Origin of the sequence: Vibrio tubiashii, from assembly GCF_028551255.1 — a bacterium.
Lineage (GTDB): Bacteria > Pseudomonadota > Gammaproteobacteria > Enterobacterales > Vibrionaceae > Vibrio > Vibrio tubiashii_B.
Genome location: NZ_CP117029.1, coordinates 1,095,760 through 1,211,102 on the forward strand (window position 1 = coordinate 1,095,760; position 115,343 = coordinate 1,211,102).

At 44.4% G+C, this 115,343-nt stretch carries 101 protein-coding genes and 2 tRNA genes (2 of these 103 only partly in view); 64 read left to right on the forward strand and 39 right to left on the reverse strand.

Annotated elements, in window-relative coordinates; translation table 11 throughout:
- The 6 genes from LYZ37_RS04970 to LYZ37_RS04995 all read right to left on the reverse strand — a co-directional run.
- On the reverse strand, positions 1 to 188 hold the beginning of the coding sequence (locus LYZ37_RS04970) for an alpha-L-glutamate ligase-like protein (RefSeq protein ID WP_004744325.1). The gene continues 802 nt to the left of window position 1, outside the view; 188 of the gene's 990 nt are visible here — the first part of the coding sequence; its start codon is at positions 186 to 188; the stop codon falls past the left edge of the window.
- A 2-nt stretch (positions 189 to 190) separates the two neighbouring features.
- Positions 191 to 1,696 carry an inactive transglutaminase family protein gene (locus LYZ37_RS04975; protein ID WP_272786738.1) on the reverse strand — a complete coding sequence of 502 codons (1,506 nt, stop codon included), beginning with the start codon at positions 1,694 to 1,696 and terminating at the stop codon, positions 191 to 193.
- Positions 1,697 to 1,710: 14 nt separating this feature from the next.
- On the reverse strand, positions 1,711 to 2,457 hold the full coding sequence (locus LYZ37_RS04980) for an ATP-dependent zinc protease family protein (RefSeq protein WP_272786739.1): 747 nt from the start codon (positions 2,455 to 2,457) through the stop codon (positions 1,711 to 1,713).
- 230 nt (positions 2,458 to 2,687) lie between these two features.
- Positions 2,688 to 3,659, reverse strand: coding sequence for a tRNA 5-methoxyuridine(34)/uridine 5-oxyacetic acid(34) synthase CmoB (cmoB, locus tag LYZ37_RS04985; protein WP_272786740.1), 972 nt, complete (start codon positions 3,657 to 3,659; stop codon positions 2,688 to 2,690).
- A 172-nt stretch (positions 3,660 to 3,831) separates the two neighbouring features.
- The gene (gene cmoA / locus LYZ37_RS04990; RefSeq protein ID WP_004744321.1) at positions 3,832 to 4,569 is read right to left on the reverse strand and encodes a carboxy-S-adenosyl-L-methionine synthase CmoA; all 738 of its coding nucleotides are present in this window, start codon (positions 4,567 to 4,569) and stop codon (positions 3,832 to 3,834) included.
- A 109-nt stretch (positions 4,570 to 4,678) separates the two neighbouring features.
- Positions 4,679 to 5,545, reverse strand: a complete 867-nt coding sequence (locus LYZ37_RS04995) for a DUF72 domain-containing protein (protein WP_272786741.1) — start codon at positions 5,543 to 5,545, stop codon at positions 4,679 to 4,681.
- A 275-nt stretch (positions 5,546 to 5,820) separates the two neighbouring features.
- On the opposite strand from LYZ37_RS04995, the gene aspS reads away from it, so the two are divergent.
- Positions 5,821 to 7,596, forward strand: coding sequence for an aspartate--tRNA ligase (gene aspS, locus LYZ37_RS05000; protein WP_272786742.1), 1,776 nt, complete (start codon positions 5,821 to 5,823; stop codon positions 7,594 to 7,596).
- 255 nt (positions 7,597 to 7,851) lie between these two features.
- Here aspS and LYZ37_RS05005 read toward each other — a convergent pair whose 3' ends face one another.
- Positions 7,852 to 8,544, reverse strand: a complete 693-nt coding sequence (locus LYZ37_RS05005) for a pseudouridine synthase (protein ID WP_272786743.1) — start codon at positions 8,542 to 8,544, stop codon at positions 7,852 to 7,854.
- Between the two features lie 558 nt (positions 8,545 to 9,102).
- On the opposite strand from LYZ37_RS05005, the gene LYZ37_RS05010 reads away from it, so the two are divergent.
- Entirely contained in the window at positions 9,103 to 11,328 is a 2,226-nt protein-coding gene (locus LYZ37_RS05010) for an NADP-dependent isocitrate dehydrogenase (protein ID WP_272786744.1), read from the forward strand.
- 85 nt (positions 11,329 to 11,413) lie between these two features.
- Here the strand turns inward: LYZ37_RS05010 and cspD are convergent, their stop codons facing one another.
- The gene (cspD, locus tag LYZ37_RS05015; protein WP_004744316.1) at positions 11,414 to 11,635 is read right to left on the reverse strand and encodes a cold shock domain-containing protein CspD; all 222 of its coding nucleotides are present in this window, start codon (positions 11,633 to 11,635) and stop codon (positions 11,414 to 11,416) included.
- 464 nt (positions 11,636 to 12,099) lie between these two features.
- On the opposite strand from cspD, the gene clpS reads away from it, so the two are divergent.
- The 3 genes from clpS (at position 12,100) to LYZ37_RS05030 (ending at position 15,959) form a co-directional block, all read left to right on the forward strand.
- The gene (gene clpS / locus LYZ37_RS05020) at positions 12,100 to 12,420 is read left to right on the forward strand and encodes an ATP-dependent Clp protease adapter ClpS (protein WP_004744315.1); all 321 of its coding nucleotides are present in this window, start codon (positions 12,100 to 12,102) and stop codon (positions 12,418 to 12,420) included.
- A gap of 42 nt (positions 12,421 to 12,462) precedes the next feature.
- The gene (clpA, locus tag LYZ37_RS05025; protein WP_004744314.1) at positions 12,463 to 14,733 is read left to right on the forward strand and encodes an ATP-dependent Clp protease ATP-binding subunit ClpA; all 2,271 of its coding nucleotides are present in this window, start codon (positions 12,463 to 12,465) and stop codon (positions 14,731 to 14,733) included.
- A gap of 407 nt (positions 14,734 to 15,140) precedes the next feature.
- On the forward strand, positions 15,141 to 15,959 hold the full coding sequence (locus LYZ37_RS05030; RefSeq protein WP_272786745.1) for a hypothetical protein: 819 nt from the start codon (positions 15,141 to 15,143) through the stop codon (positions 15,957 to 15,959).
- A gap of 38 nt (positions 15,960 to 15,997) precedes the next feature.
- Here LYZ37_RS05030 and LYZ37_RS05035 read toward each other — a convergent pair whose 3' ends face one another.
- The 3 genes from LYZ37_RS05035 to LYZ37_RS05045 are packed head-to-tail and all read right to left on the reverse strand — an operon-like array spanning position 15,998 to position 18,359.
- A complete protein-coding gene (locus tag LYZ37_RS05035) occupies positions 15,998 to 16,633 on the reverse strand; it encodes a YdcF family protein (RefSeq protein ID WP_272786746.1) in 636 nt (211 codons plus the stop codon).
- A 17-nt stretch (positions 16,634 to 16,650) separates the two neighbouring features.
- A complete protein-coding gene (locus tag LYZ37_RS05040) occupies positions 16,651 to 17,472 on the reverse strand; it encodes an NAD(P)H-binding protein (protein ID WP_272786747.1) in 822 nt (273 codons plus the stop codon).
- Positions 17,469 to 18,359: a LysR family transcriptional regulator gene (locus tag LYZ37_RS05045; RefSeq protein WP_272786748.1), complete on the reverse strand. Its 891-nt coding sequence runs from the start codon at positions 18,357 to 18,359 to the stop codon at positions 17,469 to 17,471. Before LYZ37_RS05045 ends, LYZ37_RS05040 begins: the two co-directional genes overlap by 4 nt.
- Before the next feature lie 89 nt (positions 18,360 to 18,448).
- On the opposite strand from LYZ37_RS05045, the gene LYZ37_RS05050 reads away from it, so the two are divergent.
- Both LYZ37_RS05050 and LYZ37_RS05055 read left to right on the forward strand, forming a co-directional pair.
- On the forward strand, positions 18,449 to 18,868 hold the full coding sequence (locus LYZ37_RS05050) for a PACE efflux transporter (protein WP_171322666.1): 420 nt from the start codon (positions 18,449 to 18,451) through the stop codon (positions 18,866 to 18,868).
- A 66-nt stretch (positions 18,869 to 18,934) separates the two neighbouring features.
- Positions 18,935 to 19,714: a substrate-binding periplasmic protein gene (locus LYZ37_RS05055; RefSeq protein WP_272786749.1), complete on the forward strand. Its 780-nt coding sequence runs from the start codon at positions 18,935 to 18,937 to the stop codon at positions 19,712 to 19,714.
- Here the strand turns inward: LYZ37_RS05055 and LYZ37_RS05060 are convergent.
- Positions 19,707 to 19,940, reverse strand: a complete 234-nt coding sequence (locus LYZ37_RS05060) for a TIGR02647 family protein (protein ID WP_004744307.1) — start codon at positions 19,938 to 19,940, stop codon at positions 19,707 to 19,709. The genes LYZ37_RS05055 and LYZ37_RS05060 overlap by 8 nt on opposite strands.
- A 501-nt stretch (positions 19,941 to 20,441) precedes the next feature.
- Between LYZ37_RS05060 and focA the strand changes: the two genes are divergently transcribed.
- Positions 20,442 to 21,287 (forward strand): formate transporter FocA, encoded by an 846-nt coding sequence (gene focA, locus LYZ37_RS05065; RefSeq protein ID WP_239855281.1) that lies wholly within the window; start codon positions 20,442 to 20,444, stop codon positions 21,285 to 21,287.
- Positions 21,288 to 21,331: 44 nt separating this feature from the next.
- Here the strand turns inward: focA and LYZ37_RS05070 are convergent, their stop codons facing one another.
- Both LYZ37_RS05070 and LYZ37_RS05075 read right to left on the reverse strand, forming a co-directional pair.
- Entirely contained in the window at positions 21,332 to 21,472 is a 141-nt protein-coding gene (locus LYZ37_RS05070; protein WP_154670884.1) for a hypothetical protein, read from the reverse strand.
- Between the two features lie 216 nt (positions 21,473 to 21,688).
- Positions 21,689 to 22,483: an ABC transporter permease gene (locus LYZ37_RS05075; RefSeq protein ID WP_272786750.1), complete on the reverse strand. Its 795-nt coding sequence runs from the start codon at positions 22,481 to 22,483 to the stop codon at positions 21,689 to 21,691.
- A gap of 439 nt (positions 22,484 to 22,922) precedes the next feature.
- Between LYZ37_RS05075 and torE the strand changes: the two genes are divergently transcribed.
- The 3 genes from torE to torA are packed head-to-tail and all read left to right on the forward strand — an operon-like array spanning position 22,923 to position 26,824.
- The gene (gene torE / locus LYZ37_RS05080; protein WP_171322674.1) at positions 22,923 to 23,102 is read left to right on the forward strand and encodes a trimethylamine N-oxide reductase system protein TorE; all 180 of its coding nucleotides are present in this window, start codon (positions 22,923 to 22,925) and stop codon (positions 23,100 to 23,102) included.
- Between the two features lie 50 nt (positions 23,103 to 23,152).
- Positions 23,153 to 24,337 carry a pentaheme c-type cytochrome TorC gene (gene torC, locus LYZ37_RS05085; RefSeq protein ID WP_272786751.1) on the forward strand — a complete coding sequence of 395 codons (1,185 nt, stop codon included), beginning with the start codon at positions 23,153 to 23,155 and terminating at the stop codon, positions 24,335 to 24,337.
- Positions 24,338 to 24,361: 24 nt separating this feature from the next.
- Positions 24,362 to 26,824 carry a trimethylamine-N-oxide reductase TorA gene (gene torA, locus LYZ37_RS05090; RefSeq protein ID WP_272786752.1) on the forward strand — a complete coding sequence of 821 codons (2,463 nt, stop codon included), beginning with the start codon at positions 24,362 to 24,364 and terminating at the stop codon, positions 26,822 to 26,824.
- Positions 26,825 to 26,887: 63 nt separating this feature from the next.
- Here the strand turns inward: torA and LYZ37_RS05095 are convergent, their stop codons facing one another.
- The gene (locus LYZ37_RS05095) at positions 26,888 to 27,631 is read right to left on the reverse strand and encodes a substrate-binding periplasmic protein (protein WP_272786753.1); all 744 of its coding nucleotides are present in this window, start codon (positions 27,629 to 27,631) and stop codon (positions 26,888 to 26,890) included.
- A gap of 360 nt (positions 27,632 to 27,991) precedes the next feature.
- Between LYZ37_RS05095 and LYZ37_RS05100 the strand changes: the two genes are divergently transcribed.
- From LYZ37_RS05100 to LYZ37_RS05190, 19 genes are all read left to right on the forward strand, one after another.
- A complete protein-coding gene (locus LYZ37_RS05100; protein WP_272786754.1) occupies positions 27,992 to 28,963 on the forward strand; it encodes a porin in 972 nt (323 codons plus the stop codon).
- Positions 28,964 to 29,221: 258 nt separating this feature from the next.
- Complete coding sequence (locus LYZ37_RS05105; protein ID WP_272786755.1) at positions 29,222 to 30,961, forward strand: glycoside hydrolase family 36 protein; 1,740 nt, start codon at positions 29,222 to 29,224, stop codon at positions 30,959 to 30,961.
- Between the two features lie 54 nt (positions 30,962 to 31,015).
- On the forward strand, positions 31,016 to 31,537 hold the full coding sequence (gene ruvC / locus LYZ37_RS05110; RefSeq protein ID WP_004744295.1) for a crossover junction endodeoxyribonuclease RuvC: 522 nt from the start codon (positions 31,016 to 31,018) through the stop codon (positions 31,535 to 31,537).
- A 138-nt stretch (positions 31,538 to 31,675) separates the two neighbouring features.
- On the forward strand, positions 31,676 to 33,127 hold the full coding sequence (locus LYZ37_RS05115) for a methyl-accepting chemotaxis protein (RefSeq protein WP_272786756.1): 1,452 nt from the start codon (positions 31,676 to 31,678) through the stop codon (positions 33,125 to 33,127).
- A 78-nt stretch (positions 33,128 to 33,205) separates the two neighbouring features.
- On the forward strand, positions 33,206 to 33,823 hold the full coding sequence (gene ruvA / locus LYZ37_RS05120; RefSeq protein WP_004744293.1) for a Holliday junction branch migration protein RuvA: 618 nt from the start codon (positions 33,206 to 33,208) through the stop codon (positions 33,821 to 33,823).
- 14 nt (positions 33,824 to 33,837) lie between these two features.
- On the forward strand, positions 33,838 to 34,842 hold the full coding sequence (gene ruvB / locus LYZ37_RS05125; protein WP_171322695.1) for a Holliday junction branch migration DNA helicase RuvB: 1,005 nt from the start codon (positions 33,838 to 33,840) through the stop codon (positions 34,840 to 34,842).
- A 458-nt stretch (positions 34,843 to 35,300) separates the two neighbouring features.
- Positions 35,301 to 36,887 (forward strand): cytochrome ubiquinol oxidase subunit I, encoded by a 1,587-nt coding sequence (gene cydA, locus LYZ37_RS05130; protein WP_272786757.1) that lies wholly within the window; start codon positions 35,301 to 35,303, stop codon positions 36,885 to 36,887.
- 13 nt (positions 36,888 to 36,900) lie between these two features.
- Positions 36,901 to 38,037 carry a cytochrome d ubiquinol oxidase subunit II gene (gene cydB / locus LYZ37_RS05135; protein ID WP_004743332.1) on the forward strand — a complete coding sequence of 379 codons (1,137 nt, stop codon included), beginning with the start codon at positions 36,901 to 36,903 and terminating at the stop codon, positions 38,035 to 38,037.
- 12 nt (positions 38,038 to 38,049) lie between these two features.
- A complete protein-coding gene (gene cydX, locus LYZ37_RS05140; protein WP_000270284.1) occupies positions 38,050 to 38,157 on the forward strand; it encodes a cytochrome bd-I oxidase subunit CydX in 108 nt (35 codons plus the stop codon).
- Positions 38,150 to 38,452 (forward strand): cyd operon protein YbgE, encoded by a 303-nt coding sequence (gene ybgE, locus LYZ37_RS05145; protein WP_004743333.1) that lies wholly within the window; start codon positions 38,150 to 38,152, stop codon positions 38,450 to 38,452. The genes cydX and ybgE overlap by 8 nt, the downstream gene beginning before the upstream one ends.
- 159 nt (positions 38,453 to 38,611) lie before the next feature.
- Positions 38,612 to 39,031, forward strand: coding sequence for a tol-pal system-associated acyl-CoA thioesterase (ybgC, locus tag LYZ37_RS05150; RefSeq protein ID WP_038197846.1), 420 nt, complete (start codon positions 38,612 to 38,614; stop codon positions 39,029 to 39,031).
- Positions 39,021 to 39,719, forward strand: a complete 699-nt coding sequence (gene tolQ / locus LYZ37_RS05155; RefSeq protein ID WP_272786758.1) for a protein TolQ — start codon at positions 39,021 to 39,023, stop codon at positions 39,717 to 39,719. Before ybgC ends, tolQ begins: the two co-directional genes overlap by 11 nt.
- Positions 39,720 to 39,724: 5 nt before the next feature.
- Positions 39,725 to 40,168, forward strand: coding sequence for a protein TolR (tolR, locus tag LYZ37_RS05160; RefSeq protein ID WP_004743336.1), 444 nt, complete (start codon positions 39,725 to 39,727; stop codon positions 40,166 to 40,168).
- An 11-nt stretch (positions 40,169 to 40,179) separates the two neighbouring features.
- Positions 40,180 to 41,250, forward strand: coding sequence for a cell envelope integrity protein TolA (gene tolA, locus LYZ37_RS05165; protein WP_171322703.1), 1,071 nt, complete (start codon positions 40,180 to 40,182; stop codon positions 41,248 to 41,250).
- A 49-nt stretch (positions 41,251 to 41,299) separates the two neighbouring features.
- Complete coding sequence (gene tolB / locus LYZ37_RS05170) at positions 41,300 to 42,616, forward strand: Tol-Pal system beta propeller repeat protein TolB (RefSeq protein ID WP_420794628.1); 1,317 nt, start codon at positions 41,300 to 41,302, stop codon at positions 42,614 to 42,616.
- Positions 42,617 to 42,650: 34 nt separating this feature from the next.
- The gene (gene pal, locus LYZ37_RS05175) at positions 42,651 to 43,178 is read left to right on the forward strand and encodes a peptidoglycan-associated lipoprotein Pal (RefSeq protein WP_004743339.1); all 528 of its coding nucleotides are present in this window, start codon (positions 42,651 to 42,653) and stop codon (positions 43,176 to 43,178) included.
- Between the two features lie 15 nt (positions 43,179 to 43,193).
- Positions 43,194 to 43,964, forward strand: a complete 771-nt coding sequence (gene ybgF / locus LYZ37_RS05180; protein WP_272786760.1) for a tol-pal system protein YbgF — start codon at positions 43,194 to 43,196, stop codon at positions 43,962 to 43,964.
- 131 nt (positions 43,965 to 44,095) lie between these two features.
- The gene (gene nadA, locus LYZ37_RS05185) at positions 44,096 to 45,157 is read left to right on the forward strand and encodes a quinolinate synthase NadA (RefSeq protein ID WP_004749750.1); all 1,062 of its coding nucleotides are present in this window, start codon (positions 44,096 to 44,098) and stop codon (positions 45,155 to 45,157) included.
- Positions 45,158 to 45,258: 101 nt separating this feature from the next.
- On the forward strand, positions 45,259 to 46,293 hold the full coding sequence (locus LYZ37_RS05190; protein WP_272786761.1) for a potassium channel protein: 1,035 nt from the start codon (positions 45,259 to 45,261) through the stop codon (positions 46,291 to 46,293).
- Positions 46,294 to 46,339: 46 nt separating this feature from the next.
- Here LYZ37_RS05190 and LYZ37_RS05195 read toward each other — a convergent pair whose 3' ends face one another.
- A complete protein-coding gene (locus LYZ37_RS05195) occupies positions 46,340 to 46,909 on the reverse strand; it encodes a UPF0149 family protein (protein WP_272786762.1) in 570 nt (189 codons plus the stop codon).
- A gap of 127 nt (positions 46,910 to 47,036) precedes the next feature.
- On the opposite strand from LYZ37_RS05195, the gene LYZ37_RS05200 reads away from it, so the two are divergent.
- The 5 genes from LYZ37_RS05200 (at position 47,037) to LYZ37_RS05220 (ending at position 53,561) form a co-directional block, all read left to right on the forward strand.
- A complete protein-coding gene (locus LYZ37_RS05200) occupies positions 47,037 to 49,475 on the forward strand; it encodes an ATP-binding protein (protein WP_272786763.1) in 2,439 nt (812 codons plus the stop codon).
- Between the two features lie 223 nt (positions 49,476 to 49,698).
- Positions 49,699 to 50,148 carry an L-alanine exporter AlaE gene (locus tag LYZ37_RS05205; RefSeq protein WP_069665959.1) on the forward strand — a complete coding sequence of 150 codons (450 nt, stop codon included), beginning with the start codon at positions 49,699 to 49,701 and terminating at the stop codon, positions 50,146 to 50,148.
- Between the two features lie 145 nt (positions 50,149 to 50,293).
- Positions 50,294 to 50,381 (forward strand) — tRNA-Ser (locus tag LYZ37_RS05210).
- Between the two features lie 56 nt (positions 50,382 to 50,437).
- Positions 50,438 to 51,559, forward strand: coding sequence for a tyrosine-type recombinase/integrase (locus LYZ37_RS05215; protein WP_272786764.1), 1,122 nt, complete (start codon positions 50,438 to 50,440; stop codon positions 51,557 to 51,559).
- A gap of 367 nt (positions 51,560 to 51,926) precedes the next feature.
- Positions 51,927 to 53,561 (forward strand): P-loop NTPase fold protein, encoded by a 1,635-nt coding sequence (locus LYZ37_RS05220; protein WP_272786765.1) that lies wholly within the window; start codon positions 51,927 to 51,929, stop codon positions 53,559 to 53,561.
- A 103-nt stretch (positions 53,562 to 53,664) separates the two neighbouring features.
- Here LYZ37_RS05220 and LYZ37_RS05225 read toward each other — a convergent pair whose 3' ends face one another.
- From LYZ37_RS05225 to LYZ37_RS05235, 3 genes are all read right to left on the reverse strand, one after another.
- Entirely contained in the window at positions 53,665 to 54,129 is a 465-nt protein-coding gene (locus tag LYZ37_RS05225; protein ID WP_272786766.1) for an HNH endonuclease, read from the reverse strand.
- Entirely contained in the window at positions 54,126 to 54,938 is an 813-nt protein-coding gene (locus LYZ37_RS05230; RefSeq protein WP_272786767.1) for a Rha family transcriptional regulator, read from the reverse strand. The genes LYZ37_RS05225 and LYZ37_RS05230 overlap by 4 nt, the downstream gene beginning before the upstream one ends.
- A 666-nt stretch (positions 54,939 to 55,604) precedes the next feature.
- Positions 55,605 to 56,186 (reverse strand): recombinase family protein, encoded by a 582-nt coding sequence (locus tag LYZ37_RS05235; protein ID WP_272786768.1) that lies wholly within the window; start codon positions 56,184 to 56,186, stop codon positions 55,605 to 55,607.
- 564 nt (positions 56,187 to 56,750) lie between these two features.
- On the opposite strand from LYZ37_RS05235, the gene LYZ37_RS05240 reads away from it, so the two are divergent.
- Both LYZ37_RS05240 and LYZ37_RS05245 read left to right on the forward strand, forming a co-directional pair.
- A complete protein-coding gene (locus LYZ37_RS05240; protein WP_272786769.1) occupies positions 56,751 to 58,790 on the forward strand; it encodes a P-loop ATPase, Sll1717 family in 2,040 nt (679 codons plus the stop codon).
- 163 nt (positions 58,791 to 58,953) lie between these two features.
- Positions 58,954 to 59,019 (forward strand) — tRNA-OTHER (locus LYZ37_RS05245).
- Positions 59,020 to 59,077: 58 nt separating this feature from the next.
- Here LYZ37_RS05245 and LYZ37_RS05250 read toward each other — a convergent pair.
- From LYZ37_RS05250 to LYZ37_RS05265, 4 genes are all read right to left on the reverse strand, one after another.
- Positions 59,078 to 60,475 carry a fructose-specific PTS transporter subunit EIIC gene (locus LYZ37_RS05250; RefSeq protein WP_272786770.1) on the reverse strand — a complete coding sequence of 466 codons (1,398 nt, stop codon included), beginning with the start codon at positions 60,473 to 60,475 and terminating at the stop codon, positions 59,078 to 59,080.
- A gap of 12 nt (positions 60,476 to 60,487) precedes the next feature.
- Positions 60,488 to 60,928 carry a PTS sugar transporter subunit IIA gene (locus LYZ37_RS05255; protein ID WP_272786771.1) on the reverse strand — a complete coding sequence of 147 codons (441 nt, stop codon included), beginning with the start codon at positions 60,926 to 60,928 and terminating at the stop codon, positions 60,488 to 60,490.
- Between the two features lie 204 nt (positions 60,929 to 61,132).
- Complete coding sequence (gene manA, locus LYZ37_RS05260; protein ID WP_272787144.1) at positions 61,133 to 62,296, reverse strand: mannose-6-phosphate isomerase, class I; 1,164 nt, start codon at positions 62,294 to 62,296, stop codon at positions 61,133 to 61,135.
- Between the two features lie 179 nt (positions 62,297 to 62,475).
- Complete coding sequence (locus LYZ37_RS05265; RefSeq protein WP_272786772.1) at positions 62,476 to 64,377, reverse strand: PTS fructose transporter subunit IIABC; 1,902 nt, start codon at positions 64,375 to 64,377, stop codon at positions 62,476 to 62,478.
- Positions 64,378 to 64,744: 367 nt separating this feature from the next.
- Between LYZ37_RS05265 and LYZ37_RS05270 the strand changes: the two genes are divergently transcribed.
- Complete coding sequence (locus tag LYZ37_RS05270) at positions 64,745 to 65,584, forward strand: helix-turn-helix domain-containing protein (protein WP_004745822.1); 840 nt, start codon at positions 64,745 to 64,747, stop codon at positions 65,582 to 65,584.
- Positions 65,585 to 65,587: 3 nt separating this feature from the next.
- On the opposite strand, the gene LYZ37_RS05275 is transcribed toward LYZ37_RS05270, so the two are convergent.
- Positions 65,588 to 66,364 carry a PTS sugar transporter subunit IIA gene (locus LYZ37_RS05275; RefSeq protein ID WP_272787145.1) on the reverse strand — a complete coding sequence of 259 codons (777 nt, stop codon included), beginning with the start codon at positions 66,362 to 66,364 and terminating at the stop codon, positions 65,588 to 65,590.
- A gap of 8 nt (positions 66,365 to 66,372) precedes the next feature.
- Positions 66,373 to 66,675, reverse strand: a complete 303-nt coding sequence (locus LYZ37_RS05280) for a PTS fructose transporter subunit IIB (protein WP_272786773.1) — start codon at positions 66,673 to 66,675, stop codon at positions 66,373 to 66,375.
- A 202-nt stretch (positions 66,676 to 66,877) separates the two neighbouring features.
- Here LYZ37_RS05280 and LYZ37_RS05285 point away from each other — a divergent pair, with 202 nt between their 5' ends.
- The gene (locus LYZ37_RS05285; RefSeq protein ID WP_272786774.1) at positions 66,878 to 68,758 is read left to right on the forward strand and encodes a fructose-specific PTS transporter subunit EIIC; all 1,881 of its coding nucleotides are present in this window, start codon (positions 66,878 to 66,880) and stop codon (positions 68,756 to 68,758) included.
- Positions 68,759 to 68,809: 51 nt separating this feature from the next.
- Here the strand turns inward: LYZ37_RS05285 and LYZ37_RS05290 are convergent, their stop codons facing one another.
- The 5 genes from LYZ37_RS05290 to LYZ37_RS05310 form a co-directional block, all read right to left on the reverse strand.
- Positions 68,810 to 69,217 carry a PPC domain-containing DNA-binding protein gene (locus tag LYZ37_RS05290; RefSeq protein ID WP_272786775.1) on the reverse strand — a complete coding sequence of 136 codons (408 nt, stop codon included), beginning with the start codon at positions 69,215 to 69,217 and terminating at the stop codon, positions 68,810 to 68,812.
- A 32-nt stretch (positions 69,218 to 69,249) separates the two neighbouring features.
- Positions 69,250 to 69,564, reverse strand: coding sequence for a DUF1496 domain-containing protein (locus LYZ37_RS05295; RefSeq protein WP_272786776.1), 315 nt, complete (start codon positions 69,562 to 69,564; stop codon positions 69,250 to 69,252).
- Positions 69,561 to 70,472: a 1-aminocyclopropane-1-carboxylate deaminase/D-cysteine desulfhydrase gene (locus LYZ37_RS05300; RefSeq protein ID WP_272786777.1), complete on the reverse strand. Its 912-nt coding sequence runs from the start codon at positions 70,470 to 70,472 to the stop codon at positions 69,561 to 69,563. The genes LYZ37_RS05295 and LYZ37_RS05300 overlap by 4 nt, the downstream gene beginning before the upstream one ends.
- Before the next feature lie 66 nt (positions 70,473 to 70,538).
- Positions 70,539 to 71,801, reverse strand: a complete 1,263-nt coding sequence (locus tag LYZ37_RS05305) for a sensor histidine kinase (protein ID WP_272786778.1) — start codon at positions 71,799 to 71,801, stop codon at positions 70,539 to 70,541.
- A complete protein-coding gene (locus LYZ37_RS05310; protein WP_171322736.1) occupies positions 71,801 to 72,475 on the reverse strand; it encodes a response regulator transcription factor in 675 nt (224 codons plus the stop codon). Before LYZ37_RS05310 ends, LYZ37_RS05305 begins: the two co-directional genes overlap by 1 nt.
- 153 nt (positions 72,476 to 72,628) lie before the next feature.
- On the opposite strand from LYZ37_RS05310, the gene LYZ37_RS05315 reads away from it, so the two are divergent.
- From LYZ37_RS05315 to LYZ37_RS05355, 9 genes are all read left to right on the forward strand, one after another.
- Positions 72,629 to 73,633 (forward strand): glycosyltransferase family 2 protein, encoded by a 1,005-nt coding sequence (locus LYZ37_RS05315; protein ID WP_171322738.1) that lies wholly within the window; start codon positions 72,629 to 72,631, stop codon positions 73,631 to 73,633.
- Positions 73,630 to 75,051: an ArnT family glycosyltransferase gene (locus LYZ37_RS05320; RefSeq protein ID WP_272786779.1), complete on the forward strand. Its 1,422-nt coding sequence runs from the start codon at positions 73,630 to 73,632 to the stop codon at positions 75,049 to 75,051. Before LYZ37_RS05315 ends, LYZ37_RS05320 begins: the two co-directional genes overlap by 4 nt.
- Positions 75,048 to 75,452: a GtrA family protein gene (locus LYZ37_RS05325; RefSeq protein ID WP_272786780.1), complete on the forward strand. Its 405-nt coding sequence runs from the start codon at positions 75,048 to 75,050 to the stop codon at positions 75,450 to 75,452. Before LYZ37_RS05320 ends, LYZ37_RS05325 begins: the two co-directional genes overlap by 4 nt.
- 349 nt (positions 75,453 to 75,801) lie before the next feature.
- Positions 75,802 to 76,428 (forward strand): TetR/AcrR family transcriptional regulator, encoded by a 627-nt coding sequence (locus tag LYZ37_RS05330; RefSeq protein WP_004745809.1) that lies wholly within the window; start codon positions 75,802 to 75,804, stop codon positions 76,426 to 76,428.
- Positions 76,429 to 76,497: 69 nt separating this feature from the next.
- Positions 76,498 to 78,789, forward strand: a complete 2,292-nt coding sequence (locus LYZ37_RS05335) for an acyl-CoA dehydrogenase (RefSeq protein WP_272786781.1) — start codon at positions 76,498 to 76,500, stop codon at positions 78,787 to 78,789.
- A 177-nt stretch (positions 78,790 to 78,966) separates the two neighbouring features.
- Positions 78,967 to 80,169 (forward strand): enoyl-ACP reductase FabV, encoded by a 1,203-nt coding sequence (gene fabV / locus LYZ37_RS05340; protein WP_272786782.1) that lies wholly within the window; start codon positions 78,967 to 78,969, stop codon positions 80,167 to 80,169.
- A gap of 484 nt (positions 80,170 to 80,653) precedes the next feature.
- Positions 80,654 to 82,333 (forward strand): ShlB/FhaC/HecB family hemolysin secretion/activation protein, encoded by a 1,680-nt coding sequence (locus LYZ37_RS05345; protein ID WP_272786783.1) that lies wholly within the window; start codon positions 80,654 to 80,656, stop codon positions 82,331 to 82,333.
- 16 nt (positions 82,334 to 82,349) lie between these two features.
- Positions 82,350 to 91,292, forward strand: a complete 8,943-nt coding sequence (locus tag LYZ37_RS05350; RefSeq protein ID WP_272786784.1) for a two-partner secretion domain-containing protein — start codon at positions 82,350 to 82,352, stop codon at positions 91,290 to 91,292.
- Entirely contained in the window at positions 91,289 to 91,591 is a 303-nt protein-coding gene (locus LYZ37_RS05355) for a hypothetical protein (RefSeq protein WP_272786785.1), read from the forward strand. Before LYZ37_RS05350 ends, LYZ37_RS05355 begins: the two co-directional genes overlap by 4 nt.
- A gap of 277 nt (positions 91,592 to 91,868) precedes the next feature.
- On the opposite strand, the gene xthA is transcribed toward LYZ37_RS05355, so the two are convergent.
- The gene (gene xthA, locus LYZ37_RS05360) at positions 91,869 to 92,675 is read right to left on the reverse strand and encodes an exodeoxyribonuclease III (protein WP_272786786.1); all 807 of its coding nucleotides are present in this window, start codon (positions 92,673 to 92,675) and stop codon (positions 91,869 to 91,871) included.
- Positions 92,676 to 92,884: 209 nt separating this feature from the next.
- On the opposite strand from xthA, the gene LYZ37_RS05365 reads away from it, so the two are divergent.
- Complete coding sequence (locus tag LYZ37_RS05365; RefSeq protein WP_272786787.1) at positions 92,885 to 95,002, forward strand: methyl-accepting chemotaxis protein; 2,118 nt, start codon at positions 92,885 to 92,887, stop codon at positions 95,000 to 95,002.
- A gap of 84 nt (positions 95,003 to 95,086) precedes the next feature.
- Here LYZ37_RS05365 and LYZ37_RS05370 read toward each other — a convergent pair whose 3' ends face one another.
- From LYZ37_RS05370 to dinG, 5 genes are read right to left on the reverse strand one after another with little or no spacing between them, the layout of a single operon-like run.
- On the reverse strand, positions 95,087 to 96,220 hold the full coding sequence (locus tag LYZ37_RS05370; protein ID WP_272786788.1) for a ribosomal protein uL16 3-hydroxylase: 1,134 nt from the start codon (positions 96,218 to 96,220) through the stop codon (positions 95,087 to 95,089).
- The gene (gene rsmS, locus LYZ37_RS05375) at positions 96,208 to 96,378 is read right to left on the reverse strand and encodes a pleiotropic regulatory protein RsmS (RefSeq protein WP_272786789.1); all 171 of its coding nucleotides are present in this window, start codon (positions 96,376 to 96,378) and stop codon (positions 96,208 to 96,210) included. Before rsmS ends, LYZ37_RS05370 begins: the two co-directional genes overlap by 13 nt.
- Positions 96,378 to 96,926: a primosomal replication protein gene (locus tag LYZ37_RS05380; protein ID WP_272786790.1), complete on the reverse strand. Its 549-nt coding sequence runs from the start codon at positions 96,924 to 96,926 to the stop codon at positions 96,378 to 96,380. The genes rsmS and LYZ37_RS05380 overlap by 1 nt, the downstream gene beginning before the upstream one ends.
- 8 nt (positions 96,927 to 96,934) lie before the next feature.
- The gene (locus LYZ37_RS05385; RefSeq protein ID WP_272786791.1) at positions 96,935 to 97,714 is read right to left on the reverse strand and encodes a sulfite exporter TauE/SafE family protein; all 780 of its coding nucleotides are present in this window, start codon (positions 97,712 to 97,714) and stop codon (positions 96,935 to 96,937) included.
- A gap of 58 nt (positions 97,715 to 97,772) precedes the next feature.
- Positions 97,773 to 99,845, reverse strand: a complete 2,073-nt coding sequence (gene dinG / locus LYZ37_RS05390) for an ATP-dependent DNA helicase DinG (protein ID WP_272786792.1) — start codon at positions 99,843 to 99,845, stop codon at positions 97,773 to 97,775.
- A 516-nt stretch (positions 99,846 to 100,361) separates the two neighbouring features.
- On the opposite strand from dinG, the gene LYZ37_RS05395 reads away from it, so the two are divergent.
- Both LYZ37_RS05395 and LYZ37_RS05400 read left to right on the forward strand, forming a co-directional pair.
- Positions 100,362 to 101,375 (forward strand): porin, encoded by a 1,014-nt coding sequence (locus tag LYZ37_RS05395; protein ID WP_272786793.1) that lies wholly within the window; start codon positions 100,362 to 100,364, stop codon positions 101,373 to 101,375.
- Between the two features lie 106 nt (positions 101,376 to 101,481).
- Positions 101,482 to 102,165 carry a YccT family protein gene (locus LYZ37_RS05400; protein WP_272786794.1) on the forward strand — a complete coding sequence of 228 codons (684 nt, stop codon included), beginning with the start codon at positions 101,482 to 101,484 and terminating at the stop codon, positions 102,163 to 102,165.
- Positions 102,166 to 102,240: 75 nt separating this feature from the next.
- Here the strand turns inward: LYZ37_RS05400 and bioA are convergent, their stop codons facing one another.
- Positions 102,241 to 103,518 (reverse strand): adenosylmethionine--8-amino-7-oxononanoate transaminase, encoded by a 1,278-nt coding sequence (gene bioA, locus LYZ37_RS05405; RefSeq protein ID WP_272786795.1) that lies wholly within the window; start codon positions 103,516 to 103,518, stop codon positions 102,241 to 102,243.
- Positions 103,519 to 103,650: 132 nt separating this feature from the next.
- Here bioA and bioB point away from each other — a divergent pair, with 132 nt between their 5' ends.
- The 4 genes from bioB to bioD are packed head-to-tail and all read left to right on the forward strand — an operon-like array spanning position 103,651 to position 107,320.
- Positions 103,651 to 104,703 (forward strand): biotin synthase BioB, encoded by a 1,053-nt coding sequence (gene bioB / locus LYZ37_RS05410; RefSeq protein WP_004746890.1) that lies wholly within the window; start codon positions 103,651 to 103,653, stop codon positions 104,701 to 104,703.
- Positions 104,690 to 105,832 (forward strand): 8-amino-7-oxononanoate synthase, encoded by a 1,143-nt coding sequence (gene bioF, locus LYZ37_RS05415; protein ID WP_272787146.1) that lies wholly within the window; start codon positions 104,690 to 104,692, stop codon positions 105,830 to 105,832. The genes bioB and bioF overlap by 14 nt, the downstream gene beginning before the upstream one ends.
- A gap of 4 nt (positions 105,833 to 105,836) precedes the next feature.
- Positions 105,837 to 106,640, forward strand: coding sequence for a malonyl-ACP O-methyltransferase BioC (gene bioC / locus LYZ37_RS05420; RefSeq protein ID WP_272786796.1), 804 nt, complete (start codon positions 105,837 to 105,839; stop codon positions 106,638 to 106,640).
- Entirely contained in the window at positions 106,637 to 107,320 is a 684-nt protein-coding gene (gene bioD, locus LYZ37_RS05425) for a dethiobiotin synthase (RefSeq protein WP_272786797.1), read from the forward strand. Before bioC ends, bioD begins: the two co-directional genes overlap by 4 nt.
- Positions 107,321 to 107,372: 52 nt before the next feature.
- On the opposite strand, the gene LYZ37_RS05430 is transcribed toward bioD, so the two are convergent.
- A complete protein-coding gene (locus LYZ37_RS05430) occupies positions 107,373 to 107,540 on the reverse strand; it encodes a hypothetical protein (RefSeq protein ID WP_004746882.1) in 168 nt (55 codons plus the stop codon).
- Between the two features lie 302 nt (positions 107,541 to 107,842).
- On the opposite strand from LYZ37_RS05430, the gene htpX reads away from it, so the two are divergent.
- From htpX to LYZ37_RS05475, 9 genes are all read left to right on the forward strand, one after another.
- Complete coding sequence (gene htpX / locus LYZ37_RS05435; RefSeq protein ID WP_004746881.1) at positions 107,843 to 108,706, forward strand: protease HtpX; 864 nt, start codon at positions 107,843 to 107,845, stop codon at positions 108,704 to 108,706.
- 190 nt (positions 108,707 to 108,896) lie between these two features.
- Positions 108,897 to 109,316 (forward strand): nuclear transport factor 2 family protein, encoded by a 420-nt coding sequence (locus tag LYZ37_RS05440; protein WP_171322769.1) that lies wholly within the window; start codon positions 108,897 to 108,899, stop codon positions 109,314 to 109,316.
- A complete protein-coding gene (locus tag LYZ37_RS05445; RefSeq protein WP_272786798.1) occupies positions 109,313 to 110,041 on the forward strand; it encodes an SDR family NAD(P)-dependent oxidoreductase in 729 nt (242 codons plus the stop codon). The genes LYZ37_RS05440 and LYZ37_RS05445 overlap by 4 nt, the downstream gene beginning before the upstream one ends.
- A 10-nt stretch (positions 110,042 to 110,051) precedes the next feature.
- Positions 110,052 to 111,332: an NAD(P)/FAD-dependent oxidoreductase gene (locus tag LYZ37_RS05450; protein WP_272786799.1), complete on the forward strand. Its 1,281-nt coding sequence runs from the start codon at positions 110,052 to 110,054 to the stop codon at positions 111,330 to 111,332.
- A 1-nt stretch (position 111,333) separates the two neighbouring features.
- On the forward strand, positions 111,334 to 112,113 hold the full coding sequence (locus LYZ37_RS05455) for a DUF1365 domain-containing protein (protein WP_272786800.1): 780 nt from the start codon (positions 111,334 to 111,336) through the stop codon (positions 112,111 to 112,113).
- 15 nt (positions 112,114 to 112,128) lie between these two features.
- Entirely contained in the window at positions 112,129 to 113,376 is a 1,248-nt protein-coding gene (locus tag LYZ37_RS05460) for an SAM-dependent methyltransferase (RefSeq protein WP_272786801.1), read from the forward strand.
- A 23-nt stretch (positions 113,377 to 113,399) separates the two neighbouring features.
- Positions 113,400 to 113,921, forward strand: coding sequence for a DUF2878 domain-containing protein (locus LYZ37_RS05465; RefSeq protein WP_272786802.1), 522 nt, complete (start codon positions 113,400 to 113,402; stop codon positions 113,919 to 113,921).
- A complete protein-coding gene (locus tag LYZ37_RS05470) occupies positions 113,875 to 114,420 on the forward strand; it encodes a chalcone isomerase family protein (RefSeq protein WP_272786803.1) in 546 nt (181 codons plus the stop codon). The genes LYZ37_RS05465 and LYZ37_RS05470 overlap by 47 nt, the downstream gene beginning before the upstream one ends.
- Positions 114,420 to 114,953 (forward strand): DUF3833 domain-containing protein, encoded by a 534-nt coding sequence (locus tag LYZ37_RS05475; protein WP_272786804.1) that lies wholly within the window; start codon positions 114,420 to 114,422, stop codon positions 114,951 to 114,953. The genes LYZ37_RS05470 and LYZ37_RS05475 overlap by 1 nt, the downstream gene beginning before the upstream one ends.
- A 184-nt stretch (positions 114,954 to 115,137) precedes the next feature.
- Here the strand turns inward: LYZ37_RS05475 and purB are convergent, their stop codons facing one another.
- Positions 115,138 to 115,343 carry the end of an adenylosuccinate lyase gene (purB, locus tag LYZ37_RS05480; RefSeq protein ID WP_004746870.1) on the reverse strand. 1,165 nt of this gene lie beyond the right edge of the window, so 206 of the gene's 1,371 nt are visible here — the last part of the coding sequence; its start codon lies off the right edge, out of view — the gene reads right to left on this strand; it ends in the stop codon at positions 115,138 to 115,140.

Below are 115,343 nucleotides of genomic sequence, written 5' to 3' on the forward strand. Positions count from 1 at the left end.
AATTCTGGTGTGGTCGCGCCATGTTGTTGGGCAATGATCTTAGTTTTGAGCTTATCATCAACCAGTGGGTACTTTGAGCGGTCATTATACCGCCCAATGTAACTGTGGTTGCGCTGGTTCATCCCCATAATCCCTTTATGGTGAAGCTTACCAGGGGTTGTAAATTGCGAGGTAAAACGTGAAAACATGTTTAGTCCTCCGCAAGTGGTTTAAAGCGACGAAGCTCAGTTAGGCGATAACCTGTGTAAGTACCTAATAGTAGAATGCCACCTAAGACAATCAACTGTAGGCCAATAAAGTTAAACGTAAGGTGCTGAATGAATGGGTTTGTCATTGCGAGATAAACCAATACAGCGGTAAGCAGTGATCCGCCACCTTGAAGCACCACTTCTTTCGCCCCTTCTTCTTCCCAAAGAATCGACATACGCTCAATCGTCCAAGAAAGAATGATCATAGGGAAGAAGGTAATCGATAGACCTTCAGTCAGGCCAATCTTGAACGCAACAACGGTAAAGACCGAGATGATCATAATTACCGTGATAATTACTGCTGAGATCCTCGCCACGAGCAACAAGTTAAGCTTGGAGAGATAACTACGAATAACTAAGCCTGTGCCGACAATCAGTAGGAAGCCGACAATACCTGTGACTAGTTGTGTCTGTACAAACGCGACAGCAATAAGGACTGGCATGAAGGTACCAGAGGTTTTCAAGCCAATAATTACTCGTAAGAAAACAACGATAAGCGCACCAATCGGAATAAGCATGATGGTTTTAAACATGGCTTGTTCTTCAAGTGGCAGGCTATGGATTGAGAAGTTAAGTAGCCCGTCAGCTTCTACTTTATCTTGAGTTGCTTGTGATGGTGTCACATCTTGCGCAATCATTGAGAAATGCACTTGGCTGTTTTGACCGCCGATCAAATCAAGCAGTGACACGTTAGATTCATCCCAAACAAGGATATTCTCTTTGATCACTTGGTTAGCGTTATTCGGATTAAATAAGATCCAGTTTTCACCATTCCAAACTTGGTTCATTTGCTGAATTGTTTGGCGACGACGACCATCTTCCAGCTCGATAACACCCACCACCTTGCTCGGGATTTTCGCGTAAGCAAGGATCTTATCGACGGCATCAACTTTCGACATACGGTTGAGAATCAGAGAAGCGTTTTGACTGTCTGAGTCATTGAGCGATTTAATCAGCTCACGTGTGAAAGTGATATCGTCAGCAGAACGTTCGTTCGCACGCTCAATGAGAGCGATTGCAGCAGCTTCAACAGGGCCATCGAACGTAGGAGGGTTAATCTCGTCGTTCGGTGCGATAGGCTCAACATTTGCTTGAGGGTCAACAAGGAATTGAGTTTTGTAGTAGATGGTTTGTGGTCCCGTCGCATTGCGGATAGACCATTCCGCTCGGCGTCCAGTGTCTGTTTGAATATAAGAGACACCGTAACCTGGCGAAGAAGAAGATTCATTAATCAGGGTAAAACCAGTTTGGGTGTGAGGTGCTGCCAAAGAGGCTTTTACTGGTTTGCCTTGGCCAGTAAACTCGATACGCGCTTCGATATCCCAAACTTGTCGAGTTTCACCTGGTGTCCATGGAACACCGTAGTTTTGGTGACGAAAGATGCTTAAAGCAATACCAGCTGCAATGATTAACGCAACTGATATATAAAAAGGAATTTTGGACGTCATAAGCCTACGCTACCTTATTGTTTCTGAGGAACTTCCGTGTGTATGTATTTTTTACTTACATCAACCACTGCGATATCACGGATAAACTCGCGACCTAAGAGTACAGGATGACTCATTTGCGAGCGATCTGCCAAGGTAAATTGCGCTTTTTCATGGATTTTTCCGAGTTTGACCCACAATTCAACAACCGCGCGACGTTCGACTTCTTCGTTCGTTGACTGACGGATTTTTACAAAGCGTAGGATTGGTGCTTCGATCCAGTTTGTGTCGTTGAGTTCTTTCTCTCCATCAGAGAGGTGGAAACGAACCCAATTTTTGCCATTGCGCTCAAATTGCTCGATATCAACAGCGTTGAGTGAAGACGTTGCCGCGCCTGTATCGACTCGGGCATCAAAAGACTGTTTGATTGAGTCAATCGTGACTTTCTCAACTTCACCTAACACGATTTCATGACTTGGTGTCGCTTCAACAGGTGCAGCAGCAGGGATGACAACTGGGTCTGGCTTTTTACGCACTTCTTCTAATGCTTCTGATTTGAATGCCGCGAGTTTTTTCTCAAGTTCATGAACTTGGTCTTCGAGACTTTCTATATAGTCAGACTGATTACTTAACTGTAAGTTTAGGTTTGTATATTGGTTGGTTAGATTTGTTTCTGAAGCTTGAATGGCGGCTAACGTTTCTTGGTGGTATTGCTCACTATTTGTAAGCGTACAACCAGACAGCAACATAAGTGCCACGATAGGGGTAAATCTTGTCAACATTGATAAACCTGAAAGTAATTAAAACAATAGATAAATAAGAAGTTTAGCGTAATAAATTTGTCACAAACAAGCAGCGAATTGTGTCAGATTCTCAATAAAACGATTTAAAGAGGATTAACGCTTAAAAAAACAAGGATGCGATGCATCCTTGGTATTGTATTGGGGATTGCGTGTCCGCGAAATGATTTCCCGCGTGAGTTGAGTTAACTCTCTGTCAATTCGCGACTATTTTATGGCTTAGTTGCTACTAATATCGCTCGGCGAGGAGCAGGGTGACCTTCGACTGTTTTTGTCGGGTCGTTCGGGTCTAAGTAGTCAGGCAGTGAATTGTGTGTCATCCACTCAGTTGTTCGTTGTTCACCTGTGGTTGTCACGTTCTCATCCACAATGTGCACATTTTCAAAGCCAACATTTTCTAGCCAGACTTTGAGTGCTTTCGCTGATGGGAAGAAGTAGACGTTGCGCATTTGAGCATAGCGGTCCACTGGAACAAGTACTGAAGTTTCATCACCTTCAATGACCAGTGTTTCAAGTACCAGTTCACCACCAGAAACCAACTGGTTCTTCAGTTGGATAAGATGATCAAGCGGTGAACAGCGGTGATAAAGCACACCCATGCTAAATACAGTATCAAACGCTTCGAGCTTAGGTAGTTGCTCGATGCCAAGTGGTAACAAGTGTGCACGCTGGTCGCCACCCATTAATTTACGAATGGCTTCGAATTGGATCAGAAACAGGTGTGAAGGATCAATGCCAACAGTCAGTCGAGCACCTTCACCTAGCATGCGCCACATGTGGTAGCCATTACCACAGCCAACATCCAACACGCTGCGATTTTTGAGTGGAGAGATATGAGGTAACACTCGATCCCACTTCCAGTCACTGCGCCACTCAGTATCAATATGAATACCATGAACCGTGTATGGGCCTTTACGCCAAGGGTGGAAAGTGCGCAGTAGACTTTCGAGCTTTTTTAGTTCGCCGCTATGAAAAGGGGTATCGTTAGCCAGTACAACCGCATTTTTAATATCGATTTGGTCTGGATGGCCTTCTGGGATTTTATTAAGCGCTTTTAGCCAGCGACCAAAATCACCATGTTCTGCGTTTTGCCAATCTGTTAGCTGTTGAGGTAAGACATTCAGCCAAGGTTGAAGACGTGTGTCTGAGGCAATTAACTGATAAAAATTGGCAAAGTTAAACATAGTTTTTCACTGATTTTGTGGTGTAAAAGTCAAGTTTGTCATTCCCTACAGTGAGGGACGAACGTGATAGGGAATCTCGGTTTTTATCTTTTTTGATAAGAGATCCCCAACTCGCTCGTTCCTCTCTCTTGAGGATGACGTCCTAATGAGAGCAAGCCGCGTGTGCTTCTCGCTATTTTATCGCGAACATCGAACCAAAGTTAAAGCACTGGAACCAGACATCGTAGCTGCTAAAGCCGATTTTAGCGAAGCGCTCTTTGTGCTCTTTTTTCGAGTCTGGGCGCATCACATTCTCAATCGCGCTACGCTTTTGGCTGATTTCTAGCTCGCTATAGCCGTTGGCACGTTTAAAGTCGTGATGTAAATCGATCAGCAGCTCATTCGATACCTGATCTTCAAAAACAAACTTCTCTGAAAGAATCAAGATCCCACCAGGGCGAAGACCTGCGTAGATCTTTTCGAGCAAGGTGTAGCGATCTTCTGGTGATAGGAACTGAAGCGTAAAGTTAAGTACGACCACAGAAGCATTGTCGATTTCGATATCGCGAATGTCTGCTTCAACCACATCAACAGGCGTATCGCTACGATAAGCGTTAACGTGTAGCTTGCATCGCTCAACCATCGCTGAAGAGTTATCAACGGCGATAATCTGACAGCCTTCTTGATTGATGTGACGACGCATAGAAAGAGTCGCCGCCCCAAGAGAACAGCCTAAGTCATAGATATTGGAATGCGGCTTTACAAAGCGTTCAGCCAGCATGCCGATAGCAGAAATAATATTGCTGTAGCCGGGTACTGAGCGTTGAATCATGTCTGGAAAAACTTCCGCAACACGTTCGTCGAAGGTGAAATCCCCAATTTTATCGATTGGAGCCGAAAAAATAGTATCTGGATTGCTCTTAGGGTTCATAACTCAGTTCTCTCAACGTGAGAGGCCGTGCTCTCAAGTCTACAGCCATTAAAAAGGCGCGTATTTTATGTGAATTTCGCGCCTCTGTCATGTATTGAGCATAGATGGACTAAAACATCTGTATCTGTGTGTTGCCATCTACCGCAGGAAAGTCATTTAAGTCGGGCAGTTTTACCTTTTCTTGCAACTGTTTATAGAGATGAGCGGCGAGTTCGGGCGCGACGATATTATCCGCTGTATGAATCATCACATAAGGCTGTTTACCTTGTTCGATCCACTGAGGAATTTTACTCAGCCAAGGGGTAAAGAAGTCATAGTTTTTCTCTTCCTGAGGATGGCCGATAAAGCGAATCATAGGGTTGTCTGACGTTGCAATGGCATGAACGGGCACTTTTGGTTTCTTTTGCTGGGCGTCGATAATGGCTTCATTGTCTGGCTTAGCAGCAAAGACAGGGCGACTGTCCATGATGATGCGATCGTACCCTTGCTCAATGAGCCAAGCATTGAGCGCTTTTTCAGCATCGCCTTTAGCAAAAAAAGCGGGATGACGAACTTCAATACCAATAGGGTAGTGAGGTGGAAACAGAGTACAAAATTGTTTGAGGCTTTCTAGGTGTTCAGGACCAAAGGCAGCAGGCAGTTGTATTGTCCACTGACCGATACGCTCATGCAGTGGCTCCATAATCGCCATAAAGCTTTTTAGCTCAGCCTGACAACCACGCAGCATTTGTTGGTGGGTGATGCTTTGCGGCAGTTTGAAGGTAAAACGAAAATCATCATGCGTTGCCGCTCGCCAGTTGTTGACCGTGACACTGTTTGGTGTGGCGTAAAAGGTCGTGTTTCCTTCTACCGTATGAAAAACACTGGCGTATTTTTCCAATCTTTCATTTGGCTTGGTGCCACTGCCATAAAAGCTCTGTTGCCAATTGTTGTGTGACCACATAGTGAGTCCGAGTCTGATGGGTAAACTGTCCATATTCGCTGCTACATTCTCTAGTTTGAATCGGTTGAATGAGAGTTTTGCCGAACCACCCAGATTAGGGCTATAATCAGCGCCAATTTTTTCATATTGCTGCTGTTTTACGCCTTTGTTGGTTTAAAAAGCATCAATAGATGATAAATCGCAATAAATTGTACGCTAGGTAGTCGATCTCGACCCACTTTCAGCGTATAAATGGAACTTTGCTCTATCGGTAAACTTAACACCGATAGATAGTAATCAACAAATTTTAAGAGATTGGGAAATTCATTATGCGTACCCATTACTGTGGTCACCTGAACAAGTCCCTTGCAGGACAAACTGTAGAACTTTGCGGCTGGGTTAACCGTCGTCGTGATTTAGGCGGTCTTATTTTTATCGATATGCGAGATCGTGAAGGCGTTGTTCAGGTTGTTGTCGATCCAGATATGGCTGATGCGTACGAAGTGGCTAACACGCTGCGTAATGAATTCTGTATCAAGCTAACTGGTGAAGTACGTGTTCGCCCAGATAGCCAAGTAAACAAAGATATGGCAACGGGTGAAGTTGAGATCATCGCTAAAGGTCTTGAGATCATCAACCGCGCAGATGTTCTACCACTAGACTTCAACCAGAAAAACTCTGAAGAGCAGCGTCTAAAGTATCGTTACCTAGACTTGCGTCGCCCTGAAATGAGCGATCGCATCAAGCTGCGTGCTAAAGCTTCTAGCTTTGTTCGTCGTTTCCTAGATGACAATGGTTTCCTAGACATTGAAACGCCAGTACTGACTAAAGCGACGCCAGAAGGCGCACGTGACTACTTGGTGCCAAGCCGTGTTCACAAAGGTAGCTTCTACGCACTTCCACAGTCTCCGCAGCTATTCAAACAGCTGCTAATGATGTCTGGTTTTGACCGTTACTACCAAATCGTTAAGTGTTTCCGTGATGAAGACTTACGTGCTGACCGTCAGCCAGAATTCACTCAGATCGATATCGAAACGTCATTCATGACGGCTGACGAAGTTCGTGCAACCACTGAGAAAATGGTTCGCGATATGTGGCAAGAGCTACTAAACGTAGACCTAGGTGATTTCCCAGTAATGCCATTCTCTGAAGCGATCCGTCGTTTCGGTAGCGATAAGCCAGACCTACGTAACCCACTAGAGCTCGTTGATGTTGCCGATCTAGTAAAAGACGTAGAATTCAAAGTATTCTCAGGCCCTGCAAACGATGAAAAAGGTCGTGTTGCAGTCATTCGCGTACCAGGTGGTGCTAAGCTAACTCGTAAGCAAATTGACAGCTACGGTGAGTTCGTAGGTATCTATGGAGCGAAAGGTCTAGCTTGGATGAAGGTTAACGACCGCGCAGCTGGCATGGAAGGTATCCAATCTCCAGTGGCTAAATTCCTAAGTGAAGATGTTATCAACGGCATCCTAGATCGCACTCAAGCTGAGTCAGGCGACATCATTCTATTCGGCGCAGACAAAGCAAACACAGTTGCGGAAGCAATGGGTGCGCTACGTCTGAAACTAGGTAAAGATCTAGAGCTAACAGATGAAAACGCATGGGCACCGCTATGGGTTGTTGACTTCCCAATGTTCGAAGAAGATGACGAAGGCAACCTGCACGCGATGCACCACCCATTCACATCACCTCTAGGCGTGAATGCAGAAGAGCTAAAAGCAAACCCAGCAGCAGCGAACTCAAACGCATACGACATGGTTCTAAACGGCTATGAAGTTGGTGGTGGTTCAGTTCGTATCCACAATGCAGAGATGCAAGCAGCCGTGTTCGATATTCTAGGTATCGATGCAGAAGAGCAGCAGCTTAAGTTTGGTTTCCTGCTGGATGCACTGAAGTTTGGTACGCCTCCTCACGCAGGTCTAGCATTCGGTCTTGACCGTCTAGTGATGCTGCTATGTGGTACAGAGAACATCCGTGATGTTATCGCGTTCCCTAAAACAACCGCGGCGGCGTGTCTACTAACAGACGCACCAAGTGTTGCTAACCCAGCGGCGCTTGAAGAGCTAGCGATTGCAGTGAAAGCAGCAGAGAAGAAAGAAGATTAATTCTTACTTCTAGCTAAATGCTAAATAAAAACGGCGCTTCAATTGAAGCGCCGTTTTTTGTTTTGTGAGGTAAGCAAGCGTGTCATTCCATAGAGAGACGCAGGAGCGAGTAGGGAATCTCCAAAGGTTTTCGATTTGCTTCAAGAGATCCCCAACTCATTCGTCCCTCATTCTTGAGGATGACAGGTGGCTGAGACTTGTCATTCCTTAGAGAGAAGAATGAACGAGTAAGGAATCTCTGTAACTTTTGACTTTCTAAATTTCGATCTCTTTCCACTCACCTGGCTGTAAGTCACCTAGCGTCACGTTTCCCATCGAATAACGAATCAATCGTAGAGTAGGGAAGCCAATATTAGCGGTCATGCGGCGCACTTGGCGGTTGCGGCCTTCAATAATGGTGATCGATAGCCATGTGGTTGGAATGTTGGCTCTGAAGCGAACCGGTGGGTTGCGTTCCCACACTTGAGGCTCTGCCATTACTTCAACTTTGGCCGGAAGTGTCATGCCATCCTTTAGCTCCACGCCTTTTCGGAGCTTGTCTAAGTCTGACTCTGACGGTGCGCCGTCTACTTGCACCCAATAAGTCTTTGGTGATTTAGATGTAGGTTGAGTCAGCTTGGCTTGCAAGATGCCATCATTGGTCAGAACTAATAGGCCTTCGCTATCTCTATCAAGTCTACCTGCGGCGTAAACATCTTTGACGGTAATAAAGTCGGCTAAGGTTTTTCTGCCATCACCATCAGTGAATTGGCTTAGAGTGTCATAAGGCTTATTGAACACGATGACCTTACGATCTTCCGGTGCGATTTTGGGTTTAGTGCTCGTCGGTTTTCTACGATTTTTAGAGGAATGTTTATTCACTCCTTTCGCTGAAGAGGGACGTTTAAAACCGGAATTCCCGCGACGTGATGAAGAGGGTTTAGAGTCACGTTGTGAACGTGGCGACATGTTAACTACCTTGCAAAAATGTAAACGAAGTGTGGGTAAAACTTTTAACGAGATGCGGAATAAGCTACCATTTGCGCGCCCGAAAACAGGATTGGCGAGCAAGATAATAGACTATTCTTTCAATTTTGTTTAATTATATTGAGGGTCTGTTGACCTTTTGAGATGACTTTTGCAGCAGTTTGTGGGTTCTTTATACAAGGCAGAGGTTTTGAAATGTAGTTGTTCTACCTGATAAGCCGATAACGCAGTAGAAAGGAGCCACAAACGCTGCCCGAAGGGTTCGGCTAAAAGCGTTTTATTCTTTGTTAAGAGGTGTTTTGCTTAGAGTGACTAGGCGGCAAACCTCTCGCCGCGACTAAAACGCTTTTATCTCGAACAAAATTTAACCTCAAAAGGTTAACAGACCCTGATCGCTCTCAAGGATGTCGCTGACTTAGTGACGAAAACAAAAAGAGACGGACAAATCGCAACAAGTGAGGGGATTATTCATAACTTGTTAGCGGACACACACATAGGACCTACACTCAACAGGTCCGGTTAGAACAATAGGGAAATTTCATGCCTACAGAAAAACCTACAATTATTTACACTATTACTGATGAAGCACCTGCGCTAGCAACTTACTCACTACTACCGATTATTCAATCATTTACTGCTTCTTCAGGTATCAATGTCGACACTCGTGATATCTCTCTAGCTGGGCGTATTATTGCAAACTTCCCAGAGCACCTAACAGACGAGCAACGCATTGGTGATGCACTAGCTGAGCTAGGCGAATTGGCAAAAACACCAGAAGCAAACATCATTAAGCTGCCAAACATTTCAGCTTCGATTCCTCAATTGCAAGCCGCAATCAAAGAGCTTCAAGACAAAGGTTACAACCTACCTAATTACCCTGAAGAGCCAAGCACGTACGAAGAAGAAGCAATCAAAGCAACGTACGACAAGATCAAAGGTAGTGCAGTAAACCCAGTACTACGTGAAGGTAACTCTGACCGTCGTGCTCCACTTTCTGTAAAGAACTACGCGAAGAAGAACCCACACTCAATGGGTGCATGGTCAGCGGATTCTAAGTCGCATGTTTCTAGCATGTCTGGCAACGATTTCTTCGGTAGCGAAAAATCGCACACAGTAGAAGGCGCGACAGAGGTTAAGATCGAGTTTGTTGCAGCAGACGGTGCAGTAAAAGAGCTTAAAGGCGCTTTCCCACTGCAAGATAAAGAGATCATCGATTGTTCAGTAATGAACAAGAAAGCACTGGTTGAGTTCTTCGAAGCACAAATCGCTGAAGCAAAAGAGCAAGACGTTCTGCTGTCTCTGCATATGAAAGCGACCATGATGAAAGTGTCTGACCCAGTAATCTTTGGTCATGCGGTTAAGGTTTACTACAAAGACGTTTTCGCGAAATACGGTGATGTATTCGAGAAGCTAGGTGTTGATGTCAACAACGGTATTGGTGACGTTTACGCGAAGATTCAAGCGCTTCCTGCTGCTCAAAAAGAAGAGATCGAAGCTGCACTACAGGCGGTATACGAAACTCAGCCACCGCTAGCAATGGTTGATTCAGACCGCGGTATCACCAACCTACACGTACCAAGTGACATCATTGTTGACGCATCTATGCCTGCAATGCTGCGTTCATCTGGTCAAATGTGGGGCCCAGATGGTAAGCAGAAAGATACTAAAGCGATGATCCCTGATCGTAGCTACGCTGGTATCTATCAAGCAGTTATCGACTTCTGTAAAGAAAATGGTGCGTTCGATCCTACTACTATGGGTAGTGTACCGAATGTGGGTCTAATGGCTCAGAAAGCAGAAGAGTACGGCTCACACGACAAGACATTCATTCTAGATACGGCAGGCACTGTTCGTGTGGTTGACGCTTCTGGCGTAGTACTACTTGAGCAATCTGTTGAGGAAGGCGATATCTTCCGTATGTGTCAGGTTAAAGACGCACCGATTCAAGATTGGGTGAAACTGGCGGTAACTCGTGCACGTGCGACAGGTGTACCAGCAGTATTCTGGTTAGATGAAAACCGTGCACACGATGCTCAGCTAATCAAGAAAGTGAATGCCTACTTACCGAACCACGATACTTCAGGTCTAGAGATTAAGATCCTAGCGCCGCTAGAAGCGTGTCAGTTCTCTCTTGTTCGAATCAAGCAAGGTCAGGATACAATTTCAGTGACAGGTAACGTACTACGTGATTACCTAACCGACTTGTTCCCAATTCTTGAGCTTGGTACATCGGCTAAGATGCTATCGATTGTTCCACTAATGAATGGTGGCGGTCTATTTGAAACAGGCGCTGGTGGTTCTGCACCTAAGCACGTTCAGCAGGTTGAAAAAGAGAACCACCTACGTTGGGACTCTTTAGGCGAGTTCCTAGCGCTAGCAGCTTCTCTAGAGCACCTAAGCACAGTAACTGGTAACGCGAAAGCGCAAGTTTTGGCTGACGCCCTAGATAAAGCGACGGGTGACTTCTTAGACAACAACAAGTCGCCATCACGCCGTGTGGGTGAGCTAGATAACCGTGGTAGCCACTACTACCTAGCAACATACTGGGCACAAGCGCTTGCTGCACAAACCGCTGATGCTGAGCTTGCTGCTGAGTTTGCTCCAATTGCTGAAGCACTTTCTTCAAACGAAGAGAAGATTGTTGCTGAGCTAAACGGCGCGCAAGGTGTAGCTGGTGAACTAGGTGGTTACTACGCACCTGAGTTTGATAAGGCTTCGCCTCTAATGCGCCCAAGCGCGACACTCAATGGTGTTATCAACGGCTAACCCAAGCTGCATAAATAACAAAACCCGCCATCTGGCGGGTTTTTTAGTTTTTAAACGATTTAAACATTGTTTAAGTAGGCAGCGGTTATTTTGCTGGTTGAGCCTCAACCGGAACCACAGAGCTAGCGTGATAGCCTTTAGGTCCTTCTTCCACTTCAAAACTCACTTGTTGGCCAGCTTTCAGAGTACGATAACCGTCCATTTTAATGGTGGAGTAGTGTGCGAACACATCACCATCTTCTCCCTCTGGACAAATAAAACCAAATCCTTTGGCGTTGTTAAACCATTTTACTGTACCTGTAGCCATGCTATACATCCCTCATGCATATTGTTACTGATGTTGTTTAAGTGCTTACATTGAATCCTTGTAAACAGAAAGTGAATTATCATTCAGCCGCTGCCAAATTTTTAGTCACTATTTGACCAATGTAGCCAATGATTGGTCACAGTCAATAGGAAAAAGGTATTACAGTCTACATATTTGCAAACAAATCACTTTTGAGATTTACATTTTTGCAACTGTTAAACTGCTTATTTAGTAGTAAGCATAGATGTCGTGAATGGTTTTTGGTTTCTTTTTAATCAATTAGATACAACTGGTCGATTAAGAGAAATCTTTTATTTGCAGCGACTCAAATGCTGCATTAGTCTCTAAGTAAGGACAAAATTTTTTAGAAGTATTTTGTTCTAAATAGTAAGAACTAAATTCAAAACTTTCGCTCGATGAAGTGGTAAAATTAATAGAGACAAAAACATTAACAACGATGAGTCATGAGCAAACATTTTGAATGGGTCACTCCCGGATCCGATCTGCTGGAGTTAGAAAAAACAAAAGTTAAGCCACCATCAATGTATAACGTTGTGTTAAATAACGATGATTACACCCCGATGGACTTTGTGATTGAAATCCTAGAACGCTTTTTTTCTATGGATATCGACAAGGCGACACAAGTGATGCTCAAGGTGCATTATGAAGGCAAGGCAATTTGTGGCACGTATACTGCAGAAGTTGCTGAGACGAAGGTAGCGCAAGTTACTATGTATTCTAAAGAGAATGAGCATCCTTTGCTTTGTACAATGGAGCAAGCATAACGCTTGTTCGAGCAACCTAAGTTGTTCTTAAAGGAGGTACTTATGCTGAATAAAGAATTGGAGTCGAGTCTGAACGGCGCATTTGCTCGCGCTAGAGACAAAAGACATGAGTTTATGACCGTCGAGCACCTCCTGTTAGCATTGCTAGAAAACGATGCTGCGCGAGAGGCCCTGCAAGCGTGTCAGGCAGATATCGAGGCCCTTCGCGGCGAACTCGATGTATTCATTGATCAAACTACACCTCTTATCCCAGAAAACGACGAAACTCGCGAAACGCAACCCACTTTGAGTTTCCAACGCGTTTTGCAAAGAGCTGTGTTCCATGTTCAGTCATCAGGACGCAGTGAAGTCACAGGTGCAAATGTGCTGGTGGCCATTTTTAGTGAACAAGAATCTCATGCCGCTTATCTACTCAAGAAAAATGATATTAGCCGCTTAGATATTGTTAACTTTATTTCTCACGGTATTACCAAAGCTTCTAGCTCAGGCGACGAGCCATCTTCTTCAGATTCCTTTGGTAGCGAGAGTGTCGAAGAAACCGGTTCAGAAGAACGTCTAGAAAGCTTCGCCACAAACTTAAATCAGCTCGCCAAACAAGGCCAGATCGACCCACTGATTGGGCGTGATAAAGAGTTAGAGCGCACTATCCAGGTATTGTGTCGTCGCCGTAAAAACAATCCGCTACTTGTTGGTGAAGCCGGTGTGGGTAAAACGGCGATCGCTGAAGGCCTTGCTTGGAGAATTGTTGAAGGCCAAGTGCCTGACATTATCGCCGATAGCGTTATCTACTCATTAGATATCGGCTCTCTTCTTGCGGGTACTAAATACCGCGGTGATTTCGAGAAACGCTTTAAAGCCATTTTGAAGCAGCTTGAAAAAGAAGAAGATGCAATTCTATTTATCGACGAGATCCACACAATTATCGGTGCGGGTGCGGCTTCTGGTGGTCAAGTGGATGCTGCCAACTTAATTAAACCCCTACTAAGTAGCGGTAAGTTACGCTGTATCGGTTCGACAACTTATCAAGAGTACAGCAATATCTTTGAGAAAGAGCGCGCACTGTCTCGACGCTTCCAGAAGATTGATATTGTTGAGCCATCTTTAGATGACACTACTAAGATCTTAATTGGTCTCAAGCCTAAGTATGAAGCTCACCATGAAGTTCGCTACACCAATAAAGCACTTCGCGCTGCGGTTGAGCTTTCTGCCAAATACATCAATGAACGTCATTTGCCTGATAAAGCGATCGATGTAATTGATGAAGCGGGCGCACGTAGTCGTCTAGCCCCAGCGAGTCGTCGTAAGAAAACAGTTGGTGTAGCTGATATTGAGGCGATGGTCGCTAAAATGGCTCGTATCCCAGAGAAATCGGTTTCATCTTCAGATAAAGAGATTCTGCAAAATCTTGATGAGAAGATGAAGATGCTAGTGTTTGGTCAAGACGATGCGATTGATGTGCTAAGTGAAGCGATCAAGCTGACTCGTGCAGGTCTTGGTGCTGATAATAAGCCAGTAGGTTCATTCTTATTTGCAGGCCCGACTGGGGTGGGTAAAACAGAAGTCACCGTGCAGCTTTCTAAGTTACTAGGTATCGAGCTACTTCGCTTCGATATGTCTGAGTATGGTGAGCGTCACTCAGTTAGCCGCTTGATTGGTGCGCCTCCTGGTTATGTTGGTTATGACCAAGGCGGTCTGCTCACTGACGCGGTTATCAAACATCCTCACTCTGTTGTGTTACTTGATGAGATTGAGAAAGCTCACCCAGATATCTTTAATCTGCTATTGCAGGTGATGGACAACGGTACGCTTACAGACAACAACGGTCGTAAAGCAGACTTCCGCAACGTTATTGTCGTGATGACAACCAATGCGGGCGTTCAGATGACAGAGAAGAAATCGATCGGCTTGATCCAACAAGATCATAGTCACGATGCTATGTCTGAAATCAAGAAGGTATTTACCCCAGAGTTCCGTAACCGTCTGGATAACATCATTTGGTTCAACAGCTTAGATGAGCATGTAATCCACCAAGTTGTCGATAAGTTCATCGTAGAGCTGCAAGCTCAGCTTGATGTACGTGGCGTGTCGCTTGAAGTATCAGATGATGCTCGCCACTGGTTAGCGCTGAAGGGTTACGACAAAGCTATGGGTGCTCGCCCAATGGGTCGAGTGATCCAAGATCAGGTTAAGAAGCCTTTGGCTAACGAACTGCTGTTTGGCTCTTTGGTTGATGGTGGTACGGTGAAAGTTGACCTCAAAGGCGATGAGCTTAAGTTTAAATACTTAAGCGAGAAAGAAGCCGCTATTCATTAACCAGCTTATATAGGTAGACCTAAGCCGGAGCAACTGCTCCGGCTTTTTTATGGGCGTCGGTTTGGAGGTCGGTGGGTGTATCACTTATTCATCGTCACCATGGCTCAGGTGAAACTTGTAGTGTCAATATTGATTTTAATCAATAAGCATTCATTTAACACTCAAGCAGAAACATCACTGAAAGCACCATAAAATAAGGTTTGTTTCATTTTTGATTTTAGTTTTCCCCTTTTGTTTCAAATAAGGCTTTTACTGATTGCTTTGTTAGTTTAATATGTTCCTCAAGATAACTTTTCGACGAAACTCCTAGCTAACAGCTCCGAGATTCAAGGACATGTGCGACAAAGTCACTATCAAATTTATTCATCTATGACATATGTTGCTCATAGTCGCTTGGGGTAATCCTTATGAAAAACAAATTTGCAAAAACTCTAGCTACCTTATCGCTAACCGCTATTGCTGCTTCTGTTGCCATATCAGCTCATGCATCAGAAGACAATACCCCAGATCCGAGTGACCTGACTAAAGTTAACTCGTTTGCATTTGGTACGGTCGATAATGATGGCACGCTAAAAGGTATGGTTGGTATTGCTGGTGCGTACAGTGAAGGTAACAACTTCATCGGTCTGGTAGAGCACGGCTCGGCGACGAAAAACAATGCAATAGGTAAGAAAGATCAGAATTCACGTTTACGTTACTTTCAGGTACTAGACACTGGATTAGATGCGATGCCTCAAGCAGGTTTCTCGGTTGATTATATGAAAGGCTGGGAAAAGTCGAATGGTATCGGTAGCGATATTGTTGCACTGGGCGCAATTGCGAAAGTCACCACTCCGTGGGAAGGCTTATCCATCTTCCCAAATGTGGCTTATGTCGCAGGTTCTGCGCAGGGTGAAGATGTTAAAGACAAAACTAAAGCAGATTTATCAGGCTATCAAGTAAACCTGTTTGGCTCTTTGTCGATTGGTGAAAAGGGTCAATACGTGGTATTCCAGCCGCAATTTATGCATCTTGATGGCAAACTTAAAGATGCCAATAACCAGAAGCTAGATGCAAACGTGTTCAAAGTTAAAACCGGTTACGGTCAGCCAATTTCTGCCGATGGTAAATGGTGGGTTGAGGCGTCACATACTTATACACGCTCAGATATGGAAGTTAAGCACACTAAATTTGCTGACAAAGATCATGACCACAAATTTGAAGTGGGCGTTTCTTACTACTTCTAATCGAATACGAGGCCTACCAGTTAGGCCTCATCTCTTCTTTAGCTAAAAATCTGCTTCACTGCTCGGTAAGACGAATCAACCTCTTCAGGCACCTCTTGCTCGATTTGAAAGCCTTTCGCCGGATATGTTTTGATCCTTTCAAAGTCACCAAGCATAGCTGTGACGACCATATCCAAATCGATCTCATCATTGAAATAGTCACAAAATGAAGTCTTTGGCGACGTCACGCAAAGATGTTGGTAAGAGGCTGGCCATTGTTTGGCAAACGTTGCGTATGTACGCCTTTCCATATACGGCTTCTGGACTAAAATGAACGACTTAAAATCTTCACCTGATTTCTTCATTAATTGATAGGTAAGTTGTACATTCTCGCCAGTATTGGTCGCTTTGTCTTCGATAAGGATACTGTCTGCAGGCACACCCATATCACGTGCCACGTTGGCAAAGGTTTGTGCTTCGGATGATTCAAACACACCTTCGGTGAGGCGTCCGACACCGCCAGAGAAAACAAGCTTTTTGGCCCATCCTTGTAGAAACAATTGAGCTGCATACTCTGCGACTCTTATATCATTGCTACCCAACACAAAAATACAGTCCGATTTTTTTAGCGTGTGGCTGAGCTGCATATAAGACCAAAGCCGTTCAATGTGTTGATATAGTTTTAGCTGACTCATGAATTGCCCCTTGGTCGTTAAACCAACTCTAATGTGTGCTGGTAGTGGAAGCGATAGCCTAGGTTCACCAACTTATTGGCGACAATTTTTTTGTCCGGATGCTGGGTAATGGGTGGCAGAGGTTCAGTCGATCCGACACTATTTAATGCCGCTTGATAAAACTCTGCTTTGCTCACCGTGTTAGGAGTCGTCGCGTTAACGACTTCAGAAGAATTGTTCAAAGCCATAAAACTGACTGCGCCAATCGCGTCTTGTAAGTGAATCATGTTGGCAGGGGCCAGCTCGCTGACTTGTTTTAGTTTGCTAGCAAACCGAGAAGGGTGACGGTCTGGGCCAACCAATCCACTGCATCGCACAATGGCAAACTTCAGTCCTGAGCTTATCAGCGCATTCTCGGCTTGAAGCATAATGGTGGCGTTATCGCTAAAATCAGGGTTTCCTTCAGCGATGGCAAGGGAGGCGTCTTCTTCGGCCATGTCAGTGGCAAGACTAGGGTATACAGTCGTTGAACTAACCATGATTACCCGAGACACACCGTTCTGTTTTGCTGCTTCAATCAGCGCTTTCCATTGAGTGACGTATTGCTGCCCACCGCCTTTACGAAATCCTGGAGGAAAACAGCCTATGACAATTTCGCTAGGGGCATTAATCAGGTGCGCGCTAAGTTCTGCTTCCCCACTATTGAGGTCGCATTTAAAACCCTCTAGGCCCTCTTTTTTTAGCTCGTCAACGCCCTTTGAGGTGGTTTTACTCACATATACTTTATGGCCGATAGACGTTAAATACTGAGCTAAAGGCTTTCCAAGCCAGCCGCCTCCGACAATTGAGAGTGTTTTCATTCCTGCGTCCTTGATAGTAGCTTACGTAGTTCACTGCGTAAGAGTTGGTGTATCGGTTTAAAGCCGTAGCCTTGATGCTGTATTACGTCGACATTCGCTTGCCAGCAAAGCTGTTCATAGCGCACTGGGATTCGGGTGATTTTTCCACTCTCCTCATACGCAGAAGCGATATGAGTAGGTAAGAATCCCCATCCAAATCCTTTACTGATTAATTCCAATAGTACGTAGTAGCTATCTGCATACCATAGCTCTGGACTATGAGCTTGCTGGAATCCACTTACTTTGGCATTTCTTGAGCGTAACAACAACTGCCTATGAAGCAAGAGTTGGTCGATGTTCTCGGAGAGCTGATTTGCAAGTGGATGTGTCTGACCAACATAGAGGTCAAATTCAATGTGACCGACAGATTCAAAGTCGATGTTGGGTGGTAGCTCAATCTCTGAAAATACCAGACCAGTCGTGACGCGTTTCTCGGCGACCAATTCGATAATATCGATACTGGAAGCGACGAGAATTTCTACTTTTAGATTCGGAAACGTCGAGGATACGGTCTCTAGTGCGTGCGAGAAATTCTCTACGGGTATGCCTTCGTCGATGGCGATGCTGATGTTCGACTCTTCGTCCTTAAACAATGAGGATGAGCACTCTACTAAGCGCTTATGCTGCTTTAGTGTGGCGTTGGCATGAGGAAGCAGCTTTTTACCTTCTTCGGTTAGCGTAGGGTAGCGCCCGTCTCGGTTAAACAGTTCAACGCCACAATCGAGTTCAAGGTTCATAATATGCTGACTGATGGCGGATTGAACTTTACCCGATTTTCGTGCGGCTGCTGAAAAGGAGCCAGTTTCAACGGTGGCAACAAAAGCCTCTAACTGCTCAATACTAAACATATCGTTTTTACTAATGGTATCTAACTTTTAAGTATCTCGATTATAGATGAACATACGCCCACTGTTTGTGATTAAAGAGAGAAAACATTATGCAAACTAAAGAACGTATCTTCCACGCACTGTTTTTTGAGCTGATTGCTTTGGCACTCATTATTCCTGTAGCGTCTATGTTTTCAGGCAAAGGGGCGAGTGAATTGGTTGTGGTTGGCGTCGGGCTGAGTTTGTTTACCGTAGTGTGGAACTATTTTTACAACATTGGCTTTGACCGTCTATGTAAAACGCCTAGATCAGAACGATCACTATCAACCCGTATTTGGCATACGGTCGGCTTTGAGGGAGGGTTGATTTTCATTACCTTACCGACGATAGCTTGGTTCCTAAATATTACTTACTTCCAAGCACTTATGCTTGAAGCAGGGTTTCTCGTGTTCTTTTTCTTTTACGCGACGGGCTTCAACTGGCTCTACGATCGTCTTCAACCATACAAATGGTGTTTTGAGCGCGCCTAGATAAATAAACCACTGTGCCTATTATTAACTATGTAGGTGGTGTATGCCTGCGAGTTAGAGGTGAGCATGAAGTGGTTGTTAGCGGTAGTACTCATTGTCAGCGTATTTCCTAGTGGGGCGACTCAGCGAGTCTATATGACGTCTCTGGAGTGGCCTCCTTATTCAGGAGAAGAGCTCGAAGGATATGGTCTGTCTGTTGCAGTTGCGCGCGAAGCGTTTTCGGCAATGGGGTATGAGCTTGTTATCGAATTCAAACCTTGGGTACGTGCTGTCGCGCTCGCCAGCAAAAGCGATAAGTATGTTGGCTACTTTCCAGAATATTACTTTAAAACCGACGAGTTTGTTTTCTCAGACTCTATTGGCAGCGGGCCGTTAGGATTGGTTGAGAACATCAAGTTTCCGATTGAGTGGAGTTCATTGGAAGATCTAACCTTATACCGAATTGGTGTTGTTCAAGGGTATGTGAATACGGCCGATTTTGATTTAATGGTAGAGGAAGGCTTGATTCAGGTTGAAGCGTCAGCAGACGATATTCGCAACATTTATAAAGTGGCTAAGGGGCGACTCGATGCCGCGGTTATTGATTCAAATGTACTCGACTATTTGATCGGCATTGATCCTAGATCAGACATGCTAGGCAACCGCGTTAAAATGAACAGCCGCTTGCTTGAGAGCAAAGAGTTGTATTTAGCATTCAAAAACACGCCAGAGGGACACAACTGGCGTGATGTATTTAATGAAGGTTTAAAGAAAATTGACGTTTCCTCTATTGTTGAGAGATACAACCGCTACCTCTCGACAACCAAAGGCATCAAGTCTCCGATTGTACCTTTTCGTGCTAACTAGAAAGCACTCTTAGCGCTTTATCTGCATGTTCAGCCATTTCGATACCTTCATCGGTGAGGTAGCCGCCGTCAGGTAAGGTACATAACCCTTTTTCGTAAAGGCGCTGAACTGCCGCCTGCATCTCTTCAGTCGCTTCATGATGAACCTTAATACCCGTCGCAGCACTGCTGATGTCAAACTGGAGTAATAGGTTTAGTTCAGACATATGTTCAGGCGTAAATTTCATATTTGAATCCTTTTCGAAAGTACTGATTTCAACTTAATCATGAAGTTATAAATCGGCAATGTTATGAGTTGAGAAGTGTTAGCTAAGCCTTACTTTCGCTAAAGGAATTGCTAGGATTGATTAGGAGTTGTTCAATCGCATTGTGAATAGATCAGAATCAAAGATTGTTAATGGCTTTTGTTGGTTAGTAGCACGTGGAGGGTGTCTTAATGCCGATAACGAATAATAATGGCTATTAATATAAAAAATTAGACTAAAGTTGTATGAGAACAAAAAATCGAGACTGACTTTGTTTTTAATTTATTGATATGAAAGAACCTTTCTCTCATTTTTGAAAACTAATTTAGTGATTTTTAGTCGTTGATTTTTAGAGTTTGGCGCGAGTTTTCTTTCAATTAATAACATTTTGTTCTGTGAGGTTAATTAACGCTTGTATTTGAATAAAAATCGAGTAATTATCCGCCTCCACTAATCCACTTGTTGCAAAATGTTTCACCCATGATGAACTTAAACCACCAGTTTGATTCTCTACTTCCACCACAAATGGCTGAGCGCGCTGCTGAAATTGGCGTAGGCAAAGCAACCAAAGATCCGGTTAAATCTTTTCTATTGGCTATTTCTGCAGGTATTCACATTGGTATCGCTTTCGTCTTTTATACCATAGTGACGACAGGTGCTGGTGACTTACCTTGGGGAATTACACGCCTGCTCGGTGGGTTAGCCTTTAGCTTAGGGTTGATTCTAGTGGTCGTGACAGGCGGTGAACTGTTTACTAGTTCGGTGCTGACTTTAGTCGCGCGCGCAAGTGGCAAAATCTCTTGGAAAATGCTGTTTAAGCACTGGGCAGTCGTGTATGCCGGTAACCTAGTGGGCGCTTTACTACTTGTTATCTGTATGCTTCTGACCAAGCAATACATGTTCGATCATGGCCAAGTGGGTTTGAATGCAATGGCGATCTCCCAGCACAAACTGCACCACACCTTCCTATCTGCGGTTGCGCTTGGCGTCATGTGTAATGTTTTAGTGTGTATCGCAGTGTGGATGACCTTCAGTGGCCGTACGCTAACTGACAAAATCGCGGTAATGATCTTGCCAGTTGCCATGTTTGTTTCCGCAGGCTTTGAACACTGTATTGCTAATATGTTCCAAGTGCCTATGGCTATCGGCATCAAGAATTTTGCCCCAGCGGAATTCTGGCAGATGACAGGTGCAAACATTGCTGATTACGCCGACCTAAATATGATCGACTTTATTACCAATAACCTGATCCCAGTGACACTTGGCAATATCATTGGCGGTGGCGTTTTCGTTGGCATGTGGTACTGGCTCATCTACCTACGCGACTAGGCCATTATTTTACTTATTTGAAGGCTCACTCAATGTGGGCCTTTTTAATGCCAGCTATCCACTTCAGCACTAAATATCTCTTCTATCGCAACGATCTGCTCTGGTTCGTCGATCAGCCAATCTTGGGCATTGCTTAGTTCAATCTCAGCAACATCTACACAATGGGTCTTGGTTAGGTTCAGCATAACGCCCTCCTTAGGTTAGCTAGTATCAACCTAGGTACCTTGAGTGACAGTTTTATTACGCTATTCGAATTAAATTATATGCGTATGAATGCAAAGAAAATTTTTATTGAGATTTTACTTGCACTCTGGCTAGACCAGTTGTTTCCTAGGTATCACCACGGTTATCCACAGAATCTGTGGATAAGATCTTGTGGGTAGCGGATCGACGATTAAAGATCAGTCGGCTGATTTGATCTTAACCAGCACTCTTCCTTCGTTATTAATGCATTTCTTGATAGTCAGTTGTAGGGAGAGCATGACGGAGAGAGACATCATAACCAGAATCGCCACCATAATCAGAATCTGATATTTGATCGCAACTAATGGGCTTGCGCCGCCTAAAATTTGTCCGGTCATCATGCCTGGTAAGGTCACCAATCCCGTGGTGCTCATTGTGGCTAGAGTTGGGGCGAGTGAGCGTCGCATCGCCTCTTGCACAAAAGGTAGCGTGGCATATTTAGGCGAGGCTCCGAGTGAGATGGCGGCCTCGTATTCACTTTTTCTCTCATCTAAAGCGGTAAATACGTTCTGAAGTGCGACAATATTACCACTCATAGAGTTGCCCAGCAGCATCCCTGCCAATGGGATCATATATTGAGCGCTGTATAGAGGCTGTGGCTGAATCACAAGCACTGAGATAATCGTAAGCATAGGGAATAGCCCAGCGGTTAGGGCGATTGTGACTGGCAGCAACAGGGCTTCTCTGGGCAATCTGGCTTTACCAACAATAGCGCTGGCGCCAATCAATGTCATTAACAACAACCAAAGTGCATTGATGGCTAAGCTATTCAATTGAAAGAGGTATTGCAGATAGAAACCGACCATCAGCAATTGCAGTGTCATTCGAGCGACACTGACAATGATTTCATTGCCGATCTTTAGTTTGTAGTGTTGGCTGATCAGCAGCGGAATAACGAGTAGGCCAAAAAACAGTGCCAATACTGACCACGAAATATCTACCACACTATCCATATATCCCCCTCACGAACACCGCATATTGTACGCGAATTTGGGTGTGCGTCATCTTGTATTAAATTCAAAAACGCTCTGATTTATTGACAAGTTCTGAAACATTTTATTTACAAATGAGCTAAAGTTAGCACGTAAACATCGTGCCTCTAAAGTGGTAGATGTTTCGTTTTGTTGTTGAAATGTTGCACAATTTGATTGGTTTTGATGGTTTTGTTTCTGTTAATAATTGTTCATATTTAGTGGCAAATTTATATATAAAAACACGAACAAACACATCTCTGGATGAGCTCAAAAAAGTGTTGAATAACACGGCTGGAAAGGGCGGATTTGATTGAACCCTACGATTAGTATGGTCTAACATTTCTACTTAGAGATAGTAAAAAAATTGGCTCGACGACAAGAGCTAACCAAAAACACTAGATACAAAATAGGCAAATGTATGAGTGATGTTAACAAAATCGAGAGTGGTGAAAAACGCTCTCTGGAGTGGAAGTCATTCCTCTTCATCGCGGTTGTTCTCTTCCCAATTTTAAGTGTGGCGTTCGTAGGCGGCTACGGATTCCTAGTATGGATGCTTCAAGTATTCGTAATGGGACCACCTGGCGCGCATGGCATGTAAGCCATTGAGCTCAATTCCACATTTTTATAAAGATTTTAAGAGAGCAAACCATGAAATCATTGATTGTTAAACTGTGGCGCACCATGACGCGCCCAGCGGTTCATATCAGCCTAGGTGTGCTGACGATGGGCGGCTTTATCGCGGGTGTTATCTTCTGGGGTGGTTTCAACACTGCTTTAGAAGCGACTAACACTGAAGAATTCTGTATTAGTTGTCACACCATGCGTGACAACGTGTACGTTGAACTACAAGAAACTGTGCACTGGAAGAACCACTCTGGTGTGCGCGCAACTTGTCCTGACTGTCACGTTCCTCATAACTGGACAGACAAAATTGCACGTAAGATGCAGGCTTCTAAAGAAGTATTCGCACAAGTATTTGGTAACTATGATGAACCAGGTGTGTTTGAAGAGCGTCGTATCGAGCTTGCTAAACATGAATGGGATCGTTTCTCTGCAAACAAATCCCTAGAGTGTAAAAACTGTCACAACTACGAATCGATGGACTTCGAGCAAATGTCACCAACGGCTCGTATCCAGATGAAGCAAGCGGCAGAAAAAGATCAGAGCTGTGTTGACTGTCACAAAGGTATTGCCCACAAACTGCCTGCTGGTATGGATAGCATTGGTGGTATCGTTGGCGATCTAGAATCTCTTGCTTCTAATACTAGCTATGCGGCAGGCCAAACACTAGTGAGCGTGCGTCACCTACCAATTTACTTTGACGCTGAAGGTCAAAAAGAAGCCGGTCTTCTAAATCCAGCTTCTTCAGTTAAAGTTCTGGAAGAGAAAGGCGAATTTGTTTCAATTGAAATCGACGGCTGGCGTAAAGCGAAAGGCTTTGGTCGTGTAATCCAAGAAGACTTTGGTAAAAACATTGCGGTTGCGTCTCTTCTTAAAGAAGCATCAACAGACGATAGCATTGTGACGACTGGCGAGAAGAAAGTGGATGAGCTTACAGGTCTTCCATGGGAGAAAGTGGCAGCAACAGTATGGCTGAAGAAAGAGTCAATGTTGAACGACATCACTCCAGTTTGGGAAAAATCGAAAGAAGCGTATAAGACAAACTGTTCTGTATGTCACACCCAACCAGATGAAGCGCACTTCGATGCGAACACTTGGCCAGGTATGTTCGACGGTATGCTTGCGTTCGTTAACCTAGATACAGATAGTGAAGCACTGATCTTGAAGTACCTACAGAAGCACTCTTCAGATTATGCTGAAGGCCACCACTAATAAGCGTCAGACGGAGTATTTGAAATGGCTATTACACGAAGAAGTTTTCTAAAAGGTGTAGCGACAACGAGCGCAGCATCAGTCATCGGTCCAAGCTTATTGGCATCTGCTTCTGCAAGCGCTGCGGAAACAACAGGAACTTGGAAGGTAACTGGTTCACACTGGGGCGCATTCCGCGCCCACATCTACGCGGGTAAAGTTCAAGAAATCAAACCGCTAGAAACAGATAAAAACCCAACAGAGATGCTGAACGGCATCAAAGGTATTATCTACAGCCCATCACGTGTACGTTACCCTATGGTGCGTCTAGATTGGCTTAAGAAACATAAATACAGCGCAGAGACACGCGGTGACAACCGTTTCATCCGTGTTACTTGGGATGAAGCTTTAGACTTGTTCTACCGTGAACTTGAGCGTGTGCAGAAAGACTACGGTCCTTGGGCACTGCATGCAGGTCAAACGGGTTGGAACCAAACTGGTGCTTTCAACAACTGTACTGCGCACATGCAGCGCGCGGTTGGTATGCACGGTAACTTCATCACTAAAGTGGGTGACTACTCGACAGGTGCTGGTCAAACGATTCTGCCATACGTTCTAGGTTCAACAGAAGTATATGCACAAGGTACTTCTTGGTCTGAAATTCTAGAAAATGCAGACAACATCATTCTTTGGGCAAATGACCCTGTGAAGAACCTGCAAGTAGGTTGGAACTGTGAAACTCACGAGTCATTTGACTACTTAGCTCAGCTAAAAGAGAAAGTAGCAAAAGGCGAGATCAACGTACTTTCAGTTGACCCTGTGAAGAACAAGACTCAGCGTTACCTAGAGAACGACCATCTGTACATTAACCCAATGACAGACGTTGCCTTCATGCTGGCTGTTGCACACGTGCTTTACAACGAAGACCTTTACGACAAGAAGTTTATCGACACTTACTGTCTAGGTTTTGATGAGTTCATTCAGTACGTTCAGGGTGAAACCAAAGATAAAGTGGTGAAAACTCCTGAATGGGCTGCGGAAATCTGTGGCGTGAAAGCGGACAAGATTCGTGAGTTTGCACGTATGCTTGTAAGCGGCCGTACTCAGATCCTAATGGGCTGGTGTATCCAACGCCAAGAGCATGGTGAACAGCCATACTGGGCAGGTGCTGTTGTGGCTGCAATGGTTGGTCAAATTGGTCTACCGGGTGGCGGTATTTCTTACGGTCACCACTACTCAAGTATCGGTGTTCCTTCAACGGGCTTTGCGGGCCCTGGTGGTTTCCCTCGTAACCTAGATACGGGTATGAAGCCTAAATGGGACAACAATGACTTTAACGGTTATAGCCGCACTATTCCTGTAGCGCGCTGGATCGACTGTCTATTGGAACCTGGTAAAGAGATTCGTTACAACGGTGGTAAAGTTAAACTGCCTGACTTCAAGATGATGGTGATCTCAGGTAACAACCCTTGGCACCACCACCAAGATCGTAACCGCATGAAGAAAGCATTCAAGAAGCTTCAAACGGTTGTGACTGTTGAGTTTGCTTGGACTGCAACGTGTCGTTTCTCAGACATCGTACTGCCAGCTTGTACTCAGTGGGAGCGTAACGACATCGACGTATACGGTTCGTACTCAAGTAAAGGTTTGATCGCAATGCATCGCCTTGTCGATCCATTGTTCCAATCTAAGCCAGACTTCCAGATCATGAGTGAACTAACTCAACGCTTTGGTCGTCGTGACGAGTACACTCGTGGTATGAGCGAGATGGAATGGATCGAAAGCCTATATAACGATTGTAAGAAAGCCAACGAAGGCAAGTTTGAGATGCCAGAATTTGCTGAGTTCTGGGAGAAAAGCGTACTAGACTTCGGTCAAGGTAAGCCTTGGGTTCGTCATGCTGACTTCCGTAAAGACCCAGAAATCAACGCTCTAGGTACGCCGTCTGGCTTCATCGAGATCACTTCTCGTAAGATCGGCCGTTACGGTTACGAGCACTGTCAAGAGCACCCAATGTGGTTCGAGAAATCAGAACGTTCACACGGTGGTCCTGGCTCAGACAAACACCCGTACTGGCTACAATCTTGTCACCCAGACAAGCGTCTGCACTCTCAGATGTGTGAATCTGAAGAGTTCCGCGCAACGTATGCGGTACAAGGTCGTGAACCTGTTTACATCAACCCTGAGGATGCGAAAGCGAAGGGTATCAAAGATGGTGACCTAGTGCGCGTCTTCAATGACCGTGGTCAGCTTCTAGCAGGTGCAGTGGTTACTGATAGCTACCCTCGCGGTGTTATCCGTATCGAGGAAGGTGCATGGTATGGTCCTCTAAACGAGAAAGAAGGCGCTATCTGTACTTACGGCGATCCAAACACGCTAACTCAAGACATCGGTTCTTCAGAGCTAGCACAGGCGACATCGGCAAACACTTGTATCGTGGACTTCGAGAAGTTCAGCGGTAAAGTACCGCCAGTGACGTCATTCGGTGGTCCAATCGAAGTGGCATAATCGACACTAGAACGAAAAATACCAGCCAAGCGGCTGGTATTTTTTTGCTTGCAGAAACGAGCGTTAGTTATCCGAGAGACCATACTTAATTTTTAGTAATTCAAGTTGTCGCGCACCATGATCTTTGAAATAGGCATTGAGGGCAGAGACGATTTGTTGAGCTTGAGGGTGATCTTTTCTCACGGCGGCATAGAGTGGGGTTGTATCGAGATAGACTGGACTGAAACTAAGCTTAGAGGCATCGAGTCTCATTTCTTTAATCGTCCATCGACCCACAGCTTCATCTGTGACTAGAACATCAGCGCGATCAGACAAAACAAGGCGGATACTGTTAGGCAGGTGGATTGAGCTGACTGGAATGAGGCCTTGGTAATCTAGAAGCTTTGCGCCGTATGCGTAGTTATCGATTAGGGCGACACGGGTGTCCTTCAAACTGCTTAGTGACTTATATTCAAAACTGGACTCTTGACGAGAGACTACCGCCATTTTGTTGTGCATATATAGATCGGTGAAAATGTAATCGCGAGCTCGTTGTTCAGTTTTCCAAATCGCGATGATGACGTCATTTTTACCATTAATCGTTTCTTTGAGTACCCGCGTCCAAGGCTTAACCGAGTAATCAACTTCAAACCCCGCAGAAATCAACCCTTCAATGACGAGATCATGGGCAATACCGCTGCCTAGGGCGGAGTTCATCACATAAGGAGGCCACAAGTCTTGAGCGACTTTCAATGGCGCAGCGACTGAGAGGCTGCACCAAAGCCAGCAGATAAAAAGGATGAGTTTGTTCGATCTGTCTCTTTTCACCTGATATGTCCAACTATCAACTCACCCTTAAGTTTAGTCATAGAAAACTAAAAATGTGTGTTTAGGTGCACTAAACGATGGCGAATTTTTGCTTTAGCTTTTGAACTTTGTACCTCTTCTTTTACGGCGACGTTGTTGATGTTCTTAGAGTATATCGGTGTGCAAGTATCCCTTATTTCAACTGAGTTCGTAGGCGAACAATCAGGTAAATTTAGCTTTTTAATTTACCCTTAATCACAATTGCGGAGCGGCTTTTTTATTGATTCATTTGTGAATCATTACTAGCACCAATAGTTTTTGTTTTCAGAGCGTGCAGATGGCATTTGACGCTCATAAATAAAAATCTATAGGAACAAAGAAATGAAAAAGACAGCACTAGCAGTAGCACTATCTCTTGTAGCCGGGTCAGCAGTAGCGGCAGAAGCACTTTCAGGTGATCAGTTCACTGTATCAGGTGAGTTTGCTATCGGTGGTTATTACCAAGAAAACCGTAAAGAAGGTGGTGAGGTTAATGATGACTCATCAGCTAAAGACGAAGAGTTCTATAACGGTGGCGTAACGGGTTTTGATATTTTCGCTGACTACGAAAATGGCAACATTGTTGGTAAGTTTGGTGGTGAGTTTGATATTGAAGACGACTACGGAACTTCTGATTCTACGTTCACGATCACTGACACGTGGGTTGGTTACAAAACGGGTGCTGGTGTAGCGTCTATCGGTTACGCAAACGACACAGCGCTAGATGCAGTTGACGGTGCAGCGGATAAAACTATCGAGTTCCTATGGTCACCAAACGATGCGTCAGATGCTCGCCAAGTGGTGAAGTTTGAAGGCGACAAAGAAGGTGTTAAATACGGTATCTCTTACTTTGGTGACCGTAACTATGAAGGCACTGATCGTCAAAGTGGTTACAACGGCTACCTAGGTTACGAAAACGAAACATTTATGGTTAACCTTGGTTACGAAGACAACGATGAAACTGAAGGTGAGACAGATAAGCTATACCTAGTTAACGGTGCTGTTAATCTTGGCGCAGTAGGTATCGGTGCAACAGTTGCTGAGGAAGAATTTGCTGACGGAAAAAAAGTTAAAATGTACAACACGTCAGTTGGCTACACACTTGACGCTCTATACCTAGGCGCTGGTTACGTAACGATTGAAGATACACGTGAAGCGGTTAACTTCGGTGGTTCTTACGCGTTCACAGATAACTTTACAGCACTGGTTGATATCGCATACCACGTATCTGACGAAGGCTACGATTCTGCAAAAGGTACGGGTCTGCAGAAAGGTGATATCGAGTCATTCCTAAAACTGGCTTACGCATTCTAAGATTCTCTTCACCTCTACGTTTGTAGCCCACTTCGGTGGGCTTTTATAAGCAGGATGCTTAACGCATAATCCACTGCCTTTTCACCCTCCGGAGTTGGAGGGTTTTTTCATTTTTCACTTAATGAGAAAAATTGGGTTGTCTCGCCTCCAAGGATGATAGAAACGTGATCGCCGTTACGTAATGCGTTGATGACCAAATAGACAACGAATTGTACCAATGCTCTAATTGAGAAAAATAACGACAAAGCAGAGCGTGATATGTCGCAACTCCTGCATTTAGCCCACGAGCGTATCCTTACTATTCCCAACAGCGATCTTAGTGCTGATGCTATCGGTAATCAGGTTACCTTTACTTATCGGGGTTTATCCAATGATCCCGTCGATGAGCAGTTTCTGCTTTTTCAGACAGATTTTGATTTTGAACGTCGCGCCACCTTGCTGGGTGACGGTTTTCAAATGCTGGCTCAAACCACTGGTACTTACGAAGATCCGGTTGATATTGGTCGCTGCCCAGACAACAGCTCTAGTTATCGACTCTACGCTTCTAAAGCCCCTAAACGTTACTACAATTACCTAGTGGTCGAAGACTCGCTTGGCTATGCGTTGTTTGGCTTTACCTCTTGTCATCGCTTTGCCGGGTATTTCACTGTGGGCGATGAGGATGGCCGAGTTAAGATCAATGCTTACATAGATGGGGAACAAACTGCCCCACAAGATTGGTCAACGAATCGTCTAGAATCCGTTGTGGTTTTAAGAGGAGAGTCTTTATCTGAGCTCTATCTGCAATACAGTGGTTTGATACAGGAGCAGCATCCGGTACGCAAAGGCGTGACACAAGATTCGCCTCTAGGATGGTGCTCATGGTATGCCTACTACGCTGAAGTGACCGAGCAAAATATACACGCTAATGTTGAACAAATGCGCGAGCATCTAAAGCCGTTTGACTACGTCCTGCTTGATGATGGATACCAAGCATTCATGGGAGATTGGTTAACACCCTCTGACAAATTCCCTTCTGGCATTAAATCTGTCCTCAGAGAAATTTGCTCAAATGGTAAAAAGCCTGCTATTTGGCTTGCGCCTTTTATTGCGCAGCCCGAGTCTGAGATATTTCGTAATCATCCTGATTGGTTTGTGCGCCATGAAGATGGAAGATTGCTCAAAGCCGAAGATGTCACTTATGCAGGTTGGCGCTGTACTCCATGGTACATCCTTGATACCACTAATCTACAAGTCCAAGAACACCTAACGCGTGTCGTCCGTACCATGCGTGAAGAGTGGGGCGTCGAAATGTTTAAGCTTGACGCTAACTACTGGGGAACATTGAAAGGGGTTCGCAGTCAGTCAGGTGTCACAGGTGTCGAAGCTTATCGTTTAGGCATGCAAGCCATCATTGAAGGGGCGGGGGATGCATTAGTACTTGGATGCAATGCGCCAATGTGGCCATCGTTGGGGCTGGTGGATGCCATGCGAGTGTCTGATGACGTAGAACGCTGCGCGACAAGGTTTGAACAGATTGCCAAAGAGACGTTTTACCGCAGTTGGCAGCATCGAAAACTATGGCAAATCGATCCGGATTGCGCGACGTTTGTCTCTTTAGCCAATCAGGCAACCGAGAGGAAGTATTACGAGTTCCATCGAGATGCGCTGTTGGCGAGTGGAGGCTTGTTACTTTCTGGTGATCCGCTACCGGAACTCACGCCATTCGCTAAAAAAACGCTGGCTAAACTGGCCATTCGACATAGGCATAATCAGGAGGCCGCAAGATTCACGGCGTTGAATCTTCATCATGCTTTTCTTCAACTGACTGAGAGAAATGACCTCCACTGTTTGTTCAATTATCAAAGTACCGCCAGAGAAGTCACGTTAACTGCCAATTTCCCTGTCTATTGGTACGATTACTGGACAGGAGAAAAATTGGTTCATGAACCGACCCAAGTATTAGAGGTGGGTTTAGAATCTGGATTGTCTAGCCGAGCGATAATTACCTCGCTATAGCCTCTTAGCTAGATTAAAATGTCGAGCTAGATTAACGCGATAATAAAGAAAACAATGTCAATCATACTTGGTATTGACCCGGGCTCTCGTATCACAGGCTATGGTGTGATTCGTCAAACGGGTCGCCATCTGCAATATCTTGGTAGCGGCTGTATTCGTACCTCCGAAAAAGAACTGCCCGGTCGCCTTAAGCAAATCTACGCGGGCGTTTCAGAGATCATCACTCAGTTTCAACCAGATGTATTTGCTATAGAGCAGGTCTTTATGGCACGAAATGCAGACTCTGCGCTCAAACTTGGTCAAGCTCGTGGTAGCGCAATTGTTGCCGCGGTCAACGCCGACTTGCCGGTTTACGAGTATGCAGCTCGTTTGATTAAGCAAGCCGTGGTTGGTACAGGTGCGGCGGATAAAGAGCAAGTGCAGCATATGGTTCAACATATGCTTAAACTCCCGTCTAAACCTCAAGCTGATGCGGCCGATGCCCTTGGTGTCGCGATCTGTCACGCCAACACCAACAAAACCTTGGTAGCTTTAGCAGGCAAAGCTACCAGCGCGAGACGCGGACGTTACCGTTAACCATTCCACACTATTTACTTCCTATTGGTGCAAAATTGAGACATATAAAACAGATCTGATTACTGGGTTTGTTATAAAAATGTTGCATTAATATAGTGGTCAGAGGTCTAACAAGATATCAATCAAGGAAGATTGAACATGAACCCTGTCAACGTGTGGCGACAATTCTGTATGCCCAAGCAACCTCAATGGACGAAAAATCAACAGCGTCAGGCGGACACCCTCTCTCTATTTTCTTTCATCGCTTTTCTCGTCGGCGTTTATAGCCTGATAAAGTGGTCTAAGCACGGTCATGATGGCTTAATTATGACTTCGATACTGCTGATTGGATTGGAGCTCTTTGCTGCCGTTTGCCTAAAACTGTTAAAGAACCCGAAAATCGCACTCAACCTCGGTTTTATTGGTATGTCGGTGCATGCCCTTAATATCATTTACCAAAGCGGCGGTGTTGTAGAGTCAACCCAAACTTACTGGGTTCCCTTACTTGTGGTGGCATTCTTCTTATCTGGTACGCGAATGGTAGCTATCAGTTGGAGTGTGACGGTTATCTTGTGTTCCGCCATCATGACCTTTATGCATGTCTCTGGTAACTCGTTTCCGGTATTAGAGTTATCTGAATCTGCGCAACGCGTTGAAATTTGGTCTGGAACGGTATTGCCTTTAGTGGTTATCTGTATTGCTCAGGCGTTCACCGCCAAGCAAAGAGATAAAGCGATTGAAATCGCAGAGCGAGCAAAAAGTGATAGTGAAGCGATTGCAGAGAAAGCCACACTCGGTGAACAGAATCTTTCTCATGTTCTAGAGCAAGCCAATCAAAACTCAATACAGCTGAAAGATGTGTCGCAAACACTGGAATCTCAGTCATTGACGCTAGATGATCAGGTCTCGAACCTGAACATCAATTGTGAATCTCAGGCCAGTGCGGCAGAGCAGATGAGTCAGCAAGTTCATCAGCTTGCCGAAGGAATTGAAGGTTCAACCCGTTTTGTTGATGAACTTAGAGAGCGCAGTGACGCGGTTCACCAGCAAGCGGAGACCAGTTCGCAGTTACTTGAAGACTCTACCTCAGCCATCAGCCAAATTATTGGTAGCCATGAAGAGATCATGAAAGTGGCCGATTTGATCACCTCTGTTGCAGAACAAACTAACCTACTGGCGCTCAATGCTGCAATTGAAGCGGCGAGGGCAGGGGAGCAAGGTCGTGGCTTCGCCGTCGTGGCGGAGCAAGTGCGTGACCTTTCCGCTAAAAGTAGCCAGTCGGCGATAGAGATTAGAAACTTGCTTGACCGCAGCGAACAGGAAGTGAAACACGGACAAGACGTCGTTAATTCAAGTGCGGTGAAAATGAAGTCGATGATTACCGAAGTTTCTGCCATCTCACAAGACGTCAACGGACTTGCCAATATCATGTCCAGCCAAATGATGGCACTCAAAGAACTCGACCAAGCGAGCAGTGAAGTGGCGAATGGCGTGGTTGAAACGAAAACAATTTCCGAGAACGTAGCGCAAAATGGTGCGCAATTGACCTCACAGGTAGACGCAGTAAGAACCTTAACTTCGCAACTTGATCAAGTTGTCTCAAAAATCTAGCTCTAAATCATAAAGGACTGGATGTCTATCCAGTTCTTTATTATCCTGTCGCAAATTCATTTCTAAAGAGTAACTACCGTGATTGGACGTCTGCGCGGCATTCTTATCGAGAAACAACCTCCTGAACTACTGATTGAAGTTAATGGCATTGGCTATGAAGTACAAATGCCGATGAGTTGCTTCTATGAGCTACCGAGTATCGGTGAAGAAGCGATCATCTATACTCATTTTGTTGTCCGAGAAGATGCCCAGTTACTGTATGGTTTCAATACCGTTAAAGAGCGCGCCTTGTTCCGTGAAGTGATTAAGGCCAATGGCGTCGGTCCTAAGCTCGGTTTAGCGATTCTTTCGGGAATGACAGCGAGTCAGTTTGTCGCCAGTGTTGAGCGTGAAGATGTTTCGACCTTAGTTAAACTGCCGGGTGTGGGTAAGAAAACAGCAGAGCGCCTTGTAGTAGAAATGAAGGATAGGCTAAAAGGCTGGAGCGCGGGAGACCTATTTACCCCATTCACCGACGCGGCTCCTGTAGACTCAGCGCCGCAGCCCGCTCAGTCAAATGCTGAAGAAGAAGCAATCAGTGCGCTACTGGCATTAGGCTATAAGCCGACTCAGGCATCTAAAGTGGTTTCACAAGTGAAGACGGACGAGATGAGCAGCGAACAGCTTATTCGTGAAGCGCTGAAGTCGATGGTATAGAAAAGGCTTGAACAATGATTGAAGCGGATCGATTAATCGCACCAGATAACACGGTGTATAAAGAAGAGGATGTTATCGATCGAGCGATACGTCCGAAGAAACTGGAAGATTACAAAGGCCAAGATCATGTTCGTGATCAGATGGAGATCTTCATCAAAGCAGCACAGCTACGTAATGAAGCGCTCGATCACCTATTGATATTTGGTCCTCCTGGTTTGGGTAAAACAACACTAGCCAATATTGTTGCCAACGAGATGGACGTGAACATTCGTACTACCTCTGGCCCAGTACTTGAAAAGGCAGGCGATCTGGCAGCGCTACTCACCAACCTCGAAGAGAATGATGTTCTTTTCATTGACGAGATTCACCGACTTAGCCCTATGGTTGAAGAGGTGCTTTATCCGGCGATGGAAGATTACCAGCTAGATATCATGATTGGTGAAGGCCCGGCTGCTCGTTCTATAAAAATCGATTTGCCTCCCTTTACTCTGATTGGGGCAACGACGCGCGCGGGCTCGTTGACCTCGCCACTGCGCGATCGCTTTGGTATTACTCAGCGTTTGGAGTACTACAAAATCCCAGACTTGCAGAACATTGTTCAGCGCAGTGCTGACTGTTTAGGTCTATCTATGGAGTCTGAGGGGGCGTTGGAAGTGGCAAGACGTGCCCGTGGTACACCGCGAATCGCCAACCGCCTATTACGACGAGTTCGAGACTACGCAGAAGTAAAAGGTAACGGCCACATCTGCGCAGAGGTCGCAGACAAAGCACTTAATATGTTGGACGTTGACGCGCAAGGTTTCGACTATATGGATAGAAAGCTTCTTCTGGCGATTATGGAGAAGTTTGGTGGCGGTCCTGTCGGTTTGGACAACATGGCGGCTGCAATAGGTGAGGAAAAAGACACTATTGAAGATGTTCTTGAACCTTACCTGATTCAGCAAGGCTACCTGCAACGGACACCACGCGGAAGAATTGCCACAGATCGCGCTTATCTTCATTTCGGAATTGAAAAATAAGTTTTCAGTAGCCAGCTCGCAGAAGCTGGCTTTTTCTTTTGATGATCTACATCACACTAATGTAATTTACTTACTACTTAATAGGTAGCGCAATTGAGTGACTTGTTAACTGCTTGTTTTGCATAAATACTTAATGGCCTGTCACCAATAACCCCTTCGTAACAAAACACCCTTCAAACTGTTGATGCAGATCAATGTGATGGTTTTTTGGTCAAAAATGCCGTACAAAACTTGATACAAATCAAAGCGAACTCTGGCTATAAACCTTTTGAAACAACCTGTTTTTAGCAGTAATATTAGCGCCAGCTATATTAGCTGATGCTTAACAATTAACTAACCATTACGGTACATTTTTGCAACAGGTTGGCTATCTTTTATAACACTATTTAAGTTTGCTCAACGCTCAATAACAATGCATTAATGTAGAAAGTGTCTTCAGCCGACACATAGGAGTAATCATGATCGATGTTGTTGATCTATCGCGGTTGCAGTTTGCACTGACAGCGATGTATCACTTCCTATTCGTACCGTTGACTCTAGGTATGGCCTTCTTACTGGCTATCATGGAATCAATGTACGTAATGACGAACAAGCAAATCTATAAGGACATGACAAAGTTCTGGGGTAAGCTATTCGGTATTAACTTTGCACTTGGTGTGGCTACCGGCCTTACCATGGAGTTCCAGTTCGGTACTAACTGGTCTTACTATTCGCATTACGTAGGTGATATTTTCGGCGCACCTTTGGCGATTGAAGCCTTAGTTGCCTTCTTCTTAGAATCCACCTTTGTAGGTCTTTTCTTCTTTGGCTGGGATCGTCTCTCAAAACGTCAACACCTTGTTGTTACATGGTTAGTTGCGCTAGGTTCTAACTTCTCTGCACTTTGGATCTTGGTAGCAAACGGCTGGATGCAAAACCCAGTTGGCGCTGAATTTAACTTTGAAACCATGCGTATGGAAATGGTGAGCTTTGCTGAGGTTGTTCTAAACCCAGTTGCTCAGGTTAAATTCGTTCATACCGTAGCATCTGGCTACACGACTGGCGCAATGTTCATTCTAGGCATCAGCTCTTACTACCTATTAAAAGGTCGTGACATCGCATTCGCTCGTCGTTCATTTGCTATCGCTGCTTCTTTCGGTATGGCAGCTATCTTATCTGTTATCGTTCTTGGTGATGAATCTGGCTATGAGCTTGGTGAAGTTCAGAAGGTGAAACTTGCTGCGATCGAAGCGGAATGGCACACGGAGCCAGCGCCTGCAGCATTTACGCTGTTTGGTATGCCTAACCAAGAGACAATGCACACCGACTACGCGATTAAGATCCCTTACGTTATGGGCATTATCGCGACGCGTTCTCTAGATGAGCAAGTAACAGGTCTACGCGATCTGCGTGATGACCACGTTGAACGTGTTCGTACTGGTATGTACGCGTATGAGCTTCTAGAGAAGCTACGTGCGGGTGATAAATCAGAAGAAAACATGGCAGCGTTTGATGAAGTGAAAGGTGACCTAGGTTATGGCCTACTTCTGAAGCGTTACACTGAAAATGTTGTTGATGCGACAGAAGAGCAAATTCAAGCGGCAGCGGATGATTCTATCCCAACGGTTTGGCCTCTATTCTGGTCGTTCCGCATCATGGTTGCGTGTGGCTTTATTATGCTATTCGTATTTGGTGCAGCATTTGTTCAAACATGTCGCCAGAAAATCGAGCAAAAACCTTGGATTCTTAAAGCGGCGCTATTCAGTATTCCTCTTCCTTGGATTGCAATTGAAGCAGGTTGGTTTGTTGCCGAGTATGGTCGTCAGCCATGGGCGGTAGGTGAAATCCTTCCGACACATGTTGCTGCTTCAGCTCTGACAATTGGTGAACTATGGACTTCTCTATTCGCTATCCTAGCACTGTACACAGTGTTCTTGATTGCTGAAGTTTACCTAATGCTTAAATTTGCACGTAAAGGTCCTAGCAGCCTGAAAACTGGTCGCTACCACTTCGAACAAAACGCTAACTCTGTTGAAGACAAAGTCGGCCGTTCAGTCGAAGTTTAAGTGAGGGAATATTATGTTTGATTACGAAATCTTACGACTTATCTGGTGGGTTCTGATTGGTGTTCTGCTAGTTGGTTTTGCTGTCACAGATGGTTTCGATATGGGTGTTGCTTCGCTTTCGCCTGTTATCGGTAAAAGCGACACTGAACGTCGTATTATGCTCAACACTATTGCTCCTCACTGGGATGGTAACCAAGTTTGGTTGATCACAGCGGGTGGTGCACTATTTGCAGCATGGCCACTAGTTTACGCAACGTCGTTTTCTGGCTTCTACCTAGCAATGTACATAACTCTAGCTGCGCTTTGGTTACGTCCGCTTGGCCTTGATTACCGTTCAAAGATCGAAGATCCAAAATGGCGTCATGCTTGGGACTACGCGCTTTGTGTGAGCGGTACAGTGCCACCAATCATCTTTGGTGTGGCATTTGGTAACCTGCTTCAAGGTGTTCCATTTGAACTGAACGACTTATTGATGTCTGAGTACAAAGGTTCATTCTTTGCGCTACTTAACCCATTTGCTCTGCTGTGTGGTGTGCTTAGCTTGATGCTATTCGTACTTCAAGGTGCAACTTGGTTACAGATGAAGACAACAGAAGCGCTACACGTACGTGCACGTAACGTTGCTCAAGTATCAGGTTTGATCGTAGCGGTACTATTTGTTCTTGGCGGTTTTTGGGTTCAATCTATCGATGGTTACGTGATTACAAGTGCTATCGATACGATGGCAGCATCAAATCCTCTGAATAAAGAAGTGGCAATCCAAGCAGGTGCATGGATGCAGAACTTTGAAACTTACCCTGCAATGTGGGCAGCGCCAGTTATTGGTGTGCTAATGCCACTGCTAGCGGTATTAGCGTCTCGCGTAGAACGCGGTGGTTTTGCTTTCTTGTTCTCAAGTCTTGCTAACGCAGGTGTGATTCTAACGGCTGGTTTTGCGATGTTCCCATTCGTAATGCCTTCAAGCTTAGTACCTAGCCACAGCTTAACGATGTGGGACTCAACAGCAAGTGAACTGACACTTGGTCTGATGACACTCGTTGCTGCGGTAATGGTACCTGTGATTCTTGGCTACACGACTTGGACATACTACAAAATGTTTGGTCGTCTTGATAAGAAACACATCGAAGACAACGACGTTTCAGCTTACTAAGGAGTAACGATTATGTGGTATTTCGCATGGATTCTGGGTGTATTACTCGCTTGTGCATTCGGCATCATCAACGCTCTTTGGTTAGAGCACTCTGAAATGATGGACAAAGACAGTGAGTAACCTCGCTGCGCAGGTAGCTAAGCTACATGCACCTGTTGATAAGGCTCTGTTCCGAGCCTTATCACTGGTTCTTGGTTTTTATCACGTAGCTATGGTTATGTGGGACCCAGAACTGTATTCCGCTTCAATCGGCGGTTTCAATGCCATTATTTCACCACTACTGATTTGGGCAATTTGCTCAAGCATGGTATCTGGTCTAGGTTTCAAACCTCGTAACTGGTATTGGCAGGTGCTGTTTAGTCCGTACTGCTCATTGACGATTCTTATTTACCTCACGGTAGTTCGTCTATTGTAAGGGCTAAACTCCGCTCATTTTGTATAAAAAAAGCGCGACTCATTGAATGGGTTGCGCTTTTTTTTGTTTCAAGCTTTGAATTCACTTATTAAGTCTTGCATAGATAGTAATGAGTTGCGTTATAGTATCCGTCTAGAAAAACAAATTTTGGGCGCTATAGTGCAAGATCAGGCATTGATATTTGAATGGCCAGTAACGGTTTATTATGAAGACACTGACGCTGGTGGCGTGGTGTACCATTCTAACTACCTAAAGTTCTTTGAACGAGCAAGAACTGAACTACTTCGCACTATTGGTGTATCTCAACAAGTCCTTTTGGAACAAAACATCGGTTTCGTAGTCCGACACATGGACATCGATTTTTTACAGGGTGCGCGTCTTGACGATCATCTCACTGTAAGGACAAAAATTGCTGACCTTAAAAAAGCTTCACTCACTTTCTGTCAGGAGATCGTTAATCCTGAGGGTAAGTCATTGTGTAAGGCAATGGTTAAGGTAGCATGTATCGACAATATAAAAATGAGGCCAAAAGCAATGCCTCAATCAATAGTTATGGAGTTAACGAATAGTGACCGCTGATATTTCGATGCTAGACCTTTTCTTGCAGGCAAGCCTGTTGGTTAAAATGGTTATGCTGATCCTTTTAGGCATGTCGATTGTTTCTTGGGCAATGATCATTAAGCGCAGTAAAGTGCTTTCTCAAGCGTCAAAAGATGCGGAAACCTTCGAAGATAAGTTTTGGTCAGGTACCGATCTGTCGATTCTTTATCAAAATGCCAAAAAGCGTAAGGATGACTTAGCGGGCACAGAAGAGATCTTCTACTCAGGTTTTACTGAGTTTGCTCGTCTGCGCAAATCTAACGCTGACTCTCCAGATTTCATTATGGAAGGGACTGGCCGTTCAATGCGTGTCGCTGTGGCGCGTGAAGTGGATGAGCTTGAAACTAACCTTCCATTCCTAGCAACGGTTGGCTCAATTAGCCCTTACATTGGTCTGTTTGGTACTGTATGGGGCATCATGCATGCTTTCATCGCATTGGGTGAAGTAAAACAGGCGACACTCGCAATGGTAGCTCCTGGTATCGCAGAAGCTCTAGTTGCAACGGCGATGGGTCTATTTGCTGCAATTCCAGCGGTAATGGCATACAACCGATTCAGTAGTAAAGTGGGTAAGCTAGAGCACAACTACGCAACCTTCTCAGAAGAGTTCCATAGTATTTTGCACCGCCAGGCAATGGCTGGTCGAGATACTACAAGTAAGGAATAGTTGCTATGGCTGGTTACCAACCTAAAAAGCGCAAAATGACTGCCGAGATTAACGTTGTTCCTTATATCGACGTTATGTTGGTTCTGTTGATCATTTTTATGGTGACTTCACCTTTCGTCACTCAAGGCGTCGACGTTGAGCTGCCAAAAACCGCCACTGCAAAGCCAGCCTCTGAACTGGCGGGTGATAGTGACGCGAGCTTTATCATTGTTGAAATCGATAAAGACGGAAACCTTGGTCTTAGCGTCAATGACGAAGAGGTATCTCGCGGTATCTCTCTACAAGATGTGATTGTTCGTGTTAAAGCAGAACTGTCTTTAAAGCCTGACTCACCTGTAGCTGTAGGTGGTGATGCCGCTACGCCATATGCAGAAGTTGTTTTGGTATTAGACGAATTGAGTCGTGCAGGCATTCCGAAAGTCGGATTGCTGACAGATATTAAGGAATAATCGTCGCTGCGATGAAAGAGAACAAATCTAAAAAGAACGATTTCAAGAAGCCGATTATCATATCGGCTGCTTTGCATGGACTTCTTATTGCGGCTTTGATTTGGGGCACTGACTTTACAATGTCTAAGCCGGAGCCTACTGGGCGTTTGGTTCAAGCGGTCGTCATCGACCCAGATCTTGTCAGGCAGCAAGCACAACAGATTCGTAGCAAGCGTGAAGAAGCAGCGAAGAAAGAGCAAGATCGTTTAGACAAGCTCCGTCGTGAAAGTGAACAGCTTGAAAAGAATCGTAAAGCCGAAGAAGAACGTATTCGTAAGCTCAAAGAGCAACAAGCGAAAGAGGCTAAAGCGGCTCGTGAAGCAGAAAAGCAACGTGTTGCTAAAGAGAAAGAGCGTAAAGCTGAAGAAGCTCGTGTGAAAAAAGAAAAGGAACGCGTAGCTAAACTTGAAGCGGAACGTAAAGCGAAAGAGCAAGCGATTAAGAAAGCTGAACAAGAACGTCTAGCGAAAGAAGCAGCGATTGCCAAAGCGGAGCAGGAGCGTATCGCTCGTGAAAAAGCGGCAAAAGAAGCGGAAGAGAAAGCGCGACGTGAACGTGAAGCGGCAGCAAAAGCCGAGAAAGAGCGCATAGCGAAAGAGAAAGCAGCCAAAGAGGCGGCTGAGAAGGCGCGCAAAGAGAAAGAACGTTTAGAGCGCATTGAACGCGAGCGTAAAGAGCAAGAAGCTGCGCTTAACGATATCTTTGCAGGCTTAGAAACGGAAGCTGAGGCGAATACGTCGGCGCGCTCTAGCCATGTCTCTAGCGAGGCTGATCGTTACGGCGCAATTTACACTCAGCTCATTCAGCAAAACCTGTTGCTGGAGGACAGTTTTCGGGGAAAGTCTTGTCGAGTTAACCTGCGTTTGATTCCTACGGGAGCAGACGCAATTGTTGGCAATCTTTCCGTTCTGGATGGTGATAGCCGTTTATGTGCTGCAACCAAGCGTGCTGTGGCGCAAGTGAACAGCTTTCCGCTGCCTAAAGACCCAGACGTTGTGAACAAAATTAAGAATATCAATTTAACCGTAGTACCTGAGTTATAAGGAAAAGCTTGTGTTAAAGCGACTAGTAATAGGATGTGTGCTCACTGTAATGAGCATGTTCCAAATGGCAAATGCGGCTTTGGAACTAGTAATTACAGATGGTATCGATTCGGCGCGACCAATTGCGGTCGTACCATTTAAATGGGAAGGTGCTGGCCAGTTACCGCAGGATCTTTCTGCGATCGTTGCTTCAGACCTACTCCGTAGTGGCAAATTTAAGCCAGTCGAAGTCTCTGCTATGCCAGAAACACCATACTCTGCGTCAAACATCGACTTTGAAGAGTGGATTAAGCTAGGTGTCGATGCCATGGTAACAGGTACTGTTACACTAGACCCTGCGACTGGAAAATACGTTGTTAATTACCAACTGATTGACGTCGTTCGAGGGCAGTTAACAAGCGGTCAAGCTAAGTCATTGAGCTCTGATGGTCAGTTAGTGCTATCTCATGATCACATCTTGCTTAATAAGAAGATGACTATCGTACCTAAGCAAATGAGAGCCGCAGGTCATCGCATTTCGAATCGTGTGTTTGAAGCGCTTACAGGTGAGAAAGGTGCGTTCGAAACGAAAATTGCTTATGTCGTGGTTAATGATAAAGATTCTTTCCCATACCAGCTACGCGTATCTGATTACGATGGTTACAATGAGCGCCTAGTACTGCGTTCTAAGCAGCCATTGATGTCTCCAGCTTGGTCTCCAGATGGTAAAAAGCTTGCTTATGTGAGTTTCCAAAACGGCCAAGCTGAGATCTTCATTATGAATATCTATACGGGTGAACGTGAGAAAGTAACGTCATACCCTCGTCACAATGGTGCGCCAAGATTCTCTCCAGATGGCAGTAAGCTGGCTTTGGTTTTATCAAAAACCGGTAGCCTGCAAGTGTATACGTTGGATCTGAACACCAGAAAACTGACTCAAATTACCCGCGGTAGATCGAATAATACCGAACCATTTTGGCATCCAGATGGTAAATCTCTGATCTTTACCTCGGATCGGGGTGGAAAACCTCAAATTTATCAAGTAGATTTGGCAAGTAATTCGACCAAGCGTTTAACATGGCAAGGCAGCCAGAACCTTGGTGGGCAAATTACACCAGACGGTCGCTTCTTAGTGATGGTGAATCGCAGTAATACAGGGTTCAATCTAGCCAAGCTAGATATGGAAACTGGAGCGATGCAAATTCTAACCAAAACATTGTTGGATGAATCACCAAGTATTGCGCCAAATGGTGGTATGGTCATTTATAGCTCGATCTATAACAAGGCCAATGTTCTCTCAATGGTCTCCATTGATGGACGCTTTAAAGCAAGGTTACCGGCAACAAATGGTCGAGTTCGTGCACCTGCATGGTCACCGTTTTTGTAGCAAGTAAGTATCAATAACAAAGGAAACTATAACAATGCAACTTAACAAAGTTCTTAAAGGGCTTCTAATTGCGCTACCAGTTCTAGCGGTTACAGCATGTAGCTCAAGTGATGACGCAGCGAACTCTACTGGTTCTACTGAAACTAACCAAGTTCAAACGACAGACAACACAGCTGTTTCTCCACTAGAAGCAAATGGCCAGCTTTCTGAGCAAGAGCTTAAAGAGCAAGCACTACGCGAAACTTCAACAATCTACTTTGCTTTCGACAACTCTACTATCGCGGGTGACTACGAAGAGATGCTGGCAGCTCACGCAGCTTACCTAAGCAAAGATCCATCTCTAGAAGTTAAAATCGAAGGTCACGCAGATGAGCGTGGTACTCCAGAGTACAACATCGCACTAGGCGAGCGCCGTGCAGAAGCTGTAGCGAAATACCTACAAGCTCTAGGTGTTCAAGCGGATCAAATCGAAGTTGTAAGCTACGGTGAAGAGAAGCCACTTCTTCTAGGTCAATCAGAAGATGTTTACGCTAAGAACCGCCGCGCAGTTCTAGTGTACTAATTGAGGAATTGCCTCATGTTCAGTAACCTTAAGCGCGTTGTTACGCTTACGTTACTGGCAAGTGCAGCGAGTAGTGTACTCGCTGCACCAGCTCCAGTATCCGATCTAAGCGGTAGCAATACTGCCACTTCTTCATCGTCAGTTCGTGGTAGCGAAACTGATGTTCAGCGCTTAGAGCGCCTATTGGAAAACCGCAATCGCGTCCAGTTGCAAATGCAGCAACAGCTCGATGACATGGCTCTTGAAATCAGTGAGCTTCGCGGTCAGTTAGAAAAAAGCACTTATGACATGCAGCAGATGTTGCAGCGTCAAAGAGAGCTCTTCATTGAGTTAGATAAGGTTCGTAGCCAAGCATCAACGCCTGTTGCTCAAACGACACCGGAAGATTCAGCGAAACCTGCAGGTGGAACGTTTAGCTCAAATGTAGATGAGCAGACTGCGTATCAGAACGCGGTAGACTTAATTCTTAAGAAGCGTGACTATACGGGTGCGATTGCTGCATTCCAGCAGTTCCAGAAAGACTTCCCTGACTCAAGCTTCACGCCGAACTCGCATTATTGGCTTGGCCAACTTTATTTTGCCAAGAAGCAAGATAAAGAAGCCGTGAAGAGTTTTGCAGCAGTGATCACGTATAAAGAATCCAACAAGCGTGCCGATGCTTTAGTGAAACTTGGTGATATCGCCGCTCGCAATAATAACCAAGCGCAAGCGACGAAGTACTATCAGCAAGTGGTTGATGAGTATCCAAATAGTGCGTCAGCTAAGTTGGCAAAAGAGCGTCTTTAACCGTTCTTAATTGGTATTAAAGAGGAGTGCAAAGCGCTCCTTTTTTGTTTTCCTTTGTGTCGACGCTGGAATCTGCAATAGCGTTAAGGTTACAATACTCGGATTACTGGAAGTAGCGTAGCGCAAAAGCAATGAGCCACATATTAGATACAATTGAGACAGTTTACCCATTCCCACCAAAACCAATCCCGCTAACAGAAGAAGAAAAACAAGCACACATTGCCAACATCAAAGTGTTGCTTAAAGAAAAAGACGCGGTATTGATTGCTCACTATTACACTGATCCTGAGATCCAAGCTTTGGCAGAAGAGACCGGCGGTTTTGTCGGTGATTCACTTGAAATGGCAAAGTTTGGTAACCGCCACCCAGCCAGCACACTGATCATCGGGGGGGTGCGCTTTATGGGTGAGTCAGCTAAGATCCTGACACCTGAAAAGCGTATTCTTATGCCAACGCTAGAGGCTGAGTGTTCTCTAGATCTTGGTTGTCCTGCTGACAAGTTTTCTGAGTTTTGTGATGCTCACCCGGACCACAAAGTCGTTGTGTACGCAAACACCTCAGCAGCGGTAAAAGCCCGTGCTGACTGGGTTGTAACATCGAGTATCGCATTAGAAATCGTTGAACACTTAGACTCTGAAGATACGCCAATCATTTGGGGCCCTGATCGCCACCTAGGTTCGTACATTGCTAACCAAACAGGCGCAGACATGCTGCTATGGCAAGGCGAGTGTGTGGTTCACGATGAGTTTTCAGCTGATGCACTGCGTAAGATGAAAGGTTTATACCCAGATGCAGCTATCCTTGTTCACCCAGAGTCACCTGCTAGCGTTGTTGAGTTAGCGGATGCTGTCGGCTCTACAAGCCAGCTAATTAAAGCAGCAAAAGAGCTTCCACAGCAGAAAATGATTGTTGCGACCGATAAAGGCATCTTCTTTAAAATGCAGCAGCTTGTTCCAGAGAAAGAGCTGATTGAAGCGCCAACCGCGGGTGCAGGTGCAACTTGTCGTAGTTGTGCACACTGTCCTTGGATGGCAATGAACGGCCTAAAAGCGATTGAAGCTGCACTACGTGACGGTGGCGAAGAGCACGAAATCTTTGTTGATGAAGAGCTACGTGTTAAATCGCTTATCCCATTGAACCGCATGCTAGACTTTGCTGAGCAACTAAACATGCAGGTAAAAGGCAACGCTTAAGCGGATATTTGTCACAGTTATCAAGACCAGCCTTATTGGCTGGTTTTTTTGTTTTAGCACTTAGGCTTAAATACCCTTAAGCAATCAAGTGAAGGAGCACTATGTCTATTTGGCTAACATTTAGAAAGTGGTTGAACTCAAATATATTTAATCTTAGTAATCGTAACTTAGCTTTGCTATTGGTTATCTATATTGCCGCCTCTTGGATTCTACTGAGAGCGAGTAGTGAGCACGCGCTTACCGATGACCTCTCAACTTTTCTCTATTTCTTGATGGTGACGGCATCAACCGTTGGCTACGGCGATCATTCGCCTGAAACTTCAATGGGAAAATGGGTCGTTATCTTGTTTGTCATCCCGGGGGGCTTATCACTTTTTGCGGCTTTGATTGGTCGACTTGCAGCAGGGATGGTCGAGTATTGGCGCGCAGGTATTTTAGGAAAGCGGAGAATTGGTGTGGAAAATCATATCGTACTATTAGGTTGGAATGGGCAACGTACCATGCATTTGATTCGCATGTTACAGCATGAAGAAGAGGGCAAACGTCCAATTGTACTATGCAGTCGTTCAGATATTGAAAACCCGCTTCCTGGCGAAATTGGATTCGTAAAAGTAAACAGCTATACCGACTCACAAGAGATGGAAAAAGCCGCAATTGAAAGGGCCAGTTGTATTGTCGTCGATAACCTAGAAGACGACATTACGTTGTCAGCTGCGCTATATAGTGCCAACATCAATCCAAGTGCCCATCTGCTCGCTTACTTTAAAGATGAGGCTCTCAGCAACCTCCTAAGCCAGCATTGCCCAAATGCCGAGTGTATTCCGGCAGTAGGGGCTGAGATGCTTGCTAAAGCCGCGGTAGACCCGGGTTCAAGTGCTTTGCATCAGGAGTTATTGGCTTCAACACGAGGTATGACTCAGTATTCGACGACTTATCCGAGTGAGCAGAAAACAATAAAAGTGGAAGATGCTTTTCAGTTTATGAAGCGAGACTATCAAGCAACGCTGATCGCATTGGATGTAGGACAAGGGATTGAACTCAACCCAGAACTCGATAGGGAGATTTTACCTAGCGCTAAGATATTCTATATTGCAGATGAGCGTATTGAAGATTTTAATTGGCAAAAAATTGAGTGAACCTGACAACAAAAAATCGCAGCCTGAGCTGCGATTTTTTATTTTGTTATTCTTGATCTGCCAGCATTGAACCACGCATCGTCAAGCCACATAGCATGGTTGGCATTGCATTAAAGATCTCTTCAAACTGTTCAAGACCCTCAATACCTTGTTCAGCAAGCGTTGCGATTGACGTCTCAGGATCATAAAGCATGCTCACAGATAGCAACACACCGCCTAGTAAAGCGTTATCTTCGCTATCTTCTGGCATGATGGTTTCCCAATCGTCACGCGCAAGCTGCCAACCTTGGAGAACTCCTTCACAGAAGTCGCGCGTTGCTTCTGTCACGATTTCTTCTTCATCTAGAGCGCAACCTTCTGGCCATTGCCAACGATTTTCCAGTAGGGCAGGGCGTGATTCGTTCCATATGGCAATGATATGCTCAATGTATGTTTCTAACTGCTCACCGTCACTAAAAGGGGCAACTTCTTCACCGCCCCAAAGGAATGGTAGCCATTCGTGGGGAGTCAACGTGTGAGGCGCGGCAGCCATAGCGGTAACAAAACCATGAGTTTTGGCTTCACCAATCAACTTACCTTCAAGCTCAGGCAAGGACAGAAGTTCTTGTAGGGTCAAAATAGACATCCTATGTAAATCAGGAGTTGTGATATCACAATGGTAACAGCCAACAGAAGTGAGAAAAAGGTTGCTGCTCAGATATATTCGCTATAATTTTTTATAAACGGTCAAAATTCAAAGATTTATGGATATTCGTTCATCGCTAAAAAGGAAGAGCATTTTTGCTTTAGCTATTTATCTAGCTATGGCTGTCGCCCTTATCGGTACTGTCAGCTACTTGATCGTTGAACCGCCGACCAGAGCGCAGCTAGAAAGAAACCTCGATCTTAGAACGGAGCTTATCTCTGTTCAGATAGAAGAGCCGATAAATAGCTCCGTCGGGATCTTGCAAGCCGTGGTCAGTATCGGTAGTAACCACGAAACTCAAGAACACCAAGCGGTTTTGCTGCATAAGCTTTTTTCACTTGTTGAAGGGGTTGCGGTGAGTGGTGGTCTTTGGCCGACGCCTTACTCGATTGATCAGCAAGTCCCTTATAAAAGCCTATTCTTTAACCGAGCAAGTGATGGCAAGATCGACAGGGTGCTCTCATGGGATAACCCCGAGTCAGGGGGATACGACAAAGAGTCTTGGTATACCTCTGTTGTGAAAAAACCAAGCGGAACTGTGTCTTGGTCTCCTGTATATATTGACCCTTTTACTCATGTGCAAATGATCACCGCGTCATCGCCGTATTATGTCGATGGTAATTTTGCTGGCGTAGCAACCATTGATATCTCACTAGAAACCTTGGTTGCGTTTGTTCGCCTACACGCTGAAGAGTACGACTTAGGCGTGATCCTGCGTGACGGTTACGGAGATGTCATCACAGAGCACAACTTCCAGCTCGCTAAAAATATCTATATCAGTCAAAACAGCTTTGGTGATTTTAACTGGAGTGTTGACGTTGTGAACGCCAAACGGTTGGTAGCCGAACAGGTGTATGATCTGGTTTCTAAAGTCGAAGCCGTCATCGTACCGATCATGCTTGCTTGTGTAATGCTAGGCTATTTTTTGATTAACCGTTTTCTGATTTCTCCGATTGTTGTCATTGCACGTAGCCTCGATGAATCCAAAGAGGGAGGGGCAATAGAGATTGATTACAATAGCCAAGATGAAATCAAATACCTCATCGACTCTTTAAATGAAAAAACGGTTTATCTTGAAGAAGAAAAGGTTAAAGCTCAGGCTTCGACGAAAGCAAAAAGTGCATTCCTTGCCACTTTATCTCACGAGATCCGTACACCAATGAATGGGGTACTGGGGACCGCGCAAATACTTTTAAAAACCGATTTAAGTGAAGAGCAGAGAAAGCATCTTAAAACATTGTATGAATCTGGCGAGCATATGATGACGCTGCTCAACGAGATTCTCGACTTCTCGAAAGTAGAGCAAGGGCATTTAGAGCTGGAATCATCACCTTTCCCGTTAGAGTCGATTATCGGCAGTATCAACAGTGTTTACTTTACGCTCTGTTCCGAGAAAGGGTTGCAGTTCAAGGTCTACTCTGAAGTACCCCATGAGCGTTGGTACCTATGTGATAAAGCGCGATTAAGACAGATTCTGTTTAACCTTCTTAACAATGCCGTCAAGTTTACCTCTCGTGGCTATGTGGAAGTGTACTTTAAAGAAGAGATTCGAGATGGTGAAAACTTCCTGCTTATTCGTGTGCGAGATACCGGTATAGGGATTGCTCGTGAGGCCCAAAACAAAATATTTAAGCCATTTGAACAGGCTGAGTCTTCTACAACTCGCCGTTTCGGCGGAACTGGCTTAGGCCTTGCGATTGTAAAACAGCTATGTGAGCTAATGGGAGGCACCGTCACGGTAAAAAGTGAGCTCGGGATTGGTTCGAGCTTTGAGGCCGTCATTCGCACCGAAGTTAGCCAACCTGCTTTTGCGGAATACCGCGAACTCAGAAAGCTCAACTATAACGGTCTAAGAGTCTTGATCGTTGAAGATAACCGCACCAATGCGATTATCCTAAATACGTTTATGACCAACAAAGGCTTCTCTTGTGAATGTGTCGAAAATGGAGAGCTTGGCGTTGAGGCGATTGCACAAGGTGAGTTTGACCTTATTTTAATGGATAACCACATGCCAGTGATGGATGGTGTAGAAGCCACAACTGCAATTCGTAGTTTGGCTGACGAAAGATCCAATATGTTGATCTTTGGTTGTACTGCTGATGTGTTTAAAGATACCAGAGAGCGAATGTTGGGGGCGGGTGTTGATTACATTATCTCGAAGCCGATTGATGAAACGGAACTCGATGACGCATTGGTCAATTATTCCGACAAGCTGTATCAATTTCAGCCTCACCTTCTAAACAGCTCTGCGAACTCAAATGAGCTCAAAATAGAGCTGGAAGAGCCATTGATGATGTTCTTTATGGCAATAGAAAACGAAGACTTACCCCATGCCAAAAACAAGTTTGCGCAGATAAAGCAAAATCTCGATGGCATTCAGACACCGATTCTGGACGATAGCTTATTTAATATTGAATCTAGATTGATGGCTGGGGAGTTCCCTCAACAAGAAGAGTTGGATCTACTTGCCGTACAAGTCAAAGATTACTGTAGCTAAATTACGTTAATTTGTTTAAAAATTGTCCTTTGGCTTGAATTTTAGCGACATAATCTAGTTTTACTACGAAATCTGGTTGTTTATTTACCTTTTTTTAATAACTTTGAAATCTAAAACTGTAAAAATAATGTTTTAATGGCGATATTGACTGGCTTATCGCTGTTTAGCTGGTTTTTAATTTTGTTTATTGGTTTTATTTCTAGTTATTTATGTTGAGGTAAGAATGAAGTCTCGTGGGCCTTTCTGTATTCGTAACGCTGCTGCTGATACGTTTGCAATGGTTGTGTTTTGTTTTATTTCCGGAATGTTCATTGAAATTTTTGTATCCGGTATGACTTTTGAGCAATCGCTAGCTTCACGAACGCTTTCAATCCCAGTTAACATCGCCATTGCCTGGCCATACGGTTTGTTCCGTGACTACGTATTACGCCAAGGCGCTCGCTTATCTGACACTGGCGTCATGAAAAACATCTCTGATCTTTTGGCTTATGTCCTGTTCCAGTCTCCGGTGTATGCAGCAATTCTATTGGTTGTGGGTGCATCGACTGATCAGATCATTACTGCAGTAACCTCTAATGCGGTTGTTTCATGTGGAATGGGTGTTTTGTATGGCTACTTCCTAGATATGTGCCGTAAGTGGTTCCGCGTTCCTGGCTACTATCAAGAAGCCTAAACTGACTGATTCATGATCGAATTAGCCAGTTAGTAACCAAACAGTCTCTATGGTGAGGTTTTTTTAGGGAATAGACTTGACCTAACCCAATAGAATCATTAAATTAGCGCCTCGTTGGTTAACGAAACCAACCACAATTTGATTCGGTGAGTTGTCCGAGTGGCTGAAGGAGCACGCCTGGAAAGTGTGTATACGGCAACGTATCGAGAGTTCGAATCTCTCACTCACCGCCAAACATTTAAGTCCCTGATTCGTCAGGGATTTTTGCTTTCTGGTCATGGCAAAGTTAATGGATTGGTACAATATTTGGTACAATCAAATGACCGCAACTTATCTCCTAAGACGTTCCAATACTTATTACTTTCGTTGGTCTTATCTTGAATCTGACAAATACAAGCAAGTAAAAATCAGCCTAAGAACAAGCGACTATCTAAAAGCTCTACATATAAGCACTGGCTTAGCCCTCAAGATTAAAGAGCTTGTATCTCCTTGTTTATCAGAAATCAAAGCTATCCTTGATGAGTTCATTGGAGTTAAGAAGAAACAATCTACTAGCATCCAAAGTGTTGAGATTGATAGCCACATTTCTGACCTGAGTATAAAGAGCCAAGTTGAATATCGTAGCTGTTGGAATAGCTTTGCAACCATGACCAAAGCTAGTCTCACAAGCGTTACTCTGGCTCATGTTGAAGCATGGAAAGATAATCAGACCTGTTCCCCTACCACATTGAAAAAGAAGCTTAGATTGCTTTCCAGTTGCTTTAACCGAGTTGGCATTAAGCATGACGCTGACTGGTTCAAACTGAAAGTGACTAAGGACGTTAAAGCACCAAAAGAAGCTCTTACGACAAATCAGCTTTCAAAGCTCCTAAAAGCCACTGAAACCGATAGAAAGACCAAAGACAATTGGAAGTATTACTTGCTTAGAATTGCCCTGCTGACGGGCTGTAGACTGAATGAAATAGCGCAGTTGAGGGGGAGCGATATAGACCTTGCCAATCGTAAGCTAAAGATTCATGGAGAGAATGGCAATAGAGTTAAGAATGGCTCATCCGTTCGTAATGTTCCTATAAATGATGAGCTGTACGCATTGCTTATTCAGCTATCTAAAGAGTCACAGATTGCACCTGATAGCCGTCTGTTTGATTTACCTTGGTCATCTACTAATCATTTTGCAAATGCACCTAGTAAGTTCTACGGCAAGTTATTCAAAGGGCAGGGTATTAAGGGAAGCTTCCATGACTTGAGACACTATGTCATTACTACTCTGTTTAATAGGGGAGTGAAGGAAGAATTGATAGGAATGTTGATGGGGCATTCTGTTGGTAAGCTGACAACTGGTAAGGTTTATCTAAGAGGGTTCACTTTTGACAACCAGATGCAAGCTATGCAATTACTTGAAATAGCTTGAATGCAATCTGTCAGTTTCGCTTCATCGGGTGACTAGATCTGACGGGTTGCCTTAAACCGCTTCTGTCCAGAGGCGTGCTGAATGGGTAGAACGTTGTAACGCAGATTTGCCCCTTTCCTACTTAGAGCTGTTACTTTCCACTATGGAGGTATCATCGTAGTGACCAATATTTTTGATGGTAGAAGCTCATATCCCCCCCTCTTGTATTGTTGGAGGTCATCCTGAATAGCTTTTGTGGGTTCGTACCAAAATATCTACCTGATTTCAGTGATAATATCGTGAGATTTTAGCTGATTAATTATGGTAGCTTGATCAACGAATGTAAACACACAAAGATGTGCAAAATATTAAGTTGAAAGAGATGAAAATGGATACATTTGAAAAAAACGTCGTTGATTTTTTACAGCATAAAGAAAAGAAAGTTCTAGTTATCAAAGGTAAATGGGGAGTAGGGAAGACATTTACTTGGGATAAGATTGTTGAGAAGCACGGAAAGGATACCACATTATCGAATTACTCGTATGTCTCTCTTTTTGGCTTGGAAGGATTAAATGAGCTGCAATCTAGAGTTTTCTACAATGCTAGATCTATGAGCCAAAAGAAAGGTGAAGCAGTAGTAAAAAACAACCTTAAAAGGGTTGGAAACATCGCAAAACATATCCCTCAAGTTTCTAAGTTTTCAGGTGCCATATCTGCAATCGAGAACTCATTAGTAAATGACTATCTTATCTGCATTGATGACCTAGAAAGGAAATCTAGCAAACTATCAATGTCTACTCTACTTGGCTATGTTTCAAATTTAGCTGAAACAAGTAAGTGCAAGATAGTATTGATTTTTAACGATGATACGTTAGAAGAAAATGATAAGGTCGATATAGATAAGTATCGTGAGAAAGTAATTGATACGGAGTTAGAGTTCTCACCATTAGCGGAAAGCAACATTGATATAGAGTTTAAAGAACACCAATGTCGCGACATGATATGCGACACCTTCAAAGCTGATAACCTGAATAATATAAGGATTATTAAGCACATCAAATGGAACTTAGATGAAATAATTAAGTATGTTGATAATGCTGAAGAGCCAGTTAAGCAAGATATATTAACAACAACAGCCATTCTTACGTATGTTCACCATGAGCCTAGTATCAAAATAAGAGCTAATCAGATTCAATCTATTTTTAATTATAGCAGTGAAAAACCTGTTGAAGATAAAGCATTGCAAAGCAGAATCTCAGCTTTAGGTTATGCATATTACGCTGAGTATGAAGCAGAAATAATTAATTATATTGAAAATGGAAGGATAAACGAAGAGATCTTTATTGAATCAATTGAGCAGTTAAATGAGCGACAGAAAACTAACAATATTTCATCGGAACTTACCGCTGCTTGGGGCTCATACAATAATAACTTTCTGACGAGTAGTGAAGATGTAATCAAGAGTTTGAAAGACTTTTTGGACAAACATATTAGTACTATATCCGCTAGAGAGTTAGAACCTATATTAGAAACACTAGAAGAGCTCGAAGAAGGTTTTGATAGAAACGCTTACATTGATAAATTTGTAGCTATCAAGCTAGATAATTGTCATGAGTCTATGATAGGGCAGTTAAAGGGAATGACCGTAAATACTGAACTTCTGGAGAAAATTAAAGAAAAAGAGGTCGAGCTGAATCAGCACTACTCTATCTATACTGTCATTAGCAAAATTGTTAGAGAAAGAGGATGGAACATAGAGGACGAGGAGTTTTTAGCTAGCCATAGTATAGATGAGATTTACGAGTTCTTATCTACAGACGAACATGAAGACCTATTGAAAACGGTTCGTGGAGCAAAGAGCATTTTCAGCAATTCAGATGGTAAGCTGCCACGGGATGAGTTCGGAAGAAACCTTCATGAAGCTATACTGAAACTAGCAAAAAGAAGCGCGCTTGATAACTATAGAGTTACACATTTCTTCGGGATTGATACTACTGAACCTGAAGAAACTAAGGAGGAATAAGAAACTGCACATTTGTGGTTTAGCCATAGACATTTCTTAACAAAAAGACCCCGATGGCCACTTGAAGGCTATCGGGGATATTGTAGAGATTGCTGATGTGATGCTATGCTGCTGTCCAGCCTTTATGTTGCTTGCGTTTTCCTAGTGCAACTTGATTTAAGTTGCCAGAGTTAAGGTTGTTCTCTCGGCAGAATTTCTTGAGATTAAATACCTTAGTTAGTTCACCCTCTGGATTTAGGAAGTGGAAAGTTTTAGCTTGGCTGTATTCGGTGTTGTACTGGGCTGTACAGTACTCTAAATTGTTAGCGTGGTTATTGGCTTTGTCTTCATCCTTGTGATTGATGTAGGGGAGCTTGTTAGGGTTGTCACAATAATATTGAGCAACAACCCTATGAACTCTTACAGTTCTCTTTCCTTTTCGTTTGAGCCCATTACAAAGGGACACGGTTAGGTATCCCTTTTGGTCTTTGATTTGACTGAGCCATTTGCCACTACGAAAAGACCAAAGCTTGCCGCAACGAGACACCCCATAATATGGGTAGTTCTTTAGTCGTTTAACTGTAATCATGCCGCTTTCAGCCCTTTGTATTTTGAATAGAGCTCTGATTGCTTAAAGCTTTCCACTGCTACCATGTAGTTATCGACTAGGTATTCTTTACCTTTGGACGTGATAGCTGCACTGTAATAAGTGCGTCCGTTCTTAACATCTGACAGGTTAGTCATGTATCCCAAATCAATACCACATTGCATGGCTGTGCGCTGCTTATTGCTCTTGAAGCGCAAGTGGCGGAGTAGCAACATGAACTCTCTTTGATTGAGTAGCTTGTTGTATTGAGGGATTTGATTCAGTTGCTTGAACACGTGAGTGGGTCTAGAGCTTCCTTCAATCTCTACTATCGTTTTACGTAGTTCACTAGACATCTGCTCTGCTACTTCTGCTCTGTCTTCTGCTTCTGCTAGTTGCAAGCGGTAGCCCTTCATAACTGCCCTTGCGTGGTCTAGCTCATCATTAGATGCAGCATAGAGAAGCTCTCGCATCGCTTCGAATGCGTTGATGTACTTCAAGCGGATAGATGCTACCTTTGAGCCTGTCATCCCTAGTACAAAGAAATAGAAAGCTTTACGGTCTAGTAAGTAAGTCTGTAGCTCCTTGCCCTGCGCAGTGGTATAGGACGTGCCGTAAAAATTTACGCCTCCTGTTACTGCTTCACTTTCTAGGTGCTTACGTACAGACTTCAGCAAGTTATCATGTAGTCGCCCTGTGATTCTGGCTACATCTAGAAGGCTGATTACTGCATCTTTACCTTCAAGACCTAGCATTAGTTCAGTGTCGAACTGCTTGTTAATTTCCTCGATGCTTTGTTGTAGATTGTTCATTGATTTATTCCTATTTGGGTACACCTTCCCAAAGCACCATCCTGCACAGCCCAATCACAGCCAACCAAAAAGGCAAGCTATACAGGCAATGAAAAGATGTACTCAGATAAGTGTGATTTGATTTGACAGCTCATGGTGTGAGCCTAGAAAGATGAAGAAGAAAGGAGCTAGTAGATTACTCCTCACTTCTATACGGTGGGTTTAAGACTGCTCAGGGCTTCTCAGGAGTTATATGGATAATTGATAGGTAGCCAGTGAATAATTCCAGACAGATATGCCCTTCCTTCTACTGGTCACTACTGGTAGATTGCTTGCTCTTTTTCTTCTAGGTCTTTAGATAAGGGAGGAAGTGTTAAGGGTTCTTCTGGCACTACTGATACTTACTATCTATATGCTGTCTTAATTACTACTGTCTATATGGTCACTTAATTCTGTGTCTATAGGTCAGGTTAATTATCTATATGGTGGGTTAATTACTGCTTCTATATTGTATGTTAATTTGAGGCTGTCTATCGCGTGAGACAAATGTGAGGTAGGTATTGTATTGATAAGGCTAATGAATGGCTGTATGGCATTCTAAGGGACTTTAAGCGATAGATGAGCAAGTGTGTCAGTCCGTCGCCTAAAGCCCTTCTGTGATCTACTGGTGGCTCATAGGAGGCATTGCTAGCCCTTAATCCTGTAGATGGTCTGTCTAGTCAGTCCGGTGTCTTTAGCTATACTGTTAATCGACTGTCCGTTATTGATTCGGTCAAGCACATCTTGCTTCTGTTCTTCTGTGTAGCTTGCCTTTCTGCCACCCTTAACAGATTGGCTAGTATGCTTACCGCTTCTTACCGCTGCCTGTTTACCTTCTTCCATTCTGCTTTGAATCATGCTTCTTTCCATCTCTGCAAACACCAGCATCATTTGATAGAAGGCTTTAGACATCGCATCGTCTTTACTGGTATCAATACCTTGCTCTAGTGTCTTAACCGATACGCCCTTATTAGCTAGTCTCTCAATCAAAGTAACAACCTGAGGCGTACTTCTACCTAGACGGTCAAGCTTAGTTACTACTACTGTATCACCTTCACGTACATAGGCTTCCAGTTCTTCAAGCGCTCCCTTGTTGGTGTCTGCCTTGCCTGAATGCTTACCTGAGAATACCTTCTTGCATCCTGCATCTTTAAGCTTATGTAGTTGGTCTTCTAGTTCCTGCCCTTGAGTTGATACACGAGCAAAGCCAATAAGGTTGTGAGTAGCCATAGTTAATTGCCTGTCCGAATCTGTTAAGTTATGGACAGTATAATATTTAAGGTGTACGAAACTGTCAATGGTTCATTTCGGACGATGTACATATAAATCAGTAGAGTTTCGGACAGTAGAAGGAAAAGCGAGGATAAATCGGACAGGTAGTAGATATATTAGTGATTGCTTATGTAGTGTGGGTGTATCTGTGCGCTGCCAGATGAAGAGGTGATTGATAGCTGACTGAGTGGATTAATCTGATAATTGATAGGCATTGCTGAGCCTGAGAAAGCCTTCTACCCCATATGGGGGAAATGGGGAAGCGCTGACCTAGGAGATACCGGAGAGATATACAAACCATTTTGCAGTCTAGGAACAATTAAGAGTATGAACATTCTGTCAATACTGTCTCTTACGTTGGGAATAAAATAAGAATGTCAGTGCAAGAGCTCTGAGATACAGAAAATTTCCTGTTTTGCTAAATTACATGCATCTGTGTTTATAGACTGTGACATAAGATATTGTTTGATCGCACTATTCATATAACATGGAATGATATTTCTCGATCATAGTAACGGTTATATGACTAAAGTACAGCTACCAAAGGATGCATTACAGAGGGTTCGAATTGGCAAAGCGTTTGCTGAATATGACATAATTCGAAAAGACCCTGACCTATTTGTAAAAACTCCTGCGACGTTAGCAACACTAAATACTGACCATGCTAATTGCTTCTTTATAGGTCGTAGGGGAGCAGGTAAAACAGCTTTAACCTATGAAATTAAAAGAAAGAATCGTAGAACTATTCACATTACTCCACAAATATTTGATCTATTGGAATTACCACTTGAATATGAAGAGTTCGTAGACACTAAACAGCGACCATTTAAGTCACTTATGCACTCTATGGAAAGGGCGCTATTAGATGAAGTGATAAAGGAATGGCATAAACGTGGGATATTTAACTTTGAGAGTCAATATGAATACACTAAGCGCGAGAGAGGGCTTATTGTAGACTGTGATTTTGATGATCGCTTGTTGAATTTAACGGAAGAAATATTCGAAGCTTACAGTAAAGAAAATCAAAAACTTTGGTTACGCCAAATTAAACGAAGCAAGAGCCTTATATCTGAAGTGAATGATATTGCTGTTGATGCAAACTTTGAGTTCATTATCCTTATTGATAGGTTAGATGAATCATGGGATGGATCCAACTCTGCTATTATTTGTTTGATGGCGCTAATGCACGCAGCAGTGAGACTTACTGCTTCAACTGATTGTATAAAGCCGTACATATTTATTCGAGAAAATATATATGACAGGATTAGAAAACTAGACAACGAGTTTTCTAGACTCGAAACATCAGTTGTATTTTTAGATTGGACTACACCTAAATTGGTTGAGCTGATTGAACGTAGACTAATCAAGCCTTTTAATACAAAACCGAAATTAGGTGGTGAAGTTTGGGAGTGTTTCTTTGAAAACGATGAAGTGCATGACTCAATGTCCACTGTTATGAATCTTTGTCAGCACCGTCCTCGTGATGTTGTAATGCTAACTAGCTATGCTATTGATTCTGCTATTAATCATGGTAACAGTAAAATAACTAAGAGTGATTTGTATGATGCGTCTAAACGTTATAGTACAAGCAGATTAAAAGACTTAGGTGACGAGTACGCCGAAAATTATTCGAATATTAGTCTGGTATTAGAGTTGTTCTATGGTTTAGGCTCAGAATATACATTACGTGCAATAGAAGATTTTATTCAAAAGTTACTAGTCAATGATGTAATAGGGAAGCATTGTAGTGATTGGGTTTATGAATACACACAGCCGCACAGGTTTATAGAGCTATTGTATGGCATTGGATTCATCGGTATTAAGAACCGAAAAAGTATTGAATATAAAATCTCAAGTAAAGACAGTAATGCTAAACCTGCATTTGATAACAACTCCATTATAGTTATACACCCAACGTATAGAGAAGCTTTGAACTTACGCTCAATCTTGATTTCAGATTTGAAAGATGAAACATCGCTAAAAGCAGAAGGTAAGTTAGAAGATATACCTCAAAGCTTCGTTCTTGATGACTACAAAATGACCTTGCAAGACCTTAAATCTAATTTGGATTCTATTCCTTTAGGGACGAAAGGTGCTAGCGATTTCGAAGATATTGTTGGGAAAATAATAGAGCTCTGTTTCTTTAGGTCGTTGACTAACGTTCAGCCACATTCTAGAGATGTAAATGGAACAACGATAAGAGATTGGGTCACATCAAATAGAGCGACAGATGGCTTTTGGGAAGTTATCCGTTCTCAGTACAGAGCAACCCAAATAACATGGGAGTGCAAAAACTATAAAGAGTTAAAATCTGATGACTTTCACCAAATCACATATTATATGAATGATAATGCCGGTAGGTTTGGTGTGATTGTATTCAGAGGAGATATCAAGGACAGTTATTATAGGCATATAGAGCGAATAGCCACTAAGCACAAGGGAATGGTGTTGTTGTTAACTCAGAAAGATTTAGAGGTCTTTTTGAGACAAGCGATTAAGGGGGCATATAAGGAAGCTCACATCCAAGATCGATATGATACTTTTGTTCGTAAAATTTCCTGATTTGTCAGCGTGTAACTGCTTGCTTTCATTGAAATAGCAGCAGATAGGATATTGATTCGAGGTACAAACACTGATACATTTCAAATCAAATTCAGTTATACATAGACTAATCCGAAACTCTATGGCTTGAAAGTAAGTTGCTGATAAATAAAGAGTTGATATCTTATCAGTGGCTAACGATGTGTATGGTAAGTACGAATCGAGAGTTCGAATCTCTCACTCACCGCCACATTCTAAAGCCCCAGCAGAAATGCTGGGGCTTTTTCGTTTCTGATTTTGCAGAACATTTAGCTTTGAATAAGTTCGCTCGCTTTCTTCATTGCTTCTTTGGTAGAACATTCCACCACGTTCGCGTTGGCAAAACGATGGGCATCTTTTACTTGAATATCGTGAGCTAAGATAACCAGTTTAGCGTTAGCAACATCTAGGTCTGTTATGCGGTTCTGAATGCCGTTTTGACCTTGAGTTTCTACCTTAATTTTAATTCCAGCCGCAGCGCCTGCTTTTTCTAGTGCTTTGGCTGCCATAAAGGTATGTGCAACACCGGATGGGCAGCAAGTGACAGCAACAATATCGTACTCGCCTTCGCCTGCTACTGGAGCCGCTTGAGTTTGCGCTGGTGCTTCTTGTTCGATTTCGTCTTCTGACTCTTCCGCTACTGGTTTCCAGAAGCCAACAATTAAAGCCGTTGTTAATGAACCAAGAGCAATGCCCACCACATACATTGGGATGTTGCTTGAAACTGGCGCAGTGATTAAACCGCCCCAAGGTGCATGCAGTAGAACATCAGTTAAGAATCCAAATACACAGCCTACGATACCGCCAGCCACGATTGAAGGAAGTACGCGCATTGGGTCGTTGGCAGCGAATGGGATAGCCCCTTCAGAGATACCGATAGAGCCCATGATTGCTGCAGCTTTGCCCGCTTCTTGCTCTTGTTTAGTGAATTTCTTTTTGAATAGGAAAGTGGCGAGCGCCATGCCTAGCGGAGGCGTACAGATTGCAATACCAACGCCACCCATTAGCCATGGTTGAGTATCAACTTGTGTTTGAGCAAATAGGGTCGCCACTTTGTTGATTGGGCCACCCATATCAAAAGCCGTCATACCGCCAAGAATGGTACCAAGTACGACCTTAGAAGCGCCCGCCATTGATGCCAAGAACTCGTTCATTGATGCCATAAAGATCTTGATTGGCTCACCAATGCCCCAAAGAACGATACCTGCAGAGATTAATGTGCCGATAAGAGGGTAGATAAAGTAGGCGCCTAGCGCGGTCATATTGGCAGAAAGAGGGATTTTCTTAAGTTGGAAAACCACGCCACCTGCGATAAAACCCGCCACAATACAGCCTAGGAAACCGCCGCCCATATCCGCCATAATGCCAGAAGAGATCATCGCAGGTGCAAGCGCTGGTTTATCAGCAATAGAATAACCGATGAAACCACCGAGAATAATTGGGAACAGGACGAGGCCTTTAATGCCGATGTTGGAAATGTCAGCGAGTAAGCCGTCTGCGGGTACTGCTCCTTTACCTGATGCCATTACTGCCAGTGCGAGCAAAACACCGCCCGCGACAATAAATGGCAACATATGTGAGGTACCAAATAGAAGGTGTTGCTTTAGGGTACTGAGGTTTTTTTTAAGATCGCTACTATTAGTAGCTTGAGCGGTTATTGTACTCATATCTAATTTACCTTATGAATTAATTAAAATATCTAAGATCTGATGTTCATCTTTTGCTTTTATAATATTTTCTATAAATTCTTCGCTGAACTTACCAAATAGCTCTTGAAGAACGTAGATATGATGGTCAGCACCATTATCTGGTGAGGCAATCATAAAAAATAGGGTCGGGTTAATACCGTCTTCGTCATCGTAATCAATGCCAGTCGGTTTGATGCCAACAGCAATGGCAGGTTCCAATACAGCGCTGCTTTTCGCATGAGGGTAGGCGATGCCATCCATCGACGTGACGCTCAGTGCCTCGCGAGCCTTGATATCTGCTAGGAAGTTATCCCGATTATTAATGCGTTGGTTGTCTGCCAGTAATTGAGCAAGCTCTTCGAATACTTGTTGTTTATTTGTCGCGGATAATTGCTTTTTTATTAAATTGACATTGGTTAATTGTGTAATCATTTCTAAACTCACGAATGCTTTTCTATGAGTTAAAATTAATCCATTGCTGCTATCGTCGAAATAGCAAAAATAAGGCTATAGCTATACTTTTGTATCGGCTAAATTTAATTGTGATTAGCGTCATTATTATTTCGACAAATGCCTATTTCTCCAGATAGAAAAAAGCCTCACGATGGTGAGGCTCAATAATGTGATTGGATTAAATTAACTGTATGCTCGTGCCACTCGTCCTTGGCAGGAGAGCGTATAATTGCCAGTGTTCGCTGCTACAAACACCGAGTCCCCAATAGCGATGTGGCATGTTTCTCCATTGCTATGCGTTAAGGTCATCGGTTTGTCGAGTGGTAGTAGAATCTCAGCACTGGTCGTTGTTAGGTGACGGTTGTCAGAGTCATGAAGGATCGAGAACTTAAAGTCATCAACTGGCACCTCAAAGCTTTCAATTCCTTCGTCAGTCGAGGGCGCTAGTTTTAGGCTATGCTTTGGTTTCGAAACAAATTGCGTGCACGAGACAAGCTCTTCGACATCGATATGCTTAGGTGTCAGCCCTGCTCGAAGTACATTGTCAGAGTTCGCCATGATTTCCAGTCCGGTACCATGCAAATACGCGTGAGGCGTCTGCGCGTCAAGATACATCGCCTCTCCTGGCTGTAGGGTAATGACATTAAGCATCAAGGGAGCAAACAACCCAACATCATTAGGGTACTGCTTTTCCAGTTCGGTAATGAGCGTATATACAGGCTCACTAGAGAGTTTGGCTTTGACCATCAACATGGTGAGTGCCATCTCTTTTTGTTCACCTTGTAAGGACAGTATCCCAGAGAAGAAGCTCGCCAATCCGTGTGAATTTGGCTCTTCGGTGAACGCTTCAAGCAACCAATTAAGCTCTGGAATGGCTAACTGGGTAAAGTTCTCAATGATCTCTTCGATTGGTCTAAAGCCATTCATGGCTTGGTATTGGGTAAGGGCGTACACCAATTCTGGTTTGTGGTTGGGATCCTTGTAATTACGATGGCTTGCGGTCAATGGTACCCCTAGCTGTTGCTCTTTGGCATAACCAGATTCTGCTTGGGCTTTACTCGGGTGGACTTGTATTGATAGCGCTTGCTCTGCCGCTAGGATCTTAAATAGATACGGCAGCTCGCCAAATGTGTTTGCGGTTTGTTCCCCAAGGTAGTGCTGTGGGTTATTGTTGATAAGTTCAGAAAGTTTGACTGAAATACCTTGGCTCGTAACCGACGAGCAGCCATTTGGGTGGGCGCCCATCCACATTTCCGCTTGCGGAGCAGATTCTGGGTTGCTGATTCCGAACAGCTGATTCAGTGATGTCTTACTGCCCCAAGCGTAGTTTTGAATCACGTTCTTCATTGGAAAGAAGGCTTGGCGCGGCTCCAAGTCAAGGTTTTCAGTCTGGTCAAAAGCAGGAACCGCTGTGGTTGAAGTGTACTGTTCACTGGCAACAGACGTTGTAAGTTCTGGCATTGCATTCACCATAGGGAAAGAGTGGCTTGAGGGAGCTCAAGCCACTTGGCGTTAAAGGAGAAGGGTTAAGCTGCTGCGGTAACCAGCTTTTCTTTGCGTAGTTTTTTAAGCGTGATACACGTCAGTGCGGTGACAGCAGTACCAGCCGCCATGCTCACGAGTGCAAGAAGCGGGTAGTTCATTGCACCAAGAAGCGCGACGACCGGACCGCCGTGTGCGACGCTGTTTGTGATGCCAAACGAGAACGCCATAACAGCGGCGACCATAGAGCCAAGAACGTTGGCTGGGATGACCGACATGGGATCTTGAGCTGCAAATGGAATCGCGCCTTCAGAGATACCAACTAAGCCCATTGCGCCAGCTGCTTTACCTGCTTCAATTTCTGAGGATTCGAACAGCTCGAATTTACGGCCCAGAGCAGTCGCCAATGCCATACCAAGAGGTGCGACAGGGATTGCACAAGCCATCGCACCCATAAACTGAGTTTGACCACTGGCAATCATGCCGACAGAGAATAGGAACGCGACTTTGTTGAAAGGGCCACCCATGTCAAAGCCAGCCATGCCACCTAATACAATGCCAAGCAATACAACGTTACCCGTGCTCATTGAGGTTAGAAGTGCAGTTAAGCTATCCATCAGTCCGGCAATCGGCGCGCCAATAACAAAGATGAATAAGCCAGCAATAAATAGCGAGCCAGTGATAGGAGCGATCATGATAGGCACAAGTGGTTGGATAAACTTGTGGTAGTTGATCGAGGTGACCCATTTAACGAAGTAGCCGACAAGTAAGCCTGCAACAATCGCTCCGATGAATCCAGTTCCGGCTTCTGCGCCATAGAAAGAGCCATTATTGGCAATCCAGCCACCGATAAGACCTGGAGCAAGAGCTGGACGGTCTGCAATAGCGTATGCAATATAGCCGGCAAGAATCGGGATCATTAACGTAAAGGCGACCACACCCACTTCTAGGATTTGGTTCCACATGCTGCCGGCAGGAATCGCCATACCGGATTCAGTTGGCTCACCGCCTATTGCTAGGGCTAGCGCAATCAATAGGCCGCCAGTGACAACAAATGGGATCATGTGAGACACGCCATTCATCAAAAAGCGGTACAAGTCAGAGCGAGCCTGAGATGCTTTATCTGCGACAGAAGATTCATTGGTTTGAGCGTCAGCGTGATAAGTCGGCGCATCTAACGCCTGTGTGATCAAGCCCTGTGCATCTTTAATCGGTGCTTTTACATTGGTTTTTACAACGCGTTTCCCTGCAAAGCGTGCCATATCAACCTGTTTATCGCAGGCAACAATAATGGCTTCTGCTCGGGCAATCTCTTCTGCTGTCGGGCTGTTCTTTACGCCGATAGAGCCATTCGTTTCGACTTTGATTTCATAGCCTAACTTGGCCGCTCCTTTCTCCAGAGCTTCTGCTGCTAAGTAGGTGTGTGCAACGCCCGCCGGACATCCCGTCACTCCGATAACAAAACCATTGGAGGTATCGCTAACTACGTCGTCTTGAGTTTGCTTTTTCAGTAGCAGTTCTAACGCGTGTTGGTTTGATGTCGCGTTTAAAAAACGCTCAATAAAGCCCTCTTCAATCAATTTAGAAGAGAGTTCTGCCAGCACTTCGATGTGATGATTGTCACCGCCATCTGGAGAGGCAATCATAAAAAAGAGTTTTGATGGCAATCCATCTTCTGCGCCGTAATCTATACCTGTACGGTGAACGCCAATAACAACAGCGGGTTCGATAACCGCAGCACTTTTGGCATGAGGGAGGGCAACGCCTTCTTCAAAACCTGTATTGCCTAGCTCTTCGCGAGCCTTGATATCGGCGAGAAATTGTTGCTTGTCGGTGATTCTACCTTGTGAATAAAGTACCTCGATTAGCTCGTGAAAAACCTCTTCTTTGGATTGCGCTTTAAGATCGAGCGCAATCAAATTCTCATTGATGAGTTTGGTGATCATTGTGAACCCCTAATAATTTTATTGTTGTATCAGGGGTATTTTGGAAGCTGTGAGAAAGAGTCTGTAGTGAAGAAAAAATGCATTTACTAGAAGATTGTAACTGTATTTTTGAGGTGTGATTTAGATCGCCGGATGAGTCAGATACAACACTAATTTAAGAACTATTAGTTTATTTAAAACAATTACTTGTGATGCTTTATTAGCCTTTATACTCCATCGTTTTGAAGCTGGATAACTATAAATTTATTGCCATAGCTGGATTTTTGTACCATTAATCTTAAATTGTGATTTTGCTCAATAGCGTAAAGTCTCTACTAGCGGTATACCTATGCGCGTAGCACACGCGCGACTTATTGAGAGTATCCAAATGGTATTTCATGACTTAATTTCTTCGGTACTCGGTGAAAGAGAAGCTTTTCATCACATATGGTTTGCTGGAGATTTTCACACGCCACCGGAATGCAGTTATCAGGTTAATTTTCCTCGATTGGAGTTGGTGCTTGATGGCGAGTACATTAATGAAATGGAAGATCATGAGCGTAAAGTCACTCAAGTTATCGCTAAGGCAGGAGACGCGATCTTTATTCCGCCGAACTGCTGGAACAAGCCAGATTGGGATACCAATTGTTCGGTGTTGAGTATCCTGTTTGGCCGACGTCAATTGGGCTTAAGTTTAGTTAGCAAGCGTAAAGGGGAAACCAACTTTTACGACATCCAAAAGCACAGTATTCAGACGCGTTCTGGCTTCGCACTCGATAACATTCTTGAGGCGCTGAGTTCGCTTGCGCGAGAAAATGCCAAAAAGCCAATGGATGAGCTGCTGTTGCAGGCGTTGTTGCAATACTGCAAAACCATGTTAGACACGCCATTAGAAAAGTCTCACAACCGAGTTCAGGATCTGTATCAGGGGATCTGTATCTACATTCAGGAGAATTTCCACCGTCAGATCACCCGAGACAGTATCGCCGCTCGATTTAGCATCTCTGCCAACCACTTATCGCGATTGTTTCGCCAGCAAGGGCACATGACGTTAGCAGACTACATCACTTGGGTCCGAATTGATCGAGCGAAATTCATGCTTAAGAAATACAATTTTAAACTTAATGAGGTGTCGGTTAGGTGTGGCTTTAAGGATGTGAACTACTTTTGTCGAGTATTCAAAAATCGTACTGGAAGAACCCCATCTGACTACCGCGGATCAATCTAGCGGTTAGGTAATTAAGCGTGACATGGAATACATCAGCAGGGCTTGAAGATCGATACTGCTTTTTGTCATTAAGAGACGTTCTGCAAATTGGCCGCAGAGCAGGTTTCTGGTCAGGTTGGTTGCGGTAATTATTTGCTCGCGAGTAGGGGATGAAGGCATCACCAGTGCTATAGCCAAGTGAACTTGACCCACTTTAGAAGCCCAATCAATTGGTGTATCACTGCTTATTACGGCGATGTTGATCTCATTGATACCATCGAACATCACATGAGGTAAGGCAATGCCTGACGTTACGCAGGTTGATGAACGTTCTTCTCTTTTGATGAAGGCAAGGATCAGATCATCGGCTGATTGAGGGTAGATAAGCTGAGCCAAGCCTTTTAAACATTCAAACTTGGACAGTTCGGTATGAGCCTTAGCATAGTACCAATTGACTGCACTTGGCGTTTTTAGCTGCGGTAATCTCTGTGCTAACTGATTGGAAAACTCATAATTAATGTTGGAGCCGACTAAGGCATAGTGCTCAGAGATAACATCTTTGAGTACAAAGCATGCGAGCTCGGCATCGATACCAAAAGCGGTAATCTGACACAAATCCCCTTCGACCAATCCCGCTTGCAGTAAGGCAACAGATTTAGTGAGGTCAGCACTACGATTGCGCGTGATGTTGATAATTCGTATGTTGCTTTTGAACTTTTTCGCAAGACTACACAGCGGTTTAGTGGCGTGAGCACTGGCACCGGAGTCATTAACAAGAAAGGTAATTTGATACTCTGTCATTAGCAGCATTATGCTCGGCAGTGGAGGATAAATACTTTATCAACGTTAATCAGTACGTCTTCAATAGGGATTCTTACACAAGGTACCCCATCAAATCTGCTCGATTGTTCAATCTCTATATCCGAGACAATTAATACCTTGTCGGCACAAGTAATATCATGGCGAGTGAGTTGATTTTCGATCCCCATTGCACCTTGGGTCTCAACTTTAATTTGCACGTTATGTTTTGGCGCAGCTTTCTTGAGTGCATCTGCTGCCATATAGGTGTGTGCAATACCTGTTGGACAGGCAGTGACAGCAATGATTTTCATAGTAATTCTCTGTGGCTATTTTCGCGGATATTAGCATAGCAACGGCAGATTGCCTTGGCTCAAAACGATAAATTGAAAGATGGGCTTCACACTTTTATTCGAGTGTTACAATAATCCAGTTAAAGCCGTTTTAGTCCTATATATTGGGCAAGGCTAGGTGACTAATCTATAGTCGAGCGCGAGTACGGCAAGGTAAGAAATAATGGACATTACAAACCTGGTTCAGTCGGAGACGATATGTCTCGACCTAAAAGCAACCACCAAAGAAGAAGTGCTCAAGGAGTTGGTGGATCTACTCGATACTGCTGGAAACCTTGCCGACAAATCGCAATTTGTTGCCGATTTATGGGCTCGCGAAGAAATTGGTAATACAGGCTTTGAAGATGGTATTGCGATTCCACACGCCAAAAGCTCTGCGGTGGCTAAGCCCGCCGTTGCGGTAGGGATAAGTCGCAGTGGGATTGACTATGGCGCAGAGGATGGAGAGCTTTCGGATGTTTTCTTTATGCTCGCTTCCCCTGATGGTGACGACCACCATCATATTGAGGTTTTAGCGCAGCTTTCCAGTAAGCTGATTGAAGAAGAGTTTATCCATCAGCTAAAACAAGCGCAAAGCGTCGAGGCGGCGTTGCAGCTGATTACTGAAAGTACCCCCGAGCCATTTTTGGATCAGGATTACCTCGCGCAAGGTGCACGCTTAGAGCCGATGAGTCCGGTCAAAAGGCACTTAGCTCGTGTGAAAGAGCATTTATTGTTTGGCACTTCTCATATGATCCCGTTTATTGTCGCGGGTGGGGTTCTACTTTCACTGTCGGTGATGATGACAGGCCATGCCGCACTACCAGAGCAGGGCATTCTGGCTGATATGGCGCACATGGGAATCGCGGGTTTAACGCTTTTTACTGCGGTACTGGGTGGATACATCGCGTATTCAATTGCTGATAAACCGGGATTGGCACCGGGAATGATTGGTTCTTGGGTAGCGGTTGATCAATACAATACTGGGTTTCTCGGTGCTATTGTCGTCGGTTTTTTTGCCGGCTACTTTGTGTTGTTGCTCAAGCAGATTAAATTGCCAGATAGCATGAGTTCGTTAGGAAGCATCTTCATTTACCCGCTCGCCGGGACATTTGCCACTTGTGGGTTAGTAATGTGGCTAATAGGCGCTCCGATATCCGCAACCATGAACGCATTGAATCTGCTGTTGACTGATATGGCAGGTTCAGGAAAAGTGGTGCTTGGAACCGTTCTCGGTGCAATGACTGCATTTGATATGGGAGGGCCAGTCAATAAGGTGGCGACGCTCTTTGCCCAAACACAAGTTAACACCCAGCCTTGGTTGATGGGGGGCGTTGGAATTGCAATTTGTACGCCTCCTCTTGGTTTAGCCTTAGCGACGCTTATATCACCCAATAAATTCAAGCGTGACGAACGTGAGGCCGGAAAGGCCGCTGGCATTATGGGCATGATTGGGATCAGTGAAGGGGCGATTCCGTTTGCGACCGCCGACCCTGCGCGTGTTCTTCCTGCCATTGTTGCTGGTGGTATTGTCGGTAATGTGACGGGTTTTATGTTCCATGTCATCAACCATGCCCCTTGGGGAGGTTGGATCGTACTTCCTGTTGTCGATGGCAAGCTGGGCTATATCGTCGGAACCGTTGCGGGCGCACTCACGACGGCATGTGTTGTTATTCTATTGAAAAAAACGGTCCGAGAAGATGAAGAGTATGACTCGTTTCGCCGCGCATACTCTTCAGTGCAAACAGAGGGGGAAGCCGATGTACTTGCGGTGACTTCATGTCCTTCCGGTGTTGCTCATACGTTTCTAGCGGCTAAATCATTAGAGAAAGCAGCCTATTCTATGGGCATCAAAATTAAAGTAGAAACCCAAGGCGCAGATGGCATTAACAACCGCATCACCGAGCTAGATATCGCGCGAGCAAAACTGGTTATCTTCGCTCATGACGTGGCAATAAAAGAGCCAGAAAGGTTTAGCAATATTGCGATTATCGATGTTAGTACCAAAGATGCCATGCACAATGCGGCAGCGTTAATCAAATCGAAACGAAATTTAGTCAAATAGTTCCCCCGAACTATTTATGCTCCAAGCTCCATCATCCGATGGAGCTTTTTTCTATTCACAACTTCTCTGACTAACCACAAGCTCAGTAAAGCCGGTGTTGTTGTCATGTTGCCGTGAAAATTTCAGGTTGTGGTATTTATGAAGAATGAGTTCAGCCGTGGTATCGATCAGGCAACCTTCCATCAGATGACCACCGACAACTTCTCCGCTTTGTTTTGCAACCGAGATGTGGATATGTTGATGATTGGGCGTAAGGGTACCCATTACCGAGACGATCTCTACGGGCTCGTTTAATTCGAGAGTTTGCGTTGCGCCCGCCAAACGGATCTTTAGGTGAGTAAAACACCCTACACAAGAGGCGACGGTACCTGCACTGATATTATGTTCCGTGACCAAGTGTTGAATGCATTGCTTAAGGTCATCGCCTTTAGTGAGGCGAACCGCTATTGGAGTGATCAATCTATGCCTATCTACTTTTATCAGGAAAGAGGTTAGTTTACCGAGTATCTTTTTACTGGTTTTCCACTTTGTTCTTTGTTGGCGGGTTGTTCTGCTTGGTATTGATCAATGCTGTGCCACTTTAATGCCCCATTGAGTTCGTAATCGTTAGCAGCAGCGCAGATCATGTAATACTCATCGATTTGGACGATAGCGCCATCAGAGTACGCTTTATCTTGGTAGTAACAAACGCGCTTGCCCACTTCTCCGGCGTTGATTCCGATGATGGGTTTAGCAGGAGTTGAAATGACATTGGCAGACGCAGGTAAAGCCAGTGCAGCAACTAGTACTATCATGTAGGACTTCATTTTTGTTCTCCGAAGCGTTGACCAAATTTACGTTCGTATCGCGGCAGCATGCTTTCATTACCAAGCAAACCTCCCTGATGAACATAAATGATGCTCTTATCTTGATTCTCTTTATACCATGATTGTAGACACTGCCACATCATAGGATCGTAGAGAAGGTCGAACTCGATATCGGTCTCATCAAGTAATTGCTGCCAAATACGATAATCTTGTTGATAAAGTTTACCGAAATGATGTTTTGTTTCTAACTCTAGAATCTGTGGAAAATCATTTTCGCCTAGCTCTTCAAACTGTTTGATTAAGTACTCTTTTCCGCCTACGCATGGACAAGTTAATACGGGGATAGAGTGGGGCTTTAAGTACTTATGCAGATAAAGGGCTGTCGCTCCCGTACCAGCAGGCAGTGCAACAACAAATTGGTGATTGGACTCATACCTTGTCCAAGAGAGGATTTCACTTGCGAGTTGCTCAACCCCTTGTTTAGCAAGCTTTGAACGCCCCCCTTCAGGTAAAAGTAGGCAAGAATTGTCTGGCTGACGAATCTGCTCGATATACTCTAGCGGATGAAGATGGTATTCAGCTGTAGGGATGATTTTAGCCCCTAAATCTAATGCGCCTCGATAGTTGCCAAGTGGGTTGTCATCTAACCACTGAGGGATGCGGTCGACATAAAACTCTAGTTGCCAACCTTTAATCGCAGCAAGCGCTGACAAAGAGTAAAGCGAGTTCGACTGAGTGCTGCCGTAACTTATCAGCGTTTTAATGGTCGGATAATTTTGCTCAAGCACAGCCATAAATTTGCGTGCTTTATTACCACTAAAATGGCTGTGCAGTTGATCATCGCGTTTTAGGAAAAACGGTATGTCAGCAAACTGGTGCTGAGTGATGGGCGTATTGGCGAGCTTCATAAAAATCGATCGTGAAAATTTGGCCGCCTATCTTAACGGATTGGTGACCATGAGTATCAATCTAGATCAAAATTTTATAGTGGCGCAACAACCGCGGTTTTGATGATTGGTCAGTTCAAAGTGCCATTGGTAGCGTCGACAGAGGTCGTCGACGATTAGCAACCCAAGTCCATGTCCTTCTGAGTCTGGGGAGTCCGTGAGCCCCGGACCATCGTCAATCACCTTAATATGCTCGGATGAAACCTCGATATCGATTCTGCCATGATCAGAGGCGGCAATGGCATTACGAACTAGGTTGCCCAGCACCATGTTTAGAACTGCGGGAGTTGCTCTTAGCTTAGGCTGCGAAAGGAAGCTCACATTGATGTCGAGATCTTTTTCTGCAGCATGTACCTTGTTGGCCGTGACGACTTTGTTGATCTCTTCATGCTCGATATCCCTCAGCGGCGCATCGTCGACATTGCGTTCGTAGCGTACGATAGAGAGCAAAGCGTCAACCATAGTGATCATCTCTAACGTCGCGTCTTCGATACGCGAGATCTGTCGATGCTGAAACTCATCAGGTTTAGAGCGCGTAAGGAGTTTATTTGCCCCTTTTACCACAGTAAGTGGCGTTCTCAGTTCATGACTAGCATAACGAGCGAAAGCTTGTTCACGCTTTAAGGCAAGGTTAAGTTCATTGCGATATTGATTAAGGTGGGTCGTCAGTAGTTGGAACTCTTCGGCGGCTTCCTGATGTATTGCAAAGGCTTTAGTAGTGTCACCTGACAGCTCATTGAGCTGTTTAGTGATGTCATTAACGGGTTCAATCAAGCGCCTAGACAGGCGAAACAACAGCGCGCCAAAGGTAAACATCAGCAGAGACACAAAGCTGATGACGATGATGCCTGAATAAAGGATTTCCTCGTTACCAAACTCGACTTTGTCGATCAAAGAGAGCAGTACGATGGTTTTTTGCTCGCCACTGTCTGAATAGTATCCTTTATAGATCATATGCCCGTGCGGAGAGAACAGGGATCCAACTTCGCCGAGGAAGGTCTCGTGGTTATCAACATAACCGCGGTATTCTTGGGGGACCAAATCTGCGTCGTTGTAGGCAACAGTTAGAGAGTCGAGACGGATTTTTCCCTGCTCTCCGGCAAGAAAACGTTCAACAGCACTATCGCGGTCGATAAGAATACGCCTTTCACCCACGCGATCTTCCGACCATTGCAACGCAAGGTAGAAGATGACAAAGGTAACGATCCCGATAACGCAGGACATGCCAGTAAAAAATACCGCGAGTCTTCCTGTGAGCGTTTGCGTATTAGATAGAAAACCGTCTGGCATCAGATGTCCTCTAAGCGAAAGCCAATTTTAGGGATAGTGGTTAACATCGGCGCATGAAAAGGCTTATCGAGTTGGTTACGTAGCTGATAAATATGGCTGCGCAGTACATCATTGTTGGGTTCGCTTTCTTGCCACAGCTTTTCGGAGACCTCTTGTCGAGTCACCACCTCTGGGGCGCGCTGACAAAGCATCTCTAGAATCGTGTAAGTGGTTGGGTTTAAAGCCAATAGCTTGTCTTGGCGATAAGCTTGGCGAGTTTTTTGGTCGATCTTCAAACTGCCAAATTGCAAAACGGAGCTAGCGACTTGGCCCTTGTAACGTTTAATCAAGGCGTGGATGCGCGCTTCAAGAATCTCTAAATCAAACGGTTTCGTCAGATAATCATCGGCGCCATGTTTAAAGCCGTTAAGCATATCATCACGATTATCGAGTGCAGTCAGCATTAGTACGGGGGTGTTAACGCCAGCGTCTCTTAGCTTGTTACACACGGTCAGACCATCCATTCTCGGCAGCATGAGGTCGAGCAGTATTAAGTCAAAAGTGCCTTCCAGTGCCAGTTGTAGACCCAGTTCGCCGTTGTCTGCGTAATCGAGTTCCATTCCTTCACATTCGAAGTAATCAAACAAGATACCCGCAACCTCTCGGTTATCTTCAACCAGTAATACTCTGTTCATCGCACACTCTCATTTAATGGGGCTTTATGATCTCAATGGCGCTGTGAAAAAAACGTGAACAACAAGCTTTTCACACCCTCGCTGATAGATTCGATCGTAATACAGCAGTTCATTTGAGCTGCGTTTGAGAATCTAACCCAAATAGGGGGCCATATGGGTATTGTAACCTCAGTGCCACGTCATACTCAGTCATCAGTCACTCTTAGCGTTGTTGTCCCTTACTTCAACGAGCAAGAGGTACTGCCTGAACTGCACCAACGTTTAAGTTCAGTTTTAGACAGCTTGGCCGACACTTGTGAGATCATCTACATCGATGATGGTAGCACAGACAATAGCTTAGCGATTGTGGAAAGCTTCACCAGTCATTCTTCTACGATTCACAGTGTTTCGCTAAGCCGTAACTTTGGTAAAGAAGCGGCCATGAGTGCAGGGCTAGAGCACTGTCATGGTTTAGCGGTAATTATCATTGACTCCGATCTTCAAGATCCGCCTGAGCTTGTTCCTCAAATGCTAGATAAATGGCGCGAGGGCTACGACGTCGTTAATATGCAAAGAGCGGAAAGGCTTGGCGAGACGTGGTTTAAACGTCAATCCGCAGCTGTGTTTTATCGCCTTCTCAATTCAATGGTCAAATCTGAGATCCCTGAAAATGTCGGAGATTTTCGCCTTCTTTCAAGAGAAGTCGTCGACCATATTAATCGCCTCCCAGAGCGAAATCGTTACATGAAAGGGATCTTCGCTTGGCCGGGATTCAAACAAGCAACGATTCAGTTTCAACGCGATGCACGATTTAGCGGCGAAACGAAATGGAACTATCTCAAGCTTATCGGTTTAGCCGTCGATGGCATTACCTCTTTCTCGATTAGACCTCTTAGACTTGCCACAGTGCTTGGAAGCTTAATTGCAGGGGGAGCATTTATCTATGGCGTGATGATCGTGATTAAGACGCTGCTATTTGGTGATCCTGTCACCGGTTATCCGTCAATGATGGTTGTGCAATTGGCATTAGGAGGCATTCAGCTTCTCAGTATTGGTGTATTGGGCGAATACATTGGTCGAATCTTCATTGAAACCAAACAAAGACCACTCTATCTAGTGCAGTCGGTCAGTGAAAAACAAGCAAGGCAACAAGTACATAAAACGGAGAAACGAGCGTGAGTTTTAACCGAGTTCACTTATGGGCGATTTTAGGCGCGGCACTCTTGATTCGACTGCTGACTTTAGGCGCTTACCCACTCATGGATACCACCGAAGCCAGATACGGTGAAATGGCGCGGTTAATGATTGAGACGGGCAACTGGATCACGCCTCAATTTGACTATGGCGTGCCTTTCTGGGGTAAGCCGCCCTTGTTTACATGGATGAGTGCAGTGGGTATCGAAACGTTCGGTATCAACGAGTTTGCTGTTCGAGTTCCCCATTGGATAGCAGGCGTAGTGATTTTGCTGTTTATTGGACTGTTTGCCAAGCGGGTAGGCTACAGCGGCTTAATCACGGCGCTGGTCTTGGCAACCTGTGGGATCTTCTCTATCGCTGCAGGAGCGGTAATGACGGATATGGCGCTAACCCTAGGCATGACCATCGCTATGCTTGGTTTCTATTTATGCTGGCTTAGCTATGAGGAAGATAAGCCCAATAGGGGATGGGGCTACATTGGTTTTGTCGGCTTAGCGATCGGCTTATTGGCTAAAGGGCCGCTTGTGATTGTGTTAATGGGGCTTGCTGTCGTGCCTTGGCTTGTTTTGCAGCATGGTTTCACTCAGGCGCTAAAAGTGCTTTGGCAGCGTTTCCCGATCGCAACAGGGACACTGCTGATGCTAATCATTGCCTTACCTTGGTATGTGTTGGCAGAACGTGCAACTCCGGGCTTTATCGATTATTTCATCGTAGGTGAGCATTTTAAGCGCTTTCTAGTTAGTGGTTGGGAGGGCGATCTTTACGGGACTGCACACAATGAAGTTCGCGGCACTATTTGGTTGTTCTGGCTATATTCCGCTGCGCCTTGGTCAATTGTGTTGCCGGTTTTGCTGTGGAAAAAACGTCGCAGTTTGAAATCAACGATCAAACCTAAAAATGGCATTGTTAGCTTCTTACTGTTTTGGATGATAGCGCCTTTGGTTCTATTTACCTTCTCTGGAAACATTCTGCCCGCTTATGTGCTTCCGGGCGTGCCAGCGATTGGTTTGTTGATGGCGATTCTGGTTTCAGATCTAAAACAAGATAAAAAGTGGTTTAAGGTCACCGCGAGTATCGTACCCGCGTTACTGGTGATTGCAGTCGGATTTATTCACTTAGATGTCGGGGATAAACGTAGCGACAAAGTCATTCTTAGAATGGCTCAGCCTGACGTTGCTACCTACTATGTTGGCTCACGTCCTTTCTCTGGTCAGTTCTACAGTTCTGGTCAGGCGAAGTTACTCAGTGATGAGTCGGAACTTAATTCCTTGTCTCAGGTGCAGCTGATTGGTGAACGCAATGCAGTAGATAAACTGGTTAAAGAAAAGCAGTTAAGCTGCATTATCGAGTTTACCGCCAAGAGTCGTCGCTCATTGTATCGTTGCGGTCAACAGTCATGAACAACAAGCTGTTTCGCTTTGCAATGATTGGATGCATCGGCTTTATCGCCGATGCATTGGTTTTTTCAGCTCTGTTTTATCTGGCAGACACGCCAATTATGGTTGCCCGTGCAATTGCGTTTGTGTGCGCCGCGACGGTGACATGGTTTGGTAATCGCATCTTCACTTTTCAAAACACAGAACAAAAAGTGGCTCAGCAATGGATCAAGTTTATGTGTGGAGCCAGCATTTCTGCCTTGCCAAACTTCTTGGTGTTTAAGCTGATGTCGTCTGTTTTAGGAGAAGTAGGACTTGGGCCAGTCATCGCCTTAGTTGCTGGGGTACTGGTAGGGATGGTGAGTAATTACTTGCTAAGTTCTCGTTGGGTTTTTGCTCAGGTTGGTATTAAACGCGCAGAATAAAAAAAGCCCAGAGCAATCAGGCTCTGGGCGGATACAAATAAACATAGGAGTTAATAAGAAAAAGCAGCGTAAATTAGTAGCTTCAGTAAGAAAACAAGTTTGACGGCCTGTAAACTTAGTGGGTTGTCCAAACCCTCGAATGCTCTGCTAACTACACTTATTCAGACCGGGCGTTTTCAAAACAGTTCCAACTTTTTTCAAAAAATATTTAATTTTCTTCTTTCAAGCGCTTAGAACCCAATTCAGACATGGTGGTCAGACCAATCTATAAAAATGTGATGTTAACAGCTTGTTGCTTTGTTGTTTCGGATGTATATTTTCAAACAGTTGTTTAATACGAGTGATTAAAATGGCAAGTAGAAACTCCACCAAAGAGAAAATTCTTGATGTAGCAGAAGCGCTGTTTGCAGAACATGGCTTTAAAGATACCTCTCTACGCACTATTACCAGTAAAGCGGGTGTGAATTTAGCGTCGGTTAACTATCACTTTGGTGATAAGAAAACCTTGGTGAGAGCGGTGTTGGATCGATACCTCGAAGCATTTATGCCAGCTGTTCAAGATGCATTGATTAACCTCAACCTAAATGAAAGTTTTGAGATGGCTGACGTGTTTGAGTCTCTACGCGGTCCGCTACGTAATCTAAATGATGTACGGCCAAATGGAACCAGTCGTTTTATGCTATTAATCGGTCGTGGTTACACCGATGTGCAGGGCCATTTACGTTGGTTTATCACCACTCGTTATTCGGATGCATTATCTCTGTTTACTGAATCGGTAATGAAAGCGAATCCGAAGCTCACTCAAGAAGAGTTGTTCTGGCGTTTACATTTCACGCTCGGAACTTGTGTTTTCACAATGGCTTCAAGCCAAGCGCTACTTGAGATTGCAGAAAATGATTACGGAAAAGCAATGGATGCCAAATCCGTTGTTGACCAACTGATTCCATTCTTAGCAGCAGGCGTCGCTGCAGAATAGAAGTTTTAACTAGTACCTACAAATAACAAAAATATTGGACCACTAAATAGTGAACAAAAGGATCTGATTATGGGCTCTCTAAGAAGAAAATGGGTAAGTGACCCAGCTTTTAAAATGTTTAAAAAAGTGCTGCCACCACTATCGAGCACTGAAAAGGAAGCAATGGAAGCGGGTAGTGTTTGGTGGGATGGAGAGCTTTTCTCTGGTCGTCCTGACTTCACTAAGCTTCACCATTATCCGAAGCCAACCCTAACGGCTGAAGAGCAGTCGTTTATGGATAACGAGCTAGAAACTCTGCTAGCTATGCTCGATGACCATAAGATCGTAAAAGAAGATCGCGATTTGCCACCTGAAGTTTGGCAGTACCTGCGTAAAGAGCGCTTCTTCTCTTTGATCATTTCAAAAGAGTACGGTGGTCGTGAGTTTTCATCACTGGCGAACTCAACAATTGTAACGCGAATTGCGACCCGTAGTATCAGTGCAGCGGTTTGTGTGATGGTGCCAAACTCGTTAGGTCCTGGTGAGCTTCTGTCACACTACGGTACTCAGGAACAAAAAGATTACTGGTTGCCTCGCCTAGCGGATGGTACCGATATTCCATGTTTTGCGCTTACTGGCCCAGAAGCGGGCTCTGATGCTGGTGGTATTCCAGATGAAGGTATTGTTTGTTACGGCGAGCATGAAGGTAAAGAAGTCTTAGGTGTTCGTATCAACTGGAACAAGCGCTACATTACACTAGCACCGGTTGCGACTGTTCTTGGCTTAGCGTTCAAGATGTACGATCCAGATGGTTTGATGGGTGACAAGAAAGAACTAGGTATCACCTGTGCTCTTATCCCAGCAGATCATAAAGGTGTTGAAAACGGTGAGCGCCATGACCCACTAGGGTTAGCATTTATGAACGGCCCAACCTTTGGTAAAGATGTCTTCATTCCAATGGACTGGCTGATCGGTGGTCAGGACTACGCCGGTAAAGGTTGGCGTATGCTCGTTGAGTGTCTATCAGCAGGTCGTGGTATTTCACTTCCGGCATTGGGCACTGCGGTTGGTCACCTAACTTCACGTACGACAGGTGCTTATGCGTATGTTCGTAAACAATTTGGTATGTCGATTGGTAAGTTTGAAGGGGTAGCAGAATCGCTTGGGCGAATTGGTGGTTTAACTTACCTACTAGAAGCAAGTCGAACCCTGACGACAACCTCTCTCGATCTTAAAGAGAAACCGGGCATTGTCACCGCGATCGCTAAATACCATATGACAGAGATGGCCCGTACCATTCTTAATGACTCAATGGATATTCACTCTGGTCGTGCAATTCAAGATGGCCCAATGAACTACTTGGCATCGCCATACTTGGGTATTCCGGTAGCGATTACGGTAGAAGGTGCCAACATTCTTACTCGTAACTTGATGATCTTTGGGCAAGGTGCAACACGTTGTCACCCATACGTACTTAAAGAGATGGAAGCGGCAGCAAATCCTGATGACAAGCAAGGTGCGAAAGAGTTTGATGACTTGCTGTTTAAGCATATCAAACATGCAATGGGTAATACCTTCGGTGCGTTTGGTGCGGCGTTGACAGGTTCCCGTTTTATCAAAGCCGACATGAGCGGTGCGACTCAGAAGTACTACAAAGAGATGACTCGCTTAAGCCGTGCGCTTGCAGTGAGTGCTGATATTGCCATGGCAACACTAGGTGGAGATCTGAAACGTAAAGAGATGATTTCTGCTCGCTTAGGTGATGTGCTTGCGTATCTATATATGGCTTCAGCAGCACTTAAGAAATATGAGGATGAAGGTCGTCAGCAACAAGATCTAGACTTTGTTCACTATGCTGTTCAGCACTGTTTATACAATGCGGCAAATGCATTGCAAGAAGCCTTCACTAACTATCCTCAGAAAGCAGTAGGGCGTTTATTGAAAGTGCTTATCTTCCCGTTGGGTAACCATTTTGCGAAGCCTAGTGATGATTTAACGGTGAAACTAGCGGAAGCATTGATGACTCCGGGTGCGCAGCGCGATCGCTTGACTAACCTTTGCTACGTTGGCAAAGATGAGAATGACAGTGTTGGCCTGATGGAGACGGCATTCTTAGCGATGTACGACATTAAGGGTCTGGAGCGTAAGCTAATGCGTGCGGCGAAGGAAGGTAAGGTTGCTCGTAAAGGGTTGCTGGCAGACCGATTAGCACAGGCACTAGAAGCGGATGTCCTAACTCAGGAAGAAGTAGATCAGATTGTCGCGGCAGACAAGCTTCGCTATAAAGCGATTCAAGTGGACCACTTTAGCCATGACTTTAGCGCGATTCACACCAATGGTAAGCCAAAAAAGGGCAAAGCTAAGCTAAATACTGCAGCTTAGCAAAGTAACAATAAAGATAAGAAAGGCACCTGATGGTGCCTTTCTTTTTTGCTAAAGATCTCGATAGCCGCTGAAAGTGCTCCAACCACTTACATTTTCGCGACATTTTTACAGAAATTAGATGCGATCTTCAGATGAACCTTTTATCCTAGCGAGGTTTTTTAAAGGAAGTTGAATATGATCATCAAACCTAGAATTCGTGGATTTATCTGTACTACAACGCATCCAGTGGGTTGTGAAGCTAACGTAAAAGAACAAATTGCTTACACAAAAGCGCAAGGCCCGATCAAAGATGCACCTAAGCGTGTACTTGTTGTTGGTGCTTCAAGTGGCTACGGTCTATCTTCTCGTATCGCTGCGGCATTTGGTGGCGGTGCTTCAACTATCGGTGTTTTCTTCGAGAAAGAAGGCACAGAGAAAAAACCTGGCACAGCGGGTTTCTACAACTCTGTAGCGTTTGAAAAGCTTGCTCGTGAAGAAGGTTTATACGCAAAGAGTCTAAATGGCGATGCGTTCTCTAACGAAGCGAAAGAAAAGACAATCGAATTGATCAAAGAAGACCTTGGTCAGATCGACATGGTTGTTTACTCACTGGCTTCTCCAGTACGTAAGCTGCCAGAAACCGGTGAACTAATCCGTTCATCACTTAAGCCTATCGGTGATACTTACACTTCTACAGCGGTTGATACCAACAAAGACGTGATCATCGAAGCGAGCGTAGAACCGGCAACTGAAGAAGAAATCAAAGACACTGTTACTGTAATGGGCGGTGAAGATTGGGAACTTTGGATCAACGCGCTATCTGAAGCAGGCGTATTGGCTGACGGTTGTAAGACGGTTGCATACAGCTACATTGGTACTGAACTGACTTGGCCAATCTACTGGGATGGTGCACTAGGTAAAGCGAAGATGGACCTAGACCGCGCTGCAACGGCTCTTAACGACAAGCTTTCGGCAACAGGTGGTGCGGCGAATGTTGCAGTACTTAAGTCTGTTGTAACTCAAGCAAGTTCTGCTATTCCTGTAATGCCACTATACATCGCGATGGTATTTAAGAAGATGCGTGCTGAAGGCGTACATGAAGGCTGTATGGAACAGATCTTCCGTATGTTCAGTGAGCGTCTATACAAAGAAGACGGTAGTGCACCACAAGTGGATGACAAAAACCGTCTACGTCTAGATGACTGGGAACTACGTGATGACATCCAGCAACACTGTCGTGACCTATGGCCACAAATCACATCTGAAAACCTAAAAGAGCTAACTGACTACGTAGAGTACAAAGAAGAGTTCTTGAAGCTATTCGGCTTTGGTGTTGAAGGCGTAGATTACGAAGCTGACGTAAACCCAGACTACAAAGCAGATTTTATTGCGATCTAAATCTGGAACGCTGCGCTCCGAGAGTCTAGACCGCTTCGCTTCTGGAAAACTAGAAGTGTTAGTTTCTAGTTACATGAAATAAAACAAAGGGTTGACACATAGTGCCAACCCTTTTAATTTTTCTCCAGCTCTCCAGCTCTCCAGCTCTCCAGCTCTCCAGCTCTCCAGCTCTCCAGCTCTCCAGCTCTCCAGCTCTCCAGCTCTCCAGCTCTCCAGCTCCAGCTCCAGCTCTCCAGCTCTCCAGCTCTCCAGCTCTCCAGCTCTCCAGCTCTCCAGCTCTCCAGCTCTCCAGCTCTCCAGCTCTCCAGCTCTTTTTAATTGATAAATTACACCTTAATTAGTGGTCATTTTCGTGACGTTGCCAAAGTATTGGTGCTGTAAATGTATTTCATGTATATCAGTATTCTTATGTATGGTAATTATTGTCTCAAATTTATAAATATTTGGGATAGGAATCTCATTATTGTTCTGGTGGTGTTTTCGTATGCAGTATATACGTCCGTTAAAACTCTCTAATATTCTGTGTATTTTTGTTTATTTGCTTTGGGCTAAGCTTGCTGTCGCCAATACGCCTTTAGGGCCTTTAGCGACTCAAGACATAGAAAGGCAACAGCAAGAACGTCTTGAGTCCTTAAACGAAAGCAACGAATCGCTCCAGAAACTTATTCCCTCGCAGGTCATCCCTGACCCAGAGTTTGAAGCCGACAGTACATGTGTACAAATCGAAGCAATCACGTTCTCGGGAAATAAGATTTATGACAACAGCACACTAAAGAGTATCTCCGAGTTTAAACCTGGTTGTATTACGCTTACCCAGATTAATGAATACCTGAGGCTCATCTCCAATCACTATATTGAAGCGGGTTACGTGACGTCGCGAGCTTTCATGACACCTCAAGACCTTTCCAGTGGTGTACTGAACATTGTGATATTGGAAGGTAAAGTTGAAAAAGTACTTTGGAATGGGGAAGAACGTCAGTGGCTAAAGATGGCGTTTCCCATGATTGCAGATACAGTATTAAACCTAAGGGGCATTGAACAAGGGCTCGATCAGATCAACCGTTTATCCCGTTACAATGCGACTATCAAGTTACTACCTTCTTCTAAGCAGGGGTACTCTGTGGTCGATCTTCAGACGGCAGAGGGGCAGTTGGGCTCTATAGGAGGAGGATTCAGTAATAGCGGTCAAAAGTCCACCGGTGAAGAGCAGATAGCAATTAATCTGTCGGGGGAAAACTTCTTTAAGTGGCTGGATAAATGGACGCTGTCAGCGACTCAGAGCGCGGCTTTTGTTGATTCTAAACAGTCTGATAGTTTGTATCTAGGTGTCGATGTTCCAATAGGTTATTGGAATGTTGGCTACAGAACATCTTATAGCACCTACAAAACAACATTTACAAACTCAGGCTTTACTTTTGACTCTTCAGGAAAAACCAATAACCACTACTTAGACTCAAAATGGTTATTTTTTCGAGATGGCACCAGTAAATCAGCGCTAAAACTCACAGCGAGTCATCGTCGTGAAAAGAACTATATTCTGGGTAACTTAGTCGAGGCGAGTTCTCGTAATTTGTCAATGTTAAGCCTTGCTTGGGAGCACAGTACTCGAGTCGGAGGGGGCTTTTTGACTGTCTCTCCAAATATCTCGATAGGAACGGATTGGTTTGGAGGCGAAGAAAACCTATCCAGTGATCCTAGTGTTGCTAAAGCACAGTTTCGTAAAGGCATGCTGACAGGCAGCTATACCTACCCGTTTACACCTAAACTGACCCTGATTTCAACACTGTTTGGCCAATGGACCAATGACACCTTGTATGGCAGTGAGAGAGTGAGTATTGGTGGCGAATACTCAGTGCGTGGATACAAAGGGACTTCACTTTCTGGAGATGAGGGCTATTACTGGCGTAACGATGTGACTTATCAAATTGGGCAGTGGCCATACGTTGGTGCCATTTCTGCTCAGGTAGCCGTTGACACGGGTAGCATTGCCGAGGACTCAGAAGATCAATACGAAGGTGGCTCTTTGATGGGTTCCAGCTTCGCCTTAAGAACATCACAAAAACACGCGTCTAGCTCCTTCACATTGGGGTTGCCTATCGCTGCGCCTTCAAGGCTAAAAAAAGACGACTTTGTTGTGTACTACCGAATTGACTTAAAAATATAAAATACAGGCTGGCTAAATGAATAAGAAACTCACTTTAGGCAAGGTGTGCCTGACGTATGCTTTATGTGGTGTGATTACTCTGCAACCTGTTTTTGCCAACGTGGTCATCGACGATAATTCAGGAAACACAAGTAAAACTGCTGCAGGTAATGGTGTTGAAGTCATCAACATTGCTACTCCGAATAACCAAGGTCTATCTCACAACAAATATCAGCAGTTCAATGTTGATCCTTCTGGACTGATCTTAAACAACTCGACTGCTCAGCTCGCGCAATCTCAACTCGGTGGATTACTTCAAAACAACCCTAACCTCAAGGGGCAGGCTGCCAATGTCATACTGAATGAAGTGACGGGTGCAAACCGAAGCCAACTAGAAGGTTATACCGAGGTATTTGGTCAACAGGCGAATGTAATTTTAGCCAACCCATACGGGATATCATGTGATGGATGCGGGTTTATCAATACGCCTCGAGTCACCTTATCAACGGGTACTCCAGACATTCAAAATGGCTTGGTGAGTGGATTTGATGTTGCTGAAGGCAGTGTCACCATAGAAGGCCTAGGGCTAGATGCGACTCGTCAAACGTATTTCGACATTATTAGCCGTACAGCGGAAATCAATGCCAATATTCATGCTAATGATTTGTCCATGGTAACCGGTGTAAACAAGGTAGAGTATCAAACGAATAATGCGTCAGAGAAGTCTTCAGGCAGCGTCTCGAATAAACCCAAATTAGCGATAGATTCTTCTTCTCTTGGTGGTATGTATGCCGGTCGAATTTCTTTGGTTGCTACTGAAGATGGTGTCGGTGTTAACGTCGGTAATTTAGTCGCTAATGGTGGTGATATCGTCCTAACGGCAGATGGGACAATCCAATTAGCTGCGGCTAACAGTGCGGGTGACATTGTGGTTCAGGGGACGAATAAACTTGAACTCACAGGCAAGCAAGTGGCAGATAATCGCTACTCTGCTAAGGCGAGTAACGTCAAGTTGACGAATGCAACCATCGTAGGTGGTAAAGTCGTTTCACTGGATGCCGAGCAAAGTACGATCGCAGAGAAGAGTAATCTTATCAGCGGATTGAGCAAGAATGGCACATCTAGCCAAAACGCAGTATTAAAAATCAAATCGAAACAGTTGATTTTGCAAGAAAGTCAACTGTCTTCTCACGGAGAGTTTACTAGTGAGATTGACCAGTTAAGTCTAGATTCGAATAGTGGAATTAAAGCTCGTCATGCGACTTTGATTAGCGTGTCTTCACTGAAGAATAATGGTCAAGTACATTCAGAAAATAGTCTGAATATCACAGGTGCAGAGATGACCTTAGCAGGTTCGGGTTCGATACAGGCTAATCGAGTTGCTGTGTCATCGGACAACACCCATATCCAGACAACGATTGCAGGTGACACAGTCTCTGCCCACAGCGTGAGTAAATTAACGATTGCACAAGACGCCAAGATAGCCGCTAAAAGTCACCTAAATCTTCAATCTCACACTTTAGAACAGAATGGTGTGTTATCGACGCAAGGGAGTGCAACCTTAACTGCCAAAGACCTCAAGCAGAGTGCAACGGGTTCAATTGCGGCGGATAGTGATTTATCTCTGATAAGTGATACTCAGAAACTTGCAGGCTCAATAAGCTCTCAGGGGAAAGTACTCTTACAGGGTAAAGAGCTTCATTCTGACGGTGTGATTAAAGCAAAGCAGATCGAGATAGAGTCAACTGAAAAGGTGCTAATTGCCGCTCCATCTCAAGTGTTATCTGCAGAGCATGCTTCTATCAACACAAAAGTATTGACCAACAATGGTCAAATAAAAGGCGGAAGTATCTCCGTCCAGAGTGCCGCTAGTGTGGAGCAGAATGGAACCATTGCCAGTCAGGCAAGCCTAGAAATAGATGTTGCCTCATTAACCTCTTCAAGCGACATAGTTGCTCAAGGTGATTTACGTATTAGTGCCACGGGAGATGTAACAAACAACGCCAATTTGTTAGCAGGGAAAGCACTTTCTCTTACTTCCAATACTTTGAGCAACAAAGGTCAGATTAAATCTGGTTCCGATACTCATCTCGATGTGAAACAAAAGTTGAACAACGCTTCGTCAGGAATTGTATCGGGCAATAAGACTACCATAACAGCGAATGAACTAACTAATGCTGGAACACTGCAGGCGTTAGACGCGTTCAACCTTACAGTATCGTCACTAGTGAATCGAGGTAGCATTGTCGCACTTGGTGATGGAACATTGTCGAGTGCGGGAGCAATTAATAACCAAGGGGTAATCTATGTGGGAAACAACGCGTACCTTTACTCAGACAGCCTACATAATACTGCGGATATTGTTGTTGGTAACAACTTATTGATTGCTCGCAACTCCGAAAAACAAAAAAATACAAGTGTAACGAATAGCTCGGGCACGATTGAATCTTTGGGCGGGAATATTGGAATTTATACGGGTACAATCAAAAATATTCGTAGTACCCTGAAGACGACAAGTACTTCATTTCTAGATAAAAGGTCTCAGTTCGGTAGCGAATTCAATGCAAATGGCACTGCGCATGCCGCAAGCTATAAACGAGAAACCCAATGTTACACCAAATGTTACAATACAGATAAAGCGAAACATCATAGTGTACTGGTTGCCCAGTCTGGGAAAGAATTTGAGGTTAAAGTATATAGCGCTATAGCCTCTCTCCTAACAGCATCGCCAGCAAGCCGGATTGTTGCAAGTAAAAACCTAACGATATCAGCTGTTAACGTGTTCAACGATGCTAGTCAGATAGCGGGTAATATCGTAAAAATATCAGCTAACTTATTAGATAATAAAGGCTATGACTTTTATAGTGTTGATACATATTATAAATACAAATTAAGGTACGGCACTGTCGGTGGTGAATCTTTTAATTCGTTTTCTTACCCGAGTGAAAGTTTCAAAAACATATTTGATTTATCTTCATCGCGTACCGAAAACAATGGAGTAAATGAGCATCTATCTTCTTCAATCTCGGCGACCAACAGCTTAACTCTCAACGTTACTAACAAGGTCAATAACTCGACACTCAAAGCTAACGCAACTGCGGTAACACCAACCAAAGCAGCGTCTCAACCAAAGCAAACTTCAGACACTTCGTCTTTTGCTGGCTATGACGTGAATTACTTAGACACCAGCAGTGTTGCTTTCCCTAAATTTGTCTTCCCCACTAGCCCAAATGGATTATTCGTCAATTCACCGGATCCTCGTGGAAAGTATTTAATCGAGACCAATCCGGCGCTCACTAACATGGAAGAGTTCCTAGGCTCTGATTACTTCCTATCTAAAGTAGGATTTAATCCGGAGAAAAACGTCAAGTTTCTAGGGGATGCTTTCTATGATAATCGACTGATTAGCCAAGCTATATTTGAGCAAACAGGAAAACAGTTCCTCAATCGTGAAGTAGGCAGCCAGCTTGAGCAAATGCAGCAGCTTTTGGATTCTGCAGGGGCCCAAAAGCAAGCGCTGGGTTTATCGATTGGTGTCGCGTTGACCCCAGAACAGATATCTCAGCTTACTAGCAATATGGTGTGGTATGAAGAAGTTGAAGTCAACGGTCAAAAAGTACTCGCACCAAAGCTGTATTTAGCGCATGCAACGCTTAATCATACCGAATCAGGTGCTCTGATCGCCGCGGAAAATGTTGATATTAATGGAGGTAGTTTAGAAAACTCAGGAGTTCTGATCGCAGATAAGTCATTAGACATCAATAGTGGGGATTCAATCACCAATACTGGAGGGAAAATTGCTAGTAACGGGACGGTATCCCTCAAAGCAAAAAATGATGTGACTAATATCAGCGGGGATATTCTAGGCCAAGATATTGAGATTCGTAGCACCGATGGCAGCTTTATCAATGAGACAAAGGTGACGAAAACCAGTGAGAGTTTGGGGAACAATTCGGGCACATTTACTGACGTAGGGAAAACAGCGCGGGTAACATCAAACGGTGAACTGCTTATTGACGTTGGGAAAAATGTTGAAAATAGCGCTGCCACTATTTCATCGACAGGGAACGCGATCATTAAAGCGGGCGAGAACATTGTCGTTGACTCAAAAGAAAATACTCAAAGCTACGATGTTCGCTTTAGACGCGGGCGTGTCAGTGAGAGTAATACAACGCAGTTGGCTTCATCTATTACTTCTGTTGGGAACCTAGAATTGGATTCAGGCAATAGCCTGACTATCTCCGCAAGTGAAGCCAGCGCAACAGGAAACCTTTCACTCAAGGCCCAAAACGATATCACGATTCAGACCGCGTTAAACGAACAGTCTGATCATAGATCGAATTCATATCGTACTGACATTAATCGCAGTACTCAGCACCAAGGTTCATCTCTGAGCGGTTCAAGTGTTTCTATGAATTCAGGTGGCAACGTCACTGTATCGGGCAGCTTAGTCTCGGCGACAGATGTAATCGATATTTCAGCCAAAGAGGATGTGTCTATCCTTGCGGTTAACGATAGCCAATATCATTTTGATCAGACGGTAAGTAAGAAGTCTTTCGGTCGCAGTTCAACCACAACGAATGAAACGTACCGAGAGCAAGTCAAAGGTAGCTCGATACGAGCGGGCAAAGACATACGGATTAAAGCTCAAAACCTTGATACCGTCATTACGGCAGGTGGTGAAAGTGACATTCATATAATTGGTTCCGAGCTAAACGCAGGTGGTGAAGTTGAGTTATCCGCCGATGGCGATATCAACCTCGCAGCCCAAACATACAAAACGTTTGAACGCCATGAAACCATCAAGAAAGGCTTTGGTGGGTTAAGCAAACGCAATAAAGGCACCCTTGAAGATGCCACTTTGTTGAACAGTAGTTATCTGATTAACTCAGGTAATACATCGATCAACGCAGGTAAAGATATTGGGGTCATCGCCAGTGAAGTGACCAGTGGCGGAGAGGTGAACCTCAATGCGGTAGAAGACGTGTTGATTGCAGCGGGCGACGTGCTTAAGAAGAGCCAACAGTGGGATGAAAAAATGTCATTCCTAAGTGGTGGCAATCTGTTTGAGATGGAGAAAAAGCGCCAAGGTGAAGAAACCTCCACGGCTCAATCAAGCTCAATTCAATCAGGCGGTAGCCTTACTGTTAACGGTGGTTCGGTCAAAGTCGTTGGCTCTGAGCTGAATGCTGACAACAATGTTAGCCTGACCGCAGATACGGGCGATGTTGAAATCCTCGCTGCCAAAGAAACGACTAAGACATTCCAAAGTGAAGAAAAGGTCGCGATTAGCTTGGGGGACGGTTTTGAGGGAGTGAGCGTAGAAGACGGCAGGCTCAAAGTATCTTTAGGAGATGCAAAATATGACAAGGTTAAGCAGCAAAGTGAAGCACTGAATCATAAAGGGAGCTTGGTCAATGCGGACAATAATCTCGTTATCGATGCTGAGTCCTCGATCATGGTTGAAGGCTCTAAGTTAGCTTCAGATGCTGATCAAAATAACCATGGTGATTTGAGCTTAAGGGCTAACAACGATATCACGATTAAGGAAGCGGTTGATACGTTCAGTGAGCAACGAGAAGAGATCCATGGAACCGCAGAAGCCAGTGTAGTGGTCCAGCACCAAGCTGTTGAGGTGGCTAAAGCAGCAAAAGCGCTAAAAGACTCGACCGATAACCTTAAGCAAGCAAAGAAAGACTATAAGCAGTACAAAAAGAACCTTGATTCTCTACAGACGACCTTAGCGACGCTTGAACAAGAGTATAAAGCTAAAAAGCCGGGTGTGATTTATGAAGATATAGAAGAACTTCAAGATTTAGTCTCTGAAGTTAAAAGCGATGAAGCTTGGTATGTGGCAGGCGTGGCGCTTGCAACTGAAGATGTAGTCTCGAAGACGACTAACCTATATCAACAAACGGCAGCGCTAGCGACGAGTGCAAGCTCATGTGCTTATTGTTTGGGTTTCAATGCAGGTATACAGCTTGATATAGACGCTAGTAAAACGAGTACGAGTACACAAGGAACTACTTCTATAGCATCAAATCTTTCTGGTCAAAATGTTCTAATAAAAGCTGGGAATGCTGAGGGTAGTCAAGCCAATATTCAGGGCTCGAGACTGGCTGCGAAAGACAAACTTGAACTCTCAGCCGATGAAGTAAATATTACTGCTTCGAAGAATACCGAGCAGAACAAAACAGAGAACAAATCTGGCTCTGTAAGCGCTTCAATGACCGTTTTTGGGGCCACAACGGGGATTAACTTGAATGCCAGCTATGATCGCAATCAGAGTACTTCCTCTTCCATAACGCATAACAATAGTCAGCTCAATGCAGACAACATCACCATTACGTCAACTCAAGATACCAATATTAAAGGGGCGACAGTCGCAGCTAATGAAAGTTTGACTGTTGATGTTGGTGGTGATTTGAATGTTGCTTCCGTACAGGATCGGCATAGCTCTAGCCATAAAGGAATGGGCATAAGTGGTGGGATTTCTTTAACAGGTGGTCAAACTGCCGGAAAGAATGAGAAGCAGCCTCAAGGCACTTTAAAAAATATGGACGGAGCTGGTGATCTAGCAGGAGCCAATGGAGGGATTAACGCGTCCAATGGTCGTACACGTACTAAGCAAACTGTGCTTACTAGTTTGACTTCAGGTGGTTCCGCAGACATCACTGTAGCAAATAATACCGATGTGAAAGGGGCGCTGATTTCGACTACAGACGAGAATGGACAAGATAGCGGTAAACTAAATTTAACCACTAATTCATTGACCTATGCAGATTTGTCTAATACCAATTACAGCCAAAATAAGTCGGTAGGTATCAGTGCTGGCTATAGCTTTAAAGCCGAAGAGCAGAAGTTGCAGGGACAAAATGATGGCAGCACTAGTAAAGATAACAACGACCCGACTAAAGATGACAGTAAGTTCAATTCTAGCTCATACCAGTACACTAATACGTCGGGTTACAGCAAGTCCAAAACCCTAGCGACCATAGGACAAGGTCAGTTAACCATCGCGGACTCAGAAAACTCCGACGACACCTCACGCCTAAATCGCGACACCGAACAAACAGAAAAGGATCTGTTCACTGTTGACCGTAAGCAGGGGGATTTTGATGTTACGGTTGATCACCGTCTGCTGACCGAAGATGGAATAAATCAGATTGCTGAGGATGTCGAGCGCACTGGAATGATTGGTGAAACAGTTGTTGAAACAGCTTCGAAAGATAGCGTTGGGGTGATAAGTGATCATGAAGAAGGTGTGACAGGATTCTTTGCTCGCTTAGGTGAGAAGAATCAATACTTTGATGCAACTAAGGCGTTCCTTACCGATGAGGCGAGCAGTGAGCATGCTAATACTCTTAATGACCCCAATGCGACCCCAGAACAAAAGAGGTCAGCATATCAATCGTTGGTGAATCATATAGCAACAGAATTTGGTATTGACTCTTCACAAGTCAAGCTGGCTGACATTGGTCAAAAAGGTTTATTCGCTGATGGAGTGGCTTACATTGACGATAGTGAGCATTATCGTTTAGAAGATGCGGTGAATACGGTCGGCAACGAATCTTCTCACATGGTCGATGCCGCGAATGCACCTGATAATCAGGGTGAAAACTACGTCGCCAATCGCGAGGAGTATTCAAACCTAGTGGGTGACGATGTTGAAGGCTACTTGTCATTTAACTTCAGCAATCTAGGAAAAGGTGGCTTTGGGGGTTGGAACACCCAAAACGGCACCAAGGGCAGTAAAACGATAGAGCAGAATACGCAAGAGTTCAGCTTACTTCGACATGATGTGCCGAAGTGGAATCGTCTACCGGATAATCAAGAAGTGGCAATTATCAATAAACTAGCAGGGGATGATTCCACAAAACAGCGTGAATTACTGGCTGCGGGTTGTGCATTGATTCACTGTGCGAAAGAGTTCGCGGTAGGGAGTGATGAGCATAGTTATTATAGTCAACTTGAAAAAGAAGGAGCAGATAACCAAGCGGCTCAACAGGTATTGCTTAACTACTCCGAAACGACAATTGGAACAGGAACTTATCATTCTTCATATAACGAGAGCACGTTAGAAGGCAAATTTGTTTACACTCGAGATGACCATACTAGTGACTCTGAGTTGTTAGCAGAGAATGCGACCAATAAAATCATAGCTGACGGTACCGGTATGTCAGTAGCAATGGTTGAACTTTTAACCAATGTTGTTGCTTCAAGTGGCGGTGATTTTAAGCGTGCAATGAAAGCCGCGAGTAGAGTCGGCAAAAACAAAGGTCAGAATGCCAATGATGACTATTCTGACCAACACACCGCAACATTAGGAGAAAGTAGTGTACTTAAGCCTAAGATTAATGAAAACGGCACATATGTTAAGAGAGAAGAAACTCACCAGAATGGCGTTGGTTCAGGGCAGGATCCGAATAAGTTAGGTCAGGCACCTCCAATAATAACTCGAGTTAAAGTTGATACAAATAATGCAACTAAAGGAACTAAAGAGTACGATATTTTGAATGACCCGAAGAGTAGGCAACCAGAAGTAGTTTACGAGCTAAATACTGGCAGCTCATTCAAAACTAACAGTGAAGGGTATGTAGAAGAGCTAGTCTTTACACCGAGTAAAACGAAAATCCCTAGAGACAGCCGACAAACTGCCGAAGGTAAAAAAGGGCGGATTACTGACGTAGGTGGGCATGCACAGGCATGCAGCCAAGGGGGAACATGTGATAGTTATAATTTGTTTCCCCAAGATTCAAATTTTAATAACTCAGCATACAAAGTATTTTATGAAAATAAGATTAAAAAGGCTTTAGACGATCCAAACAAAGTCGTTGGACCGACTACAATAAAATTCGTTCGTAGTGACCCTAGTTCTATTCGTCCTGATGTCTTAGATGTTACGTATACGATTGATGGCAAACAGAAAACTGTTAGCTTTGAAAATGAATCCAATAAAATCCCGGAGATTATTGAGTGATCACTAAAGATATAGAAATTGTTAAAAATATTTTTTCGCTATTGGATGAAGGTATTGTTAATGGATACGATTCTTTCCGATACGAGGTTGAAGTATATGAAGGCTACATGGAGAGCGAGTTGGAAGTAGAGCTCAATGGTGAACAATCAACAAGTGCTGAGACGAACTATAACAGCGCTGTTTTGTATGATTTAGTTAAGCAATTAAAAAGTAGTGCATTGAGTAGAGGTGAAAACTGGAAGTCTTTCCAGATCTCTTATCAAATTGGTGAAGAGGTGAAAACAAGCTTCAAATACTGAAGAATATGAGAACTCAGACATCACTTATCCGAGTGGCGTCCCTCTTCCATGAATTAGATCATCCATCCACAGAGCCCCAACTCGGTCGTGCTTCCCTCTCGAGGGTGACATAAAAAACAAAGGGTTGACACACAGTGCCAACCCTTTAATTTTTCTCGCTTCTCGCTTCTCGCTTCTCGCTTCTCGCTTCTCGCTTCTCGCTTCTCGCTTCTCGCTTCTCGCTTCTCGCTTCTCGCTTCTCGCTTCTCGCTTCTCGCTTCTCGCTTCTCGCTTCTCGCTACTTAAACGTCGACCAAATCGGTGCGTGATCAGAAGGTTTTTCGATACCACGTAATTCGTAGTCAACATCTGATTCGATACATTTCTCGGCAAGTTTTGGAGTGGCTAGAACCACATCGATACGTAGGCCGCGGTTGTCAGGGAACCCTTTGGAGCGGTAATCAAACCATGAGAAACGATCGTTTACATCTGGGTTGATTTGACGGAAAGTGTCGACAAAGCCCCAGTCTAATAGTGTCTTCAACCATTCACGCTCTTCCGGTTGGAACGAACACTTACCGGTTTTTAACCAACGCTTACGGTTTGGTTCGCCAATGCCGATGTCTGCGTCAATCGGGCTGATGTTAATGTCGCCCATAACGATAAGCTGCTCATCGTTGTTGTGATGATCGTTCAGGTAAGTCATTAAGTCTTTATAGAACTGACGCTTATACGGGAACTTGGTTTCGTGGCTAATGTTATCGCCTTGTGGGAAGTAGCCATTAAGTACAGTGATTTTTTCACCATTATCATCTTCTAACGTCACCATGATCATACGCTTTTGATGATCTTCGTTATCGGTTGGGAAACCTTTTTGAACTGAGATAGGTTCTTTCTTACACAGCATGGCAACGCCGTAGTGCGCTTTCTGCCCATGGAAGTACACCTTGTAACCCATTGCTTCCACATCTTCTAGGGGGAAGGCTTCGTCGTGAACTTTGATTTCTTGTAGGCCGATAACGTCAGGTTGATGCTTATCGATCACGGCTTGTAGTTGATGAAGGCGGGCACGAAGACCGTTGATATTAAATGAAATAACTTTCATTTCAGTTCCTTGCTTGTGGCTGTTCGAATTTTTGTAAGGCAATACTAGCACCAATTATCGTTTGCGGCGAAGGTGATGAACCGACTTAGCAGTTATTAACATTTTTTTAAACTTTCGATTGATATCTACTTTGTTTATGGTGTAATTCCAATGATGCTTACTAATTAATTTGTCTATTTGAAACACCGAGTTTGCTATAAGGATGTATTATGCGAACGTTATCAGTGCAGTGGAAAATCACACTCCTCGCAGGTTTTTGCCTGCTTGTTACTTCTCTTTCTTTGATTGGCTTTTCCGTATATAACGCGATTTCTAATCAACACCAGATCAAACAGCAGAGTTCAAAGTCTGTTATCGACAAGTCAGAACAGATTGTTGAGACTCGTGCTTTGCTTAATGCGACGCAGGTTTCAGAGTTTCTAAATGAAGCTTTGTACCGAGCAGAGATGCTCGCATCGAGCGTGATGTTTCAAAAGAACCTAAGTGAAGAAAACTTTGGTGATAGTGAGGAGCTACGAACCGCATTGGATGAGATGGTACGCAGAGCGGTTATAGATTTTGAAAGTGTACAAGGTGCCTACTTGGTGTTTAGGCCCAATATGCTTGATAACGAAGATAGCAACTATGTTGACGCTGAGTATGTTGGCTCCAATGAAATTGGTCGATTTGCACCATATTGGATGACAGCGCAAAACGGTGAGAACATTGTTTCGAGTGTTTTATCTGAAGCCGTATTAGAAGACGCAACCAACAGTGAGCGTTTCTACTGTCCATTAGCGTCGGGTGAAACCTGTATTACCACGCCAAGAGTAGTCACTCAAGATGGCGGGGCATTCTTAACCAGTTCAATTTCAATTCCACTCTTGATTGATGATACAACAATTGGTTTCTTTGGCATCGACCTGCGATTAGATGGTCTGTCAGGGATTGTCGTTAACTCTGATCAACAGCTGTTTTCCGGTAGTGGTAACGTCAATCTGATCAGTTTGGATGGTTCATTGATCGCCAGTGATAATCCATCTAGTTCGGTCGGCCAGCCATTTGTGAGTGATATTGTTTCTCCGGATAAGTTAACTGACCTATTGTTTGGCCAATCTGTTCAGACACAGTGGAGTGAAGATGGCCAGTGGCTTAATGTTTTTGCTCCAATTATGGTCGCGAATCAGACTTGGGGCGTGCTATTTGATCTGCCTCGCTCTAGTGTGCTTGCAGATGCAGAGGCTCTCGATGAGATAATCAGCCAGCAAGTCGAGTCGAGTGTGGCGACAGAGCTTATCGCAGGTATTGTGCTTGTAGTGCTTGGTCTTGCTACGATTGCCTTCTCTGCCTCGCGATTAGTGAAGCCAATTCGAGAAGTGGTTGTACGCTTAGATGATATTGCCTCTGGTGAAGGGGACTTAACCCAACGTTTAGAGGTGAAGTCGCAAGATGAAATAGGGCAGCTCGCGATAGGCTTCAACCGTTTCTTAGACAAACTGCAATCAATTATCAGTGAAGTTGTTGATACGACGATTCAAGTTGGAACGACAACCCAACAGTCGCGAGTTGCTGCGCAGCAAACTCGCACCAGTAGCGACTCGCAGTTTAAAGAAGTAGATTTAGTGGCAACGGCATCTGAAGAGATGACTCAAACGGCGGGCTTGGTGGTTCAAAATGCTGAAGTGGCAGTGCGAGAGGCTGAGAAGGCAAACGAGTCGGCTGCAACTGGTCAAGACGTGATTGAGAAATCTCAGCAGGAGATGATGCGTTTGGTCGAACGCATGACAGCCGCTGTCCCCGTTGTGGAAGAACTGGCGGCCAATAATGCCAATATTACTGAGATCTTATCTGTCATCGAGGGTATATCTGAGCAAACCAACCTACTTGCACTTAATGCCGCTATTGAAGCTGCTAGGGCTGGTGAACAAGGAAGAGGTTTTGCGGTAGTTGCTGACGAAGTTCGTAACCTTGCTAGCCGAACTCAAGAATCCGTTGGTGAAATCAGACAAGTGATCGAAAACGTGCAAAACGGCACGCGAGATGTGGTTCAAGCGATTCAAGATGGTAACGATCTTGCCAATGATTCTGCTGTGCAAGTACAAAATGCAGCGAAAGAGCTAGGTCAGATCTTTGAAGCAATCGCATCGATCAATGATATGAACACTCAGATCGTTAAGGCGGCTGAAGAGCAACAGTCCGTTTCGGCAGAGGTTAACCAGAGTGTAAGTAATATCCGAGATTTGAGCGCGCAAATCCTTACTCAAGCTGAAGAGTCAGAGACGGTTAGTGCTCAAATTGCCGATTTGTCTGATAAGCAGCAGCAGTTGGTGAATCAGTTTAAAGTCTAGATAATGGATTCTCACCGTTAAAAATAAAAAGGGTTTCGTTGTACGAAACCCTTTTTGTATCAGTGCCTAGCTTCAATTAGCGAGTTAATCGAGATACCAGTAGCCTTTGTTGACAAGCTCGGTAAGAAGTTTTACAGCCTGCTCATCGGTCAGGTTAGAAAAAGTGTGAATGTTGATTTGTTCATGATTACATAACGCATCAAGTAGCCACTTCTCACTGACTTGGAAAGTTTCACCGTTGATATAAGCTTTATTGTCATCTTGCTGATGATATAAAGCGCGAACTCCCGATACTTTACGTAGTGTGCCCGAAGCATCAAGGTGCTCGAAAATCTCTGATGCGGTCAGTAACTCTTCTGGCTCAATAACGTCAAGCTGGTGGCGAGATTGACTGAGCATCGCGCCTAAGAACTGCTTAATATCAGCGTCAGAGCTTAAAGCGTTCTTTAGCATGTTAGCGAGCAAATCTGTATCTGAAGATAAGATTTCGCCATAACTGGCTTGAGGCTTCATATTTGGGTTGTGTAGGTGCACATCGCCCATATCATGCGCCAAGATATAATCGGCAAAGTTACTGAGTAGCTCTTGTTCTTTCGGTGAACGATAGCCAATAGAGTAGCTCATGCTTGGTTCAAGCGTGTCTCCCTCATGAGGGAATCCAGGTGGAATATAAAGAATGTCGCCGGGCTCTAAAATCTCATCAATGATCGCATCAAACCCTTCAATTTGTCTTAACGCACCTGCTTGAATCGACTCTTTGTATTGGCCAACGTCTTTATCGCCAACTCGCCAATGACGTTTACCACTACCTTGAATAATGAACACATCGTATTGGTCGATATGGGGACCAACACCCCCTTTAGGTGCTGAGAAGCAGACCATTAAGTCATCAAACAACCAATTAGGTAACGATTTAAAAGGTTTAATCAATTCAGCGGAACCCAAGTGCCAATGGTTACACGCTTGTACGACCAACTGCCAATGTGACTCATCTAAAGATTCGAAATGAGATTCAGCAAACGGCCCATGTTGCGCTGTCCAATTGTTGTTTTTATTGGTGATGAAGCGTGAATCCACTTCTTCTTCCATTGCGAGGCCAGCTAACTCATCAGGAGAAATAGGATCAATGAAGTCGGTAAGTCCAGCCTTAATGACCGTTGGTTTCTTGTGCCAGAACTCTGCGAGGAAATGCTCAAGATCAAAGCTTAGTTGGTACATGAGCTCTCCAACTTACTTTCTAAATCTGCTTGAACAATCTTGATGGCTTCGAGTGCGACTTTAGGATCAACCTCATTGCTTTCTAAAAGGTAGATAAGATCAACCGCAAGTTTGATTTCATCCGGTGCGTTGTCTAATCCTGAGTTCGACGAAGACATTACTGATTTCTCTCTCTGTAGGTAATTTGCTTTTCTATTTTGAGTTTGGCTTCTTGGCAGCGTTGCAGTCGTTGCTCAGTGGCCATTAGCGCCTGCTGTGCAGATTGTTGCTGAAATGGCGGCGCGTATTGAAGCGCAAGTTCTTTATCGCGTACCATCTCCATTAAGCGTCGCTCCCATTCTTGGTGCTGCGCCAAATGTTGGTAGAGCTCGTTGATCGGCTTTCTGAAATAGCTGCTGTGTTTAGGTTCGTTTTTACGAATAGTTGTGGTGGCAAGTTCACGCTGAATAGCACTCATCTGGGCGAGCAAACGCTCAGTCAGATACTCGGCACGCATAGCCGTCAGCTTTCCTGCATCTTCTTCGCGAATGATACTGTCTAGAGTCGACTGAGTTTCTTTGACGCATGGAACGAGTAATTTGGCTTTACACCGAAACAGTCGCTCGTCAAAAAGGGCAAGGTGGTGCTCACCACGCTGTCGGTCTAAAGCCGCAGCGTTGATGGCGAGTTGTTCAAGCGTTGATTGTAACTGCTTAACTTTACTCATAAATGTGCCTAAAGGTTAACAAACCAAGCTTCGTATGCGAGTTTTACTGCAAGGATACTGACGACCGTAACGAAAACAGGTCGAATGAATTTTGCGCCAAAGCGTATCGCAGAGTGTGCGCCAACAAATGCGCCCGCCATTAAGCACACGCCCATGGTCAAGCCAAGTACCCAATCTATATGACCAAGTATCGCGAAGGTCACTAAAGAAGTGAAGTTGCTGGTGAAATTCATCGCCTTGGCCAAGCCGGAAGCGAGCAAAATATTGAGTCGATACAGTGCCATTGAACTGACTGTCCAAAATGCGCCTGTACCCGGGCCAGCAACACCATCATAGAACCCAAGCGTTAAACCTTGCGCATACTGCTTTTTGTTTAACACAGGGCAAGGTTGCGGGGATTCATTATTCACATTACTTGGCGTTTTGTGCCAAATCGTATAAATCGCTGCAGCAAGAATGACCAGTGGCAATATTTTTTCTAGCCACTGGGTACTGATGAGGTCAACAAACAGAGTACCTAATATGGCACCAATTAAAGTGGCAACAAAAGCACGAAGCCAACATTGGGGTTTAAATAGCTTTTTACGATAGTAGGTAAACGCGGCAGTGGATGATGCAAACGTAGCAGCAAGCTTATTGGTGCCCAACGCAATATGCGGAGGCAATCCCAAAGAGAGCAGAGCCGGGACGGTAAGCATACCGCCGCCACCTGCAACCGCATCGATAAATCCAGCCAAGAAAGCGACCAGTGCCAACACCAACAACATGGTTGGCTCAAAAAGTTCCATATAGTTATTCTTCTTTAATTCTATATATAGAGAGTAGGAATAGGCCTCTAGACCAGTGTTATTCAATAATGCGCTTAAACGGAGGGAGTGAGTCTAGTAACGCGCTGCCGTAACGTTTGGTCACTACTCTTCGATCAAGGATGATGACTTTACCAGAATCCTGCTCTTTACGCAGCAAACGACCGACTGACTGAATCAACTTTTTGCTTGCCTCTGGTACCGTAATTTGCATAAACGGGTTCCCGCCTCGACTTTCAATGTATTCGGCGTGAGCTTGTTCAACCGGGGAAGTAGGAACAGCGAAAGGTATCTTGGTGATAATTAAGTTTTCTAATAGCTCTCCTGGCAAATCTAGCCCTTCAGAGAAGCTCCCAGTACCAAAAAGAACGCTGGTTTTCTGGCACTGAACCAGTGTTTTATGTTTTTTTAGTATTTCTGAGCGAGACTCTTTCCCTTGTACCTGCAAGCCCCATCCTCTTTTTACGAAATCTGTTGAGAGGGCATCGGCCACTTGGTTCATCTGCCAATAAGACGAGAACAGAACGAGGTTTGCCTTATTACTTTCAACCAGATTAGGAAGTTTTTCGATCAACTGCTCGGTAAACTGTGGCGCAGAAGGTTCACAGGACATTTTCGGAATATGTAGCTCTGCTTGGTTTTGATAGTCAAACGGAGAAGCGAGCGCGAGGAATCTAACGCCATCTTCCGCCTTTTCACTCACGCCTGCCTGACGGCAGAAAAAGCTAAAGGAATTAAGTGCTCGCATGGTAGCGGATGTGAGCACGGCTCCTACGCAGCGGCTCCATATTTGTTGGTCAAGCTGCCAACCAACTTCGAGCGGAGAAACATTGACCACAAAATCACCTTCACGCTCTGGGCTTACTTCTAGCCAACGGGCAAGTGGGGCGCCTTTCTCTCTTAATGGCTCTGCCATTAGGTTCCAAACTTGCGCGAGGTTATCCATGCGTTGAATATAGAAGCCTAATTCTGCTAAAGCGGGTTCTGCGAGTCGATTGGCAAGCTCACCATCTTTTACTCGCTCTGAGATAAGGTCCGCGACCTTGGCTACTACTTGCGCGCCTTTTTGGGAGAGTTTTTTCAACTCTTTGGCCTCTTCTTCAAGCCAGCTCGGCAGTTCTCCATTTTCGAAACGATAGATGTTCTCCTCAAAATGAGCTGGGTCAAAGCGAGTTGCTAGTTGGCTCAATGAAGGAATGAGCTGTTGAACTGAATCTTGCAATTCATTTCTAAACCGAGCGACTCGTTTCTCATCGGCCATATTGGCAAACTTAGTCACTGATTGGTTGAGTCTTTCAAGCCAACTCGCTGCGCCTTTTAAACTCGCCGCGGCAGAAGAGTGGTCACGGGCTACGTGAGGCAGGTGGTGAGCCTCATCAAAAACGTAAATGGTGTTTTCTGGTTCTGGCAGAATGACACCGCCACCAAGATCTGCGTCCGCCATGACCAAGCTATGGTTAGCAATGATGACATCGGCTTTATCAAGCTCAGAACGCGCTTTTTGAAACGGGCAATCTCTATGTGCAGGCATACTAAGGTTGCAGCTGTGCTTATCACTGACTATTAATTGCCAGATCTCATCTTTGATTGGCTTAGGCCAACTGTCACGATCACCATCCCACTTACCTTGTGCCAGAGACTTATACATGATTTCGAGTAGCTCAATGTCTTTCTTCTTTGGTTTCGATTCAAACATAGCGAGCTGACCGCCATCTACACCACTCGCTGAAGCCAGTTTTTCTGCGCAGCAGTAGCGTTGGCGACCTTTCGCCAAGATAAACGAAAACTCTCGATCTGTGAGCCTTCTATATAGAGGCAGATCTTTTCCAACCAATTGCTCTTGAAGCGCGACAGTCGCGGTTGAAATAACCACTTTACGATTATTCAGCACGGCAACAGGAATCGTCGCCATTAAATAAGAGAGAGATTTACCAATTCCTGTGCCCGCTTCGGCGACAATCATCCGTGTTGATTTGTGATATTCGCCACATAATGTTTTTGCTATCTCCGCAACAAGATAGTTCTGAGCTCGACGAGGTACAAAGTTTTCTAGCTGTGATTGTAGATTTTGATAACTGGTACGAATGGATTGTTGAATTTTACTGGTTAGCATACTGTGACCTATATTGCGGGTGTCGCATCATAGCACAGTTCTCTAAGTACTACTTAGTTCACGAAATAGAATCCTTATTAATCAAATGTGGATCTTGTTCACAAAAAAAAACTGAACCTTCAGGCACTTACAATTAATTCTAAATGTAAAAAATATATCACGCCAATGGTTTTGCTTTTGTAGTGAATTATTTTGTCTAACTCTATTTAGAACATAATTGGAAGGATAAAAATCTAAAATTAGTTTTATTAGAAGAAACTAACAAAGTCGTCATTAAACCATGATGTCGCTCGAAATTTAACCTTGAAATTCTGTAAATTACTGATATATATGATTTTTATGTTTTTTTATCAAAGTTTTTTAGATCATTTGACACGTCGCATAATCTTTTGCAATCTAGACCCCGAAATTAAGTGGCGATGATATCTGACCAGTAAGAGATTGGAATCATCATCAAAAAACATAAAGGGAACCGGACAAGGAATTCCCATTCTATAGAAAAGGCAGTGGATTATTATGAAAAAGACTCTAGTAGCTCTTTCAGTTCTAGCAGCATCAGCAGCAGCACCGTTTGCTAACGCAGCTATCGAACTATACAACCAAGACGGCGTAACAGTTAACCTTAAAGGTGATATCGAAGTTGTTTACCGCAACGACCTTAAAGTCGACGGTAAAGGTAGCAGCCAAATGCAACAGCGTATCGAAGATGCAGATTTTGGCTTTGACATCCGCTACATGGTTAACGACGACTGGACAGTAGGTGCGTACTGGGAATTCAACGGTTCTGAATCTACTAACTCTGAAATCACTCGTAACGGCGACACTTACGTAGCGGCTTACCACAAAACTTTTGGTTCAATCAAATTCGGCCGTACTTGTACTGCTGCAGATGACCTAGGTATCGGTTCAGATGAAGCATTCGGTATTTCTACTCTTCTAGACGCAGCGACTGACGAGTGTTCTGACGAAGCTGTTCGTTACGACTTCGACAACGGTACGTTTTACGCAACTCTAGGTTTTGTTCAAAACAAACTTACTCAAGGACTAGTTCTTGATGGGACTAGCATAAAATCAGAGTCTAAGAAGAGTGGTACTCAAGACACTTACTACGATGCGCGCTTCGGTTACCGCGTAGCTGATTTCGACCTGTCTGCATTTGCTTCTCAGTACAACGCTGACGATTCAACTACTAAGAAAGACGACACAGCTTACGCTCTAGAAGTTGTTTACGGTGGTATTGAGAATGTTGGTCTATCTGTTGCTTACTACGCAGTAAATGCTGACGCTGATCAGTCTGACAACAGCATTCTTTCATTCGCTGCTGATTACACAATGGGTAAAGTAGGTTTTGCTGCAGGTTACTCATTGGCTGATCACGATGATAAGGCTAAAGAAGTTGATCGTTGGTTCGTGAACACTACCTACGCTGTAGCACCTAACACTAAGCTATACGCTGAGGTTGGTGGTTTTGACCAGAAAGATGTTGATGATAACACTGGTCTAGCAATTGGTGTTGAAGCATCATTCTAATCTTAGTTTAAGAAAAGCTTAGAACATATAAAAGCCACCTAAAAAGGTGGCTTTTGTTGTTTTTTGATGTAAATATTAGCTGTTGTATCTTTAATAGGGATTAATAATGAAGGTTAGTTTTGTCATCGCTATATTGAGCGGTTTGGTAATTGGCTCAGTAAATGCTGCAACGTTGAGCCCAAAACGTGGGGTAAGCATTCTTTATATCAACGGACAAGCTTCGCAGAGCAAAATTGGTGAGAACAAAATCTCTGAGGGGTTTAATCAAATTGTCGTTAAGATGGATAAAGACATGTCTCGTGGGTCAAGTAGTGACGTGTTTACCTCAAAGCCTTATGTGTTAACATTTACTCTTTCAGGTGATGAAGTTGTCGTGGAACACCCAGTTGCCAGGAGTATGACTGAAGCGAGAAGAGCTTTTGAGAATGGTGACCCTAAATGGGCTGTAAAGGTTGATGGACGTCCAGTTGAGTACCAGCAAGCTGAGATTAAAGGCAAGTCTGGCTTCTTACCTTTTTCAGGTATAGAGAGTAGTCTTTCTGAGCATAATGAAAAAAATGGTATTTTCTTCGACAACGGTCAACTTATCGACAAGCCTGTTGAAGCTCAAGCGATTGCTGTAGCAGCAACGACGACAGCTGCAGTGACTTCTACTTCAAGTAAAGTCGAGAAAACTTCTCCGGCTAAACCAGTAGCAACTAGCAATGTGGAACAACTAAAAGCTTGGTACCTAAAAGCATCTAAAGAAGAGCGTAAAGCGTTCCGCCGTTGGATGATTGACCAAGAGTAATGGTTACTCGAATAGAATCTAAAACAGGCTTCCAATTGGAAGCCTGTTTTGTTTTTGCGAGAGTGATACAGACGACTAACTAAAACACTCTGGGCTATTGAGTGCAGCTTCTATGGCAGAGACCAACTTCTCGATATGTTCTGGATCAATGATATAAGGTGGCATCATATAGATAAGCTTGCCAAATGGACGTATCCACACACCTTGCTCAACAAGTAGCGCTTGAATCTTCTCCATATTAACTGGAACTGTTGTCTCAACGACGCCGATGGCACCTAACCAGCGAACATCTTTAACCAATTGATATTTTTTTAGTTTAGGCAGCAATTCTGCAAACAGCTGTTCAATCTGAGCGGTTTGGTTTTGCCATTCATTTTTCTCTAGCAGTTCCATACTCGCAGTGGCGACGGCGCAGGCTAGTGGGTTACCCATAAAAGTTGGGCCATGCATAAAGCAGCCCGCTTCACCTCCGCAAACGGTATTAGCGACTTCACTAGAGGCTAGCGCTGCTGACAGTGTCATATAACCACTGGTTAATGCTTTGCCTACACATAAAATGTCAGGCTGAATTTCTGCATGCTCGCAAGCAAACATTTTGCCTGTGCGTCCAAATCCCGTTGCGATTTCATCGAGAATCAACAAAACGCCATATTGATCGCACAGCTCTCGTACACCTTTCAGGAACTCTGGGTGATAAATTCGCATTCCCCCGGCACCCTGAACAATCGGCTCTAAGATCACAGCGGCAATCTCTTTATGATGCTGAGAAATCTTAGACCTAAAGTCATCAAGATCACTTTGATCCCAATCTTGCCAAAAGCCTGTTTTTGGCGAAGCAGCGAAAATGTGCTTAGGTAGGAAGCCCTTGTACAGAGAGTGCATGGAATTATCTGGATCGGTGACTGACATTGCGGCAAATGTATCGCCATGATAACCGTCACGCAGGGTTAAGAATTTAGGTCGAGACTCACCCTTCGCATGCCAATATTGCAGTGCCATTTTTAAGCTGACTTCAACCGCTACTGACCCTGAATCTGCGAGAAACACATGCTGCAAATTGCTTGGCGCAAATGAGAGTAATTTTTTGCACAAATTGATGGCAGGGTCATGCGTGATCCCGCCAAACATAACGTGAGACACTTTATCAATCTGAGTATGAGCCGCTGCATTGAGATGAGGATGATTATAGCCATGTATTGCCGACCACCAAGAAGACATACCGTCTACGAGCTGTTTTCCATCTTCGAGTTGTAAGTGAACCCCTTTTGCTGATGTCACAGGGTAGCAGGTCAGAGGTGTTAACGTTGAAGTATAAGGATGCCATATATGACGGCGGTCGAAAGCGAGATCCATGTCCAGTTCCTGAAATTTGATTGATTAAAACATAATCAAATGTAAACTTTTGATTTTTTGTTGTGTTGACAGTCTACATGGTGTCAGTAGACTAGCCAAGTAATCAAACCAACAATAATCAAAGGAAAGCACGTGGAAGTACGTCACAACTGGACTATTGAGCAAGTTCGCGGCCTTATGGAAAAACCATTTATGGATCTGTTGTTCGAAGCGCAATTGGTTCACCGTCAATATCAACAACATAACCATGTACAAGTCAGCACGCTGCTTTCTATTAAAACTGGGGCTTGTCCAGAGGATTGTAAGTACTGCCCGCAAAGTGCCCGTTACACCACGGATATTGAAAAAGAACGCTTAATGGAAGTTGAACGCGTGCTTGATGCTGCTCAAAAAGCAAAAAGCGCTGGTTCAACACGTTTTTGTATGGGCGCTGCGTGGAAGAACCCAAAAGAGCGCGACATGCCGCACCTGACTGAAATGATCAAAGGTGTCAAAGGGATGGGCCTAGAGACCTGTATGACACTGGGTATGCTAACCTCTGACCAAGCAAAATCACTTGCGGATGCAGGTTTAGACTATTACAACCATAACCTAGATACCTCACCTGAGTTCTATGGCAGCATCATCACCACGCGTACTTACCAAGATCGCTTAGACACGCTTTCACACGTTCGTGATGCAGGAATGAAGATTTGTTCTGGTGGCATCATCGGTATGGGCGAGAGTGCGAACGACAGAGCAGGCCTACTGGTTGAGCTTGCGAATCTGCCTACCCATCCTGAAAGTGTGCCAATTAACATGCTCGTTAAAGTGAAAGGTACACCACTAGAAGAGGTTGATGATGTTGAGCCATTCGACTTTATCCGCCTTATCGCGATTGCACGTATCATGATGCCAGGCTCTGCTGTTCGTCTTTCGGCTGGCCGTGAAAACATGAATGAGCAAATGCAGGCGTTATGCTTTATGGCTGGCGCTAACTCAGTTTTCTATGGCTGTAAATTGCTGACAACGCCAAACCCGTCAGAAGATAAAGATATGCAGCTATTTAATAAGCTTGGTATTAACAGCCAAGAAGTTTCTCAAAAGCCTGATGAAATTGAAGAGAATGATCTTCTTGATCGCGTTGTAGAGCGAGTTGCAGCGAGACCAACTAAAGACGACCTATTCTACGATGCAAGTGTTTGAGCAACGTATTGAATCTGCCCTTAGTGAGCGAAAAGCGAAGGGCTTAACTCGCTCGCTTAAGGCTGTAGAGTCAAACAACACCGTCTGCTTAACTCATGATGAGCAAGAGTATCTAAACTTCTCAAGTAATGATTATCTTGGCTTAGCTTCAGATAAGGAGCTAACTAAGGCATGGCAAGAGGGGCTCGACCTATATGGCAATGGGAGTGGCGCGTCTCCACTCGTCACAGGTTTTAGTTCTGCGCACCAAAAACTTGAAGAGACCTTGTGTCAGTGGCTTGGCTTTGAGCGATCGATATTGTTTGGATCCGGTTTTTCTGCCAATCAAGCGCTACTGTTCTCTTTGCTAACAAAACAAGATCTTCTGCTGCAAGATAAGTTAAATCATGCTTCTTTAATTGAGGCGGGCATGCTTTCTCCCGCAACGTTGAAGCGCTTCAAGCACAATGACGTCACACACTTAAAAACCTTACTTACTCAGAGTGCCTTGGTCGTGACTGAAGGTGTGTTTAGCATGGATGGTGACCTTTCTCCGCTTAAGGCAATTAAATCGGCCATTGAACAAAACGCTTGGTTAGCGGTTGATGATGCTCATGGTGTTGGAGTATTGGGCAACAAAGGGAAGGGCAGTTGTGATTGCGCTGGGATCCTACCTGAGATACTGGTGGTGACCTTTGGTAAAGCGTTTGGTCTATCGGGAGCTGCGATTATGTGTAGCGACTCTGTTGGAGACTACTTAACCCAGTTTGCCAAACATCATGTTTACTCAACGGCGATTCCGCCTTCTCAAGCCGTGGCACTAAGTAAAGCAGCAGAGATGATCGAGACACAAGAGTGGCGCAGAGAAAAACTCGCTGAGCTATCTCGATGTTTTGATGATCAACTTCTGGATTGTGAAGGCTACAGAGAGACGATTACCCCAATAAAGCCCTTCATAGTGGGCTCTGCTGACAAAGCGATGAGCGTATCCAATCAGCTTCGCCAACAGGGTTTCTGGGTGACGGCGATTCGCCCACCTACCGTACCAGCTGGCAGCGCACGGTTGAGAATTACACTCACCGCAAAACATGATAAGCAAGGTGTCATCAAATTAGCTGATGCACTTAAGCAAGCTGTGAAAGGAATGTAAGTTAATGAATCAAGCTGTAGTGATAGATTCTAAGGACATGGTTAACAAAGCCGCGATTGCAGAAGCATTTGGCCGAGCTGCAAATACCTACGACCAACATGCGGCGTTTCAACGTGAGGTTGGACATCGCCTGCTCGATAAAATGCCCCAAGACCTTACTGGAAAAACCGTGCTCGATATTGGCTGCGGAACCGGATACTTTTCATTTGAGCTTTTAAAGCGCGGTGCAACTGTCGTCTGCTTCGATCTATCTGACAAGATGCTCGCAGAAGCCAAACTACGCTGTGGAGAGGCCAATGTTCACTATCAACAAGGAGATGCGGAGTGTTTGCCATTTAAGAGTAATGAGTTCGATTACGTCTTTTCTAGCCTTGCATTGCAGTGGTGCGACGACCTTAGTATTCCTTTGAGAGAGATTAAGCGTGTAGTGAAGCCGAAGGGGTATGCGTATTTATCCACGTTACTCGATGGCTCGTTACTTGAACTGAAACAGGCATGGGCAAAAATTGACTCATATCAACACGTCAATGACTTTATTCCATTCAATCAGGTAAAAATTGCGTTAGCGCAATCTGAATGCCATGCGCATCAACTAGACTTAGCGCCTATGAAGGTTTGGTATGAAACGTCTTTTGCGCTAATGCGTGACTTAAAAGGCATCGGCGCAACCCACATCGATGGGCGAGCGAATGGGCTAACAAGTCGTAGCGCATTACTCAGAGTCGAAGATGAATATCAAACTTATCGAAATCATCAGGGTCTTCTACCTGCAACATATCAGGTCTGTTTAGGGGTTATTAATCTATGATTGATGCATTTTTTATTGCGGGTACGGATACCGATGTTGGAAAAACGGTTGCTTCAAAAGCAATCTTGAATGCGCTTGCTGAAAAGGATTTGAAAACGATTGGCTACAAGCCAGTAGCGGCAGGCAGTGACAAAACTGAGCAAGGTTTCCGTAACTCGGATGCTTTGTATCTACAAGAAGCTGCAACAGTGAGTGTTGCATACGATGACGTTAACCCTTATGCATTGGAGCTTCCTGCCTCTCCTCACATTGCCGCTATTCGTGAGAATGTGGAAATCGAATATTCAGTACTGAGTGACAAACTCTCTGAGCACAAACAAAACTCAGATATCGTACTGGTTGAAGGTGCAGGCGGTTGGCGCGTACCGGTTTCTCATCAGGAGTGCTTATCAAGTTGGGTACAGCAAGAAAAATTGCCAGTGGTATTGGTAGTTGGTATTAAACTTGGTTGTCTTAGCCATGCAATGCTAACGCTCGATGCGATTAAAGCGGATGGTGTGGAAGTGATCGGTTGGGTAGCAAACCGAGTTAACCCAGGCACAGAGCACTACGCTGAAATTATCGAAATGCTTGAAAATAAAATTTCAGCGCCAAAACTGGGTGAAATTCCGTATGTTCCCAAAGTTAAGCGCAAAGATTTGGCGAAATACATTGATGTTTCGCCACTTCTGAATCGATAAAAAGCAAAAGGCTGCCAATTCACATTGGCAGCCTTTTAAACATTAGTCTTTGTTACTTGTCTTGGTTTAAACCCATTAAGGCACTTTGTGTTTCGATAATGCGTTTTTGAGTTTGATCCTCAACTGAGATTCCAAGTTGTTGCTTTGCTTCATCCTCAGAAATACCTAGATGACAACACAACAGATCAATAGCCATTTGATAGTTGTTAGTTTCAACCATGATTTTGTTCCCTTATTACATGGATTTTTAATCTCAGCTAAATCTAGCACGTTTGAAAACAGTCACAATACGACCAAAGTCTAACGCAAAAGTCGTAGCCTTATTTATGGCTCTCCATTCATTGTTCATATCTATTGTTTGTTAAGTGTTAAATCTAAACTTACTTTCTAGAAATCAAATGTTTCAATTTACTTCTTAACCTTGTAATTAAAGGGGATAGACTATATCTATTAGGTAAAGAACAGTCCCAAGAGTGATTCTTAGGGCGATAATAAAATGCTTCCGGTTTTTGGAGAAAAGTAATGAAGCGAGTAATGTTATTTCTTGCAACCAACTTAGCTGTTGTTCTGGTGTTAAGTGTTGTTCTTAACATTGTTTATGCAATGACGGGAATGCAACCAGGTAGCTTATCTGGCTTGCTTGTGATGGCTGCTGTTTTTGGTTTCGGTGGTTCATTTATCTCATTGATGATGTCAAAGGGCATGGCGCTTCGCTCTGTTGGCGGCATGGTCATTGAAAGTCCACGTAACGAGACTGAACATTGGTTATTAGAAACGGTTCGTCGTCAATCAGAGCAAGTGGGTATTGGTATGCCGACGGTTGCGATTTACGACTCAGCAGATATCAACGCATTTGCGACGGGCGCAAAGCGTAATGACTCTTTAGTTGCTGTCTCAACAGGTCTTCTTCACAACATGACCCGCGATGAAGCAGAAGCGGTTCTTGCGCATGAAGTGAGCCATATTGCGAATGGTGACATGGTAACCATGACTTTGATGCAAGGTGTAGTGAACACTTTTGTTATCTTCTTATCGCGTTTTATCGCCAACATTGTCGCGTCTAACGATAATGAAGAAGAGGGTGGAAGCAACATGATGGTCTACTTTGGTGTAAGTATGGTGTTGGAGTTGTTGTTTGGCTTCTTGGCGAGCTTCATCACCATGTGGTACAGCCGTCATCGTGAGTTTCATGCTGATGCAGGGGCGGCCCAGTTAGTGGGTAAGCATAAGATGATTGCAGCACTAGAGCGACTAAAAGTAAGCCACGAGTCTCAACTAGAAGGCTCTATGATGGCGTTTGGCATCAACGGCAAACGCTCTATGACAGAGCTACTGATGAGTCACCCACCGCTAGATAAACGTATCTCAGCACTGCGCAATTCGTAGATTTAACTTCTAATTGATTGAAAAGGCTTGGTTTATAACCAAGCCTTTTTTTGATCCCTTTTAAAAATCTTCTCGTACAAGTTATACAAAAAATTAAACAAATAAAAATTTGTACAACTTTAAGAAATCATCTATGGTTAGATTGTTGTACAAAATATATTTATGTACAAGATTGTGAGAGGTGCTTTAAATGGATGTACAGGCGGTAGGCGAGGTTTATCAGCAGCTGAACAAATCAAATCTTCATCTTTTGTCTGATGTTTATCATGACGAGGTGGTGTTTGAAGATGCTGCTCACAGACTAGAAGGTTGGCAAGAGTTAGAAAGCTACTTTGAATCGCTTTATACCAATGTGACGCGTTGCGATTTCAATATTTTAGAGCACCAACAAACGGGAAATAGCGGATTTCTAACGTGGCAGATGGCTCTAGAGCATCCAAAGTTATCAAAAGGTTCTGTGATATACGTGAATGGCGTCAGCCACCTAAAGTTTTCGCAAGGTCGAGTTATTTACCATCGCGATTACTTTGACCTTGGTGAGATGCTCTATGAAAACCTGCCTCTGCTCGGCTCAGTGATTAAAACGATTAAGCAAAGGTTGGGCAAATGAAGACGGTACTGATAACCGGAGCCACTTCAGGGATTGGTCTCCAACTTGCAAAAGATTACGCCGATAATGGCTTCGAGGTCTATGCCTGCGGAAGAAATGAAGAGCGGTTAAGTGAACTCAAAGACACGTACACCAACTTACACCCGATCGCTTTTGATCTCACTGACCTAGCAGCAACAACTCATGCTCTAAGTAAATTGCACAGCACTCCGCACCTATGGATTTTGAATGCGGGGGATTGCGAGTATATCGATGACGGCAAGCTTGATGCGCTGCTTATGAAGCGCGTTTTCGACATTAACGTTATCGGGCTCACTAATGCCATCGAGGCTTGCCAGAAGTATTTTGTTCCTGGACAACGACTCGCCATCGTAGGTTCGATAGCGAGTGAAGTCGCCCTTCCGCGAGCAGAAGCTTATGGCGCATCAAAAGCAGCAGTGAGCTATCTAGCACGAACTCTTCAGGTAGATCTTAAGCCGCAGGGGATAGATGTTTCGATTATTTACCCCGGATTTGTCAAAACACCGCTCACCGACAAGAACACCTTTGAAATGCCGATGTTGATCTCGCCACAGCGGGCATCTCAAGAGATCAGAGATGGACTGGCGAAAGGAAAAGACCATATCTATTTCCCTAGGAAGTTCACCTCAATTTTACGTTTGATCGGTGCTCTCCCATATCGTTGGCAAAACGCACTGACTGCCAAACTACTTGCTCAAGGATAGGAATAAAACGATGAAAATAGCAATCATAGGAACGGGAATCTCTGGGCTAACTTGCGGCTATTATTTGCATAGAGAGCACGACGTCACCTTGTTTGAAGCGAATGATTACATCGGCGGGCATACAGCTACCGTCGATGTGGAAGTAGACGGTAATTCTTATGCCGTCGATACAGGCTTCATTGTTTACAACGACAGAACATACCCTAATTTTATCGCTTTGATGGAAGAGATTGGAGTAGAGGGCAGACCGAGCCAAATGAGCTTCAGCGTGAGAAACGACAGCAATGGTCTTGAATATAATGGCCACACAGTGTCGACGCTGTTTGCTCAAAAGCGCAATTGGTTAAATCCTAAATTTTACTCTTTCATCTTTGAAATTCTCCGTTTCAACAAAGAAGTGAAGGAGATAGCCAATCAGCCCAATATGGTCGAATTAACACTCGGTGACTTCCTCACTTCACGTAATTTTAGTGACTACTTCTGTGACAACTATATTTTGCCAATGGGGGCTGCTATTTGGTCTTCGACGCTAGCAGATATGCGAGCGTTTCCGTTGCCTTTCTTTGCAAGATTCTTCCTTAACCACGGCTTATTGGATGTCACCAATCGCCCGCAATGGTATGTCATTAAAGGTGGATCAAGAGCTTACATTAAGCCACTTACCCGAGGTTTTGCTGATAAGATCCGTCTTAACACTCCTATCGATTCTGTCGTCAGAGATCAAGCAGGAGTGACGCTGCATTTCAATGGACAGACCGAGAGGTTCGATCAAGTTGTGTTTGCCTGCCATAGTGATCAGGCATTGCAACTTCTCAAAGATTCGAGCGCAACTGAGCAATCTGTTTTATCCAATCTCGCTTATCAAGCCAATGAAGTCATTTTGCATACCGATGAAAGCTTACTGCCGAAGCGAAAAGCGGCTTGGGCGTCTTGGAACTATTGGCTTGAAGGTAGTGAAGGTGAACAGAGTAGAGCGCCGACTTTGACCTACAATATGAACATATTGCAGCACATTGATGCACCGAAAACCTTCTGCGTCTCACTCAACAGTAGTGAACAGATTGAGCAAGAGAAGATATTGAAGCGCTTTGTTTATCACCATCCAGTCTTTAACCAGCAATCAATAGAGGCTCAGTCTCGACGCGACGAAATTAACGGTCTATCTCGAACTTGGTTCTGTGGTGCTTATTGGTATAACGGCTTCCATGAGGACGGTGTACGTAGCGCTCTAGACATAGTGAGAGGTATTAACTTGCTTGATGCCAATCTACGTTCTCAGGGAGCGGCTTAAGATGTCTGAAGCGAATGGGAGCTGCCTGTTTGTTGGGGATGTAAGGCACCGGCGCTTTACTCCAGTTCAGCACGCCTTGAACTACCGTTTGTTTATGCCGTGCCTCGACTTAGATGAGCTTGAATCTTTGCAAAACAAGGTGTGGGGATTCGGTACTCGTTGGTGGCATTGGGCTAGATTCAAACGCGATGATTATTTGGGTTCAGGGGACTTAAAACAGGCGGTATTAAATAAGGTCGTTGAGCTAGGTGGAGAAGCCACGAAAGGAAGCGTCAAAGCGGTAGTTCACCTAAGGTATTTTGGTATCTATTTTAGTCCGGTCAATTTCTACTACATTTATGATGAAAAGCAAAACTGGCGCTACCTATTGGCTGAAGTTAGCAACACACCTTGGAATGAACGTTACTACTATTTATTGGATGCAAATGACGAAGAAACTTGGAGGCACGCAAAAGCGTTTCATGTCTCGCCTTTTAATCCGATTGAGCAAGAGTATGTTTGGAAAATTAAGCCTATTGACCAGCGGCTCTCGATTCACTTGGAGTGTCATCGAAGTCACAAAGAGTTTGACGCCACAATGAAAATGGCTAGGGAACCACTGTGTTCGCGAGTTCTACTTAAACATTTGATCGTTACTCCAATAATGGCAGTAAAAGTGACTGTGGGCATTTATTGGCACGCATTAAAACTCTGGATCAAAGGAGCGCCGTTTTATTCTCACCCCAAATATAGGCAGGGTGATGAAATTGAACAGACTCAAAGCGCGAAAATAGAAAAATAACAAGGAGCCTAGGAAATGATTAATTCACAAACGCTACCTTTGCCTACGCAATTAACTTCGGTGCAAAAAACAGCGCGAAACATCGCATTTTCATGTTTGTACAAGATTCAGTATGGCTCCTTGACCATCATTGAATCTTTTGGTTCGCAAGGGGCTCCTCAAGTCAGAGAGAGCTTTGGTAGCCCACGGAAGGGGCAACCTAGTGCCATTATTGAGGTTAAAAATCCTGCCTTCTATGCTCGCTTACTGAAAGGCGGCAGCATTGCGGCTGGTGAAGCCTATATGGACGGATGGTGGGAAAGCCCTGATCTCACGGCTTTAATGGAGTTGATGGCAATGAACCTATCAACTTTAGACACTATAGAAAGTCGTTCAAGCTTTTTGTCGAAGCTTATGTATCAAGTTGGCCACTGGTTAAATCGCAATACAGTAGAGAACTCTGCTAAAAACATTGAAGCTCACTACGACCTGAGTAATGAGCTTTACGAGACATTTCTTGATAGTCGCATGCTTTACTCGTCGGGCATTTACCACTCGCCTAGTGATACGCTAGAGCAAGCCCAAATCAACAAGATGGAGCGCCTGTGTAAGCAGTTGAAGCTCACCTCTAGTGATAGTGTGATTGAGATAGGTACTGGGTGGGGGGCAATGGCGATCTATATGGCAGAAAACTATGGTTGCCACGTTACCACTACCACTATTTCAGAACAGCAGTTTCAATATGCGAAGCGGAAGATTGAAGAGAAGGGCTTGCAAGACAAGATTACCCTGCTCAAACAGGACTACCGCTTGTTGGAAGGGACCTTTGATAAGCTAGTCTCAATTGAAATGATCGAGGCTGTTGGCAAGCAGTTTTTGACCTCTTACATCCAAAAATGCCAATCATTATTGAAGTCGGGTGGACTGATGGCAATCCAAGCCATCACCATCGCAGACCAACGATACGATTATTACAGCAATAACGTTGATTTTATTCAGAAGTATATTTTCCCTGGTGGCTTTTTACCGTCGATCACTGCGTTAACACAGTCCACAACAAAACATAGTGATCTAATTCTTAGAGATCTATACGACATTGGGGAAGACTATGCCAAGACTCTTAAAGATTGGTATTTGAAGTTTAACCAAGCGGGCGAACAGGTTTCTGAACTGGGATTTGATGACAGATTTGTCCGAATGTGGAATTACTACTTTTGCTATTGTGAAGGTGGTTTCCGCGCCAAATCGATCAGTACAGTTCATATGACGTTTCAGCGTCCATAGAAGCTGAGCTAAAGGAGCAGGTAATGAAGCGGTTACTTATTGCCTCAACTTGGTTTCAAGTTATCTGGTTCAGCGCTGTTATCGGCAATTATAACCTGCAATATGTGACGCTCTCACTTGTTGTACTGACGCTCGCTATATCCGCCGTTAAAGAGAATTTGAGTTGGCTTAAGTATGGTCTAATTGTTGTATTAGGCCTGTTGGTTGATTTTACTAACCTAACGATTGGCTGGTTTCAGTTTCAACATGAATACTTCCCGGTATGGCTGTTTGCATTGTGGCTTATCTTTGCTTGGTATACGCATTTTTTGTACCCGATATTGAGCCAGTATCCTTTAGCCATCGTATCAGTGGTAGGAGGGATTGGAGGTGCACTCAGCTATATAGCAGGAGAAAGCCTTGGAGCTGTGTCATTTGGGGCTTCTACTTTCACTATCGTGGGCATATTGCTCGTAGAGTGGACTCTAATCATTGCATTGATTATGAAGGTATATGGACATGAAGTGCATAACAGTAATAACAGCATTCCTAGTGCTGACCGGTAACGTTTTTGCGTCTGAGTCTTCAAGACATAACGTAGATAGCTGGAAAAACTGGTCTAGTGTGGGGCAGGCTCAGTTGACGATGTTGTTCTTTGATATTTATGAGTCACAATTGCTGACGCCAAATGGTGGGTATGTTGTTGCTCAGGATATTACTCCTCATCCCCTTGCGCTATCGATTACTTACCAAAGAGACATTTCTCAAAAACAATTGTTAGACGCGACGGTTGAGCAGTGGGAAAAGCTTGGCTACGAGCAAACGGATACGACAAAGTGGGCGTCTCGGCTCGAAAATATCTTCCCAGACATTAAAGAAGGCAACAACCTGACCTACGTGACAGATGGTTACACAGGCAACTTCTATTACTCCAAGCCACAGGCAAACCAGCAACTTATCGGTTCTATTGAAGAAGAGGCGTTTAACGATGCTTTTCTCGCAATATGGTTATCACCAAATACTGAGTATCCGGGACTCAGAGAACGTTTAATTGGGAGAAATTGATGTTTAAGCGCCTAGGGCAGACGATATTACTATTGCTATGCACTCTACTGACTTTAGGTTGTACGAGCGACTTAGATGACTACAGAGACAGCAAACCTGAATTCAACTTGTTTGAGTACTTTGAAGGGGAGTTAATGGCTTGGGGCATGGTGCAAGATTACACCAACAAGCAGACTCGCCGCTTTGAAGTGGTGATTGTCGGTAGTGTAAAAGAGAATACTTTGACCTTAGTTGAGGATTTCGTGTTTGATGATGGTGAAAAATCTCAACGAATTTGGACCATTGAACGCTTAGGCGATGGGCGATATCAAGGAAGTGCTGACGACATCATTGGAGTCGCAACAGGGAGAGAAGTGGGCAATGCACTTCAGTGGCAATATGATTTTGAACTAAAGATGGAAGACTCTACCGTGGTCGTCAGCTTCGATGATTGGTTATACCGCCAAGATGAAAAGCATGTTTTTAATCTGACCAAGATTAAGAAGTTTGGCATTGAAGTCGGGAAGATTACGCTGTTTTTCCAGAAGCAGTGAGGTAGAGGAACGGACTTCGTCCTATGGAACGCTGCGCTTTTGGAAAACGGGAGCGGGCTTCGCCCTTCGGGAAAAATAAAGTTGGCTCTCTAGCGTGCTCACTCAACCTTAGTTTTCCAGTTTTCTAGCTCTCCTAAACAAAAAGGGTTGACGCTTTCACATCAACCCTCATATTTTCCAGCTATTACAACTTATCAGTTAGCTCAATCGCTTGGCCGATGTAGTTTGCTGGCGTCATCTCTTTTAGACGTGCTTTCTCGTGCTCTGGTAGCTCAAGACCGTCGATGAAGTTACGCATTGCTTCGCCATCTACACGCTTACCACGAGTTAGCTCTTTTAGCTTCTCGTATGGCTTCTCGATGCCGTAACGACGCATAACAGTTTGTACTG

Excerpts from the sequence above, each read along its gene's own strand:
- manA (WP_272787144.1), bottom strand. The coding sequence starts at position 62,296 with ATGAAGAACGTGATTCAAAACTACGCTTGGGGCAGTAAGACATCACTG.
- clpA (WP_004744314.1), top strand. The coding sequence starts at position 12,463 with ATGCTGAATAAAGAATTGGAGTCGAGTCTGAACGGCGCATTTGCTCGC.
- LYZ37_RS05220 (WP_272786765.1), top strand. The coding sequence starts at position 51,927 with ATGGATACATTTGAAAAAAACGTCGTTGATTTTTTACAGCATAAAGAA.
- LYZ37_RS05045 (WP_272786748.1), bottom strand. The coding sequence starts at position 18,359 with ATGTTTAGTATTGAGCAGTTAGAGGCTTTTGTTGCCACCGTTGAAACT.
- LYZ37_RS05395 (WP_272786793.1), top strand. The coding sequence starts at position 100,362 with ATGAAAAAGACTCTAGTAGCTCTTTCAGTTCTAGCAGCATCAGCAGCA.
- fabV (WP_272786782.1), top strand. The coding sequence starts at position 78,967 with ATGATCATCAAACCTAGAATTCGTGGATTTATCTGTACTACAACGCAT.
- pal (WP_004743339.1), top strand. The coding sequence starts at position 42,651 with ATGCAACTTAACAAAGTTCTTAAAGGGCTTCTAATTGCGCTACCAGTT.
- LYZ37_RS05205 (WP_069665959.1), top strand. The coding sequence starts at position 49,699 with ATGAAGTCTCGTGGGCCTTTCTGTATTCGTAACGCTGCTGCTGATACG.
- LYZ37_RS05105 (WP_272786755.1), top strand. The coding sequence starts at position 29,222 with ATGTCGCAACTCCTGCATTTAGCCCACGAGCGTATCCTTACTATTCCC.
- LYZ37_RS05215 (WP_272786764.1), top strand. The coding sequence starts at position 50,438 with ATGGATTGGTACAATATTTGGTACAATCAAATGACCGCAACTTATCTC.
- LYZ37_RS04995 (WP_272786741.1), bottom strand. The coding sequence starts at position 5,545 with ATGGACAGTTTACCCATCAGACTCGGACTCACTATGTGGTCACACAAC.
- rsmS (WP_272786789.1), bottom strand. The coding sequence starts at position 96,378 with ATGTCTTCGTCGAACTCAGGATTAGACAACGCACCGGATGAAATCAAA.
- LYZ37_RS05445 (WP_272786798.1), top strand. The coding sequence starts at position 109,313 with ATGAAGACGGTACTGATAACCGGAGCCACTTCAGGGATTGGTCTCCAA.
- LYZ37_RS05465 (WP_272786802.1), top strand. The coding sequence starts at position 113,400 with ATGAAGCGGTTACTTATTGCCTCAACTTGGTTTCAAGTTATCTGGTTC.
- LYZ37_RS05325 (WP_272786780.1), top strand. The coding sequence starts at position 75,048 with ATGAACAACAAGCTGTTTCGCTTTGCAATGATTGGATGCATCGGCTTT.
- LYZ37_RS05370 (WP_272786788.1), bottom strand. The coding sequence starts at position 96,220 with ATGTACCAACTAAGCTTTGATCTTGAGCATTTCCTCGCAGAGTTCTGG.
- LYZ37_RS05265 (WP_272786772.1), bottom strand. The coding sequence starts at position 64,377 with ATGATCACCAAACTCATCAATGAGAATTTGATTGCGCTCGATCTTAAA.
- LYZ37_RS05100 (WP_272786754.1), top strand. The coding sequence starts at position 27,992 with ATGAAAAAGACAGCACTAGCAGTAGCACTATCTCTTGTAGCCGGGTCA.
- LYZ37_RS05190 (WP_272786761.1), top strand. The coding sequence starts at position 45,259 with ATGTCTATTTGGCTAACATTTAGAAAGTGGTTGAACTCAAATATATTT.
- LYZ37_RS05035 (WP_272786746.1), bottom strand. The coding sequence starts at position 16,633 with ATGAGTCAGCTAAAACTATATCAACACATTGAACGGCTTTGGTCTTAT.
- LYZ37_RS05460 (WP_272786801.1), top strand. The coding sequence starts at position 112,129 with ATGATTAATTCACAAACGCTACCTTTGCCTACGCAATTAACTTCGGTG.
- xthA (WP_272786786.1), bottom strand. The coding sequence starts at position 92,675 with ATGAAAGTTATTTCATTTAATATCAACGGTCTTCGTGCCCGCCTTCAT.
- LYZ37_RS05365 (WP_272786787.1), top strand. The coding sequence starts at position 92,885 with ATGCGAACGTTATCAGTGCAGTGGAAAATCACACTCCTCGCAGGTTTT.
- bioD (WP_272786797.1), top strand. The coding sequence starts at position 106,637 with ATGATTGATGCATTTTTTATTGCGGGTACGGATACCGATGTTGGAAAA.
- ruvB (WP_171322695.1), top strand. The coding sequence starts at position 33,838 with ATGATTGAAGCGGATCGATTAATCGCACCAGATAACACGGTGTATAAA.
- LYZ37_RS05005 (WP_272786743.1), bottom strand. The coding sequence starts at position 8,544 with ATGTCGCCACGTTCACAACGTGACTCTAAACCCTCTTCATCACGTCGC.
- LYZ37_RS05385 (WP_272786791.1), bottom strand. The coding sequence starts at position 97,714 with ATGGAACTTTTTGAGCCAACCATGTTGTTGGTGTTGGCACTGGTCGCT.
- tolR (WP_004743336.1), top strand. The coding sequence starts at position 39,725 with ATGGCTGGTTACCAACCTAAAAAGCGCAAAATGACTGCCGAGATTAAC.
- ruvC (WP_004744295.1), top strand. The coding sequence starts at position 31,016 with ATGTCAATCATACTTGGTATTGACCCGGGCTCTCGTATCACAGGCTAT.
- LYZ37_RS05315 (WP_171322738.1), top strand. The coding sequence starts at position 72,629 with ATGGGTATTGTAACCTCAGTGCCACGTCATACTCAGTCATCAGTCACT.
- bioA (WP_272786795.1), bottom strand. The coding sequence starts at position 103,518 with ATGGATCTCGCTTTCGACCGCCGTCATATATGGCATCCTTATACTTCA.
- LYZ37_RS05040 (WP_272786747.1), bottom strand. The coding sequence starts at position 17,472 with ATGAAAACACTCTCAATTGTCGGAGGCGGCTGGCTTGGAAAGCCTTTA.
- LYZ37_RS05440 (WP_171322769.1), top strand. The coding sequence starts at position 108,897 with ATGGATGTACAGGCGGTAGGCGAGGTTTATCAGCAGCTGAACAAATCA.
- LYZ37_RS05345 (WP_272786783.1), top strand. The coding sequence starts at position 80,654 with ATGCAGTATATACGTCCGTTAAAACTCTCTAATATTCTGTGTATTTTT.
- LYZ37_RS04975 (WP_272786738.1), bottom strand. The coding sequence starts at position 1,696 with ATGACGTCCAAAATTCCTTTTTATATATCAGTTGCGTTAATCATTGCA.
- aspS (WP_272786742.1), top strand. The coding sequence starts at position 5,821 with ATGCGTACCCATTACTGTGGTCACCTGAACAAGTCCCTTGCAGGACAA.
- LYZ37_RS05300 (WP_272786777.1), bottom strand. The coding sequence starts at position 70,472 with ATGAAGCTCGCCAATACGCCCATCACTCAGCACCAGTTTGCTGACATA.
- cydA (WP_272786757.1), top strand. The coding sequence starts at position 35,301 with ATGATCGATGTTGTTGATCTATCGCGGTTGCAGTTTGCACTGACAGCG.
- tolB (WP_420794628.1), top strand. The coding sequence starts at position 41,300 with ATGAGCATGTTCCAAATGGCAAATGCGGCTTTGGAACTAGTAATTACA.
- LYZ37_RS05310 (WP_171322736.1), bottom strand. The coding sequence starts at position 72,475 with ATGAACAGAGTATTACTGGTTGAAGATAACCGAGAGGTTGCGGGTATC.
- LYZ37_RS05275 (WP_272787145.1), bottom strand. The coding sequence starts at position 66,364 with ATGACAGAGTATCAAATTACCTTTCTTGTTAATGACTCCGGTGCCAGT.
- LYZ37_RS05280 (WP_272786773.1), bottom strand. The coding sequence starts at position 66,675 with ATGAAAATCATTGCTGTCACTGCCTGTCCAACAGGTATTGCACACACC.
- ybgF (WP_272786760.1), top strand. The coding sequence starts at position 43,194 with ATGTTCAGTAACCTTAAGCGCGTTGTTACGCTTACGTTACTGGCAAGT.
- LYZ37_RS05270 (WP_004745822.1), top strand. The coding sequence starts at position 64,745 with ATGGTATTTCATGACTTAATTTCTTCGGTACTCGGTGAAAGAGAAGCT.
- LYZ37_RS05050 (WP_171322666.1), top strand. The coding sequence starts at position 18,449 with ATGCAAACTAAAGAACGTATCTTCCACGCACTGTTTTTTGAGCTGATT.
- LYZ37_RS05115 (WP_272786756.1), top strand. The coding sequence starts at position 31,676 with ATGAACCCTGTCAACGTGTGGCGACAATTCTGTATGCCCAAGCAACCT.
- LYZ37_RS05470 (WP_272786803.1), top strand. The coding sequence starts at position 113,875 with ATGAAGTGCATAACAGTAATAACAGCATTCCTAGTGCTGACCGGTAAC.
- LYZ37_RS05055 (WP_272786749.1), top strand. The coding sequence starts at position 18,935 with ATGAAGTGGTTGTTAGCGGTAGTACTCATTGTCAGCGTATTTCCTAGT.
- cmoB (WP_272786740.1), bottom strand. The coding sequence starts at position 3,659 with ATGTTTAACTTTGCCAATTTTTATCAGTTAATTGCCTCAGACACACGT.
- htpX (WP_004746881.1), top strand. The coding sequence starts at position 107,843 with ATGAAGCGAGTAATGTTATTTCTTGCAACCAACTTAGCTGTTGTTCTG.
- dinG (WP_272786792.1), bottom strand. The coding sequence starts at position 99,845 with ATGCTAACCAGTAAAATTCAACAATCCATTCGTACCAGTTATCAAAAT.
- LYZ37_RS05475 (WP_272786804.1), top strand. The coding sequence starts at position 114,420 with ATGTTTAAGCGCCTAGGGCAGACGATATTACTATTGCTATGCACTCTA.
- LYZ37_RS05380 (WP_272786790.1), bottom strand. The coding sequence starts at position 96,926 with ATGAGTAAAGTTAAGCAGTTACAATCAACGCTTGAACAACTCGCCATC.
- clpS (WP_004744315.1), top strand. The coding sequence starts at position 12,100 with ATGAGCAAACATTTTGAATGGGTCACTCCCGGATCCGATCTGCTGGAG.
- LYZ37_RS05400 (WP_272786794.1), top strand. The coding sequence starts at position 101,482 with ATGAAGGTTAGTTTTGTCATCGCTATATTGAGCGGTTTGGTAATTGGC.
- cydX (WP_000270284.1), top strand. The coding sequence starts at position 38,050 with ATGTGGTATTTCGCATGGATTCTGGGTGTATTACTCGCTTGTGCATTC.
- LYZ37_RS05330 (WP_004745809.1), top strand. The coding sequence starts at position 75,802 with ATGGCAAGTAGAAACTCCACCAAAGAGAAAATTCTTGATGTAGCAGAA.
- LYZ37_RS05250 (WP_272786770.1), bottom strand. The coding sequence starts at position 60,475 with ATGAGTACAATAACCGCTCAAGCTACTAATAGTAGCGATCTTAAAAAA.
- bioF (WP_272787146.1), top strand. The coding sequence starts at position 104,690 with ATGCAAGTGTTTGAGCAACGTATTGAATCTGCCCTTAGTGAGCGAAAA.
- LYZ37_RS05255 (WP_272786771.1), bottom strand. The coding sequence starts at position 60,928 with ATGATTACACAATTAACCAATGTCAATTTAATAAAAAAGCAATTATCC.
- cspD (WP_004744316.1), bottom strand. The coding sequence starts at position 11,635 with ATGGCTACAGGTACAGTAAAATGGTTTAACAACGCCAAAGGATTTGGT.
- nadA (WP_004749750.1), top strand. The coding sequence starts at position 44,096 with ATGAGCCACATATTAGATACAATTGAGACAGTTTACCCATTCCCACCA.
- LYZ37_RS05230 (WP_272786767.1), bottom strand. The coding sequence starts at position 54,938 with ATGAACAATCTACAACAAAGCATCGAGGAAATTAACAAGCAGTTCGAC.
- LYZ37_RS05295 (WP_272786776.1), bottom strand. The coding sequence starts at position 69,564 with ATGAAGTCCTACATGATAGTACTAGTTGCTGCACTGGCTTTACCTGCG.
- LYZ37_RS05450 (WP_272786799.1), top strand. The coding sequence starts at position 110,052 with ATGAAAATAGCAATCATAGGAACGGGAATCTCTGGGCTAACTTGCGGC.
- torA (WP_272786752.1), top strand. The coding sequence starts at position 24,362 with ATGGCTATTACACGAAGAAGTTTTCTAAAAGGTGTAGCGACAACGAGC.
- cydB (WP_004743332.1), top strand. The coding sequence starts at position 36,901 with ATGTTTGATTACGAAATCTTACGACTTATCTGGTGGGTTCTGATTGGT.
- LYZ37_RS05060 (WP_004744307.1), bottom strand. The coding sequence starts at position 19,940 with ATGAAATTTACGCCTGAACATATGTCTGAACTAAACCTATTACTCCAG.
- LYZ37_RS05225 (WP_272786766.1), bottom strand. The coding sequence starts at position 54,129 with ATGATTACAGTTAAACGACTAAAGAACTACCCATATTATGGGGTGTCT.
- focA (WP_239855281.1), top strand. The coding sequence starts at position 20,442 with ATGAACTTAAACCACCAGTTTGATTCTCTACTTCCACCACAAATGGCT.
- LYZ37_RS05240 (WP_272786769.1), top strand. The coding sequence starts at position 56,751 with ATGACTAAAGTACAGCTACCAAAGGATGCATTACAGAGGGTTCGAATT.
- LYZ37_RS05010 (WP_272786744.1), top strand. The coding sequence starts at position 9,103 with ATGCCTACAGAAAAACCTACAATTATTTACACTATTACTGATGAAGCA.
- LYZ37_RS05235 (WP_272786768.1), bottom strand. The coding sequence starts at position 56,186 with ATGGCTACTCACAACCTTATTGGCTTTGCTCGTGTATCAACTCAAGGG.
- cmoA (WP_004744321.1), bottom strand. The coding sequence starts at position 4,569 with ATGAACCCTAAGAGCAATCCAGATACTATTTTTTCGGCTCCAATCGAT.
- torC (WP_272786751.1), top strand. The coding sequence starts at position 23,153 with ATGAAATCATTGATTGTTAAACTGTGGCGCACCATGACGCGCCCAGCG.
- tolA (WP_171322703.1), top strand. The coding sequence starts at position 40,180 with ATGAAAGAGAACAAATCTAAAAAGAACGATTTCAAGAAGCCGATTATC.
- LYZ37_RS05335 (WP_272786781.1), top strand. The coding sequence starts at position 76,498 with ATGGGCTCTCTAAGAAGAAAATGGGTAAGTGACCCAGCTTTTAAAATG.
- LYZ37_RS05350 (WP_272786784.1), top strand. The coding sequence starts at position 82,350 with ATGAATAAGAAACTCACTTTAGGCAAGGTGTGCCTGACGTATGCTTTA.
- LYZ37_RS05305 (WP_272786778.1), bottom strand. The coding sequence starts at position 71,801 with ATGCCAGACGGTTTTCTATCTAATACGCAAACGCTCACAGGAAGACTC.
- LYZ37_RS05200 (WP_272786763.1), top strand. The coding sequence starts at position 47,037 with ATGGATATTCGTTCATCGCTAAAAAGGAAGAGCATTTTTGCTTTAGCT.
- LYZ37_RS05455 (WP_272786800.1), top strand. The coding sequence starts at position 111,334 with ATGTCTGAAGCGAATGGGAGCTGCCTGTTTGTTGGGGATGTAAGGCAC.
- LYZ37_RS04980 (WP_272786739.1), bottom strand. The coding sequence starts at position 2,457 with ATGTTGACAAGATTTACCCCTATCGTGGCACTTATGTTGCTGTCTGGT.
- LYZ37_RS05430 (WP_004746882.1), bottom strand. The coding sequence starts at position 107,540 with ATGGTTGAAACTAACAACTATCAAATGGCTATTGATCTGTTGTGTTGT.
- bioC (WP_272786796.1), top strand. The coding sequence starts at position 105,837 with ATGAATCAAGCTGTAGTGATAGATTCTAAGGACATGGTTAACAAAGCC.
- LYZ37_RS05070 (WP_154670884.1), bottom strand. The coding sequence starts at position 21,472 with ATGCTGAACCTAACCAAGACCCATTGTGTAGATGTTGCTGAGATTGAA.
- LYZ37_RS05030 (WP_272786745.1), top strand. The coding sequence starts at position 15,141 with ATGAAAAACAAATTTGCAAAAACTCTAGCTACCTTATCGCTAACCGCT.
- torE (WP_171322674.1), top strand. The coding sequence starts at position 22,923 with ATGAGTGATGTTAACAAAATCGAGAGTGGTGAAAAACGCTCTCTGGAG.
- LYZ37_RS05285 (WP_272786774.1), top strand. The coding sequence starts at position 66,878 with ATGGACATTACAAACCTGGTTCAGTCGGAGACGATATGTCTCGACCTA.
- LYZ37_RS05075 (WP_272786750.1), bottom strand. The coding sequence starts at position 22,483 with ATGGATAGTGTGGTAGATATTTCGTGGTCAGTATTGGCACTGTTTTTT.